This is a genomic window from Halovenus carboxidivorans (assembly GCF_009831575.1).
Lineage (GTDB): Archaea > Halobacteriota > Halobacteria > Halobacteriales > Haloarculaceae > Halovenus > Halovenus carboxidivorans.
The window spans coordinates 109,325-218,943 of the sequence record NZ_WUUT01000005.1 but is presented as its reverse complement, the minus strand read 5'-3'; the positions used below and the strand labels follow the sequence as shown (position 1 = coordinate 218,943).

The 109,619-nt window shown below is 63.0% G+C and carries 119 protein-coding genes, 1 tRNA gene and 2 pseudogenes (2 of these 122 running past the window's edge); 49 read left to right on the top strand and 73 right to left on the bottom strand.

Features of this window, described 5'->3' with window-relative positions; all coding sequences use genetic code 11:
* The 3 genes from GRX03_RS13560 to GRX03_RS13550 form a co-directional block, all read left to right on the top strand.
* Positions 1-276: the end of a CheR family methyltransferase gene (locus tag GRX03_RS13560; protein ID WP_159764750.1), read on the top strand. 531 nt of this gene lie to the left of the window's left edge; the window shows 276 of its 807 coding nt (coding positions 532-807); the start codon falls outside the window, past its left edge; its stop codon occupies positions 274-276.
* Positions 276-1,520, top strand: a complete 1,245-nt coding sequence (locus GRX03_RS13555; protein ID WP_159764749.1) for a HEAT repeat domain-containing protein — start codon at positions 276-278, stop codon at positions 1,518-1,520. Before GRX03_RS13560 ends, GRX03_RS13555 begins: the two co-directional genes overlap by 1 nt.
* 73 nt (positions 1,521-1,593) lie before the next feature.
* Positions 1,594-2,457 (top strand): CheF family chemotaxis protein, encoded by an 864-nt coding sequence (locus GRX03_RS13550; protein WP_159764748.1) that lies wholly within the window; start codon positions 1,594-1,596, stop codon positions 2,455-2,457.
* Here the strand turns inward: GRX03_RS13550 and GRX03_RS13545 are convergent, their stop codons facing one another.
* From GRX03_RS13545 to GRX03_RS13535, 3 genes are all read right to left on the bottom strand, one after another.
* Complete coding sequence (locus GRX03_RS13545) at positions 2,458-3,336, bottom strand: CheF family chemotaxis protein (RefSeq protein WP_159764747.1); 879 nt, start codon at positions 3,334-3,336, stop codon at positions 2,458-2,460.
* Positions 3,337-3,416: 80 nt separating this feature from the next.
* Positions 3,417-3,839 carry a DUF7112 family protein gene (locus tag GRX03_RS13540; RefSeq protein ID WP_159764746.1) on the bottom strand — a complete coding sequence of 141 codons (423 nt, stop codon included), beginning with the start codon at positions 3,837-3,839 and terminating at the stop codon, positions 3,417-3,419.
* A 1-nt stretch (position 3,840) separates the two neighbouring features.
* The gene (locus GRX03_RS13535) at positions 3,841-4,224 is read right to left on the bottom strand and encodes a 30S ribosomal protein S6e (protein WP_159764745.1); all 384 of its coding nucleotides are present in this window, start codon (positions 4,222-4,224) and stop codon (positions 3,841-3,843) included.
* Positions 4,225-4,359: 135 nt separating this feature from the next.
* Here GRX03_RS13535 and GRX03_RS13530 point away from each other — a divergent pair, with 135 nt between their 5' ends.
* From GRX03_RS13530 to purF, 4 genes are all read left to right on the top strand, one after another.
* Positions 4,360-4,620, top strand: coding sequence for a hypothetical protein (locus GRX03_RS13530; protein ID WP_159764744.1), 261 nt, complete (start codon positions 4,360-4,362; stop codon positions 4,618-4,620).
* Positions 4,621-4,727: 107 nt separating this feature from the next.
* The gene (locus GRX03_RS13525; RefSeq protein WP_159764743.1) at positions 4,728-4,922 is read left to right on the top strand and encodes an LSM domain-containing protein; all 195 of its coding nucleotides are present in this window, start codon (positions 4,728-4,730) and stop codon (positions 4,920-4,922) included.
* The gene (locus GRX03_RS13520; RefSeq protein WP_159764742.1) at positions 4,919-5,089 is read left to right on the top strand and encodes a 50S ribosomal protein L37e; all 171 of its coding nucleotides are present in this window, start codon (positions 4,919-4,921) and stop codon (positions 5,087-5,089) included. The genes GRX03_RS13525 and GRX03_RS13520 overlap by 4 nt, the downstream gene beginning before the upstream one ends.
* Before the next feature lies 1 nt (position 5,090).
* Complete coding sequence (purF, locus tag GRX03_RS13515; protein ID WP_159764741.1) at positions 5,091-6,530, top strand: amidophosphoribosyltransferase; 1,440 nt, start codon at positions 5,091-5,093, stop codon at positions 6,528-6,530.
* 18 nt (positions 6,531-6,548) lie between these two features.
* Here the strand turns inward: purF and GRX03_RS13510 are convergent, their stop codons facing one another.
* Both GRX03_RS13510 and GRX03_RS13505 read right to left on the bottom strand, forming a co-directional pair.
* Positions 6,549-7,661 (bottom strand): sensor histidine kinase, encoded by a 1,113-nt coding sequence (locus GRX03_RS13510; RefSeq protein ID WP_159764740.1) that lies wholly within the window; start codon positions 7,659-7,661, stop codon positions 6,549-6,551.
* Between the two features lie 40 nt (positions 7,662-7,701).
* Positions 7,702-8,193: a helix-turn-helix domain-containing protein gene (locus tag GRX03_RS13505; protein WP_159764739.1), complete on the bottom strand. Its 492-nt coding sequence runs from the start codon at positions 8,191-8,193 to the stop codon at positions 7,702-7,704.
* 196 nt (positions 8,194-8,389) lie between these two features.
* Between GRX03_RS13505 and sdhC the strand changes: the two genes are divergently transcribed.
* From sdhC to GRX03_RS13455, 10 genes are all read left to right on the top strand, one after another.
* Positions 8,390-8,806 carry a succinate dehydrogenase, cytochrome b556 subunit gene (sdhC, locus tag GRX03_RS13500; RefSeq protein WP_159764738.1) on the top strand — a complete coding sequence of 139 codons (417 nt, stop codon included), beginning with the start codon at positions 8,390-8,392 and terminating at the stop codon, positions 8,804-8,806.
* A complete protein-coding gene (locus GRX03_RS13495; protein ID WP_159764737.1) occupies positions 8,806-9,171 on the top strand; it encodes a succinate dehydrogenase in 366 nt (121 codons plus the stop codon). Before sdhC ends, GRX03_RS13495 begins: the two co-directional genes overlap by 1 nt.
* A 2-nt stretch (positions 9,172-9,173) precedes the next feature.
* Positions 9,174-10,031 (top strand): succinate dehydrogenase/fumarate reductase iron-sulfur subunit, encoded by an 858-nt coding sequence (locus GRX03_RS13490; protein ID WP_159764736.1) that lies wholly within the window; start codon positions 9,174-9,176, stop codon positions 10,029-10,031.
* 28 nt (positions 10,032-10,059) lie between these two features.
* Complete coding sequence (locus GRX03_RS13485; RefSeq protein ID WP_159764735.1) at positions 10,060-11,889, top strand: FAD-binding protein; 1,830 nt, start codon at positions 10,060-10,062, stop codon at positions 11,887-11,889.
* A 75-nt stretch (positions 11,890-11,964) separates the two neighbouring features.
* Entirely contained in the window at positions 11,965-12,633 is a 669-nt protein-coding gene (locus GRX03_RS13480) for a helix-turn-helix domain-containing protein (RefSeq protein WP_159764734.1), read from the top strand.
* A 47-nt stretch (positions 12,634-12,680) separates the two neighbouring features.
* Positions 12,681-13,061, top strand: coding sequence for a hypothetical protein (locus GRX03_RS13475; RefSeq protein ID WP_159764854.1), 381 nt, complete (start codon positions 12,681-12,683; stop codon positions 13,059-13,061).
* A gap of 42 nt (positions 13,062-13,103) precedes the next feature.
* A complete protein-coding gene (locus GRX03_RS13470) occupies positions 13,104-13,640 on the top strand; it encodes a cob(I)yrinic acid a,c-diamide adenosyltransferase (RefSeq protein WP_159764733.1) in 537 nt (178 codons plus the stop codon).
* Between the two features lie 47 nt (positions 13,641-13,687).
* On the top strand, positions 13,688-13,951 hold the full coding sequence (locus GRX03_RS13465; RefSeq protein WP_159764732.1) for a DUF7553 family protein: 264 nt from the start codon (positions 13,688-13,690) through the stop codon (positions 13,949-13,951).
* 39 nt (positions 13,952-13,990) lie between these two features.
* Positions 13,991-14,719, top strand: a complete 729-nt coding sequence (locus GRX03_RS13460; protein WP_159764731.1) for an alanyl-tRNA editing protein — start codon at positions 13,991-13,993, stop codon at positions 14,717-14,719.
* A 58-nt stretch (positions 14,720-14,777) separates the two neighbouring features.
* Positions 14,778-14,852, top strand: a tRNA-Val gene (locus tag GRX03_RS13455).
* A gap of 416 nt (positions 14,853-15,268) precedes the next feature.
* Here the strand turns inward: GRX03_RS13455 and GRX03_RS13450 are convergent.
* The 6 genes from GRX03_RS13450 to GRX03_RS13425 all read right to left on the bottom strand — a co-directional run bounded on the left by GRX03_RS13450 (position 15,269) and on the right by GRX03_RS13425 (position 26,000).
* Positions 15,269-17,641 (bottom strand): N-6 DNA methylase, encoded by a 2,373-nt coding sequence (locus GRX03_RS13450; protein ID WP_159764730.1) that lies wholly within the window; start codon positions 17,639-17,641, stop codon positions 15,269-15,271.
* 163 nt (positions 17,642-17,804) lie between these two features.
* Positions 17,805-18,116, bottom strand: coding sequence for a hypothetical protein (locus tag GRX03_RS13445; RefSeq protein WP_159764729.1), 312 nt, complete (start codon positions 18,114-18,116; stop codon positions 17,805-17,807).
* A gap of 315 nt (positions 18,117-18,431) precedes the next feature.
* Positions 18,432-19,823 (bottom strand): ATP-binding protein, encoded by a 1,392-nt coding sequence (locus GRX03_RS13440; RefSeq protein ID WP_159764728.1) that lies wholly within the window; start codon positions 19,821-19,823, stop codon positions 18,432-18,434.
* 164 nt (positions 19,824-19,987) lie between these two features.
* Positions 19,988-23,443 carry an ATP-dependent helicase gene (locus GRX03_RS13435; RefSeq protein ID WP_159764727.1) on the bottom strand — a complete coding sequence of 1,152 codons (3,456 nt, stop codon included), beginning with the start codon at positions 23,441-23,443 and terminating at the stop codon, positions 19,988-19,990.
* Entirely contained in the window at positions 23,440-24,342 is a 903-nt protein-coding gene (locus tag GRX03_RS13430; protein ID WP_159764726.1) for a RecB family exonuclease, read from the bottom strand. Before GRX03_RS13430 ends, GRX03_RS13435 begins: the two co-directional genes overlap by 4 nt.
* Positions 24,339-26,000 carry a DNA helicase UvrD gene (locus tag GRX03_RS13425; protein WP_201289250.1) on the bottom strand — a complete coding sequence of 554 codons (1,662 nt, stop codon included), beginning with the start codon at positions 25,998-26,000 and terminating at the stop codon, positions 24,339-24,341. The genes GRX03_RS13430 and GRX03_RS13425 overlap by 4 nt, the downstream gene beginning before the upstream one ends.
* Positions 26,001-26,762: 762 nt before the next feature.
* Here GRX03_RS13425 and GRX03_RS13420 point away from each other — a divergent pair.
* Positions 26,763-26,960 carry a hypothetical protein gene (locus GRX03_RS13420; protein ID WP_159764725.1) on the top strand — a complete coding sequence of 66 codons (198 nt, stop codon included), beginning with the start codon at positions 26,763-26,765 and terminating at the stop codon, positions 26,958-26,960.
* Between the two features lie 233 nt (positions 26,961-27,193).
* On the opposite strand, the gene GRX03_RS13415 is transcribed toward GRX03_RS13420, so the two are convergent.
* On the bottom strand, positions 27,194-27,487 hold the full coding sequence (locus GRX03_RS13415) for a hypothetical protein (protein WP_159764724.1): 294 nt from the start codon (positions 27,485-27,487) through the stop codon (positions 27,194-27,196).
* 346 nt (positions 27,488-27,833) lie between these two features.
* Between GRX03_RS13415 and GRX03_RS13410 the strand changes: the two genes are divergently transcribed.
* Complete coding sequence (locus GRX03_RS13410) at positions 27,834-29,237, top strand: PD-(D/E)XK nuclease family protein (protein ID WP_201289245.1); 1,404 nt, start codon at positions 27,834-27,836, stop codon at positions 29,235-29,237.
* Positions 29,238-29,344: 107 nt separating this feature from the next.
* Here GRX03_RS13410 and GRX03_RS13405 read toward each other — a convergent pair whose 3' ends face one another.
* From GRX03_RS13405 to GRX03_RS16605, 3 genes are read right to left on the bottom strand one after another with little or no spacing between them, the layout of a single operon-like run.
* Positions 29,345-30,661: a hypothetical protein gene (locus tag GRX03_RS13405; RefSeq protein WP_201289244.1), complete on the bottom strand. Its 1,317-nt coding sequence runs from the start codon at positions 30,659-30,661 to the stop codon at positions 29,345-29,347.
* Between the two features lie 6 nt (positions 30,662-30,667).
* Positions 30,668-31,945, bottom strand: a complete 1,278-nt coding sequence (locus tag GRX03_RS16610; protein WP_201289243.1) for an AAA family ATPase — start codon at positions 31,943-31,945, stop codon at positions 30,668-30,670.
* An 18-nt stretch (positions 31,946-31,963) separates the two neighbouring features.
* Entirely contained in the window at positions 31,964-33,319 is a 1,356-nt protein-coding gene (locus GRX03_RS16605) for a hypothetical protein (RefSeq protein WP_201289242.1), read from the bottom strand.
* A gap of 88 nt (positions 33,320-33,407) precedes the next feature.
* Here GRX03_RS16605 and GRX03_RS13395 point away from each other — a divergent pair, with 88 nt between their 5' ends.
* Positions 33,408-34,229 carry a hypothetical protein gene (locus GRX03_RS13395; protein WP_233739969.1) on the top strand — a complete coding sequence of 274 codons (822 nt, stop codon included), beginning with the start codon at positions 33,408-33,410 and terminating at the stop codon, positions 34,227-34,229.
* Positions 34,230-34,293: 64 nt separating this feature from the next.
* Here GRX03_RS13395 and GRX03_RS13390 read toward each other — a convergent pair whose 3' ends face one another.
* Positions 34,294-34,680, bottom strand: coding sequence for a hypothetical protein (locus tag GRX03_RS13390; RefSeq protein WP_201289241.1), 387 nt, complete (start codon positions 34,678-34,680; stop codon positions 34,294-34,296).
* Between the two features lie 744 nt (positions 34,681-35,424).
* Between GRX03_RS13390 and GRX03_RS13385 the strand changes: the two genes are divergently transcribed.
* Entirely contained in the window at positions 35,425-36,063 is a 639-nt protein-coding gene (locus GRX03_RS13385; RefSeq protein ID WP_159764723.1) for a DUF7342 family protein, read from the top strand.
* A 17-nt stretch (positions 36,064-36,080) separates the two neighbouring features.
* Positions 36,081-36,551, top strand: a complete 471-nt coding sequence (locus tag GRX03_RS13380; RefSeq protein ID WP_201289240.1) for a hypothetical protein — start codon at positions 36,081-36,083, stop codon at positions 36,549-36,551.
* Positions 36,552-36,681: 130 nt separating this feature from the next.
* On the opposite strand, the gene GRX03_RS16600 is transcribed toward GRX03_RS13380, so the two are convergent.
* The 4 genes from GRX03_RS16600 to GRX03_RS13360 all read right to left on the bottom strand — a co-directional run bounded on the left by GRX03_RS16600 (position 36,682) and on the right by GRX03_RS13360 (position 40,744).
* Positions 36,682-37,476 carry a hypothetical protein gene (locus GRX03_RS16600; protein WP_201289239.1) on the bottom strand — a complete coding sequence of 265 codons (795 nt, stop codon included), beginning with the start codon at positions 37,474-37,476 and terminating at the stop codon, positions 36,682-36,684.
* A 73-nt stretch (positions 37,477-37,549) separates the two neighbouring features.
* The gene (locus GRX03_RS13370; protein WP_368278444.1) at positions 37,550-38,194 is read right to left on the bottom strand and encodes an A/G-specific adenine glycosylase; all 645 of its coding nucleotides are present in this window, start codon (positions 38,192-38,194) and stop codon (positions 37,550-37,552) included.
* A 58-nt stretch (positions 38,195-38,252) separates the two neighbouring features.
* Positions 38,253-39,260 carry a tyrosine-type recombinase/integrase gene (locus GRX03_RS13365; RefSeq protein WP_233739968.1) on the bottom strand — a complete coding sequence of 336 codons (1,008 nt, stop codon included), beginning with the start codon at positions 39,258-39,260 and terminating at the stop codon, positions 38,253-38,255.
* Between the two features lie 155 nt (positions 39,261-39,415).
* Positions 39,416-40,744, bottom strand: coding sequence for a cytochrome P450 (locus GRX03_RS13360; RefSeq protein WP_159764722.1), 1,329 nt, complete (start codon positions 40,742-40,744; stop codon positions 39,416-39,418).
* Between the two features lie 120 nt (positions 40,745-40,864).
* Between GRX03_RS13360 and GRX03_RS13355 the strand changes: the two genes are divergently transcribed.
* Positions 40,865-41,830, top strand: coding sequence for a sugar phosphate nucleotidyltransferase (locus tag GRX03_RS13355; protein ID WP_159764721.1), 966 nt, complete (start codon positions 40,865-40,867; stop codon positions 41,828-41,830).
* Positions 41,831-41,833: 3 nt separating this feature from the next.
* Here GRX03_RS13355 and GRX03_RS13350 read toward each other — a convergent pair whose 3' ends face one another.
* The 5 genes from GRX03_RS13350 to GRX03_RS13330 all read right to left on the bottom strand — a co-directional run bounded on the left by GRX03_RS13350 (position 41,834) and on the right by GRX03_RS13330 (position 47,199).
* Positions 41,834-42,382 carry a metal-dependent hydrolase gene (locus tag GRX03_RS13350; protein WP_159764720.1) on the bottom strand — a complete coding sequence of 183 codons (549 nt, stop codon included), beginning with the start codon at positions 42,380-42,382 and terminating at the stop codon, positions 41,834-41,836.
* A gap of 98 nt (positions 42,383-42,480) precedes the next feature.
* Positions 42,481-44,094, bottom strand: a complete 1,614-nt coding sequence (locus GRX03_RS13345) for a preprotein translocase subunit SecD (protein ID WP_159764719.1) — start codon at positions 44,092-44,094, stop codon at positions 42,481-42,483.
* Positions 44,091-44,972: a protein translocase subunit SecF gene (locus GRX03_RS13340; RefSeq protein ID WP_159764718.1), complete on the bottom strand. Its 882-nt coding sequence runs from the start codon at positions 44,970-44,972 to the stop codon at positions 44,091-44,093. The genes GRX03_RS13345 and GRX03_RS13340 overlap by 4 nt, the downstream gene beginning before the upstream one ends.
* Positions 44,973-45,048: 76 nt before the next feature.
* Positions 45,049-46,494, bottom strand: a complete 1,446-nt coding sequence (locus tag GRX03_RS13335) for an amidase (RefSeq protein WP_159764717.1) — start codon at positions 46,492-46,494, stop codon at positions 45,049-45,051.
* A 42-nt stretch (positions 46,495-46,536) separates the two neighbouring features.
* Positions 46,537-47,199, bottom strand: coding sequence for a DUF5812 family protein (locus GRX03_RS13330; protein WP_159764716.1), 663 nt, complete (start codon positions 47,197-47,199; stop codon positions 46,537-46,539).
* 93 nt (positions 47,200-47,292) lie between these two features.
* Between GRX03_RS13330 and GRX03_RS13325 the strand changes: the two genes are divergently transcribed.
* Genes GRX03_RS13325 through GRX03_RS13315 form a run of 3 tightly spaced genes read left to right on the top strand, consistent with a single transcriptional unit; the run spans position 47,293 to position 49,614 of the window.
* The gene (locus GRX03_RS13325) at positions 47,293-48,588 is read left to right on the top strand and encodes a glucose-6-phosphate isomerase (protein WP_159764715.1); all 1,296 of its coding nucleotides are present in this window, start codon (positions 47,293-47,295) and stop codon (positions 48,586-48,588) included.
* Between the two features lie 40 nt (positions 48,589-48,628).
* Complete coding sequence (locus GRX03_RS13320; protein ID WP_159764714.1) at positions 48,629-49,411, top strand: CPBP family intramembrane glutamic endopeptidase; 783 nt, start codon at positions 48,629-48,631, stop codon at positions 49,409-49,411.
* A gap of 53 nt (positions 49,412-49,464) precedes the next feature.
* Positions 49,465-49,614 carry a CopG family transcriptional regulator gene (locus GRX03_RS13315; RefSeq protein WP_159764713.1) on the top strand — a complete coding sequence of 50 codons (150 nt, stop codon included), beginning with the start codon at positions 49,465-49,467 and terminating at the stop codon, positions 49,612-49,614.
* An 80-nt stretch (positions 49,615-49,694) separates the two neighbouring features.
* On the opposite strand, the gene GRX03_RS13310 is transcribed toward GRX03_RS13315, so the two are convergent.
* Positions 49,695-50,153 (bottom strand): NOB1 family endonuclease, encoded by a 459-nt coding sequence (locus GRX03_RS13310; RefSeq protein ID WP_159764712.1) that lies wholly within the window; start codon positions 50,151-50,153, stop codon positions 49,695-49,697.
* A gap of 3 nt (positions 50,154-50,156) precedes the next feature.
* Entirely contained in the window at positions 50,157-50,399 is a 243-nt protein-coding gene (locus GRX03_RS13305; RefSeq protein ID WP_159764711.1) for a PRC-barrel domain-containing protein, read from the bottom strand.
* 109 nt (positions 50,400-50,508) lie between these two features.
* Here GRX03_RS13305 and GRX03_RS16595 point away from each other — a divergent pair, with 109 nt between their 5' ends.
* The 3 genes from GRX03_RS16595 to GRX03_RS13295 all read left to right on the top strand — a co-directional run bounded on the left by GRX03_RS16595 (position 50,509) and on the right by GRX03_RS13295 (position 52,364).
* Positions 50,509-50,667, top strand: coding sequence for a DUF7559 family protein (locus tag GRX03_RS16595; protein ID WP_201289238.1), 159 nt, complete (start codon positions 50,509-50,511; stop codon positions 50,665-50,667).
* Positions 50,667-51,095 (top strand): Hsp20/alpha crystallin family protein, encoded by a 429-nt coding sequence (locus GRX03_RS13300; protein WP_159764710.1) that lies wholly within the window; start codon positions 50,667-50,669, stop codon positions 51,093-51,095. Before GRX03_RS16595 ends, GRX03_RS13300 begins: the two co-directional genes overlap by 1 nt.
* Positions 51,096-51,182: 87 nt before the next feature.
* Positions 51,183-52,364, top strand: coding sequence for a thiolase family protein (locus GRX03_RS13295; RefSeq protein ID WP_159764709.1), 1,182 nt, complete (start codon positions 51,183-51,185; stop codon positions 52,362-52,364).
* Positions 52,365-52,403: 39 nt separating this feature from the next.
* Here GRX03_RS13295 and GRX03_RS13290 read toward each other — a convergent pair whose 3' ends face one another.
* The 3 genes from GRX03_RS13290 to GRX03_RS13280 form a co-directional block, all read right to left on the bottom strand.
* Positions 52,404-52,775, bottom strand: a complete 372-nt coding sequence (locus tag GRX03_RS13290) for a DUF5518 domain-containing protein (protein WP_159764708.1) — start codon at positions 52,773-52,775, stop codon at positions 52,404-52,406.
* Positions 52,776-52,927: 152 nt separating this feature from the next.
* Positions 52,928-53,284: a VOC family protein gene (locus GRX03_RS13285; protein WP_159764707.1), complete on the bottom strand. Its 357-nt coding sequence runs from the start codon at positions 53,282-53,284 to the stop codon at positions 52,928-52,930.
* Positions 53,281-53,583: a DUF5779 family protein gene (locus GRX03_RS13280; protein ID WP_159764706.1), complete on the bottom strand. Its 303-nt coding sequence runs from the start codon at positions 53,581-53,583 to the stop codon at positions 53,281-53,283. The genes GRX03_RS13285 and GRX03_RS13280 overlap by 4 nt, the downstream gene beginning before the upstream one ends.
* A 107-nt stretch (positions 53,584-53,690) precedes the next feature.
* Here GRX03_RS13280 and GRX03_RS13275 point away from each other — a divergent pair, with 107 nt between their 5' ends.
* The gene (locus GRX03_RS13275) at positions 53,691-54,839 is read left to right on the top strand and encodes a 5-(carboxyamino)imidazole ribonucleotide synthase (RefSeq protein WP_159764705.1); all 1,149 of its coding nucleotides are present in this window, start codon (positions 53,691-53,693) and stop codon (positions 54,837-54,839) included.
* 177 nt (positions 54,840-55,016) lie between these two features.
* Here GRX03_RS13275 and GRX03_RS13270 read toward each other — a convergent pair whose 3' ends face one another.
* The gene (locus GRX03_RS13270; protein ID WP_159764704.1) at positions 55,017-55,238 is read right to left on the bottom strand and encodes a hypothetical protein; all 222 of its coding nucleotides are present in this window, start codon (positions 55,236-55,238) and stop codon (positions 55,017-55,019) included.
* Positions 55,239-55,355: 117 nt separating this feature from the next.
* On the opposite strand from GRX03_RS13270, the gene pdhA reads away from it, so the two are divergent.
* A complete protein-coding gene (pdhA, locus tag GRX03_RS13265) occupies positions 55,356-56,489 on the top strand; it encodes a pyruvate dehydrogenase (acetyl-transferring) E1 component subunit alpha (protein WP_159764703.1) in 1,134 nt (377 codons plus the stop codon).
* Here pdhA and GRX03_RS13260 read toward each other — a convergent pair whose 3' ends face one another.
* On the bottom strand, positions 56,490-57,395 hold the full coding sequence (locus GRX03_RS13260) for an HD domain-containing protein (protein ID WP_159764702.1): 906 nt from the start codon (positions 57,393-57,395) through the stop codon (positions 56,490-56,492).
* 43 nt (positions 57,396-57,438) lie between these two features.
* On the bottom strand, positions 57,439-57,918 hold the full coding sequence (locus tag GRX03_RS13255; protein WP_159764701.1) for a redoxin domain-containing protein: 480 nt from the start codon (positions 57,916-57,918) through the stop codon (positions 57,439-57,441).
* Between the two features lie 132 nt (positions 57,919-58,050).
* Here GRX03_RS13255 and GRX03_RS13250 point away from each other — a divergent pair, with 132 nt between their 5' ends.
* Positions 58,051-58,353 carry a twin-arginine translocase TatA/TatE family subunit gene (locus GRX03_RS13250; protein WP_159764700.1) on the top strand — a complete coding sequence of 101 codons (303 nt, stop codon included), beginning with the start codon at positions 58,051-58,053 and terminating at the stop codon, positions 58,351-58,353.
* A gap of 63 nt (positions 58,354-58,416) precedes the next feature.
* Here GRX03_RS13250 and msrB read toward each other — a convergent pair whose 3' ends face one another.
* Entirely contained in the window at positions 58,417-58,821 is a 405-nt protein-coding gene (gene msrB / locus GRX03_RS13245; RefSeq protein ID WP_159764699.1) for a peptide-methionine (R)-S-oxide reductase MsrB, read from the bottom strand.
* 354 nt (positions 58,822-59,175) lie between these two features.
* Between msrB and GRX03_RS13240 the strand changes: the two genes are divergently transcribed.
* The 3 genes from GRX03_RS13240 (at position 59,176) to GRX03_RS13230 (ending at position 62,597) form a co-directional block, all read left to right on the top strand.
* Complete coding sequence (locus tag GRX03_RS13240; RefSeq protein WP_159764698.1) at positions 59,176-60,243, top strand: zinc-dependent alcohol dehydrogenase family protein; 1,068 nt, start codon at positions 59,176-59,178, stop codon at positions 60,241-60,243.
* A 41-nt stretch (positions 60,244-60,284) separates the two neighbouring features.
* Complete coding sequence (locus GRX03_RS13235) at positions 60,285-60,716, top strand: SCP2 sterol-binding domain-containing protein (protein WP_159764697.1); 432 nt, start codon at positions 60,285-60,287, stop codon at positions 60,714-60,716.
* A 168-nt stretch (positions 60,717-60,884) separates the two neighbouring features.
* Positions 60,885-62,597, top strand: coding sequence for a thiamine pyrophosphate-binding protein (locus GRX03_RS13230; RefSeq protein ID WP_159764696.1), 1,713 nt, complete (start codon positions 60,885-60,887; stop codon positions 62,595-62,597).
* A gap of 52 nt (positions 62,598-62,649) precedes the next feature.
* On the opposite strand, the gene secY is transcribed toward GRX03_RS13230, so the two are convergent.
* The 26 genes and pseudogenes from secY to GRX03_RS13105 form a co-directional block, all read right to left on the bottom strand.
* Complete coding sequence (secY, locus tag GRX03_RS13225) at positions 62,650-64,137, bottom strand: preprotein translocase subunit SecY (protein WP_159764695.1); 1,488 nt, start codon at positions 64,135-64,137, stop codon at positions 62,650-62,652.
* 1 nt (position 64,138) lies between these two features.
* The gene (locus tag GRX03_RS13220) at positions 64,139-64,615 is read right to left on the bottom strand and encodes an uL15m family ribosomal protein (RefSeq protein WP_159764694.1); all 477 of its coding nucleotides are present in this window, start codon (positions 64,613-64,615) and stop codon (positions 64,139-64,141) included.
* On the bottom strand, positions 64,615-65,079 hold the full coding sequence (gene rpmD, locus GRX03_RS13215; RefSeq protein WP_159764693.1) for a 50S ribosomal protein L30: 465 nt from the start codon (positions 65,077-65,079) through the stop codon (positions 64,615-64,617). The genes GRX03_RS13220 and rpmD overlap by 1 nt, the downstream gene beginning before the upstream one ends.
* Positions 65,076-65,720: a 30S ribosomal protein S5 gene (locus GRX03_RS13210; RefSeq protein WP_159764692.1), complete on the bottom strand. Its 645-nt coding sequence runs from the start codon at positions 65,718-65,720 to the stop codon at positions 65,076-65,078. The genes rpmD and GRX03_RS13210 overlap by 4 nt, the downstream gene beginning before the upstream one ends.
* Positions 65,717-66,277, bottom strand: coding sequence for a 50S ribosomal protein L18 (locus GRX03_RS13205; RefSeq protein ID WP_159764691.1), 561 nt, complete (start codon positions 66,275-66,277; stop codon positions 65,717-65,719). Before GRX03_RS13205 ends, GRX03_RS13210 begins: the two co-directional genes overlap by 4 nt.
* A complete protein-coding gene (locus GRX03_RS13200; RefSeq protein WP_159764690.1) occupies positions 66,277-66,729 on the bottom strand; it encodes a 50S ribosomal protein L19e in 453 nt (150 codons plus the stop codon). Before GRX03_RS13200 ends, GRX03_RS13205 begins: the two co-directional genes overlap by 1 nt.
* A complete protein-coding gene (locus GRX03_RS13195) occupies positions 66,726-67,466 on the bottom strand; it encodes a 50S ribosomal protein L32e (protein WP_368278489.1) in 741 nt (246 codons plus the stop codon). Before GRX03_RS13195 ends, GRX03_RS13200 begins: the two co-directional genes overlap by 4 nt.
* Before the next feature lie 51 nt (positions 67,467-67,517).
* A pseudogene (locus GRX03_RS17080) lies at positions 67,518-67,670 on the bottom strand (helix-hairpin-helix domain-containing protein); the annotation flags it as partial.
* On the bottom strand, positions 67,670-68,206 hold the full coding sequence (locus tag GRX03_RS13190) for a 50S ribosomal protein L6 (RefSeq protein ID WP_159764688.1): 537 nt from the start codon (positions 68,204-68,206) through the stop codon (positions 67,670-67,672). The pseudogene GRX03_RS17080 and the gene GRX03_RS13190, both read right to left, overlap by 1 nt.
* A 3-nt stretch (positions 68,207-68,209) precedes the next feature.
* Positions 68,210-68,602 (bottom strand): 30S ribosomal protein S8, encoded by a 393-nt coding sequence (locus GRX03_RS13185; RefSeq protein WP_159764687.1) that lies wholly within the window; start codon positions 68,600-68,602, stop codon positions 68,210-68,212.
* Complete coding sequence (locus GRX03_RS13180) at positions 68,599-68,781, bottom strand: 30S ribosomal protein S14 (RefSeq protein WP_159764686.1); 183 nt, start codon at positions 68,779-68,781, stop codon at positions 68,599-68,601. Before GRX03_RS13180 ends, GRX03_RS13185 begins: the two co-directional genes overlap by 4 nt.
* Positions 68,782-68,794: 13 nt before the next feature.
* Positions 68,795-69,328: a 50S ribosomal protein L5 gene (locus GRX03_RS13175; RefSeq protein ID WP_159764685.1), complete on the bottom strand. Its 534-nt coding sequence runs from the start codon at positions 69,326-69,328 to the stop codon at positions 68,795-68,797.
* Entirely contained in the window at positions 69,325-70,092 is a 768-nt protein-coding gene (locus tag GRX03_RS13170) for a 30S ribosomal protein S4e (RefSeq protein WP_159764684.1), read from the bottom strand. The genes GRX03_RS13175 and GRX03_RS13170 overlap by 4 nt, the downstream gene beginning before the upstream one ends.
* On the bottom strand, positions 70,089-70,454 hold the full coding sequence (rplX, locus tag GRX03_RS13165) for a 50S ribosomal protein L24 (RefSeq protein WP_159764683.1): 366 nt from the start codon (positions 70,452-70,454) through the stop codon (positions 70,089-70,091). Before rplX ends, GRX03_RS13170 begins: the two co-directional genes overlap by 4 nt.
* Positions 70,455-70,456: 2 nt before the next feature.
* Positions 70,457-70,855, bottom strand: coding sequence for a 50S ribosomal protein L14 (locus GRX03_RS13160; RefSeq protein ID WP_159764682.1), 399 nt, complete (start codon positions 70,853-70,855; stop codon positions 70,457-70,459).
* A 17-nt stretch (positions 70,856-70,872) separates the two neighbouring features.
* Positions 70,873-71,199: pseudogene (locus GRX03_RS13155) on the bottom strand (30S ribosomal protein S17); the annotation flags it as partial.
* Positions 71,190-71,477 carry a ribonuclease P protein component 1 gene (locus GRX03_RS13150; protein ID WP_159764680.1) on the bottom strand — a complete coding sequence of 96 codons (288 nt, stop codon included), beginning with the start codon at positions 71,475-71,477 and terminating at the stop codon, positions 71,190-71,192. The gene GRX03_RS13150 and the pseudogene GRX03_RS13155, both read right to left, overlap by 10 nt.
* A gap of 1 nt (position 71,478) precedes the next feature.
* Positions 71,479-71,709 carry a 50S ribosomal protein L29 gene (gene rpmC, locus GRX03_RS13145; protein WP_159764679.1) on the bottom strand — a complete coding sequence of 77 codons (231 nt, stop codon included), beginning with the start codon at positions 71,707-71,709 and terminating at the stop codon, positions 71,479-71,481.
* Complete coding sequence (locus tag GRX03_RS13140) at positions 71,706-72,605, bottom strand: 30S ribosomal protein S3 (protein ID WP_159764678.1); 900 nt, start codon at positions 72,603-72,605, stop codon at positions 71,706-71,708. Before GRX03_RS13140 ends, rpmC begins: the two co-directional genes overlap by 4 nt.
* Positions 72,605-73,072, bottom strand: a complete 468-nt coding sequence (locus GRX03_RS13135; RefSeq protein WP_159764677.1) for a 50S ribosomal protein L22 — start codon at positions 73,070-73,072, stop codon at positions 72,605-72,607. The genes GRX03_RS13140 and GRX03_RS13135 overlap by 1 nt, the downstream gene beginning before the upstream one ends.
* A 3-nt stretch (positions 73,073-73,075) precedes the next feature.
* Positions 73,076-73,498, bottom strand: a complete 423-nt coding sequence (locus tag GRX03_RS13130; protein WP_159764676.1) for a 30S ribosomal protein S19 — start codon at positions 73,496-73,498, stop codon at positions 73,076-73,078.
* Positions 73,495-74,217: a 50S ribosomal protein L2 gene (locus GRX03_RS13125; RefSeq protein WP_159764675.1), complete on the bottom strand. Its 723-nt coding sequence runs from the start codon at positions 74,215-74,217 to the stop codon at positions 73,495-73,497. The genes GRX03_RS13130 and GRX03_RS13125 overlap by 4 nt, the downstream gene beginning before the upstream one ends.
* Positions 74,218-74,219: 2 nt before the next feature.
* A complete protein-coding gene (locus tag GRX03_RS13120) occupies positions 74,220-74,474 on the bottom strand; it encodes a 50S ribosomal protein L23 (protein WP_159764674.1) in 255 nt (84 codons plus the stop codon).
* Positions 74,471-75,214 (bottom strand): 50S ribosomal protein L4, encoded by a 744-nt coding sequence (gene rpl4p / locus GRX03_RS13115; protein ID WP_159764673.1) that lies wholly within the window; start codon positions 75,212-75,214, stop codon positions 74,471-74,473. Before rpl4p ends, GRX03_RS13120 begins: the two co-directional genes overlap by 4 nt.
* Positions 75,215-75,217: 3 nt before the next feature.
* Positions 75,218-76,222 carry a 50S ribosomal protein L3 gene (locus GRX03_RS13110; RefSeq protein ID WP_159764672.1) on the bottom strand — a complete coding sequence of 335 codons (1,005 nt, stop codon included), beginning with the start codon at positions 76,220-76,222 and terminating at the stop codon, positions 75,218-75,220.
* A gap of 2 nt (positions 76,223-76,224) precedes the next feature.
* The gene (locus GRX03_RS13105) at positions 76,225-77,076 is read right to left on the bottom strand and encodes a putative RNA uridine N3 methyltransferase (protein ID WP_159764671.1); all 852 of its coding nucleotides are present in this window, start codon (positions 77,074-77,076) and stop codon (positions 76,225-76,227) included.
* 221 nt (positions 77,077-77,297) lie between these two features.
* On the opposite strand from GRX03_RS13105, the gene GRX03_RS16925 reads away from it, so the two are divergent.
* Positions 77,298-77,426, top strand: coding sequence for a hypothetical protein (locus GRX03_RS16925; RefSeq protein ID WP_267902782.1), 129 nt, complete (start codon positions 77,298-77,300; stop codon positions 77,424-77,426).
* Positions 77,427-77,498: 72 nt separating this feature from the next.
* Positions 77,499-78,113, top strand: a complete 615-nt coding sequence (gene mobA, locus GRX03_RS13100) for a molybdenum cofactor guanylyltransferase (protein ID WP_159764670.1) — start codon at positions 77,499-77,501, stop codon at positions 78,111-78,113.
* Positions 78,114-78,125: 12 nt separating this feature from the next.
* Here mobA and yqeC read toward each other — a convergent pair whose 3' ends face one another.
* Positions 78,126-78,866: a selenium cofactor biosynthesis protein YqeC gene (gene yqeC, locus GRX03_RS13095; protein WP_159764669.1), complete on the bottom strand. Its 741-nt coding sequence runs from the start codon at positions 78,864-78,866 to the stop codon at positions 78,126-78,128.
* 158 nt (positions 78,867-79,024) lie between these two features.
* Between yqeC and GRX03_RS13090 the strand changes: the two genes are divergently transcribed.
* On the top strand, positions 79,025-79,504 hold the full coding sequence (locus GRX03_RS13090; RefSeq protein ID WP_159764668.1) for a pyridoxamine 5'-phosphate oxidase family protein: 480 nt from the start codon (positions 79,025-79,027) through the stop codon (positions 79,502-79,504).
* A 95-nt stretch (positions 79,505-79,599) separates the two neighbouring features.
* Here the strand turns inward: GRX03_RS13090 and GRX03_RS13085 are convergent, their stop codons facing one another.
* A complete protein-coding gene (locus tag GRX03_RS13085; RefSeq protein WP_159764667.1) occupies positions 79,600-81,375 on the bottom strand; it encodes an aldehyde ferredoxin oxidoreductase family protein in 1,776 nt (591 codons plus the stop codon).
* Positions 81,376-81,564: 189 nt separating this feature from the next.
* Positions 81,565-81,837, bottom strand: coding sequence for a hypothetical protein (locus GRX03_RS13080; RefSeq protein WP_159764666.1), 273 nt, complete (start codon positions 81,835-81,837; stop codon positions 81,565-81,567).
* 147 nt (positions 81,838-81,984) lie between these two features.
* Between GRX03_RS13080 and GRX03_RS13075 the strand changes: the two genes are divergently transcribed.
* The 3 genes from GRX03_RS13075 (at position 81,985) to GRX03_RS13065 (ending at position 88,369) form a co-directional block, all read left to right on the top strand.
* Positions 81,985-83,553 (top strand): NADH-ubiquinone oxidoreductase-F iron-sulfur binding region domain-containing protein, encoded by a 1,569-nt coding sequence (locus tag GRX03_RS13075; RefSeq protein ID WP_201289237.1) that lies wholly within the window; start codon positions 81,985-81,987, stop codon positions 83,551-83,553.
* Positions 83,550-86,867: a formate dehydrogenase subunit alpha gene (gene fdhF, locus GRX03_RS13070; RefSeq protein ID WP_159764665.1), complete on the top strand. Its 3,318-nt coding sequence runs from the start codon at positions 83,550-83,552 to the stop codon at positions 86,865-86,867. The genes GRX03_RS13075 and fdhF overlap by 4 nt, the downstream gene beginning before the upstream one ends.
* A 212-nt stretch (positions 86,868-87,079) precedes the next feature.
* A complete protein-coding gene (locus tag GRX03_RS13065) occupies positions 87,080-88,369 on the top strand; it encodes an L-lactate MFS transporter (RefSeq protein ID WP_159764664.1) in 1,290 nt (429 codons plus the stop codon).
* Between the two features lie 45 nt (positions 88,370-88,414).
* Here the strand turns inward: GRX03_RS13065 and GRX03_RS13060 are convergent, their stop codons facing one another.
* Entirely contained in the window at positions 88,415-88,846 is a 432-nt protein-coding gene (locus GRX03_RS13060) for a PaaI family thioesterase (RefSeq protein WP_159764663.1), read from the bottom strand.
* A gap of 102 nt (positions 88,847-88,948) precedes the next feature.
* On the opposite strand from GRX03_RS13060, the gene GRX03_RS13055 reads away from it, so the two are divergent.
* The gene (locus GRX03_RS13055) at positions 88,949-89,479 is read left to right on the top strand and encodes a hypothetical protein (RefSeq protein WP_159764662.1); all 531 of its coding nucleotides are present in this window, start codon (positions 88,949-88,951) and stop codon (positions 89,477-89,479) included.
* A gap of 15 nt (positions 89,480-89,494) precedes the next feature.
* On the opposite strand, the gene GRX03_RS13050 is transcribed toward GRX03_RS13055, so the two are convergent.
* Positions 89,495-89,659 (bottom strand): hypothetical protein, encoded by a 165-nt coding sequence (locus GRX03_RS13050; RefSeq protein ID WP_159764661.1) that lies wholly within the window; start codon positions 89,657-89,659, stop codon positions 89,495-89,497.
* Positions 89,660-89,717: 58 nt separating this feature from the next.
* Positions 89,718-90,476, bottom strand: coding sequence for an SDR family NAD(P)-dependent oxidoreductase (locus GRX03_RS13045; RefSeq protein WP_159764660.1), 759 nt, complete (start codon positions 90,474-90,476; stop codon positions 89,718-89,720).
* Between the two features lie 88 nt (positions 90,477-90,564).
* On the opposite strand from GRX03_RS13045, the gene GRX03_RS13040 reads away from it, so the two are divergent.
* The 3 genes from GRX03_RS13040 (at position 90,565) to GRX03_RS13030 (ending at position 94,591) form a co-directional block, all read left to right on the top strand.
* Positions 90,565-91,782: an MFS transporter gene (locus tag GRX03_RS13040; RefSeq protein WP_233739966.1), complete on the top strand. Its 1,218-nt coding sequence runs from the start codon at positions 90,565-90,567 to the stop codon at positions 91,780-91,782.
* A 145-nt stretch (positions 91,783-91,927) separates the two neighbouring features.
* A complete protein-coding gene (locus tag GRX03_RS13035) occupies positions 91,928-92,566 on the top strand; it encodes a CAP domain-containing protein (protein WP_159764659.1) in 639 nt (212 codons plus the stop codon).
* Positions 92,567-92,656: 90 nt separating this feature from the next.
* Positions 92,657-94,591 (top strand): DEAD/DEAH box helicase, encoded by a 1,935-nt coding sequence (locus GRX03_RS13030; RefSeq protein WP_394351734.1) that lies wholly within the window; start codon positions 92,657-92,659, stop codon positions 94,589-94,591.
* 2 nt (positions 94,592-94,593) lie between these two features.
* Here GRX03_RS13030 and GRX03_RS13025 read toward each other — a convergent pair whose 3' ends face one another.
* The 4 genes from GRX03_RS13025 to GRX03_RS13010 are packed head-to-tail and all read right to left on the bottom strand — an operon-like array spanning position 94,594 to position 100,887.
* Positions 94,594-96,162 (bottom strand): DUF7519 family protein, encoded by a 1,569-nt coding sequence (locus GRX03_RS13025; RefSeq protein WP_159764658.1) that lies wholly within the window; start codon positions 96,160-96,162, stop codon positions 94,594-94,596.
* Positions 96,163-96,191: 29 nt separating this feature from the next.
* The gene (locus GRX03_RS13020; protein ID WP_159764657.1) at positions 96,192-97,538 is read right to left on the bottom strand and encodes a DUF58 domain-containing protein; all 1,347 of its coding nucleotides are present in this window, start codon (positions 97,536-97,538) and stop codon (positions 96,192-96,194) included.
* Complete coding sequence (locus GRX03_RS13015; protein ID WP_159764656.1) at positions 97,535-98,131, bottom strand: DUF7269 family protein; 597 nt, start codon at positions 98,129-98,131, stop codon at positions 97,535-97,537. Before GRX03_RS13015 ends, GRX03_RS13020 begins: the two co-directional genes overlap by 4 nt.
* Positions 98,128-100,887 (bottom strand): transglutaminaseTgpA domain-containing protein, encoded by a 2,760-nt coding sequence (locus GRX03_RS13010; RefSeq protein ID WP_368278434.1) that lies wholly within the window; start codon positions 100,885-100,887, stop codon positions 98,128-98,130. Before GRX03_RS13010 ends, GRX03_RS13015 begins: the two co-directional genes overlap by 4 nt.
* A gap of 21 nt (positions 100,888-100,908) precedes the next feature.
* Between GRX03_RS13010 and GRX03_RS13005 the strand changes: the two genes are divergently transcribed.
* The 3 genes from GRX03_RS13005 to GRX03_RS12995 all read left to right on the top strand — a co-directional run bounded on the left by GRX03_RS13005 (position 100,909) and on the right by GRX03_RS12995 (position 104,868).
* The gene (locus GRX03_RS13005) at positions 100,909-101,550 is read left to right on the top strand and encodes a DUF309 domain-containing protein (protein WP_159764654.1); all 642 of its coding nucleotides are present in this window, start codon (positions 100,909-100,911) and stop codon (positions 101,548-101,550) included.
* 65 nt (positions 101,551-101,615) lie between these two features.
* Positions 101,616-103,736, top strand: a complete 2,121-nt coding sequence (gene rqcH / locus GRX03_RS13000; protein ID WP_159764653.1) for a ribosome rescue protein RqcH — start codon at positions 101,616-101,618, stop codon at positions 103,734-103,736.
* 73 nt (positions 103,737-103,809) lie between these two features.
* A complete protein-coding gene (locus GRX03_RS12995) occupies positions 103,810-104,868 on the top strand; it encodes an NAD(P)-dependent glycerol-1-phosphate dehydrogenase (RefSeq protein ID WP_159764652.1) in 1,059 nt (352 codons plus the stop codon).
* 18 nt (positions 104,869-104,886) lie between these two features.
* Here the strand turns inward: GRX03_RS12995 and GRX03_RS12990 are convergent, their stop codons facing one another.
* Entirely contained in the window at positions 104,887-105,369 is a 483-nt protein-coding gene (locus tag GRX03_RS12990) for a hypothetical protein (protein WP_159764651.1), read from the bottom strand.
* A 134-nt stretch (positions 105,370-105,503) separates the two neighbouring features.
* Here GRX03_RS12990 and gatE point away from each other — a divergent pair, with 134 nt between their 5' ends.
* Positions 105,504-107,372, top strand: coding sequence for a Glu-tRNA(Gln) amidotransferase subunit GatE (gene gatE / locus GRX03_RS12985; RefSeq protein ID WP_159764650.1), 1,869 nt, complete (start codon positions 105,504-105,506; stop codon positions 107,370-107,372).
* Positions 107,373-107,381: 9 nt separating this feature from the next.
* Here gatE and GRX03_RS12980 read toward each other — a convergent pair whose 3' ends face one another.
* Together GRX03_RS12980 and GRX03_RS12975 are read right to left on the bottom strand one after the other, a co-directional pair.
* Positions 107,382-108,065, bottom strand: a complete 684-nt coding sequence (locus tag GRX03_RS12980; RefSeq protein ID WP_159764649.1) for a hypothetical protein — start codon at positions 108,063-108,065, stop codon at positions 107,382-107,384.
* Positions 108,066-108,329: 264 nt separating this feature from the next.
* Positions 108,330-109,619, bottom strand: the 3' portion of a protein-coding gene (locus GRX03_RS12975; RefSeq protein ID WP_159764648.1) for a formate/nitrite transporter family protein. The gene runs 546 nt beyond the window's last position; 1,290 of the gene's 1,836 nt are visible here — the last part of the coding sequence; its start codon lies beyond the right edge, outside the window; the stop codon is at positions 108,330-108,332.

Sequence of the window (109,619 nt, the reverse complement as noted above, 5' to 3'; positions counted from 1 at the left end):
CAGTTCTCGGTCAAGGATCGAGTCAAGGATCTCGTCACCTTCGAGCAACACGACCTGATTCGGGGCGACGAGAAGAGCGATTTCGATCTGGTGCTCTGCCGGAACCTCCTCATCTACATCGACTCCTCGTTCAAGGTGCCGATCTTCGAGACGATCCGTGGTTCCCTGCGGGAGAACGGCTATCTGATGATCGGCATGACCGAGACGCTCCCGACGGAGTGTCGTGACGACTTCGAACCGGTGTACAAACAACAGCGGATCTACCGACGCAGCTAATGTCGCTTTTCGAGCACGAACGGGCCGGGAACGCACAGGAGATCATCCAGACGCTTCACGACTCCCAGAGCGAGGAGGTCCGCAAGCGGGCCGCCGAAGTGCTGGGGCGGATGGACGACCACGAGGATCGCGGAGACATTATCACCGCACTGGTCCGGGCGGTCCAGGAGGACGAATCCGACGCCGTCATCGCGGCGGCAATCGACGCGCTGGACGAACTCGGCCAGGAGGCCCTCGAGGAACTCATCACGAGCATGGCCGATCTGGATATCGGCGAAGACGCCGCCGACTGGATGAAAGCGAAGGCCTTCGTCCGCGCGCTCGGCGCTGAACTGCCCGAGCTTCGGATGGCGGCGGCCAACGCTATTGGCGAACTCGAAGTGCCCGATACGGTGCCGAAACTGGTCGAGCGATTCGAGGACCCGGATCCCCGCGTCCGAGCGCGTGCCGCCCGGGCCTGCCGACAGATCGGTGACGCGCGAGCGACCGAACCGCTGACCGGCCTGTTGACCGATCCGAAAGCCGCCGTCCGGGTCGAGGCCGCGGAGGGGCTGGGACGGATCGGGAACCGTCAGGCGCTCCAGGCCCTGCTGCAGTTGTACGACGACGAGGACGAGCGTGTGCGCCGGATCGCGGTCCGCGGATTCGGGCAGTTCCGCAACGACCGCCCGGTGGAGTACCTCGCCGAGGCGCTGACCGACGAGTCCGCGCCGGTGCGTCGAACCGCCGTCTTCTCGTTGATCGAACTGCTCTCGAACGTGCCGACCGAACAGAGCCACCAGATCCGCGAGACGGTCGTCGAACAGCTCTCGGAGAGCGAGGACAACTCCGTGATCGACCCGCTCGTCGAGATTCTCAACGCGGGGACGAAATCAGCACAGCGACGCAACACCGCGTGGCTGCTGGGCCGGGTGATGGAGAGCGACGAGAACCGCGAGGCCATCGACGCCCTGATCGACACGCTCGAAGACGGTGGAAAGATGACAAAACAGTTCGCGGCGACGAGTCTGGCGGAGATCGGCGGCACGTATACCGAGGAGGAACTACTCGGAGTCGCCAGAGACGAGAACCAGGACAGCGACGCGCGCGCTCAGGCCGTGTTCACGCTCGGGAAGATCGGTGACGAGGATACCGCCGAGGACATCGAACGACTGCTCGACTCGACCGAGGACGAGCAGGTCAGACAGCGTGCGTTCTCGGCACTGTCGAAACTCGGTGGCCACGCACAGCCGGGACAAGGATGATTTTGCTCCGTCCGGGTCAGCCCGAACAATTAATTAGACGCTGCACACAAACCCACAGAGAGGACCGACAGCGATGAGCGACGGCGAGAGCACGCTTGCTGACCAGCAAGGGAAGTTCACGCAGGTTGTCAAAGACGGGGACAAGGTCCCCGACGTAGAGTGGATACCGGGTCGGATTCTGCTCTCCGACAAACGGCTCGTGCTGGCGAGCAACCAGGGCAAGCGGACGATTCCGCTCTCGAAGATCTCGACCATCAAGACCAGAGACGACGCCAGCCAGCCGTTCGCGAACGTCTCCAGCTATCTCTCCTTGCAGGTCGGCAACGACGTGACCCTCGTCGCACCGAACGACCACGAGGAGTTCGAGCACGAACTGTACAGCGCGGTGCTGGACGGCGAGGTCGTCATCACGAAACACCCGGCTGTCAAAGGGGGCGTGATTCAGGACACGGAGTGGCAGAAAGGGCGCATGGCCGTCGACGAGGACCAGATCGGACTCGCGCTCGCGGACGGAAAGTTCGTCGAGGTTGAAGTCGACGATGTCGGAGACCTCTCGCGCAACCGCGGAGAGGTTCTCGACAAGGAACGGCTGTTCATCGAGGTCGAACACACCGTCGGCAACACGGCCGTCGAGACACACATCTCGGGCAAACAGCGGAAGGTGAACATCCTGGCCGGTCTGCTCGGGAGCAATCAGGCCCAGGACCCCGAGAATGTCGAACTCTCCGACCGCGAACAGGAGGTGCTGATGGCGCTTTACTCGGGCGTTTCGCCGTTCCAGATCCCGCAGTTCGTCGGGATGGATGTCGAGACCGTCGAACAGATCTACGATCAACTCATCGAGCAGGGGATTCTCGAAGTCGAACGCGAGCGCCGCGAGGTCGAACTGAAGGCCCGCGGTCGCCACGTTGCGGGCGAGGCGATGGGACGGGAGTAATCAGACGTTCACTTCTTCGAGGTGGCGGTTGACGACGATCTGTCCCTTCGGCGTGAGCCGGGTGCCGGTCTCCGTATCGACGACGAGATCCTTCTCCTCGAGTCGGTTGAGCACCATCGTCACGTTCGAGGGGTCGATGTCGACGATGCCCGCGAGTGAGACGCCCTCCTGACCCCCGCCGGAGTAGATCGCCGTGAGAATCTCCTTCTCGTCGGCGGTAATCTCGACGTCTTTCAGTTCGTTCATCAACTCGGTGTACTCCAGTCTGAGATACCGCCCCAGAATCGTCATCTTCCGGGCGGTGTTCATCGCCGCCATCGTCACCATCGCCTCGCCGGAGGGCATGTGCTGAAGCTCCAGCACCGGCTGGCTGCTCCCGTTGATGTCCCGGTTCGACCGGCTGAACTTTGTCACCGTCGCGAGTTCGATCTCGACGGTCTCCTCGCGAGTCTTGAACCGCACTGACTGCGGGCGGAGAAACAGCCGGCAGGGGGTGAACGACTCGTCAGTCACGCGCCCGCCGACCCGTGCCGGGTGTTTGATCGACATCCGCGTCCCGTTGAGAATCGCTTTGAACAGCACCGTCGCGAACTTCTGGATCGTCGAGTCCTCGGCCTCGACGACGGCCTTGTGACGCTGGCCCTTGAGCTCGAAGGCGAGCGTGACAGTCGACTCGAAAAAGCCCTGGATTTCGTCGGGGACGTGACCGACGGCCACGTCGATGACGGAGTTCAGCGGAATCGTCAGCCTGTCGTTGCTGTCGACCGCGAGCACGAGTCGCTTCTCGCTGAGGAGGACGCGACCTTTCGCTGGCTCTGCGCGGGTTGCAACGCTCGAATCAAACTGCGCGACGAAATCCGCGATGATCGATTCCGACATGGCTCTGACTGTCCGCGCAGGTCACGGAATTGTCTGTGTGAACGCTGCGGGCGATCAAAAGGCTGACGGAGAACGCGGCGTCACAGCGAGTCTGCGATCTCCGACAGCGAGCTGTCGGGTTTCTCGATTGGCTCGTAAACGACCCGTGTTCCCGGTTCGCGGATGCCGTAGGCGTACCCGTCTGTGAGTACGTCGACGACGAGCGTCGTCCCGGGCTGAAATCCCTCGTCGTCGAGCCACTCGGCGAGTACGTTCTCGCCGTCGGTCGTGCGAGCGAGCCGCTTGTTGGCGTACGCCCCCCGGAGTACGGGCCGGCCAGCGAGCGTGGAGTCGACCTGGGCGTGAGCACGTGCCCCGCCGACGACGACCCGGACGAAATCGTCTACGTCACACTCCAGATCGCCGGGAAGCACGATCTGGGGTCGGCTGGTCGACCCGACTGTCGAAAGCTCGACGCGGTAGGAGTCCACCGCGGGGTGATCCGACGGAATCGCGTCTGTCACGTCACTCCTCGGTCAGCAGTTCCTCAACGTCACCGTCGCCCTGTTCGACGATCTTGGCGTTGATCTGGCGGGTGGCGTCGCTGATCTCGCGGCCGCGGACGGTCACGCGCTTGCGCTCACCGTCCTTCTCGGGGTTGAACCCGGTCCCGCCCGTCAGGAGGACGGCCTTGAGGTTCGCCCCCTTCACGTCCTCGCGCATCGGTCGGCCGGCGTCGTCGGAGCCGCCGGTCACTTCGAGCGTATATCCGTCGAGTCCGACCGCGCTCCCGTCGATTTCGTCGCCGATCTCTCGTCCGATGAACCGGTTTGCGTCCTGATCCGATACGTCGACCTGGTGTGTACGCCCCGTCTCCGGGTTGGAAACGGCGACGGTAAACTCAGCCATACTCGTACGCAGTAAACCCCCGATAAAAAGCCCGTCGAAGTATTTCCCCACGCGCGGAGGTTCCGCCGCGCGCCGACCCGCTGGCACCGACGACGCTGTGGCCGTCCTTATCCCGCGGGCAGCCGTACACCGGATATGCTCACGATCGACCTGGACGATTTCATGTTCGAACTCAAGGAGGGGACGGTCAAACACGTCGGCGCGTCGACCAACAGCGCCGCGGTCAAACTGTACGACATCGGGGAGACGGAGGTCCGTGAGTTCGGCGATCAGCTGAAAATCACCTGCTCGGACGACAGCGGCAACGAGATCGAGCTGGCCCTGGATCCCGCCGACGCCCGTGAGATCGCCCGCGGCGTCGAGCAACTGTCCGAAGAGGGCTCGCTGTCGGAATAACCGAAAGGCGGCGGCCGGACGGGGCTGTTTCGCACGTGAGTAGATATCACGAGTCCTGAAGGTTCCGAGCCGGTACGTTTAAGCGCACATCGCCACCGGATACGTGTATGAGCGAGAACGGGAACCGGCCGCTGGATGTGCTGGAGACATCTGTCGGCGACACCGTCACGGTACAACTCAAAGACGGCGAAATCTACGAGGGCGTCCTCGCTGGCTACGACCAGCACATGAACCTCGTCGTCGAGGAGAGCGAAGACACAACGATTATACGCGGGGATAACGTCGTATCGATACGTCCATGACCGGTGGAACATCCAGCCAGGGAAAGAAGAACACGACCACACACGTAAAATGCCGGCGGTGCGGTGAGAAGTCCTATCACGTGAAGAAGAAGGTGTGTGCGTCCTGTGGCTTCGGTAAATCGGCAAAGCGCCGTGACTACTCCTGGGAGACGAAATCTGGCGAATAAAATGCACGAAAAGTGCGGCGTTGTTGGTGTCTCGTTGACGGATAGAGAGGCCGCGCGTCCGCTCTACTATTCTCTGTACGCGTTGCAGCATCGCGGCCAAGAGTCGGCTGGAATCGTCACGCACGACGGCTTCCAGCAGCACGAGCACGTCGAGATGGGTCTGGTCGGTGACGCGTTCGACCCGGACGACCTCGACACGCTCAACGGCGCGAACGGCATCGGCCACGTCCGATACCCGACCGCCGGCGGAGTGAACACCTGCTGTGCACAGCCCTTTTCGGTGTCGTTCAAAAGCGGCTCGTTGGGCCTCGCACACAACGGCAATCTCGTCAACGCCGAGGAAGTCCGCGAGGAACTCGCGGAGTTGGGTCACGCCTTCACCTCGAACGGCGACACGGAGGTCATCGCCCACGACCTCGCCCGGAACCTCTTGGAGGAGGATCTCGTCCGCGCGGTCAAATCGACGATGAGCCGCATCCACGGCTCGTACTCGCTGACGATCATGCACGACGAGACGGTGCTCGGCGTCCGTGATCCGCAGGGCAACCGGCCGCTCTGTATCGGTGAACTGGAGGACGGCTACGTGATCGCGTCCGAATCGGCGGCTATCGACACGCTCGACGGTGAGTTGATCCGAGACGTGAAGCCCGGCGAACTGGTCGTGCTTCACCCCAACGGCAGCGGCTACGATACCTATCAGCTCGTCGACGAGTCTCGGACGGCACACTGCTTTTTCGAGCACGTCTACTTCGCTCGCCCGGACTCGGTCATCGACGAGGAACTCGTCTACGAGGTCCGTCGTGATCTCGGCCGTACGCTCTGGGAGGAATCCGGCGTCGAGACCGATGTCGTGATGCCGGTTCCCGACTCGGGGCGCTCCTTCGCCTCGGGATACGCCGAGGCGGCCGCGGAAGACGGTGCGGACACGGAGTTCGCCGAGGGCCTGATGAAAAACCGGTACGTCGGCCGGACGTTCATCATGCCGACCCAGGACGAGCGCGAACGCGCGGTCAGGCTGAAACTCAATCCGATCAAATCGACAATCGAGGGCCGGACCGTGACGCTGATCGACGACTCCATCGTCCGGGGAACGACCTCGACGCAACTGATCGAACTGCTCCGGGACGCCGGCGCGGAGGAGATTCACGTCCGCATCGGCTCACCGGAGATCATCGCGCCGTGTTATCTCGGTATCGACATGGCAAGTCGCGACGAACTGATCGCCGCGGACAAGACGACAGAGGAGATCCGCGACGAGATCGGCGCTGACAGCCTCTCGTATCTCTCCATCGAGGGCGTCACGAACGCGCTCGGCAAGGACCACGACGATCTCTGTCTCGGCTGTGTGACCGGCGAGTATCCCTACGATGTCGAGGGCGAACAGACCGACCGCGACGTGTCCCGCCCGATCATCGACAACGCGTCGAGCGCGGACGACTGACCGGCCGCTGTTCTGATTTTACTCGCTGTCGACGCCGCGTCTGGTCTCGACTGTCGCCACCGGAAGTTCGACCAGCACCGTCGTCGGATCGGCCGCCCGTTGGAGTTCGATCCGGCCGCCGTACCGATCGACGATCAGCGCGGCGAAGTACAGTCCCAACCCGTCGCCGTCGCTCTCCTGGCCCCGCGTGTTCGGCTCGAACGGACGGCCGAGGTCGATACCCGCGCCGCCGTCGTGGACCTCGACGGTGACCGTCTCGGCGGTTTCAGTCACTGTCACCGACACGTCGCCGTCGCCGTGGACGGCGCTGTTCTCGAACAGTTCGGCAAACGCCAGATGGAGCAGTTCGTCCGCTCGAACGGTCGCTTCGACGGCTTCGATTCCCGAGACAGTCAGTCCCGGGGCCGACGCTGTGGCCACGCGACGACCGTTCTGGAGTGCCGTCCCGAGATCGTATTCCGCAGGGTCCGCGGCGTGGGTGAGGATATCGACGAGCGTCTCGACCCGTTCGACGGTCGATTCCATGTGCTCGCAGTGAGCGAGAATCGACTCCGTCCCGTCCTCGGTGTCGATTTTCTCGGCGGCGAGTAACTCCGCCCGCCCCGCGATGGCCGAGAGGTCGTTCAGGATCTGATGGCGGAGAATGCCGTTCAGCGAGGACAGCGTCTCCTGCTGTTCGTCGAGAAACTCCCGGCGGGCCTGCTCTCTGCTCGCCCGCGTAATCAGTCCCCGAACCCGAACGTCGTAGTAGCCGACGACAGCACCGAACAGCGCGCCCGCGGCTAACACGGAGAGAAAGACCAGAGCGGTATCGAACGTCGAATCGATCGCGGGGAGCACGACTCCGGCCCACAGCCCCATCCCGGAGACGACGATCACGCCGAGGCTCATCCAGCCCAGCACCAGCCCCATCTGGTTGAACTCCCGGACGGTGAGCGCGATCCGGGCTCCCGCGGCGATCAACGCCAGACAGAAGACGACCAGCCCCACGACCCGGCGGAGCTCCTCCCCACTCAGTCGCCCGTCGAGCAACACCGCCGCGAGGCCGACAGCGAGCATCAACGTCCCGAGCAGGCTGATCGTGTACCGCCAGTAGTCCCCGACGAGCAGTGCGCGGAGTCGCTCAGCCATCACCGAGGGTAACGGGTCGGCTGTGTTAAGCGTACCCCAGTCAGTCCGACTCGGTGATCTCGATATCGAGGAACTCCTCGACGGCGGCGACGACGCTCCCCCCGACGTTGGCCTGGATCGCTCGCCCCTGTTCGAGCGCCAGCAGGTCGCCCTCGCTGATCTCCAGTTCCTCGGCGAGTTCCCCGAGTTGGTAGCCGGCGTCCTGCCGGGCGTCGGTGACGAGGTCGTCGTAGCCGTCGCGGAGATACGGCAACTGGTCGTCCTCGTAATCAGCACCGTCCTCCCAGTGGGAGGGGTCGGCCTCCGCCGCGTCGTGGATCTTCGCCGTGTTCTGTGCGGCTCGCTTCTTCCGGTCGTCCCGAGCGGAATCGTCCGACTGGGTGGCGTTGTCGTCGTGCTGGGCGCAGTCGCTACAGACTTCGAGTTGCGCCCCGGCGACGTTGACCGTCTGGGTCTCGACGCCTGCGGCTCCACAGAGTTCACAGCTCTCGCCGGAACCGCCACCACCGCTACCGGTCGAGTATTTCGCCATGGGGCCGCTAGCAGATTGCCGATATATAACTCTTAGTTCCTCGCCGTCACCGTCCGTTCCGGCACTCGCCACCTCCAACGGTGTTCACCCGGATCGGTCGGCTCCGCGCCGGGCCGAATCGAACATATCGGGGCGTATTTGAGTGACCGTAGCACTGTGTAGTAACTACTATTTATCCCCACGCCAAGGTGTCCATATGTCACAATCGTACGATCGAGGCACCGTCGAGAGTTTCGGACGGTGGCTGGAGTTCAAACCCGGAATGTGGGCGTGGATTCTCCACAAGCTCACCGGGTGGATACTCGTCGGCTACCTGTTCACTCACATCGCAGTGCTGAGCACGGCGACCGGTGTCGACCCGGCCGCCGCGGCCGCCGGGAACGACATCTACACAACGACGCTACAGAGTCTCGAAGAGCTGCTCATCGTCCGATTCCTCGAAATTGGACTGCTCACCGTCGCGGTGTTCCACATCCTCAACGGGATCCGGCTCCTGTTCGTCGACCTCGGACTCGGACTCGACCGACAGGATGTCAGTTTCTACGTGTCGCTGATCATGACCGCACTGATCACACTCGCTAGCCTGCCGACGTTCCTGGGAGGTGTCCTCTGATGGCCGAGCACTACTCCTCGTTCGAGCACAAGGGCTGGCGGTGGTTCGTCCAGCGTATCACCGCTGTCTTCCTCGTCGGAGTGCTGGCCTTTCACTTCATCACGCTGCACTTCGTGAACCACGCGGCGGAGATCAGTTTCGCCGGCACCGAGGCACGGATGGGCCAGATCGGCTACTTCTCGCTGATGGTCACCTTCCTCATCACCGGCGCGTTCCACGGCGTCAACGGCGTCTACAACGGACTCGTCAACATGGGGCTGAAGGGGACCCAGAAGAAGATCGTCGCCGCAATCCTTACGATTGCGACGCTACTACTGATCGCCCAGGGACTGCGCGTTGCCGTGGCAATGAGCGGTATGTTCTAACAATGAGTACGGAAATTCAACAGGAGACCGAGACGACCGAGGAACAGTCACCCGAGCAGATCCGCGAGGAGGTCGCGGAGGATCTCTCGGAGAAGCGCCGCGAGCAGATTCAGGAGGATCTCGAAAGCGCAGAGAAGACGGTCCAGCTCAAGGTCTTCCGGTACGATCCGGAGATCGAGGGTAAAGAGGAGCCGCGGTTCGACTCCTTCACAGTTCCGTTCCACCGCGGGATGACGGTCCTCGACGCGCTCATCTACGCGCGGGACCGATACGACTCCTCGCTGACCTTCCGACACTCCTGTCGGCAGGCGGTCTGTGGGTCGGACGCGCTGTTCATCAACGGCCAGCAGCGACTGGGCTGTAAGACCCAGATGGGCGATCTCGAACACCCGGTCCGGATCGAACCCCTGCCGCACCAGGATGTCGTGAAGGATCTGGTCGTCGACATGCAGCACTTCTACGACCAGATGCACGCCGTCGAGCCGTACTTCGACCCCGACGAACTGCCGGACGGCGAACTCGAAGAACAGCACCAGACGCCGGAGAACCGCGAGAAGGTCAAACTCTCGACGCGGTGTATCTGGTGTGGCGCCTGTATGTCCTCGTGTAACATCGCGGCCGGCGACAACGAGTATCTCGGCCCGGCAGCGATCAACAAGGCCTACCGCTTCGCGATGGACGAGCGGGAGGGGTCGGACCGCAAGCAGGAGCGACTCCGCATCATCGAACAGGAACACGGCGTCTGGCGCTGCCAGACACAGTTCTCCTGCACGGAGGTCTGTCCGAAAGACATCCCATTGACAGAACATATCCAGGCACTGAAACGCGAATCGATCAAGAACAACTTGAAGTTCTGGTAGACCAATATACCACAGACTCCACCTATCCATGTACAAACACGACGTCATTGTGGTCGGCGCGGGCGGCGCCGGCCTCAGGGCAGCAATCGCGGCGCACGAAGAGGGAGCAGACGTTGCTCTCGTGAGCAAACTCCACCCGGTGCGTAGCCACACGGGTGCAGCAGAGGGCGGTATCAACGCCGCGCTCCACCCTGAAGACTCCTGGGAGCTACACGCCTACGACACGATGAAAGGGTCGGACTACCTGGGCGACGCTCCCGCTATCGACACCTTCGCCAAGCAGGCCCCCGACGAGGTCATCCAGCTCGAACACTGGGGCATGCCGTTCTCCCGCGAGGAAGACGGCACCGTCTCCCAGCGACCGTTCGGCGGCCTCTCACACCCGCGGACGACCTACGCCGGCGCTGAGACCGGCCACCACCTGCTGCACACGATGTACGAGCAGGTGGTCAAACGAGGTATCGAGGTCTACGACGAGTGGTACGTCTCCCGGCTGGCCGTCACCGATCACGACCGCCCCGAGGATCGGGAGTGTTACGGCGCCGTCGGCTACGACATCAAGACGGGCGAGATCGACGGCTTCTACGCCCGCGACGGCGTCATTCTGGCCACCGGTGGAAACGGCCAGGCGTTCGATCACACGACCAACGCCATCGCCAACACCGGCGACGGTCAGGCACTCGCCTACCGCGCCGGCGCGCCGCTTGAGGATATGGAGTTCGTCCAGTTCCACCCGACGACGCTGCCGTCGACTGGCGTCCTGATCTCCGAGGGTGTCCGCGGCGAAGGTGGTATCCTCTACAACGACGAGGAAGAGCGGTTCATGTTCGAGTACGGCTACGCGAACAACGAGGGCGAACTCGCCTCTCGTGACGTGGTCTCGCGGGCCGAACTCACCGAGGTCAACGAGGGTCGTGGGATCGAAGACGAGTACGTCCACCTCGACATGCGCCACCTCGGTGAGGAGCGGATCCTCGACCGACTGGAGAACATCCTGCATCTGGCAGAGGACTTCGAGGGCACGGACGGCCTCGACGAGCCGATGCCGGTCAAACCCGGCCAGCACTACCAGATGGGCGGCATCGAGGTCAACGAGAACGGCCAGACCTGCATCGACGGGCTGTACGCCGCCGGCGAGTGTGCCTGTGTCAGCATGCACGGCTCGAACCGACTCGGCGGTAACGCGCTGCCCGAACTGCTCGTGTTCGGTTCGCGCGCCGGACAGCACGCGGCCGGCGGCGACCTCACCGATCCGGAGATCCCGACGGGTCCCTCCGCCGAGAGCGAGGACGGCGAGGTCGACACCCCAGTCGAACCGGGCAGTGTGGGTGACCGCTCTGATCCGGTCGTCGCGGACGGCGGTGCGGTCGCGACGCCGGAGGAACTGCTCGAAGAGGCGATCCGCAAGGAGCGCGAGCGCGTCGACACGATGCTCGAACGCGACGGCGTCAACCACGCGGAGGTCCGCGAGAAGGTCCAGAAGACGATGACGGAGAATGTCAACGTGTTCCGCGAGGAGTCCAACATCAAACAGGCGCTGAAGGACATCCGCGAGGCCCGCGAGCAGTACCAGCACGTCGGCGTCGCGGACAAGTCTCGCACGTACAACACCGACCTGATCCACACGATCGAGACCCGCAACGTCATCGACAACGCCGAGGCAATCGCGCTCGGCGCGCTCGCCCGGGAGGAGTTCCGCGGCGCTCACTGGCGCAAGGAGTACCAGGAGCGACGTGACGACGAGTGGCTCAAACACACGATGCTCTCCTGGAACGGCGGCACGCCGAACCTCTACTACAAGCCCGTGATCCTCGAAGGACACGAGCAGACCTACGAACCCAAAGAGCGCTCGTACTGAGCCGGTTCGTTCTCTTTCTTTCGCCGTCTCATCGATAGCTAATAGTGTCTGCCGTGAGAGTATCAGGTAGACGGTATGTACGTCGAATTTCACCACCGGAGCGAGATCCTTCACCGGACACTCCGCGAGGTCGAGGGCATCGAGGTCGTGGTCAGGGATCTCGCGACCGGACCGGAGACGCCGCTTCGACTCACTGCGGCGGTCACCGGTGACGGCTGTGGCCGGTTTCACGCCCTGGTGGCGGAGGACCCCTCTGTCGGCGAACTCAAACTGCTCGAGGACGGCGACCTCCGCCGGTTGTACTGGATCGAGGCCGTCCCGGGGACGACCGACCAGCGGGCCTACGAGGCCGCTATCGACTCCGGCGGCGTCTACCTCCAGTCCCGGTGGGACGGAGAGGGCTGGTACACGACGATGAACTATCCCGACCAGGAGTGTTTTCGGGACTACCGGCAACGGATCGACGATGCAGGGATGGAGATCGAACCGACCGTCGTGCGGGTCGGCCGATATCTCCTCTCCGGCGGTGCGTTCAATCTCACCGAGAAACAGGAGGCGGTCCTGCTCGAAGCGATCGAGGGTGGGTACTTCGAGGTTCCCCGAGGATCGACGCTCGGACAGATCGCTGATCGGCTCTCGATCAGCGAGCAGGCGGCGTCCGAGCGACTCCGCCGAGCGATGGAATCGCTCGCGCGCGCGGCCGTGACGAACACCGCCGAAGAGGGCCTCGTGGTCGACGACTGACGGCCCCGTGACGATTTTTAAATGCGATGACGCCCTATACGTGTGTGATGGGGACCGAGCCGTCGTTTACGATTCCCTCCCGGCCTCAGCGGCGGTATCCCTACAGCGGCGGTGTCGAGTACGAGGGTCAGACCATCTTTCGGCTGATCCCGAGCCGGAGCCGGTCGAACGAACAGCTCTCGGCCGCCCTCGAACAGACCCTCGATGCGGGGCCGTACCGCTACGGCGATTTCTACAATCTCCCGATGGCGCTGTTTTTGGTCCGAGACGAGGGGACCGGAGACGTGTTCCGCGCGTCCGTCCGAGACGGCCGTATCCGGCTCCACGTCCTGCCCGAAACCGGGTCGGCCGGACTCCGGCGGCTGTACGATCGTCTCGTCGAGCGCAGCGACTGTGAGTACCGCGTCGAGTGTGAGACCGCCGAGTGACGGTGCCGTTCCTTTAAGTCTCTCTCGGCCCGAGTGAAGGACATGAAAATCTATACCGGCCGCGGTGACGACGGGCTGACCGACCTGCGGAACATGGAGCGGGTCTCGAAGTCGAGCGCTCGCATCGAAGCATACGGCAGTGTCGACGAGGTGAACGCACTCGTCGGGAAAGTCCGCCCGACAGGTCACGAGGATATCGACGACCACCTCCGGGAGATCCAGAATCACCTCCACATCATCCAGGCAGATTTCGCCAACCCCGACCCCGACGAGGACGACCCACGGGTGCGCGAAGAACACGTCGACGCGGTCGAAGCGATGATCGACGAGTACGACGACGAACTCGACCCGATCGAATCGTTCATTCTCCCCGGCGGCTCCGACCCTGGCGCTCGGCTCCACCACGCACGTGCCGTCTGCCGGCGCGCAGAGCGGCGCGCGGTCACTTTCGCCGCCGAGGAGTCCGGCGTCAACGACACCGCCGTCGTCTACCTGAACCGCCTCTCCGATACGCTGTTCACCCTCGCTCGCGTGGTCAACCAGCGTGAGGGCGTCCCCGAGGAGAACCCGACGTACTGACCGGATGGCCCACAAGAGCTATATCTGCTCTACACTTATAGTATAATATGAACAAGCACTTCGAAGATACGAAATACTACGTCAAACGCGCGGGCGAAACGGCAAAGAAAGGCCTCAGCGAGGAGCTTGAGCCGCTCCAGGAGCGGATTCAGGATCTCCGAGACGAGGAGGAACAGCCGGAGCCGAGTCGCGTCGAGAAACTCCGCGAGGATCTGAAGGAGTTCCAGCAGCGAGCGGAGGGCGAGGCGAAGGAGGCCCTCGGTGAGGCGCGCGAACGACTGGACAAGGTCCGCGAGAAGCCTGCCGAGTAATCCCGAACGCTCTTTTATCGACCGGACGGAGTTCGAGTGATGACAGAACTGCGGTATCTTCCGGACGCAGACGATGTCACGGAGTTCGAGGCAACGGTCACGACAGCCACGGAGGAGTACATCATCCTCGACGGCACCTACTTCTACCCGGAGGGTGGTGGACAGCCCCCGGACCACGGCACAATCGAGTGGGACGGCGGCAGCGCGACGATCGACGACGTCTGGAAGGACCACGGCGACGTCCGCCACGGAGTCCAGTCGCTGGACGGCGACCCGCCGACGGAGGGGACAGCCGTTACCTGTCGTATCGACGAACAGCGCCGCCGCAATCTCTCGCGGATGCACACCGCCCAGCACGTCGTCTCCCGGGTCGTACTCGACGAGTTCGACGCCAGCACCGCGGGGAATCAGGTGTACGCCGAGCGCTCGCGGATCGACTTCGAGCCGGCGTCGTTCGACGATGCCGACCTCGACCGTATCGAGGAGTTAAGCAACACAGCTATCGAGGCCGATTACGGCGTAACCAAAGAGGAGCGGCCCCGAGAGCAGGTCGAGGAGAACGTCGACGAGGGCCGGGCGCTGCTCGATATGATCCCGGATCACGTCGATCCGCTCCGTGTCGTCGCAATCGAAGAGTTCGATATGTGTCCCTGCGGAGGCACCCACGCCGACAGCCTCGGTGAACTCGGCGGGATAGAGATCCTCGACTGTACCTCGAAAGGCGAGAACGTCGAGCGCATCGAGTTCACGCTCGACAACCTCGAATGACCGTCCGGGAGCAGGAAAGCAATTCTTAAGTCCACGACCCGGTAAGGTGGAGTTGTTCGGGTTGGTGATCTAGCCCGGTTATGATACCTCCTTCACACGGAGGATGTCGGCGGTTCGAATCCGCCCCAACCCATACGTACTACGTACGATTCGTAATCGTGCGTTTTTCGCTATTTTAGACCGTCTACTTCTGGTTTCGGGAATAGCGGGCCGATATTTGCCAGCGACGAAATTCGTTAACTCATACGCTTGCTGCACGTGGGGTCCCTCCGTCTGGCGGTCCGCGTATATCATCGGAGTTTCCATATAAAAAAGTGATGCTCAGTAATTGGATTTGCTTTGGGGAGGCTGTCGAACTACTAAGCACTAAGAAAGACTTGATTGGCAGTCTGTCTATGTTCTAGAGCAGAGAATGTAATTGGTGGTGCGCGAGAGAATTTAGCGTCCAACGTCAGGCCACTTCCCGCCACTCAGCTCAGTGATTCAAACATCGATCCGGGAGATTGTTGCTACCCGTTTTGAGCGAGTCACTGGGTGGGATAGTGCCTATCACAATTCCCGTTCAAATACTGCGTCGATTCGGTTAATGATGGCCTCCTTGTCTTCGTTATTCCGTTCGGCTTCTCGAAGGTCGTCGAAGTAGTCGGCGAGGGTAGAAACGACAGTATCGGGTAACGCTCGCGGATCGATGACGGGCATCTCTTTCACGTCTCCCGGTTCGAGTTTCTGGAGTCCGCCTGACAGCGTGTGTTGCGCTCGGGAGACGATCTTGTTGACGAAGTCGGAGTTCAGATACGCCAAGAGCGCTTTCTGGCCGGTCCGTCCAATTCCTGCGTCGGGGTAAATCCCATAATAACTGTTCAAGTGTCGCGCGTTGGTATCGTTGAGCAGGAAGCGGAAGCCCGACCGAGTCATCGGTGCGATCAGTATCGGCGCGACGTCACCGCGCTCAACGCGGTACCACGGCTCCCGGCGGTGGACGGTTGCCCGTGTCGAGAGCGTTTCGTGCCGGGTTAAGCCGTGTCGTAAATATTCCGTTACCGAGAGCACTGGTTCGTCCGTTATTGCCGCTTCACTCCACTCTGCGCGGCCAGCCTCGTCATCGTAAGTCGTTGTCGGCACTCCCTCGACGGGATCGGTAAGGTATAAAAGCCAGCTGGGCCGGTCGTTATCGCGGTAGTGTTCCCAGTCGTCTGACCGAATATCGTACCCCTCGACGGCCTTCGGTTTCGGCACGATCCGTTCGCGGAATCGCGGTTCGATTCCCCACGCGTCGACGATCTCCTGTGTGAGACAGAAGAAGTCGTTCTCGCCAGTTTGTAATCCGCGTCGAACGTCCGCGAGCTCCGAGAGCGGCGTGAGACGCGGGGACGTTTCGACGTCGCTCGGGTCGAACAAGCGGTCCCATTTCCGCTCGGGATCCAAGCCCACCTGTTCGAAGCACTGAATGGCTCCCCAGTCCGGTTCCTCTCCCCCGCCGGTTCGGACCGCGTCGACGAGGGTCGGGACATCCGGCTTCTCGTCGATGCGGATGAATCGCGTCACGCCAGTCTCCGCACTGTCACTCCGTGCTTCGAGAAACAGGATCAGTTCCGTCGTCTGCGCGTTCTCGAATACCGACTCGGTATTCGGATCAGACATCAGGAGCGCTTTCACGTGGAACTCCCGCAACAGAAATTGCTTGAGTGGCGTTCCGTAATCCCGGGCCAGGAAGGCGTGCGGGACGATGACTGCCGCCCGGTCCCCGGGGTCGAGGAACTGCCGCAAGTGGTACAGGAAGTACGCGTACAGCGGCGAGGTGCCGGGAATCTCTAAGCCGGTCTGATCTTCGGCTTGGGCGTTGCGTTCGGCTCTGTACTCCGCGGGGAGTTCCTGATACCGAGTATACGGCGGGTTACACACCACCGCGTCCACGTCGTGATCCAGCTCTCCCGGGCTGAGATCGAGGAAGTCCGTCAGTTGAGTTGTCGTGGCTTGCCGGGCCAGTGTCTGCGCTGTAATGCCCATGCGGGCGGCGATTGGACTCCGATCAATCCCCGTGACGTCCCCCGGGTCGGTACTCGCGTCCCACCGTGGATGGAACGGCGTCGACAAGCCGCCGGCCCCCATCCCCGGATCGAGAACGGTTTCCCCACCGGTGGTCGCCCACGTCTGCATGAGGGTCCCGATCTCTGGTGGGGTTCTGTGTTGACCGATCGTCCTGCGGTACTCGCTCGGGAGTAGCGCTTCGTAGAGCTTCCCGATGGTCTCTGCGGGTCGGGTTGAATGTAACACTCTGTCTCGTTCGTCGAGGACCGCTTCCAGGTCCGCCGGCTCGAATCGTCGCACGACGTCATCAAGGACACACGCGTCGATCCCGAGGTGTGGTATTCGGTCCTTGATTTGCCGAAGTGCGTTCTGCGGAGTGGTATCGAGTGCTGGCCACGCGTGTCGCTTCCGTTGTCGTTCGTAGAGAACCGCCTGCAGGAGGACACTCAAGACGGCCTGGCGTGCGATAATCCGCTGAACAGTTGCGTGCTCCAGTGAACCGAATCCGTGTAACTCACACCAGTCTTCGAGCCGTCTCCGAACCGGCCGTGACAGTTCCGAATTCAGAGTCGGCACGACGGTATCAGCGGCAGTTGTAATGGTCTCGATCACGGCCTCGCCAGCGACCGGTGCGAACGCTCGGGCGACCGGGTCCCACTCGTAGTTGAGGTGATCAAGTACCCGGCGCGTGAATCGCTCCTTCACCGCCGGTTCCCAGACCGGAATCCCGGCGTTTACCGACGCTCGATAGAGTTCTGATTCAGAGAACGGAGGTGGGAGGTCGTGTTCGTCGCCGGCGAGATGGTCGATCACCTTCTCGATTTGCTCCCGTCGACGGGCTTCTAACCCGATTGGTGTGACCGGTGATTCGTCTCTCCCGCCGCTCGATCCCACGGAGGGTTCAGGTGTCGGGTGGTACGTGCGAGTATCGCACCTCGTCTCTCGTCGATCAAGACGAGTGTCACGCCTAGATTCTGACATACGCCTCGCTCCGGGAATGATCCGAAGTGTACCGCCCACCTACCGAATCGTAGGTTTTCCGAGGCGACTCCTATCGCTACGTTTCGACTAGGTGACCGAATTCCTCGACGACGACTTCGCCGTCAATTTCGCGGTTTTCGCACCAATCTAACGCCGCTTCCTCTGTGAGCGCTTCAATTTCTTCACTACCAATCCGACCGCCGTTGTGTGGTTTCGCGTATTCGGTTGCGGCACCACCTTGCCCGTGAAGGAAGTACTCTCCATCTGGGGTTCTGTACAGCGTTTCGATGAGGTAGTTGAAATCCCCTCGATCCGTGTTTGGTGCATACTGAGCGATCTGTTCGGCTCGGTCCGTATCGTACAGTTTGCGGTTGATGACGCGTTGCATCGCAAACTGGTGGAAACCGCCGGTTGAATTTAATACCTTGCCGTATGAATCGGATTTCTCTCGTTAGCGGTATTCAGATGCCGGATTTCGGACTGTCAGCATGAGTCGCAGACTGACAGCACGACTATATCGCTAAAAGCCACCAGTTTCTCTCAAATTGACTACAAAAAGACGTGAATCAGAGACGGTACCGCGCGCTCTTCAATGAATTCTTCGTAACCTCTTGAAACCGACCAGATAACCCAGAATAAACATCCAAACTACCTTTGTACTATTTCCTCAGATCTGCTTAATTGAGAGTCCCGGCAGTCGTACTCAGGTTAGTGTGAGTATGTCGTCTATATCTGCTAAGGTAAACAACGACCACCTGTCGTCAAGTTGCGTGTCAAGCCCATCGACGAACCCGCTCTTTGAGAATACGGCGAACCGCTCGTCTCGATCTGCTGGCCCCCACCGAACGCTTTCCGCCTTTGCCTGCAGACTCTCAACGAGGTCTTCCCCAACTGGCTCAGTCGTCCACTTGCATTCGGCGAGGAGAACTCGATCGTCGTTCGGGGCTAATCCGACGATGTCGATTTCGTCTTCGCCGTACCACCAGCGACCGACTTCGGAGTACGGATCGAATCTGCCTTGTCGAATTCCTTCCCAGACTGCTTCTTGACACACGTCCTCGAACGTCGTTGCGACGTGCATCGGGAGGTCTGGTTCAATCGTCCCGTTGTACACGACTGCTGGTGCTTCCTCAATACTGGAGCGATGCGGCTCGACGTAGCGAAACCAGAACCGGAGAAACTCGTCTGCAACGCGGTACCGTGACCGCTTCGACTTCTTCCCGGACGCTGTCACTGGCACGTCCCGTTCGATCAGGCGGAGTCGACGCAGTGTCTGTAAGTACTTCGAGAGCGGCCCTGAATCGATCCCCGTTGCGCCGGAAATCTCGTTCGGTGTCGTGTGCCCCATTGCAACCGCTTCGAGAATACTCATGTACCGCGCTGGGTTTCGGAGTTCGGTTCGCAGGAGAAACTCCGGTTCGTTATATAACACCGCAGACGGTGACAGCACGTGTGATCGAATGTTTGCCGCGAGCGATTGATCGTAATCGAACAGAGTGAGATACATCGGGGTCCCACCCGTGACGGCATACGACCGAATGGCGTCTGTAATCTCGTACGAGATGACTTCGCGTGCTTGTTGAAAGGAAAACGGTGTCACGTCGAGTTGTGCCGTTCGTCGGCCGTACAGTGGACTCTCATGACCCAAAACTTCGGATTCCATCGTACTTACGCTCGACCCGCAGAGCACCAGCATCGAATCCGTCTCATCTAGTGCCTGGTCAACGAATCCTTGGACATACGACGGGAGCGAGTCGTTCTCTTCGACGAGATACGGGAACTCGTCGATGACGATAACCAGGTCTTCTCGCTGGAGTTTCTCCCCGAGGTACTCGAACGCCTCGTCCCACCCGTCGATTCGCGGGACGCGCTCGTCGAAGTAGTCCGCGACTTGGTCGAGGAATTTCTCGCGTTGCCGATGCTCGGCTTCTTGGGAAGCGAGGAAGTAAATGTGGGGACGGTCAGCACAGAATTTTTTGAGGAGTTCTGTTTTTCCGACTCGACGGCGGCCGTAGACAACAATAAAGTCTGAACCGGGGGACTCGGCCGCAGTCGTAAGGGTCCCGAGCTCTTCTTCCCGGTCGTAGAAGGTCATACTCTAAATAATAATTACTACGATAATGGCTTAAGAATTCGGGTAGCCATCCCTATCGGAGTGTTTCTCGCACTTCGATCAGGGCATCATATCTCTTGAGAGGTACCGTAGAAATTGGGATTATCGAGTCGGGGAACTGTCCTATGGGGTTGTGTCGGGTAATTTCACTCCTCGAATCCCGGGCCAACAGTAAACGAGTCTGGTGCGCAAGGCAGTTGGTTGTGTTGGCACCACTGACAGTGTTCGCCAGCAGTATACCGACTGAAGGAAAACTCGGCAATGCGATGCATCGACTCCGTCACGTCGTTTCGGACTACTTCCAGATCACCGTCGCTGAACGTTCGCGTTTCGACCTTCGGCCCAATTTCACCAACGTATGCGTACCCAGCACGCGTCACTGGCTCATCGTATAGATCCCGGCACGCTAACAGGTAAATCGGGAGTTGCTTGTCGTCTTGCAGATCTCGGTGACGTTCAGTCGCCTTGTAGTCGATGACGAGGAGGTCATCGTCCGGTGTCCGGTACACGGCGTCGATGTAGCCGACGAGTTCGTGCCCATCGATATCGAGTTCGAACTCTCGCTCCGCGTCGATAATCTCGTAACCGGGGAGGTCTAACTCGAAATACCGGTCGATACACTGCTTCGCCGCCGGGAGCGCGTCCTCAGCGCGGCGCTGACTGGCGAGGCGCTCGCAGATTCCGTACCACTCCTCACGGCATTCCACACCTTGATTCGCGGCTTGCTCTGCAGTGTCGTGGAACAACAACCCGATTGTCCGTTGCGACACACCATCCCCGTCGTTGCTTGTGGTCTCTTGGTAATCAGGGAACGCATTGACAACGTACTCCAGATAGTGACTCCGCGGGCATTCTTCGTAGGCTGCCAGCGACGTGTAGCTGTGCGATAAGGATGGTGATGGTATCGTCGGGCCAGTCAGTGACGCGACTCGGAGCACCTCCCGTTCGGTTCTCGATGAGAGCGCGCCGTCGAGAGTGGCCGTTGCAAGAGTTAGCACGCGGTCGCGCGCAGTCTCTACCGCAACCTCTTCTCCGTCATGATTGATGGAACCACCAACATCACCGATTGTCTGGCCAGCCAGCGTGTTCGTCCAGTCTACTGCGTCGCCCGGGAGGCACTCTTGAACGTCGGTCCAGAGTGGGAGGTGTCCTCGCTCTGGCTGCCATGGAATTCGAGCTGGAAGTATTTCGTCAACTCTCTCTGAGACCGACTCCTCATCCGCAGCCTCGTCGTCTTCCTCGCTGCCGCCCTGCAGAACGAGGATGTCCTCGGCACGAGTGATCCCGACGTGGAACACACGACGGGTTTCACGGGCATCGCGCTCGACGAAATCCTGTGCGAACGCTGCCGTCGCGCCGTCTGAAAGCGCGGTTTCGAGCGCGTCGTACGTTCGTGAACTCGGGGCCCACTCCTCAGCTGTGATTTGCGGGATGAGAACGACGGGGAAATCCAGTCCTTTGCTCTTGTGGATCGTCATCACGTTGACCGCGTCGTCCGCGACGTCCGGCTGACTCGTCGGGGTGGTGCCGCTCTCGTCGAACAACGAGTCGTAGTGTTCGAGCGAGTCGATGAACTCCGGGGTGAGCGGTGGTTGCACGGCACTCTCCCCGTACTGGTCGATGACGTCATCGAGTTGTGTGAGATCCCGGCGCTCCTGCTCGCTGAGATACCACTCGATGTTCGTGACGTCTTTGAGTTCCCGGTACAGGTGACTGAGTGACGCTGCGTCGCGGAGTTCGAGTAATTCTGTGGCGTGCTTGCGGGCTTTTGCGACGCGGTCCGGCTCTTCGAACTCGTCGAGGGGTGCCTCCCGGAGCGTATCTACGAGCGGCTCGTCACCGGCGTTGAGCGTGCGAAGGTCTGCATCGCAGAGCCGGTACCGCATCAGGAGGACGCGATTCCAGCTCACCTCGTCTTCGGGGCGTGCAAGCGCCTTCAGGTAGGCGGTGACGGTGCCGACGCCGACTGATTCCGTGGCTAAATCCCCCGCAACCTGGTATGGAATCCCGGCGTCTTCGAATTCCTCGATGACCGGTGTCGCGTGGGCGTTCTTCCGAACGAGTACCGCGATGTCACCCGGATCGTACGCCTCATCGAGGTTGTCCGCTGCACCGCTCAGTACATTCTGGACGACGGTGCGAAGTTGAGAAGCACCGTCCGCGTCGTCGTCTTCGCCCGGCAGTTCGACGGTAGCGACGGTGTCCCCGTCGTACGCGGGTTCGTCGACGCGAGTGAGTGTCTTGTGTCGTTCGCGGTGGTCGAGTTTTTGAATTGCCTCGTTCGCCAGGTCGAGAATCGGTTGCCGGGACCGGAAGTTCTCCTCTAGTGGTTCGTCCGTGAGCGCCGTGAACGCCCGGTCGAGTTCGTCGGTGATGTTGGCGACGTTCGCGCCGCGCCACTCGTAGATCGCCTGATCGTCGTCCCCGACGACGAACAGGTTGTCGTCGGTGACGAGTGACGTGACGAGGTCGAACTGGAGGCGATCCGTGTCCTGGAACTCGTCGCAGAACACGTAGTCCCACCGCTCGGCGATTTCCTCGCCAATCGGCGAGTCCATCAACGTGGCTGTCTCGACGACCAGGCCGTCGAAGTCGATGAGATTGCGCTCGTCCAGTTCTTGCTCGTACGCAGCGTACCCTGCGGTGAGATCTCGGGCAGCAAGACAGTCGGAAACGAACGAGTCGAGGTGATCAGTGAGTTCGAGGTCAAGATTGTTCGGGATTCCTTTCGGGGCGCCGCTCGCATACCCTCCGAACAGGTACTTCGGGAGTTTGTACGCGTTGTCTGGCAGGTCACGCTCGCCATTGTCGTGGGCCTCGAACGCGGTTTCAAGCGCGTCACACACGTCGATGAGCCGGTCGAGGAAGTCCCGGGCGCTGGCTTTGATGCCGTTCGTTCCTAATGCGTCGCGTTCCGCCGTGAGTTCATCGCGCACGTCGGGCAGTGAGTCCAGTACGCTTGACACGGAACGGCCTCCCAAGTGGTCGCTGGCAATCGTTTCGATGCGTTCCGGAAGGTCGCCGAGGTCGTAGACGCGGTCGGCGGGCCCGAGGAACGCGTCGATATCGTCGGGCGTGATGCCGCTTCGTTTCATCGACCCGATGAAGTTGAGGAGCTTCGACGCAGCTCCGGACGCGTACCCGTCGCTGCCGTACACGTTCGGTTTAACTGACCGGTACTCGATCTCATCAAGGACGTCCAGAACGATGGCGTACTTTTCAGCGTCCGTGGCAACCTCAAAATCCGGGTCAATCCCGGCTTCGTAGGCGTAGTCGGTGAGAATCTCGTTACAGATCGAATGGTACGTGTACGCGTCGATGTCGTACCCCGCGGTCCCGAGTTTCGCGTTGAGCTTCTCCCGCATCGAGTCCGCCGCGTTGTTCGTGAACGTCAACGCGAGAATCCGGTCCGGCGACACGCCTTCCTCGTCGATGAGGTGCTCGATCTTCCGCACCATCGTGAACGTCTTCCCCGTCCCTGCCCCTGCGAGGACACGCATCGGGTAGGCGTCGGAATCGATGATCGTCTGCTGTTGGGGCTCCGGGGAAACGTTTTCCTCCGGGACCGGGTACCACGACGGGTACTCGGCGTCGTCGCTCATTGCTGCACCTCCGTCGACAGGCGGTCAGGACACATCTCTCGATAGTCGCAGTCCGGGCACGCTTCCTCAGTGATCAGGTCGAGCAGGTCCGGTTCGTACGTCTCACTCGTGATGCCATCGTGGGCATCTCGGATGAGCGCCCAAATCGTGTCGTAGTGCTCCTCGTAGATCTCCGTCGTTTCCCGAGGCCAACCGCGCGCGGACACGTCGTATCCGCTCGGGGTGCTCTCGAACGACGTGCTGTTGAGGAGACCGTAGAAACTGAACCGGACCTCCATCCCGTCCTCGTAGAACGGCTCGTTCTTCATGCCCTCGACGTACACCGCCGTTTGGAACGCATTCCGGACCCGCTTCGGTTCGTGGGCCTCCCCGTCGAGATGGTCGCCAAGGTACTCAGCTGTCCTCGACGAAAGCACACCGTTCGTGTTCCGCTTGTAGTCGAAAATGTGGAGTCCGTCTTCCGTTCGGATGACGTTGTCAGCTTTCCCGTGGAGTGCTCGACCCTCCACTTCGCACTCCACCCAGCATTCCGTAGCGGCCGAGAAGCGAGCGTGCTCGATCCCGTCACCGCCGTCCGGATCGAAAAACGACGCAATGGCCGCGCGGTTCTCCGCTCGCTGATACTCCTGATGCGCAGCGGATTCGTAGTCGTCCGGCGTACTGTGTTCGTCCCACTTCGCCTCGAAGACCTGCATCGCACGGTCGTGTATCGTCTCCGCGTCGTCATCGCGGTCAGTCGCAGTACACACGTCTTCGATCGTCTCGTGGTAAATCGTTCCTTGGTTGAGATACAGTTCTGTCCGATCCGGCGCGTTCACATCTTGCGCGTACCGGTAGTCGTACAGGCGCGGACACGTCGCGTAATTCGCTAACCGCGACGGGGAGAGCGACGAACTCATCGCCGCACCTCCCCGTTAGCGAACTCGACACGTGCACGCAACGCTTCCCGGAGCTCGTCCCCTCGGGACCCGCTTTGTTCGAGCAGATCCTGAATCTCACCGAGTTCCGCTTCGACCTCGTCGAGCGACACCGTCACGTCCTGACTGTTCGCGCGACGCACCTCCGCGAGCGCCTCGTCGACCCGCGATAACAGGAACGTTTCCGCCGCTTGCTCACTCGTAATGTGTGGCTCGCCGGCCTCGGTCACCCACGGCAAAGCTTCATACGCCGCTGTGAGAAACCGCGACGCCTGCGTCCGCTCTTCGAGTGCCGTGTCCTCATACTCGTAGAGACAACAGTAGAGCCGCTCTTCTGCCGCACCCGCACCGACAGCCAATCGCCGCCGCGCGTGCTCCGTGTGGTACTGCGCGAACGGTCGTCCCGACGCTGTCGACGTCGTCGGGAACGTCGCGTCCACATCCGCGCCATCGAGTTCCGTGACACCGGGGTAATCCGGCATCGATGCGACTCGCTCGGTCGGAAACAACCGCGTCAGGAACGGGTCACCCGGGTACTCACTGTTGACGAGATTCACGAGAAACACCGCGCGGAACGATTCGTTCTTAACCGCTTGCAAGTGATCGACGCGAACACCACCGTCGAGATCTGTCGCGCTCGTCTGATTCTGCTGCGGTGCATACTCGTGAGCGCGTTCAAGCATCTCCGTAAAGGACTCCCACGTCGCATCCACGAACTCTGTTTCTTCGAGGAACTCCGCCATGCGGAATGCCCGGCGGACGTTCCCGAACTGCGCGCGTGCATCCAACGGCGACGCACGCTCCGCGATCCGCTGTTTTAACCCGGAGTCTGTCGCCCACCAGCGAATCGCGTCTTCGAGGCTATCAGACTTGTTGACACGGTCTAAGCGCTCTGTATCGCGTGCCGGGCCGTGGTCGGACACATCGTCTTCGTCGTCGGCGAGGTATCGAACGGCCGCGAGGAGTTCTCGAATCGCAGGATCGTCACCGAACCCAGTGACTGTCGTCGATTCAGTCGGAATCCCAGTGCTTTCGAGCGCTTCGATACTGTCCGTAACAGCACTGCCGCTTTGCTTCGTGGCGACAGCGATGTCCTCGTACCTCCAGTCCGACTGCGACACGAGGTCTTCGATCTCGTTCGCAATCTCAGCGAGTTGTTCGTCACTGGAATCCGCAGCGAGGACAGAAACCGACCCGGCCCCTGGATCTTCTGAGACCGTTTCGTCGGCGAAATAGGCTGCCGTCGCAGCTGGCCGCGTCGACGGCGTTCCCGATGCCCCGCGTCGCGTCTCGCTAAACGAGACGTAGTCCGTGACTGGTCCCGTCTCGACCCACGTGCGCCGCACACTACCGTTCTCTTCAGCAAGACAGACGAGCTCACAGTCCCCCACGAGCGCGTCGAGATACGCGCGGTCAAGCGGGAAAAACTCCTCAAACTCGACTGCAAGCACCGCGTCGAAATCGACGACAGCCTCGCGGGCATCCCCAGTGAGGACATCGAGCGCCTCCGAAATGAGTTGGCCGCGTTCCATGTGTCCGTGTTCTGCGAGCCACTCGTGGAACGTGTCGAGTGCAGCCGTGATATCACGGAGTTCCGGAGTTTCATCAGGCGTGACTGCCTGCCAAGAAATCGTGCCCATCACGGCGTCCACATCCTCGATGAACGACGGCTGCGCAGACGCCCGTTGCAGGTACTCGGTTTCCCACTCGTAATCGTCGAGGAATCGGTAGAGGAGTTCACGCCGCAACGCGTCGGAGAGAATGACGCGATCATCGGTCTGGTTGAGGACATCGGTCGCGTGCACCACCGACGACGTCACGTACGGCGTCGCCGCACCCGCCAGTTCCTCACCTAACGTCTCACGGAACGTGTCCGCACTCGCTGGCGCACCCGTGATAACCAGCACATCCTCAGAATCATGCTCGTCAAGGAGCGTTCGGTATTCCTCCTGCGCTGTCCGTTCGACGTTTTCGCCTCCAAACGGTGTCGTAACTAATGTTCCGGTGAACTGTTGGTAACTAGATGATCGTGACACGCAATTGTCCCTCGGATACGTGCAACCGTTGAACGGTTACGTCATAAGAGTATTCCTACTCCCGACTATTGCACTTTGCTAGTTTAGCTCTGTTAAAATCCTCAAGCTGTGATATGTTTCTATCGTCGTGCTGTATATAGAGGATCAATGCAGCACTCACTAACCACTATTCTCCCTCCTGAGACCACTGCTCAGTAGCACTGTAAATTGACTGCTGAAAGTGCTGACAATATCCGTATGTTTTCTGAGCGCCGTACAAGAGAAATGCGTGAGTCTTACACGTGGGGTACGGCCAATTAAGACTGTCAGTAGGATTAACAGTATGATTTATACGATCTTAGTTTGTACAAATTCAATACAACTGATATGGATAATCAGACGAGTGCAGCAATCTACGTGATTATTAGCGGGCTCATATTCACGATCACGTTCGGTTCTCCCTACGTCATCAACAGTGACGATGAATTAATTATAATCCTTTTTGCAGGCTTAGGGATGGTCGTGAGCGGACTCATTTTGTTGTTTGGCGTGTACTACGACAGCAGAAAAAAAGCAAGTTCATAGATGTTTAATTTTTGGCGCACGACAGAAACCCAGATTGCTACATATATCCTCTGTACTCAGTACACCGTTCGTACCAATATTCCGATATATCGTAACCAATTGCGCTAGATTGCTCGCCTGTACTGATTGATTCGAGCAGGTCAAGATAGCGACCCCGCGTGCTGTGTATGTACCCTATCTATACCGGTTAAAAACTACTATAGATATGCTCTGCTGGGTGACTGAGAAAAAACTCACCAGTACTCTTCGAATAAAACCCGCATAGGAGCGGCTGGCTGTTGACGCCAGTCGACGAGCCACATGATCCATCCTTGAAACAATGCCACCGCCACAACGATACCCACCACTCCTCCAGTTAGCAATGCGGCGCTTGATCTCCACCCAAGTATCTGGGTGGTAAACCAGATCTCAAGAATTCCGACCGCGAACATTCCAACAACTCCCGCCCCAGTCACGGTGAGTACGAAGCATTTCCCAACGACTGTCCCGGCATATTTTTGTTTGAACCGTTCAAGCGCCGCCGTCATAGTGCTAACAATCTATTTCTTAGAACTTGTATTTTAATCAATTAATTCACTCATTATTTATCGATCAGACGTGTTTCGTTGTGAAAGCACCAGAAGCAGACTGCTGAATACATATCTTGTACGGATCGATCCGATCAGGTTGAATCTGACTGAAGCATTGTGCAAGACTTGTGTCTTGTATTCCGCACCTGATTCCTGTCTGGGTTAAAGAATTTCAACAGAGCCGCTTGTCTGTATATCGTATTCATCTCTCTAAACATCTGTCAAACCGTGTATTAGTTTTATTCCACAATATGTTGGCAAAGCTCCTATACTTCTCCATTGAGTTGTCCTGATAGAGGATGGTATGACCGAGCCAGACGACTTGCGACAGGAATTAACGAGACTGACACGCCGGTGGGAGCAACTCACCGCGGTTCCCGAAACGCCCCGATCGCTGATGGACGTGATCGAATACTCGTTAGGAACGCAACAGAAAGCCGAGGTGTACATCAACCGTCTCTTCGCATACTTCCTCGACCCGGAACAGCCACATCGAATGAACTCGGAATTTCTCCGCGCATTTCTCAATGGCCTCCCCGACGCGTGTGGATTCGAGGAGGATATCCACGACCTCTCGGATGTCGTCGTCGACGATCAAGTACGGCTCACTGAGCAGGTCGGCGGAGAAACATTGTCGTCAGGATTCGTTGACCTAGCAGTTCAAGTCCCAAACGAATGGTTCCTCCTAGTCGAACTCAAATTCTCTGCCGAAGACACTCAAACAGAGTTCTATCGACAGGACGTCACGCACATCGACGGTGTTCCAAAGGACGACTACGAGTCTGGCGCGTACTATCTCTATCTGCATCAAAACGACCGGCCCGACGCGAACGACCCAGAATTCAGTAACTGGACGTGGACAGCCTTCGTCGAAACGGTCCTAACAAATTTCATCGTCAATAACGCACCACGATATCCACAACGAACCGTCGTACAACTCCACGAATTCGTTGACGATATTCGATCCATCACAGGTATGTCAGATCCCACCGACGACGTTGACGAGAAAGTCGAACTGTATCTCGACCACTACGATGCCATCGCTGACGTGACGGACACGTTCGAGAACCAGTGGGAGACGTTCTCTCATAACTGGCCCTCGCGGCTTTCAGATCGTCTCGTCACCGCCGATGAAGGATCGATCCGCTCGGAGAGCGATTACCACGTACTGTTCGAGTGTGCGAACGACGCTATCGGGGACTGGTGGTTTCGCTCAACGAGTTCCGATTGGGGGATGATCTTCAAACACGGCTGGTGGCGACACACAGACGACCTCACAGACGTCCTCCACGGCCGGCCAGATGATCGAAACGACGCCCGAAGCGGGTTCCATCACCGCCTCGAAAACGACCGTGAAACAGCAATCAGAGACAATACGCTCACACTCTACTTCCGGAACATGGGAGCAAACGATCAATCGTTCATCGATGCTGTATCGGAGCACTTCGATGAGCGGGCAGATGCGATCGACGCAGCGCTGCCGGACGCTGCCAGTCGCACCGAGAATAAACGGAACATGATCTCGGCAGAGTACGACATCGTCCCTGACGAGCACAGCGATTTTTTTGCGGCCTACGTGGCTGCCCTCGAACGAGGGTTTTCGGATCTCGTCGTCGAAAATCCCGATTTGATCGCCATCCTCGACGATACTTACACGGGCGCCGTCGCGGAGGTCTACAACACCCAGATTACAATGAGCACCCAATAAAACTGAGTTCGAAGTCCACGGCGATCCGGCTTACAATACCGCTCCCGGTGATTCTGGGTATTGAATTATTTTCACGTCTTCGTCGCGGTTAGCGGTTGTTTCGCGGGCTAACTCGTCGACGAACAGCAACCCCTTGACATTGACTGACTCCAGTAGGTCTTCTGCGGATTCAACGTACTCGTTAGTCTCCGACTGTTTGAAAACGCCATGTACTCCAGTAGTTCCCTGAGCCCGGTTACGACGTAGTCGGTATTCTGCGTGTACTTCACTTCACCAAGGAACACTTGTTCAAGTTCCGTCCCACCAGCCTCTGTCTCCCGGTATCGCTCCAAGACGATATCAGGACGGCCGCCCCACAATGAATCACTGCCACCACGCCCAAGCAGATCCTCAGAGATCGTTTGCCATCGGGAGAGCACCTCGTTCATACGGTACAGGTACCCATCAGGCTCAATATCTTCAGAGCCAATTGATTCACTGAATGAAAGCCCTTCACCGGTCGCATCGTGAGACAAGACGAACTGTGACCCGTCCTGCTCCCACGTAGCGATCGTCGACGGACTATCTCGACTGTCAGTCAACACCCGATACTCCACGCCCTCGTACGAATCAAGTACGCGGAACACCCAGTACAGTTCGAACAGCGTGTCCGTGTTCGCTGGCGCAATGAGTGTGTGATTCAATATATCTCGCGCTTCGGTACTGTCCAACTCGTGGTTCATCAACTGTCGGTACCGATCCAGTAGGACCGCTGCATCCTGATAGAACTGCGAGCGCGAACGCTTGACTGACTCGATGGTTCTGTCCGTGATATCGGTATCACCGACGTTGATCCGCTGCAGGTAGATGTTCTGCTCGTAAATCCGGTCAAGCATCTCCGCTGCTGACTCCACGCCCCGGCCACTCCCGCCTGTGTGCGGCATCACCCACTCGTTCAGCCAGTCATACCCCTCCGGGTTGTCCAGCGCGTACGCAAGGTCATCTGTAACGATCTCGTGAATAATCGTCAGTAACCGTTTCAGCACGAGGTTCTCGTCGATGTTATAGTGCTCTTCAGGCTGCGTACACACAAACAGCGGCTCATCCAGCCGACCAGCGCGTGCCCGTGTCTTCACCGTTTCCTGCCAGTCGATCTGTCCGCGGATCTCACCACGGTACTGGAACGACTCCGGAGCGGTTGTCGTCTTCATCTGCCGAATCCGGTCTTCCAACTGCCGCATGAAATCCAAGACACCGACTTCCGAGCTGTCGTCTTCAGCATCGGTCAAGACGAAGTGAATCCGGAGCAGCGTTTCGATGTCGTCGATATCCAGATCAGCGTGCGCCGACCCGATAACTCGATCAAATCGAACGCCTTTCCGGAGATACGTCTGGAAATCGTCGGCAATCTCTCCCAACAACGCCTCTTCAGTCGTCTTCGCCATCTTCAGTTACTCTCCCCCACCTGGCTGCAGCTCAATCTGGAAGAAATCACGTGCGACTGTCCACAACTCTCCCGTCTCGTCCTCAACAATCTCGTCAAGCGCCCCAATCAGCTGCTCTAACTCATTCCGCCGCAGCCCTTCCAACTGCGGAAACACATACATAATGATCGGCGAAACGTAATCCGCTGTCTCCGTTGAGGGAGCAGCTGCAACGTGTTCATAAATGTCCTCAACGATGGCTGGTCCGATGGCTCGCTGTTCATTAACCGCTCGCCAGATACGCCCGATCGTCTCGTAGTGCTGGTCTGCTTCCGGAACTCCACCGTTTGCCGCCCAGACTGCGACATAGTCTGCAACGAGTGATTCGAGTGCAGAATCATCACCATCCTCACGCTCAGGAAGATCAGGAACTCCGACAGGGACGAACGCCCAGCGTCGCATAAACGCGTAGCTCATCTCGTACAGCGACGTCTTGTCGAGCGTGTTCATCGTCGCTAACATCCGCCAGTCCTCAGGGATGAAAAACCGGTTCTGACCGATCTCCTCGTGGCTGCGGCATGCGTCGAGGATCTCGATCGGATCCCCGTCGGCGTCATCAAACGGTAATGTGACGCTTTCTCCCGTCAATGCCGAGAATAACGACCCGAACGCTTTGTCGATATCTGCCCGGTTGAGTTCGTCGATGACCAGCCACTCATTCGCGGGTGTCCCGTCGCCATCTGCCTGAAACCGGTCTAACACAACTCCCGGCTCGAATTCCAGCGTATTCTGCGTGGTCGTTTGATACCCGCCGACCGTGTCGAACGTCGACCAATCAGCCGACGCTGTCACGAGCTCCGACGTATCCTCACCCACCGTCGCTTCACACACTTGCCGCGCCAATTTTGTTTTCCCTGTCCCAGGCGGACCGAACAGCAACACGTGATTCCCGCTCGTCAACGCCTGTTCGACTCTATTTCGAATTCTTTTCCACTCTGTTTCAGGGAAATATAGATTGCCTCTGGGAACCGTAATTTCTTCCGAAGGAACCGCAAGCTTCTCAGCGAAATCGTCGAACCGCTCGATCTGGCTTAACTCTACAATCCTGTCGAACTCTGTTTGTGTGAGTTCCGTGATGACGAAGCTGTTGTCAGACTTAACGAGCTGACTTGTCTCCAGAGCATCATCGGCCTGTATATCACTCCACTGAGGTCCATCTAAAGACTCCTCCCAGCGAAGTGTAATACCCTTCACTTGCTCCTTAGCATTATCCGGTTCCGCTTCCTCATGAATCTCTTGCGTCACTATCGCCCGGCCAACGACTTATTTCACCGGAGACACTTGATAGACGAGTGCTTCATCGCCTCGACGAGCCTCTCGGTACGCGTCTATATTTCGACGCGGTTCCCCGTCTGAGTTCGTTACTCGGTAGAACACTTCACCGCCTTCGTGGTGCCAGTCAGTCGCTTCAGCATTCACCCAAAAGTACTGTGTCTCCCCCGTCTCGCTGGCCTCCGGCTCATCGGGATACGTATTGAGTAAGTAATCCGCTCCAGCTGCGGTCAGGTTACACAAATACCACGACTGAACGCCAGTCGCATTCACTGCGTACTTTTCCTTCTCTTGCCTGATATCGTCCCGCCGCAATACTGGCGCGATTGTTTCGATTTCCCGTACTGTGTCGAAGTACGTGAGATCCACGTCCACACGCCAGTACGTTTCGTCATTCTCCGCTCCTTCGAGATCCGCCCCTGATACCTCGTATGCCTCCGTTTGAACAACAGAGTGTGCTCGTACACCGCCATCCCAGTAATGGAGGAGGACATCACCTGGTTCGAGTTTTGTTAAATCCCGAGTAAAGTACGTGTCCGAGGATCGAAGATACTCTTCGTCCCGTTCGCTCGGATTACTTTGATTCACCCAGTAGTACTCAGTATCTGCAGCGACGTTTACTGACGAATCCGGGTCTTCACCCGTGTTGAGGAGATCATCCCAACTCCAAATCATCGTCTGGACGTGAAGCATCGAAGGGTTGTCAACACGGCCCTGCAACCGCTCTAAGAGTTCCTGGCAAGCAATATTTAATTCCTGATACTGACGCGCATCGAACCCCTGGTTCACCTTGTAGTCCGCGAACTCACCGAAGAAATCCCGCATCTGCGTCCACTTGTAATGAACATACTGGCCCGGATGGACAAACATCAGTAGACACGCACCGAGCCCGAGCAGCGATCCAGGTGCACTACCGGCCTCGACATCCGCGTAAAACTCCCGAAACCGGTCTAACCGCTCTACGAGATCTTCAGTCGGATCAAAGAAAAACGAAAGCGTATCCGCGGTTGCTTCGACATCCGCTTCAGAAATCTCTTTGAATTCATGCCATGCTACACCGCCATTCTGACCGCCGCCTAACATGTACGCCGGGATTGTCGTCCCGATACTCACCTGCTCATCAAGTACTTCAAGCAGCACCGGAACATCACTCGGCGATAACTTCGTCACTTCGGTGTTCGCTAAGAATTCTGCCTCCAAATGCCGCTGATAATCCCATTTCCACGTTTCCCACCCAACAGGTGAGGTCGCATCTTCCTCATACCCACCAGCATCCCACACCTCAACAAACCGATTAACAACATCCTCGATTCCATCAAACTCAATCTCAGATACCGATCTACTCATTCACCAATACTGTCTCATCGACTCTCTTAAACGTACCCCACGAACATGCTACCAGCACCGGATCAGTCTTTGTTCACATGGGATCTCGATGGAATTGTTCATTCCTGAAATATCGGATTCCGAGGCGGCGTCCACAACAAACATGATACTGCCCAACGCGGATTACATTAAAATGGGGACACTTGTCCTTGACATTGAAACAGCGAGTCCGTTCGAAGAACCGCCGGAGAACTCGAACGACACCCAGTACTTCGAATTCTTCGCTGTCAGCCTCGCGCACGCTGACGACCTGGACAACGCACCAGAAACCGAGGTGTTGTTCCGGCGCGGCGACTGGGATGACCAATACACGATTGATATCTATGAGCGCCTCTTCGAGTGGTGTGACGGCCGCAGCGTCGATCGTCTCCTCACGTACAATGGCACCTGGTTCGACGGCACGCACTTGCTGAACTGGGCCCACGACATCGACGATAGTGCTGACCGAGACTTCCTGGTACGCACAGAGGTTTTGTTCGAGAACCACGTTGATGTCGCGCTCGCGGCTGCCGACGAGTACGAGGCCGAACTCTGGGACGACCAGCACATCCTTCCTGACTGGAAAGCCTACGACCTCGTCGGCATCGAGAACGACAGCGTCTGGTACGACGACTACGACTTCCCCGACACCTATCTCTCTGGGATCGACGGGAAAGCTGTCCAAGGCAAGCACATCGGGCAGATCCTCGGCGACAAATACGTGCAAAACGTCGAAGCCGGTATCGAACACACCAGTGTCCACCGCGAACTCACACAACTCCTCAACGACTACTGCCACAGCGACGTCGCAGACCTCATTGACCTCTACACAGCACTCGGAGGTCCCCGCCTCGACGACACTTACCGTCGGACAGCCACCGACATCGCCTGATCTCTATTCACCTCGCTATCTTGATGTTCAAGATTACTGCAAAGGTTTTTCGACCGGGGGGCTCTCAGGCCGATGTCTCACTCGGCTCAGACTCCGCTGAAACTCGAGTTAGAAGCCTGTCTGCGGCCGTTGCCGCGGTAGTTGGTTCCAGTCCGTGCTGACAGTAGGTATCAACCACTGCTGACCGGATTTGTTCGTCAGGCCGCTTCGGGCGCGGATCAAGGTAGCCCTCGTCGCGGAGGTAGTCCCGGAGTTCGTCGATATTGTCGTCACGGAAGTAATTGATATCTGGCAGTCCGTCAAGCAGTTCCTCTGGATCGCCATCGACACGATCCGCTAGGGCGCTGACTTCCTCGATAAATTTGTCGCTGACGGCGCCGCTGGCTTCTAACACGTCACGGTCAACTGCCTTCCCGCGTCCGACCGTATACGCTTCGACGAACGCTTCCAATGCCGCGCCATGCCGGTGAACCTGCTCTCGAGACGTCTCTGACAGGAGGCCATCAACGGCACCAACCTCCAATAACGACTTGAGATGTCCCCAGCGCTCAATGCCAGCAGTACGGAGTCGGTACAGCACCGCCGGGTCTTCGGTCACGTACCAGAGCGGTGCCGAGGCTGCTCCCTGTCGATGATCTCACGGTCGTCCAACTGGTGGTGAACCGAACCCAAGACGAGCTTGATAGCCTGACGACCGAACCTGGGACGTCATTACGTCCGAGTAAGGAGCGAATGGCCAAGGGAGCAGCAGCCTACGCGATATTCGTCAGTCTAATCGCGTTCAATCTGGCCAGCCTCGGGCTCCTCCCCGCTGGAATCGCTTGATCCATCTCTTAACCGTATCAGAGGGGGGTTACCGCTCCGGGTATCAGCTTAGAACACGGCAGATTCCAAGGGGTGACTAATTCCAGCAGTGGATCATCATTCATAGCGTGGAATCTTCTGTTTATAGGATATACCGTATGATATCTCCCCTCTATGCAGGAGTGGAATTCTCTTGGTTTAGGTTATGATGGGTGTTTCGTGCTCCCCCACTGATGATCGACAGCATGGGTGAGTTACAGGATATTCGACTCAAACCCGAGATAACCTCAGAAGACACCTGTGCTTGCGCGGTTATGGAAGGCCCTTATCGGAAAGCGCCAATATATGTTTCCCCGGAAAATATTTGTTTTCCGAGCGCATAACACAGACAATGACTGATCCAACCCCGTTTCCCGATGCGGCTGAATTACCGGACGAAGAGCCGGACCCGTCCGAGATCGACCCCTTTGAGGAGGATCCAGCCGAGTACGAAGACATCAACGAGTTCGCAAAGGCGGAGTGGTCCGAATCGAAGACAGCCCGACAACGGGTGAAAGACGTCGTCGTCCGAGCGACCAGTCCGCTATCCGCCGCAGAGGTAGCCGAACTCGCCGACGTCTCTGAGCCGACCGCGAGGAGCGAATTGAACGAGCTCGCGGAAGAGGGAACGGTACTCGCAGAGTCTACGGATAACGGGCGCACGTACCAGCGAGACCCCGATTGGTATCGGATAAGGCGGATCCGAGAACTCGCAGGGAAGTCTCAATCCGCTCTCGAAACCACACTACAACGGCTGGAACGGGAGATCGAGACGTACCGGGAGAAATACGGGGAAAACACCCCGGAGGAGCTGATCCTCTCTGACGGATCACTCACCGATGACACGTGGGAAGATATCTCTCATTGGAGAACAGCAGTAGTGGACAGGGAGTACATTCGAACTGCATTGCAGTATGCCAAACTTCAGCGATCCGAGGAGATTCTGTTCGATGACGAGAGCGATAAAGACAAAGAACTAACCTCTACCTGAGTTACATCCAAGTACGCATGGCGATGGGAGGTGGGAGTCCGATTGACGAGGACGCGATTATTGCTGCCGTGACCGTGTTCCAGGACCGCTTAGGAGACTGCGTCCAAGAGGTTCGTTTCAAGAACTCCAGGAACGGGCCATACGAAGAGGCGATGATTACACCTCGGGAAGCCCGGTTGACGATCAGTCCGGGAATCCAGCGAAAAGGCGGATATTTCGATATCCAGTGGTGGCGGAACGGGGACTACAAGTACCACTACCGGGAAGACGGGCTGGAATTCAGATTCGGACGCGAAGCCGACAACGCGAGTACCGACGACCCGGTCAGACACTTCCACCCACCGAGCGACCCCTCACAACACGTTCCCTCGTGTATAGGCCCCGGGCACCCCCCGGAGCGAGTGACACTGGCAGTAATCTCGTGTTGGCTCGCTGCCGTGAAGGACAGCGATCCGAAGCCGCTGAACTCGCAGAGTAACCCTCCGTAGCTGTCTAGACGGATCCGAAGGTCAGAGCGGTGCTGTGAACTAATGAGGAGCGAGTCATGTAACTCGTCAACAATCAGTGGGTGTGGCGATAATCCTATGAAACGCGCTACTGAGAAGAGAGTCTACAGCGTCATTCGTGGTGAGGTCTGACCTCGTGGATGCGAACCGAGTACTGATCTGGTATGTCGTCGATCAGAACGCGGATTTTCAACACGCGTTCTTCGGTTGCGAGCTTCCTCATCGCGTCGGTCTGCGACCGTTCGAAGGACGCATCGCCGGTCTTGATTTCGCACCAGTACCGCTCTAACACCTCACCGTTCCATCCGTCTCGGGCGACGACACAGCAGTCCGGCGTCCAGCTACCACCGCCCTTGTCAGTCGAGACGGGTTTCCCCGAAGTCACGTCGATTCGAAGCCCGATTTCTAAGTCGTCAGGATCTACATTCAGGTCTCGCTTGACGAAATACTCCAGCGCAGGGGGCTTCGAACCCGACTTCACGACCGCTTCCCCGAGAGCGCCGTACAGATTCGCGCCGACGTCGAACGTCCACGTCTTTCCGTCGGTGGACGCCGGTTCCCTGACGGAGCGGTCGTAGTCGGCGAGCAGATACCCATTGACATCGCTCGGGTCGTTCGGTGCTGCCGCTTGAACGCGGAGCGATCCGCTCTCAGTCGAGAGTTGATCTGCGAACGCCTCCGCTTTCGAACGCGACCCGAAGGACAGTACTTCGCCGTACTCCTCGAAAACGTCAACGAGCGGTTCGTTAACCTCCAGCGCGCCCGGCTTGATTTCGAGCGCGTATCCCGACTCCTCGTTTGGAGTGATGGATTCCGGTTCCAACGATTCCGGAGCAGTTGTGTCTTCATCCTCAACCAGACGGCCGTTTCTGAACTTCAGTTGATCGAGCTCATCGTCGGAGCCCATTGTGCCAAGAAAATGTGAGAGCCCTCTCAAAATACTATTGAGTACCCACTAGAGCGCGAGGTCGCGTGACTCGCTAGTCCACCGTGGCGCTCTCAGGGCTGTCACAGGTCTCGCTCAGCGGGCACGAGACACACTGTGGGGAGCGAGCTGTGCATACCTCTGACGCGAAATCCAACATCGCGTGTTGAAACTCGCTGGCCCGGGTTGACGGCGAAAGCGCGTCCGCGAGATCGGTAATTACCCCGGATTCGGGCGGCAAGTCGAAGAACCGCGAGAGCAGTCGTCGCACGTTCGTGTCTACTGCCGCGATTCCGGCACCGAACGCGTGTATCAGGACCGATCTCGCGGTGTAACCACCGATACCGTATAACTCGACCAGCCCGGCGGGCCGTCGGGGAACCTCACCCGAATATCGGGCGAGTAACTGCTGTGAACACCGCTCGATAAACTCGGCGCGCTTCACTAGTCCGAGGCGGGCGATTCGCTGCTCGATGTCGTCTGTCGCGGCGGCGACGACGGCTTCCGGTGTGGGGTATCGAGCGATGAACGGGACGTATGCGCCGGCGACGGCCGCGGCAGTCGTCCGTTGAAGCAGAATCTCCGCGACGAGTACCTCGAAGGGCGTCCGGTCCGCCTCTCGCCAGGGCAGGGAGTGTCGGCCGTTCTCCTCGTGCCAAGCGAGTACCGGTTCGACGAAGGTTCGCTGAGGGTCTAACACGAACCGCTTTGGTCGCGTTATCGATTAAATAGATTCGTGGGACGCGGATTCTGGACCGTTAGATGTGGTCCAAGTAGCCGCGTCGCTGTTCTAGCTTCACTTCCTCGGACCGCTTGTCGTAGTGCTGGTCGAGCACTTTCCGGCTGACGTTCATCCGGTCGCTGACAACCTCAACCGGGACGTCCTCCGAGAGGAAGTGCGTGATGCTGCCCCGTCTGACCGCGTGTGGACTGACCGCCTCGGGGCACTTCGCGTTCGGCTTTTCTTCACAGTCCGGGCAGGGATCACCCCGATAGCACGGAGATGTCACGCGGTAGATCACTCGCCGTATGGTGTTCCGATGCATCCGGCCGCGAGCAGTCGTGAGGAGCGGCTTCCGACTGTGGCCGTCCTCCACTGCGCGACGCTGGTCCTCGATGTAGTCTTCGAGCAAGTCGCTGAGTGCGGGTGTCATGGCTACCAGCCGGTCTCCTGCTTTACCGTTTTTCAGTGTCGTCCCCTCGTCGGGGCGGTGGACTAGACGTATGCGTCCCTGATCGAAGTTGACGTCCTCGACATCCAGTGAGTGTGCGGCTCCGCTGCGCATCCCAGTTTCCCAGAGCAGGGCGAGTACGACGTGTTCGATTGAGCCGTACTCGTATTTCGTGAGGTAGTCGAGGATCTCTTGCGCTGTATCCGCATCGAGCGTTTCGTCGCGTTGGCGCTCTTCCGGACTGACCCGCGGTATCATCACCTTGTCGTAGAGGCTTTCCGGGACCGCCTCAATGGTCCCCGCCCATTTCAGGAACACCCGAAGAGAACTCATCTGCATCCGGAGTGTGAGTTTGTTCAGTGTACCGTCGTCTTTCCGCCACAGTCGGTACTGCTGGATATCGCGGCCCGAGAGTTCGTTGAGGTTGTCGATCCCTTCCTGTTGACACCACCGTATGAAGTGGTTCGTCCGGTACTTGTAGTTCCGAACGGTCGATTCGGAGCATCCGGCTTCCTTGTGATCGAGAAATAGTTGCTGCGCTGTGCTCGGTTCTAGCGGTTCCAAGTCGTCTCTGTCTATGGTCATGGTTGACATGGGTCGCCAGTAAGAGGTCTCGCGCGCGCAGAATCGACGTCGAAGAGTCAACGCGTATCTCGCGGTATATCCGCCCCAACCCATGAAGCATTTTCGCGGAGTGACCGCGGTTCGAATCCGACCCGACGACATTACCACACTCGTGAGTGGTTCAGCTACTCCCCGCGAGCGGTTACCGTCGCCTCGACGGGACCAGACGGCCGGAGGGTTACACTCGGTTGCAGATCCAACTGCTCGCGTTCGACGACGACATCGAACTCCTGCAGGACGTGTGCGAGCGTGAACTGCGCTTCCGTCAGCGCGATCTGTTTTCCGATACAGACCCGCGGGCCGCTCCCGAACGGGAAATACGAGTCGATACCCCGGGACACTTCCCCGTCCCACCGATCCGGCCGGAACGTCCGTGGGTCGTTCCAGACGCGGCTGTCGCGGTGGTGCGCGTACGGCGACATGAAGAGCAGTTCACCGTCCTCCAAAGCGGTGCCGGCGAGTTCGGTACCCGAGCGGACTTCCCGCGAGAGGCTCCAGACCGCCGGCGTCAGCCGCAACGTCTCCCGGACGACACGCTCGGTGTAGGTCAGTTCCGAGAGGTCACCCCAGCCCGGCGGGTCGCCGCCGAGCACCGACTGCGCCTCCTCGGCAACTCGTTCGCGGATCTCCGGGTGCTTCGAGAGCCAGTGGAAAGCGTAGGTGATCGTCAGCGCCGTCGTCTCCTGCCCGCCGGTCATGAACAGGACAGCCTCGTCGATGAGTTCGTTCTCCGAGAGTTCGATCGACGGGTCCGCTTTCGCCTCGATCAGCGCAGTGATCATGTCCTCCGGCGGGTCTTCTTGGCGCTGGTGCCAGTCGACGAACTCCCGTGCGACGCCTTCGATCACCTCGTCGGCGGCCTCGAACTCCTCGGAGGGACCAGTCTGGAGGCGCTCGGGGAGGACAACGTCGGTGAGGCTCGGCTCGAACTCCTCGGAGAACGTCCCCATCGCGTCGTGGACGGCGCTCGCGCGCTCTCGGTCGGTGTCCTGACTGAACAGCGACTGGGTGATTACCCGCATGGTGAGCACCGATAGCTCCTCGTGGAGGTCGAGCGTCCCGCGCTCGGGCCACGCGGCGAGCATCTCCTCGACAGTCTCGCTTGCGATGTCGGCGTACGTCGAGAGCTTTCCGCCGACGAACTCGGGTTGTAGTACCGAGCGTTGCTGTTCCCAGAGCATCCCGTCGCTCGAAACCAACCCCTGACGGCGCTGTGCCTCCGGTCCGACGGCCGGCCGTCGGAACCGGTCCCTGTCGGCGAGAATCTCGTGAACGAGCGTCGGGTCGAGGACGACCGTGAACCGCTGACCCACCGCCGGATCGAGTCTGACCATGGGATACTGGCCGCCGTAGGCCTCCTGTACTCCCGTGAGGACCCGCAACGGGTCGTCGACAAATCGCGAGACGTTTCCGATCACTGGCGGGCCTGCGGGCGTGTGCACGGCATCGCGCATACCACTGACAGGGACTGTACCTCCATAATGGTTGCCCGCGGCGGACCTCATCGCTTCTACTCCCGGCCGGCCCCGCTTCCATCCGAGATATTATTACACAGATACGAGAAGTATCTAGTGATGGACGCGATTGTCCTCGCAGGCGGATACGCAACGAGGCTGTGGCCAATCACCAAAAACCGCCCGAAGATGCTGTTACCGATCGGCGAACAGACGGTCATCGGCACCGTCTTCGAGGAGTTAGAGGCGGACGACCGAATCGACGATGTCTACGTCTCGACTAACGAGAAGTTCGCCGGAGAGTTCGAGTCCTATCTCGCCGGCAGCCCCTACGAGAAACCGCAGGTATCCGTCGAGGAGACGACCGCCGAATCCGAAAAGTTCGGCGTCGTGGGGGCACTCGGCGAACTCGTCGACCGCGAGAATCTCTCGGACGATACGCTCGTCGTCGCCGGAGACAATCTCATCTGTTTCGAGATGGGTTCGTTCATCGACGAGTTCGAGGCCAACGGAGCCCCGACGCTGGCCGCGTACGATGTCGGATCGTACGAACGCGCTTCCTCCTACGGCCTCGTCGAACTCGACGGCAACGAGGTCGTCGACTTCCAGGAGAAACCCGACGAACCGAAGAGCACGCTCGTCTCGATTGCCTGCTATGCCTTCCCGAGCGAGACGTTATCTCTGTTCTCGACGTATCTCGACGGCGAGAACAATCCCGACGAACCCGGCTGGTTCATCCAGTGGCTCCAGGACAGACGCACGGTCAACGCCTTCACCTTCGACGAGGCGTGGTTCGATATCGGCACGCCGGAGAGCTATCTCGACGCTATCGCCTGGCAACTCGACGGCGAGAACGTCGTGCACCGCGACGCCGAGACGGAGGATGTCGAACTCCAGGGCAACGTCCAGATCATGGCCGACGCCGAGGTCACCGATACGACGCTGTCGAACTCGATCGTCTTCCCGGACGCGACGATCACGAACAGCGAACTGCGCCGCTCTATCGTCGACAAGGAGTCTCGCGTCGACTCGCTGAACCTCTCGGGCGCGGTTGTCGGCGCACACACCCATCTCAACGGCGATTAGCGCCTACTGCCCTCGCTCTTTCAAGCGGCGGCGAGAGAGACTCCCGATTCCGGGACAGCCGTCGCGATACCAGACGAACGCGGCCAGACAGAACAGCCCGAGTTGGAACCACTCGTAGGGGCCGACCGAGTACCCGAGAACTCCGTCGAGGATACTCCCGACCTGTCGGGGCTCGGGCTGGTCGAACAGCGGCCAGACGAGATACGCCGCCGCGGTGAACTCGCCGGCGAAAAACTGCGGCGGCAGGTCGGAGAGTAGGTGTACGACGTGGCCGACAGAGAACGCGACGCCTACCTCACTGCAGTCGTATCGAGCGGTGATGCCGAGGGCGACGGGGATCAGAATCGGCAGGAACAGCGCCGAGTGTGCGAGCGCTCGACTGCCGGGGACCACACCGAGCCCCCAGCTGAGCGGCTTGTCGATCAGATCCGGAAGTTGTGAGCCAACGGCGAGCGCGAGAACCGGACCGCCGGCTGAGGGCCGCCGGTGCTGTCGTCGTACCACCGCCGAGTACAGCAGATACGCGACGGCGAGGTGGCCCCAAAACCACATATCGCTTCCTGTTGTTTAGCGCCGAAGTGAACTTCGGTCCCGGGCAGTGATCCGTGGAGACGTGCACGCACACTCCGACCGAGTGAACGCTTCGTCGGTTATTTTCGTTTCACGTCGTCGAGCATGAGCTTTCGGAGCACGTCACCGTAGGCCGGTCTGGTGACGAGCACGCCGATCAGCACGCCCACGATGGTGACGATTGCGAAGCCGCGGAGGTCACCGAGGCTCAACACCGCGAGCGGGCTCATCGCGATGATCGTCGTTCCGGCGGCCATCCCGATGATCCAGAAGGCCTTCCGGAACCGGCTCTGGAACACGCGTCCAGTCTTCACCTCGTCGCGCCGCTGTAGGATCTCGTCGGCCATGATTATCAGGTCGTCCAGCCCGGTCCCGATGACTGCGATGAGGCCGGCGATGTGAGAGAGATCTAACGCCATCCCGATTGCGGCGGCAAAGCCGAGCAGCAGGAACACCTCACTCGCCGCCGTGACCAGCATCGGAACCGCGACGCGAACGTCTCGATACCAGACGTAGACCACCAGACTCACCGCCAGCCACGCGAGGAAGGCCGTGAGCAGAGCCAGCGGTTTGAAGATCTGTGCCGTGCTCGGGGAGATGTAGCTGGTCGACTCGATCCGGAGCTCACTCGGCAGTGCGCCCGCTCTGAGGTCGACCTCCAGCTGGCGGGCCTCTTCCATGGAGTTCGTCGTGATGACGTATCCCCCGTCGAAGTTCCCGGATTCGAGCGTGTTCGCCAGATCCGGGTTCAGTCCCGCGGCGCTGGTGATGTTGCCATCGACGACTGTGTACAGACAGTACTGGTTCGGATCGGGCTCTTCGCCCTCCTCCCACCGGCACTGCTGTGGCCCGCGGACGCCGTTCTGTGTGAAGCCGGTTTCGACCATCCGCTCCTGGAACCGCTGTGCGGCCTCGTCGGTCAGTTGGATTCTGACGTGCGGGAGATTGATCGTATCGGAGGCGCTCGCGGGCGTCGCTCCCGGGATCCGCTGGAAGTCGCCCTCTTCGAGCAGCACCTCCATGTTCGGTTCGGTCGCGTTCTCCGTGGCGTTCGGATAGCCGAGCATCACCTGCACCCGACCGGGGCTCCCGATGAGTTCCTCGACCCGTTCTCGGTCGGCTCCCGGGACCTCGACGACGATGAAGTGCTCGCCGCTCGGGGTCTGTGTCGTCGTGACACTGGATCCGCCGAGGCCGGTCTCGTCGATCCGCGTTTCGAGCACCCGAACGGCTTGCTCCCGGGAGGTATCGGTGACGCCGACGCTGATGTCGTCCTCGCTCACGTCGAGGCCGGCGGCGTTCAGCGCGGCGACGAACGCTGATTGCGGGACCTGGTCCGGGCTCTTGTACAACTCGATCGCGTTCGAATTCGGCCGCGTCTGCACATCGACTGGCTCGACGTTGTACTCGCCCTGGAGTTCACTCACGATAGTCGACGTGATCTCGCTTTCCCTGTTGGTGTCGAACTGTACCTCCTCGGCCGTCTGGCCGACGAGTTGGCCCCGGACACGGGTGCCGCCGGCCAAATCGAGTCCGTACTGCAGGTTCGTCGGATCGCCGAATGCCTGTGTCTGGTTATCCGTGGCCCCGTTACCGCCGGCGCCCGGTCCGAGCGGACCAAACAGCGCCACGGCCGCAAGCGCACAGAGGACGACCAGCATCAGCACTCGCCAGTTGTCTCGTACGTCGATCATGCGCTATCACCGCCCGTGTACCACCGGAGCAGACTCATGTTGAGCAGATATGTGTTGAGCAGATCAGCCGCGAGCCCGAAGATGAGGATGAGCGCGATATCCCCGAGTAGCGGGATCCCGAACACCCGGGCGACGATTGCCATCGTCACCATCGCGGCGATGGAGGTCAGCGTCATCGACACGCCAGTCCGCATCGCCGCGTAGGCGTTGTCGTAGAACCCACCCCGCCGACGCAGCACGTGGTTGTTCAGCAGGATGTCGGAGTCGACGCTGTAACCGATAATCATCAGCAACGCGGCGACCGCCCCCAGCGTGAGTTCGATCCCCAGGAGATTCATCAGCGCGAGCGGGATCATGATGTCCGAAAACGCCGAGAGAACGACCGCGATACTCGGGACGAAGGTCCGGAACATCAGGGCGACGAGGATACTCATCCCCGCGAAGGCAACGACCAACCCGAGCAGTGCCTGTCCCTGCGTGTCGCCGCCGAACGACGCGGATCGCTGTTCGACACGCTGGATGACATCCTCGCCGTTCCCATACTCCTCGTTGAGCGTCTGCTCGATAGCCTCGGCCTCCTCGCCCGTGGCCTGAGTCTGGACGGCGTATCTGTTGTCCTCCAGGCCGACCGACCGGACGTTCTCGATGTCGTGCTCCGAGAGCACCTGTTCGATCTCGTCAGTCGAGGTGTCCTCTGCGACGAATTGAATTTCTGTACCCCCGGTAAACTCGAATCCCAGCGCGACCGGTGATCCGGTCATCACGTACGCGCCGGCAATGATCGCGAGAGAAATGCCGAGGATTACGAGTGGGATGGCCGCCAACTGGCGGTCCGTATACTCCTCGTATGGGGCTCGTTCAACGTCGATACGTCCCATAGGATTGCTTCCGAGATGGTGTTGAATAAGCCTTTTTATACAACTGTTCCGTCGTCCTGCCAATATCCGGCGGCGGTCAGCGCCGGGATTCGAGCGCCTCCCCGACGGCGACCGCAGTCGCCTCGTCGAACCACTCGGTGACGATCTGACACCCGACTGGATCGCTCGGCCCCTCCGCCCCGGACCAGGGCACGGACAGCGCGGGATGGCCCGTGAGATTGAACGGGCTCGTATGCGCAATCGTCTCGAGGAGGTCCGCGTCGGTCTCCACCGAGCCGTACTCCGGAGCCGTCGTCGGTGTCGTCGAGAGGACCAGCGCGTCGTACTCGTCTAGCCGATCCTCGACGACAGTCCGGAACTGCCGTCGGGTGTTCTGTGCGGCGACGTAGCCGGCGCTGTCGTCGCTGGCCGTCAGCGCCCGCCCGACGACGAGCCGTGCTCTGACGTTCTCGCCCAGTTTCTCCGTGTCCATCTCGGCCACCGCCGTCCGCCACTGCTCGCTGTAGCCGGTTCCGACGCCGATGTCCTGCCCGGCCTGGGCGGCGAGTGTCGTGAACTCCGCGGCCGTAACCGCGGCGTTGACAAGCGGCTGTGTGTCGAAGCCGGGTAGGGACACCCTCTCGACGGTCACCCCCGCGGCTTCCAACTCGTCGGCCGCCGCTTCGATTGCCTCCGCCACCGCCTCGTCCGCACGGCTCTGTGCCTCTTCGACGAGTCCGACTCGTAGCCCGTCCGGGCCGGCGTCCAGGCCGTCGGTCGGCTCCGGCGTCTCCATCCCGTCGGTCGACGGGTCGCGGCCGTCCGGCCCGTTGATCGCTGACAGGACCGTCGCCGCGGTTTCCACGTCCGGAGCAAGCGGTCCGATGTGGTCCAACGAACTCGCCAGGTCGGCGAACCCGAACCGCGGGACCGTCCGGAAGGTCGGTTTGAACCCGACGACCCCGCAGTACGACGCCGGGATCCGAACCGATCCGCCGGTGTCGGTGCCCAGCGCCGCGTCGACGAGACCGGCCGCGACTGCCGCTCCGCTCCCGCTCGAAGAGCCGCCGGGGACGCCCTCCGCCTTCGGGTTCGTCACCGGGCCGTGAGCGCAGGTCTCACTCGTCGTAAAGTAGGCGAACTCGTCCATGTTCGTCGTTCCGATTAGCTCCGCACCGGCGTCGACCAGCCGCTCGGTGACGGTCGCGTGGTACGAGGGCTCGAACTCGATTGCCGCCGAGCCGCAGGTCATCGGTACGCCCGCGACGGCGATGTTGTCCTTGACCGCGAGTGTCATCCCTTCGAGGGGGCCGGTAGCCGCCGCCGAGAGCTCACACCGATACAGGAAGGCGTTGTACTCGTCGTCGCCCTCACGCACCTCCCCTGCCGGGGCTCCCTCGAACTCGGTCGGTTCGAGACTGTCGAGCAACGCCTCAGTGTTCGTGATCTCCGTCCTGTACGCGTCCCGTTCCGCCCCGGATAGCGTCAATCCGTACGTTTCTGCGGCCGCATCCAGTGCCTCCGCTATGCGATCGTCTGCCATAGTTCGGACTGCGACGAGAGAAATATAACCCTTTCCCCGGACTCAGGGGAGATATCGGATACTGATGACGCCGGACTCCTCGTCGGTCCTGACCTCGACGCGGTTGACGCCGTAGCGTGCGGCGTTTTTGTAGGGGTTTTCCTCGTCGTCGAGGGAGTCGGCGGTCTGTTCGACCAGGTCGGGGTCGATCTTGAGGATGTGGATCTCTCCTTCGCCTTCCCGGTCGATGGCGATTACCTCGTCTCGACCCATCTCCTCGGAGATTTCCATGACCTGTGTCGTCGGCGGCTCTGGGCTCCGCTCGACGTCAATCGTGTAGTGGTCGGTCAGTTCCTTGACGAAGTAGGAGACTTCCATCGGGGGTTGTGCGACGAGTGTCGCTTCGACGATATCGTGTGTCTCCACGCCCGGGTTCTCGATGAGCGTACAGATCTCCGCGGTGTTCACGTCGTGCAGCGTGACGGCCTCGTCTTCGGCGTATTTGACGTAGTACGTCCCCGATTTCGTCTCGGGCTCTTCGGGCTGCTCGGCCATCGGCCCGGTGAGTCCGGTTCCTCCGTCATCGTCCTCGTCGTCGTACGCTTCGCCGGGTCTGACCGGGCTCGGGTCGCTGTCCGGATCGTCGTACATCCCCGCGATCGGATCCTCCTCGCGCCGCTTTTCGGCCTCCGAGAGTTCGTCGCTGTTGCCGTCCTCCTCAGACATACCCGGGGGTAGGCGGTTCGTACTCTTTGCCGTTTCGACTCTCCGGACGCGGGAGTCGTGAAGGCTTTAGGAGTCCCTGACGAGAGAGCCAGTATGCAGATCGATATCGGAAACGCGCTCGATACCGTCCTCGCCGAGGGGCTCACAGAGGAGGACCTCGACGACCTCGACGAGGCGGTCGAACGGGCGCACGAGCGCATCGAACGCGGCCGCGCCGAAGACGAGTTCGGCTACGCCTCACTCAATCTCCCGACCGCGACCGATCCCGACGAGATCGAAACCGCCGTCGAACCGGTCGCGGACAGCGAGGCGGTTCTCACCGTCGGCATCGGTGGGAGCGCGCTCGGCGCGGCGACGATTTCCGAAGCTCTCGGCCCCAGCGACGTCGATCACCTCGTTCTGGACAACGTCGATCCCGCCCACGTTCGCGGGACACTCTCCGATCTGGATCTCGACCGCACCGCCGTGAACGTCGTCTCCCGGTCGGGAACGACTGCCGAGACGCTCGCCAACTTCCTGATCGTCCGCGACGCGATGGACGAGGCGGGCGTCGACTGGACGGAGCGGACGGTCGTCACGACCGGCGAAGACGGGCCGCTTCGCGATCTCGCAGACGGTCACGGGCTTCCCTCCCTCGACGTGCCCGCTGGCGTCCCCGGCCGGTTCTCCGCGCTCTCTGCGGTCGGACTGGTTCCGGCGGCGATCCGCGGCCACGATATCGAGGGACTGCTAGCCGGCGGGCGCGCGGCCGCCGACAGTCTCGGCCCGTCGCTGTTCGAGTGTCCGGCCTACGCCTACGGCGCGACTGCGTACGCGCTCGACCAGCGCGGCTTCTCGACGAACGTGATGATGCCGTACGCCGAGGGGCTGGAAGCCTTCGCGGAGTGGTTCGCACAACTGTGGGCCGAGAGCCTTGGCAAAGACGGCACCGGGCAGACGCCGGTTCGGGCCCTCGGCGCGACAGATCAGCACTCACAGCTCCAACTCTACCGGGCCGGCCCGAAGGACAAGCTCCTCACGCTCGTCCGCGTGACCGGCCAGCCGGACTGTCCGATTCCCGAGACCGGGATTCCGGATCTCGCGTACCTCGGCGGGACGGACCTGGGTGAGTTACTGGACGCGGAGTTCGAGGCCACGGAGGCGAGTCTGGCCGCCGCGGAGTGCCCGAACGTCCGGATCGAACTCGACGGCCTCGACGCCGAGAGTGTGGGCGCGTTGCTGTACGAGATGGAGGCGGCTTGCATTCTCGCGGGCGAACTCTACGATGTCGAGACGTTCACACAGCCGGCCGTGGAGTGGGGGAAACGCGCCGCGCGGGGACTGCTCGGCGGCGGCGACTTCGAGGAGGCCGAGGCAGTCGCCTCCAAGGAACGGCTCGAAATCGACTGAATCACAGCGGATATCAACCACAGGCCCCGTATTGGGGACAATGGCAGACGACTCCGGCGGCCTCGGCTCTGCACGGATGCCCGACGGACGGCCGCTGTTCGAGTTCGGTGACCTCGAACAGCGTCGCATCGGTGTCCTCCACTCGATTCTGCTCGTTCTCGGCGCGTTCGTCGTCGCGGCACTGTTCGTCAGCATCGGGGGCGGTGCGCTCGAGGCCGTCGGAGTCGAGCCCGGTTCACCGGCCGCCGCGGTCGTCGACACGGCGACGAACTTTATCGGGCTGCTCGTCGTTCCGCTCGGATATCTCGCCTGGCGCGAGGAGTGGGCACTGGTCGGGTTTCGGCGTCCCTCGACCCGTGATCTCGCCACGATTGTCGTCGGTGCGGTCGTCCTTATCGTCTTCATGAACGCCGCGGAACTGTTGCTCTCCGCACTCGGTTTCGAGCCGGCGCAGAACGCGGCGGTGGAAAGCGGCCGCGAGAACCCCGAGCTGTTCCTCTACTATATCCCCGTCGTGTTGCTGTTGAACGCCCCCGCGGAGGAACTGCTCTTCAGAGGTCTCGTTCAGGGGCTGCTCCGGCGGGCCTTCGGCGTTCTCCCGGGCATCGTCGGTGCCGCGGCCATCTTCGGGCTCGTCCACTACTCCGCGCTGGTCGCCCAGGGCAGCGCCGGCGCGTATATCGTCATCGCGCTCGGCTCCGGCGTCATCCTCGGTATCCTCTACGAGTACACGGAGAATCTTCTGGTCCCTATCGTCGTCCACGCGGTCTGGAACTGTCTGGTCTACGCTACCCTCTACCTCGAAGCGACGGGTGTGCTCTGACGCTGACGCGCGTCTGACGCCGTTTTAATACAGTGGGAGATGTTGGCATAGGCATGTCCGCTTCCTTCAGTGTCGTGCTGTCAGATGACCGCGCCAGAGAAGTGCGCCGACTGGCCCGCGAAAACGACCTCCACGAGAAGGAGGTGCTCGAACAGCTCGTGGACATCGGGCTGGCGGAGCTGGAGGAGGGCGAGCCAGTCTGAGTCGACGTAGCGGCGTTCTGAGTCGGGGCCGAGCCACCCAGAGATCCCACCGCGCGCCGGATACGAACGGTCTCCCCGGATCAGGCCGGATTCTTTCGGGAGAGCTCACTCCCACAGACGGGACATCTGTCGTGGTCGTCGTCGAACTCCCGGCCACAGCCCTGGCACTGGTAGTTCCAGTCGCGCTGTTCGTCGATCCCGTCGCGGGCGATGACCTCGACGGCGACGTTGAGCTTTTCGGCGACGTTTTGCATCGCGTAGTCGTCGGTCACGAGCGTCCCGTCTAGCTCGAAGGTCGCGGCGACCAGCCGAATGTCCGTCCGCGAGAGTTCGTCGTAATCGCCGGTCTCCCGAGCGGCCCGTTCGATCTGTTCGACGGTCTCGGCGTCTGGAATGTGCATGTGCATCCCGGAGCCTTCGAGGGCGTCGAACCGGTAGGCGCTCTCGTCTTCGAGTTCCTCTCGGACGAGCGGAATCGAGGCGATCTGCTCGTCGGTGTGATACTCGTTGATGAACGCTGATGAATCGAGAATATACATTCCTTACCGCTGGATGATCATGTGGTCTTTGACCGCTTGTACGCGGTTGACGGGAACGAGGAGCCGACCCTGGGGGTCGGTCTCGAACTCCTCGGTGGCGGCGTAACTCTCGTCGGGATCGATGACCAGATTGGCGAGTCGACCCGAGTCGAGGTCCATCGTGATGTTGTACAACATGCCGAGTTCGGCCCCATCCGTGCCCATGACGGCTTTCCCGGAGAGGTTCTCAGCGAGTATCTCTGGCATATCTAACTGTATTGCAGCCCCCGCATTTAAATTTGCACGCCCGGTTGCGGCCGCCGTTTCCCGGTCTGTAGCCACGGCATTGATTACGCGCCCGCCCTAACAGGCAGATATGCCAAAGACACTGGAAGTCGTTTGCACGGATGACGAATGCGAGATGGACATGTTCGAGTTGCACTACACCTACGACATGCCCGACAGCGTCGGTGTGAGCGATTTCGTCTGCCCGTACTGCCAGCAGACAGACTGTCTCTCGGAGGTGGAACTGTAATGCGTGGGGTGGGCGAGTCGGTGGGGTCTGCCGTCTTCGGCACGCTCGGCCGGGTCATGGCCCGCACCCAGGAGAAGCGCGGCCTCCCGGTCGACCTGCTCGAGAGCGACGACGCCTTCCTGGCGATTTTCGACGCCCCGGGCGCCCACAGCAGCGATATTCAAGTCCGATTCGAGGACGACACGATCTTCGTCCGCCTCGACCGATTCCGCTCGCCCCGCGAGGAGTACGAGATGACCTACCCCGGTCGCGGTCTCGCGCTCGACGGACGGACGACGCTTCCGGACGGGGCGGCCGTCGACCCCGCCGGCGCGACCGCGACGCTCAAAGAGGACGGGACCCTCCACGTTCGGATTCCAAAAGCCGACCAGGCGACCGCACACGACGGCTCGGACATCGAGACGGAACCGTCCGCGGACGAGCAGTAACTCCGCTTTTCGTCCCGCTCTGTCCCGTGATTGCCGAGAGCGGACTCAGGACAAGGACTAAACAGGATGCCAGCAAATGATACTGGTATGCCAGAGGCATACATAGTCGACGCGGTCAGAACGCCGTTCGGGAAGGAGGACGGGGTTTTCAGCGACACCCATCCGCAGGATCTGGCGGCCGAGCCGTTGCTGGCGCTAGAGGAGCGCAACGGCTTCGACGGCAGCGAGGATATCGAGGACGTCGTCTACGGCTGTGTCTCGCCGCTCGACGAGCAGGGACTGAACATCGGCCGTATCGCACCCATGGTCGCCGGCTGGGACGACGACGTACCCGGCGTTCAACTCAACCGGATGTGCGGCTCCGGCCAGCAGGCGATCAACTTCGCCGCCGGCCAGATCCGCGGGGGGATGCAGGATGTCGTCGTCGCGGGCGGCGTCGAGCACATGACGCGGGTGCCGATGGGCAGCGACAACCCCTCACAGAACCCGGATCTCGACGGTCAGGCCCTGACTGATACCTACTTCCAGTACTTCGACGAACTGACTACGCAAGGCGAGGGAGCCGAACGCATCGCCGAGCAGTGGGGGTTCTCCCGCGAGGAGGTCGACGAGATTGCGCTCGACTCGCAGACACGCTGGGCCGAAGCCGCCGAGAGCGGTGCGTACGACGAACAGGTCGTCCCCGTCGAAACCGAACTCGACGGGGAAAAAGTCACCGTCGACACCGACGAGCACCCCCGCCCGGAGACGGACATGGAGACGCTATCGGAGCTCCCGCTGGTCTTCCGTCAGGAGGGCGACGGCGTCATCCACCCCGGCAACTCCTCCGGCATCGTCGACGGTGCCGCGGCGACGCTGGTCGCCTCCGGCGAGGCCTGCGAGGAACACGGCTGGGAACCGAAAGCCCGGATCGTCGACTCGAAGGTCGTCGGCGTCGATCCTCTGACGATGCTCACTGGTCCGATCCCGGCCACGAAGGAACTGCTCGAGGAGAACGATATGACCGTCGACGACATCGACCGTTTCGAGATCAACGAGGCTTTCGCCTCCGTCATCACCGCGTGGCTCGAAGAGACGGGCGCGAGTTGGGAGAAGACGAACGTCTGGGGCGGCGCGATCGCTCACGGCCACCCGCTGGGCGCGACCGGCGCGGCGCTTCTCGGCAAACTCCCCTACCAGCTCGACGCGTGTGATGGCCAGTACGGCCTCTGTGCGATGTGCATCGGCTTCGGACAGGGGATCGCGACGATCGTCGAACGCGTCGAGTGAACCGTTCGCCGGCGCTCGACGCGCGACGAACTCGCTTTTCTAACCGGCGAGCGCTCCGCCGACAGCGCCGCCGAGCGCGCTCTCGATGGCGGCGATCAGCGAGACCAACACGATGATCGCGAACGTCCCGAATCCGAGCGCGGCCCCGATAGCGCCCGCGACCGGACCGAGGCTGAGCCCGACGATAGAGATCACGATCCAGACTAACACCGCGATGAAGAAGCCGCCGAGGCTGCCGGCGAGCAGGCCGTGCCAGGAGCCTCGGAACAGGCCGCCGCCGGCGAGATAGCCCGCGACCGCGCCGCCGATCACCGCCGCGAGTAGCTGTCCCAGTCCCGGAATGATCAGCCCGACCGCGCCGAGGCCCATAATTGTGAGAAAGCCGACCGTAACGGCGCGCCAGTCGATCATCACCGACCTCCCGCTCGGGGCCGTCCAGTCGCGTGCTCGTTCGTTCTCGGTCGTCGGCAGTCCGCCCGCTGGTTCGAGATCATACGTTCTCTCGGGGAGGGATGCGGATAGTTACCGTCAACTTATCCGGCCCTCTCGGCGCGAACGGTCGTTCAGGAGACTGGCGGGGTTTCGTGGAGAAACGTCTGCACCTCGACGGCACGCCCGTCTGGATCGTCCGCGAAGAACTGGTAGATATCGAAGTCGGCGTTGGTCTCTGGCGGCCCGCGTGCCCGCGGTTCGAGACTGCCGTACAACTCCTCGACGGCCGCGCGGTCCTCGACGACGACGGTCACGACTCCCTCGGTCTCCGGGCGGTCGTCGTCACAGAACCCGACGAGCAGATTGTCCCGTTGCAGAATCGTACAGCCACCGTCCTGTTCGAGCCACTCCTCGAAGCCGAGCCGTTCGGTGTAGAACTCGACGATCCGTCGGCGCTGGTCGGTCCGGAAGAAGACGATACCCGTCATTCGAGCCGGTCCGTGTCGATCGTGACTCCCGGCGGCGTGACGACCAGAAACCCCCTGAAGTGGACGAGATTGCCGCCCCCCTGGCTCACCTCGCGGGCGAATCCGGAGCCGAGTTCGTTCAGGTCACCGTCGACATCGAGGACGAGCACAGCGCCGTCGTCGACGAGATCGACCCACTCCTCGCTCGGTGTCGTCCCGTCGAGCACGCCGAGTACGATGCGTCCGCCGCCGTCGACCCCCTCTTCGTCTCCGAGCTGGTCCTCGACAGATTGCAGGTCGAGACCGTCGAAATCTCCCATACCCGATACTACTGTGCTGGTGTCAAAAAGCCACTGGCTGGCTACATTCGGGACCGGGAGGGCGGCGGAAAACAACGCTTTTGCGGGTCGGTGGGGAACCAGAGTGTATGAAACTGCGTTCGCCAGGCGTGACTGTGGGTGTCGTCGGTGGCGGCCAACTCGGTCGCATGCTGGGTGAGGCCGGTTCGCCGCTCGGGATCGAACTGCTGGTCTCCGACCCGACACCGGAGTGTCCGGCGTCGCTGGTCGCCCGCGATCAGGTCGTCGGCGCCTTCGACGACGAGGAGACGATCTACGAACTCGGTGAGCGGGCGGACTACCTCACCTTCGAGATCGAACTCGCCGACCCGGACGTGCTCGAAGCCGTCGAGGAGGAGACCGGAACGCCGGTCCACCCCCGCCCCGAGACGCTGCGGATGATCCAGGACAAACTCGTCCAGAAAGAGCGGCTCAGCGAGGCCGGGATTCCCGTTCCCGCCTACGAGGCCGTCGACTCGGCCGCCGAACTCCGGGAGGCGCTGGACGACCTGGGCTATCCGGCGATGCTCAAGGCCCGCGAGGGCGGATACGACGGTCGCGGGAACGTCCTCGTGGAGAGCCCGGAGGATGTCGAAACCGCCTTCGAGGCGATCCAGGGACCGGCGATGGTCGAGGAGTTCGTCGACTACGACCGCGAACTCGCGGTGATCGGCTGCAAAGGCGACGGCGAAACCGACACGTTCCCCGTCACGGAGACGATCCACCGCGAGGAGATCCTTCGAGAGACGGTCTCTCCCGCCCGGACGGACGGACAGACCCGCGAACGCGCCCGCGAGGTGGCGACCGAGATTCTCGACGTGATGGCCGGGCGAGGGGTCTACGGGATCGAACTGTTCGAGCGGGCCGACGGCGAGATTCTGTTGAACGAAATCGCCCCGCGGCCACACAACTCCGGACACTGGACGATCGAAGGCTGTCACACCTCCCAGTTCGAGCAACATCTCCGGGCCGTCACCGGTCTCCCGCTGGGAGCGACCGACCGCCGGGAACCGACGGCGCTGGCGAACATCCTCGGTGATGTCGACACTCGGCAGGACGCAGAACTCTCCGGCGTCGAGGACGTGCTCCGAACCGATACCGTCTCGCTGCACTGGTACGGGAAACGAGAGGTCTACAACCTCCGGAAGATGGGCCACATCACCTCCGTCGGCTCCGAGCCTGACAGCGTGTTGAGTCTGGTCCGCGAGGTCCGTGACTGGCTCACCTTCCGGGAATAGCGCTCGGAGACGCTGACATCGGTTCGAGCACCCACCGCTCGTGTCGAGTCAACGGCGTCTGCCGTGTCACTCCGAGGTGTTCAATGGTGGTTACCGCACGACGGATCGCCGGTCACGTATCCGAGTGTACCCGCACTCGGTCCGGTGTGGCAGCGGTTTTCCCACCAGTCGGAGCATTCAATCGTCCAGCAGTTCGTCTATCGTCTCCCGGACGTCGCCCTCCCGTTCGATGTCGAACGTCTCGCTGAGTCCCGCCTCTTCGATCGCGTCTTCGAGTTCCCACCGCGTGACGCCGTTCGCCCGCGCCGCCTCGTGGAGGCTTGTGTCAGTGAGCGCGAACGTCCCGAACGCGGTCGCGACATCTTCGTCGACCCCGTCACCGACTCGGTTGTCTCCCATACCACCCTCTAACTACAGCCCCCTGCATGTACTTTACCCCGGGAGCCGCGCGGAGTCCCCGGAACGGTCGGCCGACCGACAGAAACAATTTTGCGACTGGGCGGCGACCGCCACTGTATGACAACGACTGGGAGTCTGCCGGGGGAGCCGGATCTCGTGCAGGTGCTCGACGAGAACGGGTCCGTCCTCGACGGTGCGACCGTGCCGGATCTGTCGGAGGAGGCACTCGTCGAGATGTACGAACAGATGGTCTTCGCTCGCCATCTCGACGAGCGGGCGGTCACGCTGCACAGACAGGGCCGGATCGGGACGTATCCGCCGCTGGCCGGCCAGGAGGCCGCGCAGGTCGCCTCGACGCACGCCCTGGCGGACGACGACTGGATTTCCTACCAGTACCGCGAACACGGGGCCGTCGGGGTCCGAGGGATGTCCTACAAGTACCTGCTCTACTGGATGGGCTACGAGGAGGGCAACGGCCACCTGGCCGACGAGTATATCTTCCCGATGAACATCTCTATCGGGAGTCAACTCCCTCACGCGACGGGGATGGCCTGGGCCTCGAAACTGAACGGCGACGACAACGTCGTCATGTGTCACTTCGGGGACGGAGCGACCTCCGAGGGTGACTTCCACGAGGGGCTGAACTTCGCGGGCGTGTACAACGTCCCGGCGATTTTCTTCTGTAACAACAACCAGTACGCCATCTCGGTCGGGCGGGAGAACCAGACTGCGAGCGCGACCATCGCACAGAAGGCCGAGGCCTACGGCTTCGAGGGGATGCGCGTCGACGGGATGGACCCACTCGCGGTGTACGCGGTGACCGAGGCGGCCGTCGAGAAGGCCCGGGATCCCGATGCCGAGCCACCGGAGGGGGTCGGTCGCGCCGGACGCCCCTCTCTCATCGAAGCCGTCATGTACCGACTCGGCGCCCACACGACAGTCGACGACCCCGACGCCTACCGCGAGCAGGCGGAAGTCGAGCGCTGGCGGGCGTTCGATCCCATCGAGCGGTACGAGAGTTTCCTCAGAGACCGCGGTCTGCTCGACGACGAGTCTGTCGACGAGATTCACTCTACGGTCGAGGACGAAGTCGCCGCGATGATCGACGAGGCGGAACAGGCCGACCCCGACCCGATGGCGATGTTCGAGCGGCCCTACGAGACGCCGACGCCGCGCGTACAGGAACAGAAAGAGTATCTGGCTGATCTCCGTGAGCGCCACGGCGACGACGCGCTCACGAGAGACGAGTAGCTACAGTTCGATCCGCTCGACGATCTGTTTGTCGTCGTGGTGTGAGTTGATCGCCACGATCCGCAGGTACTCCTCCAGTCCGGAGTTTTCGACCTTGGCCTTGAGCAGGTTGTCCACCTGGAAGACGCCCGCGGCGTTGGTCATGGCGATTTCGACGAGCACCGTCGGGCCGGACACGTCCCGGAGCATCACGCGCTCGATTGCCTGGCTGGAAACAGTGTTGATCCCGCGCCCGCCCTGTTCGTAGGGTTGGCGGGATCGACCCCGCTCCATATCTAGGGCGTCCGAGACGCGAACGACCCCGGCTTCGAGCGTGAGCGGATCCTCCTCGGTGTGGTGGCAGATGATGGCGTGGAGAATCTCGCCTTTCATCCGGACGCGCTCCTCCAGGTCGTAGAACTCGCCGAGGATTCGGTCGAGCATATCCGCGGCGAGGGGAATCGAGTAGTAGGGGTGGTCGTCTCTGTGGACGACGTGGCCGATGTCGTGAAGCGTCGCCGCCAGCGCGATAATCACCGGTTCGTCGGCCTCCTCTAACCCCTGTTCACGGGCGCCGTTGAACTCCACCCCGCCGCGTTTGAGCAGTTCGTACAGGCAGAGCGCCCGGTTGCGGACGATTTCGACGTGTTTCGGTCCGTGGTCGTTGTACTGCTTGCGGGTGACTGGGTTGACGTTCTGTGCTTCGAGATACACTCCGATCTCTTCGTCAGTTCTGATGAACTCCAGGACCGCGTTGACTCGCTCGTCCGGAAAGGAGTGTTCTCTGCCCGGGTCGTACCGACGGAGTTCCACGCCCCCTTCGGTCCCGTCGTCCTCGCTCGCTCGACGGATGCCGCGGCGCAGTTCCTCGGCGTCGGTGTCTTCCACGGAGTCACGGCTCTCGTCCGCACCGGAATCCTCGACCATGGCCGTACCTACGACAGCCGATTAAAAAAGACCGCGGGTCCGATCAGTTCGCAGCGGCCGCTGCCGCCTCTTCAACCTCGTCGTAATCGGGCTCGATTCCGGGGTTGTCACCGACCCACGCGTACGTGATCGTCCCGGACTCGTCGATGACGAAGACCGCTCGCTGTGCGAGTTCGTCGATCCCGTACTGGTCGAAACTGGTCACGATGTCGTACTCCTCGATCAGTTCGCGGTTCGCGTCGCTGATCAGATCGAACTCCAAGCCGAGTTTCTCCCGGAACTCGTTGAGCGTGAAGGGGGAGTCGACGCTGACGCCGTACAGCGTCGCGCCGGTGTCTGTAAACTCCGCGAGTCGGTCCTGGAACGTGTTCATCTCGTGGCTGCAGACGCTGGTGAACGCGCCGGGGAAGAAAGCGAGGACGACCGGACCGTCCTCCAGTGCCGTTTCGAGGTCGAACGTTTCGACCTCGCCGTTTGCGATCGGTGCCGTGAACGTCGGTGCCTTGTCACCTTCTGAGACCATACCAGGTGTTCGGCTGGGGGTTTCATCATGGTTTGGATTGCGAGTGGTGGCCAGGTAGGCGGTGGATACTCCTTCAGATCCTTGTAGCGAGCAAAAAGACTATAATCGGCACTCGGTAAGACACAGGTAGAAATGGCTACGACACTCGTGCCCCTCTTCGGGCCGATCCCCGGCGGCATGGAGATGTTCGTCATTCTCCTGATCGCAGTCCTACTGTTCGGTGCAAACAAGATCCCGAAACTCGCTCGCTCGACCGGGCAGGCGATGGGAGAGTTCCAGAAAGGCCGCCAGCAGGTCGAACAGGAGCTCGAACAGATGGAAGAGCAGATGGACCCCGAGGCAGACGTGGACACCGACAGCTCGACGGTCGACCTCGACAACGAGGAACCCGACGAAGACTTCGAACTCGACGACGAGACGCAGAGTTCGAGCTAACCACCAGCCATTCTCTGTTCTGACCTGCTCCGAGAGAGGAGTCACTACGGCCGCAAAACCCAGCTATTCGTCGGGCTCGAACTCCAGCGAGACGGAGTTGATGCAGTACCGCTTGCCGGTCGGCTCCGGCCCGTCGTCGAAGATGTGGCCGAGGTGGCCGCCACAGTTCGCACAGACGGCCTCCGTCCGGCGCATCCCGTGACTCGTGTCGACATCTGTCTCGATGTTGCCCTCCTTGTAGGCGTCGTAGAAGCTCGGCCAGCCCGACCCGGAGTCGTACTTCTGCTCGGAGTGGAACAGTTCCGCGCCACAGCCGCTACAGTGGAAGGTGCCTTCCTCCTTGACATCCAGTAGCTCGCCGCTGAACCGCGGTTCTGTTCCGTTTTCCCTGAGAATTTCGTACTCCTCGTCCGTGAGAATCTCGCGCCATTCCTCCTCCGACTGCGGGAGTTCTTCCTGTTGGCTCATACCCGTCTGTTGGGGCTGGATACGTATAAATCGGTCTGCATCGACACGCGTCTCACACTGACCAGGAGGGGAGCTAATAAAAACCCACACAGACCCGTCCCAACCGTTAGGAACCCCGACGGAAGATAGACGGGTAACACGCGTCGCGGCTGACACCTGCTACGCCGGCCCGACGGGCTGACCCGTGGTGCCGGAGCGCTCACAGATCAACCACAGGAGGTGAACTCCAGTCGTCCGGCCGACGTTGAAATCCGCCCATTCCGTCGGTCCGACCCGGCCGATAGCCGCTGAACCCCGGAATTCCTGACAGAATTATGAGATAAGTATTTACGTGTGGAGAGCAAGGGGGTAGGTATGGATGCAGTAGTATTCCAAGGCGTCGGAGAACCGCTGCAGCTAGAGCAGGTCGACCGCCCGGACTGCGGACCCGAGGAGGTCGTGGTCGAAACGGAGGCCTGTGGAATCTGCCGGAGTGACTGGCACGCCTGGCAGGGGGACTGGGACTGGATCGGGCTCGTCCCCCAGCCGGGACTGATCTTCGGTCACGAGCCGGTGGGGCGCGTCGTCGAAGTCGGTGAAAACGTCACGCGCTTCTCCGAGGGCGACCGGGTTACCAACCCGTTCAACCTCAGCGACGGCACCTGTCCGTACTGTCGCGCCGGAAAGGCGAACATCTGTGAGTCGTCGGTCCCGATGGGATTCGTCGACTTCCAGAAGGGTGCGTTCGCCGAGGAGTACTCCGTGCGCAACGCCGACCAGAATCTCGTCGAAGTGCCCGACGACATCCCCGCTCACGAGATCGCCGGGCTGGGCTGTCGGTTCGCGACCGCCTTCCACGGCGTGAGCAAGCGTGTCGATATCGAACCCGGGGACTGGGTCGCCGTCCACGGCTGTGGCGGCGTCGGCATGTCCGCAGTCCACACCGCCAACGCGCTCGGCGGGAACGTCATCGCGGTCGACATCATCGACGAGAAACTGGAGATGGCCGAGGAACTCGGTGCGGTCGCGTCGATCAACTCCCGGGAGGTCGAGGACGTTCCGCAGGCGGTCAAACAACTCACCGAGGGGAGCCGCGGCGTCCAGGTCTCCGTCGAAGCCCTGGGCATCGCCGAGACGATCCAAAACTCCGTCGACTGCCTCGCCAAGGGCGGCCAGCATCTCCAGGCCGGCCTGACGACCTCCGAGGAGGAGGGAGAGGTCTCGCTGCCGGTCGACAACATCGTCTGGGACGAACGGGACTTCCACGGCACCTACGGTATGCCGCCACACGAGTACGACGAAATCTTCCGGATGATGGACAGCGGCAAGATCGAACCCGGCAAGATCGTCTCGGAGACCTGCGGACTGGGCGACGTGCCGGACGTGATGGAGCGACTCGGCGACTTCGACACGATGGGTATTCCGGTCTGTACGGAGTTTTAACTTCTAGGTCCCGGTAGTAGGGGTACGGATTGGGTGCAACTATGACGTACAAACTTCCCAGTGAGGCCGAGGAGTGGGTGGCCGAATACGAGCGAAAACTGAACGAGTCGGATCAGTACTCACACGCCGGCGAGGGATGGGGTGTCGGATTCAACGGCGACTTCCTCTTCGAGATCCAGCCAGACGGGAGCTACGACGGCGAGCCCGTCTACATGTATCTCGAACTGCAGGACGGCGCCTGCCTCGACGCGTACGTGACCGAGGGCCCGGAGAGCGAGGATTACGGCTTCGCCTTCCGGGGCGGCTACGAGCAGTGGAAACGGCTCACGGCCGGCGAGATCAACCCCGTCGAGGGGATGATGGACGGCACCTTCGACCTCGACGGCGATATGCAGAAGGTCATGCAGTTCAGCCAGGCGGCGATCGTCATGACGGAGACGGCCAGCGAAATCGACACCGAGTTCGAGTACTGAGCTCCGTCCGTCTCGGTCTCGACCGAGCACGAACCCGGCTATTGTCGTAAATCAGAAGCGGAATCTCGGTGAGTAGTGTAAATTACACGACCGAACCTGGTTACCAATCGGGAGCTATCGCCGCGGACAGGCGGTAGAATTTTACTTCGACCGCCAGAATGAGAGGGTATGGCAGATTCCAAACGGACAGGCGCGGAGTTGTTCGTGGAGACGCTACAGCAGTACGGCGTCAAACACATCTTCGGGAATCCGGGGACAACGGAACTCCCGATTGTCCACGCGACAGAGGATACGGATATCGAGTATATTCTCGGCCTGCACGAGGACATTGCGACGGGGATGGCCGGGGGGTACGCGAGCACGCGCCGATACCACGCCCACAATACCGCGGATCAGGTCGGCGAGCGCGACGTGCTCCCGCTGGGCGTGGCCAATCTCCACCTCTCCGCCGGTCTGGCACACGGCCTCGGAAACATCTACGCCGCGTCTGTTGCGGGAGCACCAGTGCTCATCACGGCCGGGATCCACAGCACAGATTTCCGCCACGAGGAACCGATTCTCCACGGCGACCTCGTCGAGATGACCGACCAGTTCACGAAGTGGTCCGACGAGGTTCGCTCGGTCGAGGCGCTACCGACGATGCTCCGCCGGGCGGTCCGGACGGCGCTGACACCACCGACCGGGCCGGTCTTTCTCGCGCTTCCGCTGGACCAGATGCTGGCGGAGACGACGGCCGAACCCGAACGGCTCGGGACGATTCCCGACGGCGGGCGCGGCGATCCGGGACAGATCGCTCGCGCCGCTGACTTCCTCTCGGAGGGCGAAGACGTGGCGATGGTGCTCGGCGACGGCGTCGCCCGCTCGGGGCGAGACGGCGTCGAGGCCGCGGTCTCACTCGCGGAGACTGTCGGCGCACGCGTCCACGGCGAGATTCTCTCCTGCGAGGTGAACTTCCCGACTGACCACGACCAGTGGGTCTCGTACATCGCTCCGGACGAGACCCTCGCGCGAACGCTGATGAGCGCCGACGTGCTCGTCCAGGTGGGCTGTTCGACGAACACGACGCTGACTCGCCACGACACCGAACTCATCCCGCCGGAGACCACCTGCATCGACATCAGCGACGACGCCTGGCAGATCGGGAAAAACCAGCCAGCCGACGCCGCGGTCATCGGTGATCCGGGCCGGGTCATGTCCGAACTCACCGACATCCTCGCGAACGATCTCCCCGAGTCCCTCCGGGAGAGCCGCCTGGAATCCGTCGCCGCTCGCCGGGAGTTCGTCGCCGCGAAGATGGAGGGGATGGGCGAGGGCTCTGCGACCGACGATCCCCGTGCCTCGAAGGCCCAACTCGTCGACGCGATGGAAGATGTCGCGGGCGACGCGTACATCGTCGACGAGGGCGTCACCTCGAAGTACGCGATGCTGACCCGCTGGACCCTGCAACCGGACCAGTACATCTCGAACAAGGGCGGGGGACTGGGCTACGGGCTCCCGGCGTCGATCGGAGCGGCAATCGCGGAACAGATGCGCGACGATCCGCGAGATGTCGTCGGGTTCATCGGCGACGGCTCGTATCTGTACTACCCGCAGTCGATCTACTCGGCGGTCCGCCACGACGTGGACCTGACGGTCGTGATTCCGGACAACCGCAACTACCGGATTCTCAAGGACAACACGCTCGACATCATGGGCGGCGACGAGGACGACTACGAGTTCGTCGGCATGGATTTCGAGCCGCCGGTTGATCTGGTCACGAACGCCGAGAGCCACGGCGCGACCGGCCACCTGGTCGAGACGCCCGACGAGATCGGATCGACCTTCGCAGAGGCACTCGACAACGACGGCACTGACGTACTCGACGTGCTAGTCCACGACTGAAGAGAACCGAGACGTTCTACGTCCGCGTGAAAAAGCAGTGAGACGGTCCGGATTACCCGAACATCTTGCGCATCATCGGGTGCATCTCCATCAACTGCTCCTCTGCGATCTCCTCGTAGAGCTTGTAGGTGATGGAGACCGTCAGTAGCAGTCCGGTTCCAGTCACGCCACCGATGGTGCCGAGCATGTTCGCCATCACGGCGAGGAACCCGACCAGTGCGCCGCCGATGACGGTCACCTGCGGGATGTACTGTTCGAGCACCCGCTCGATACTCCGGGTGTTCTGCCGGAAGCCGGGAATCTGCATGCCGGAGCCGTGGATCTGCTTGGCGGTCGCCTCGGGGCCCATGTCGGTGGTCTTCACCCAGAAGATGGCGAACACCGCGCCACCGACGATCATGACCGTCAGGTCGACGCCGACGCGCAGGAGGATCTCCCAGACCTCGTTACCCCCGCCGAAGCCGGCGAACCACATCCAGTCCGTTGGCGACTGGATCGGCGAGAGGAAGTAGAACAGCCCTTCCTGGGCCTGTCCCTGTTCGCCGTAGACGCCCAGCCACGCGGGCATCCCTGCCCACTGGTCGTTCAGGATGCGGCCGATGAACTGGATGTTCATCTGGACCGCCCGAACGAGAATCATCGGCAGGACGCTCGCGTAGATGAGCTTCACCGGGTACCGGCCGCGGGCACCTTTGACTCGCGTGTTCGACAGCGGAATCTCGACGCGGACGCTCTCCGCGTAGACGACGATCCCGAAGATCGCGAAGGTGGTGAACACGGCCAACAGCCCGACCTGGAACTGCCCGCCGGGACCGAGCAACACGTCCTGTATGCCCGCTGGCGTGAGCAGACTGCCCGAAAGCTCACGCTCGCCGAAGATGACACGCACCCAGGTCGCGATGATCCCGTCGTTTCCGCGGCCGAGCAACTCGTTGAATCCGAGCAGCCCACCGACCATTCGCTGGCTCACGCCAGCGATGATGAACAGCCCGATACCTGAGCCGACGCCCCACTTGCTCACGATTTCGTCCATGAACAGGATGAGGATACCGCCGATGAACACCTGCACGAAGATCAGGAACTGCAGCGTGCTCGGGCTGACGCCCAGCGACTGCGCGACCGCCGGTGCCGGACGCAGGAAGCCCGCGTAGACCATCGGTAGCGCGGTCAGCGCCGTCATGATAACCACCAGTAGCTTCTGGAGGCCCTGGTAGAGCACCTGATCGCGCGGGTTGTTCTGGGTATCGAGTCCCAGCAGGTCGGCACCGCCGAGCAGTTGCAGGACGATGCTCGCCGTCACGATCGGACCGATGCCGACGTGCATCAGCGATCCCTGCGACCCTGCCAGAATCGACCGGAAGCGCCCGAAGGCGTCGGTCGATGTCCCCAGCCCGAACAGCGACACGTTCGTCAGGAAAAAGTACAACACGAGAACCCCAGCCGTCCAGCCGAGCTTTCGGCGGAACGGCACGTGCCCTTCCGGGCGACGGACTGCGGGCATCCGCGTGAGTACCGGTTCGGCGGTATCCTTCCAGCTCATGTTATTCCTCGTCTGTCGATTCCTCGGTTTCGACCGGGTTTAGTGCTTCGGTCTCACCACCCGCGGCCTCGATTTTCTCGACCGCACCGTCGGAGAAGTCGTCCGCGATGACGGTCAGTTCGTTTCGCACCTGCCCCGCACCGAGCACCTTGACTCGGTCGGCGGTGTCTGCGTCCTCGACGATGTCGCGGGCGTCGATCTCGTAGCCGCCGTCGGTCTCCTCCGCGAGACCCTCTGCGGCGAGCAGCGGTGCGTCCTCGTCGAGTTCTCGCACGTCGACGGTGACGACCGTGTCCTGGGCCTTCTCCGGCCGGGTGAAGCCCGAGCCCTCCTCGCCCAGGGGTGGGTGGTTGTGTTTCTCGTGTTTGTCACGTCCTGCCGCGCCGCGGCCACCACGGTGACCGGCACCGCGGCGGTTCTTCTGGGAACCGCCGCCGTGGGTCCGGGAGCCGCGCTGTCGTCGTTTCTTGGATGTCATTATCGCATCGCCTCCAGTAGTGAATCGAACTCCTCTGTCTCGTGGGGACCGATCTGCCCGCCGGTGCTGACGGGCTGTTTGACGCCGTCGTGACCGCCGCGAGGCGGATGCAGCCGCAACGTCGGCGAGAGTCCCGCCTCCTGCAGCGTCGTCTCCTCGGCGAGCAGCGCCTCGGCCAGTTCCGAGATGCTTCCGTACCCGGTCTGTTCGTCGACCCACGCGTCGTCGATGTCGCCCTCGCCATCGGCGGGTTCGGCGCGGTTTTCGAGCAGCGTCTCGACGGTCTCCTGGCTCGGCTCGCCGTGGGCGACGTAGTCGTTGACCTTCGCGATCATCCCTTCGTAGCTCGGCTCCTCGGGAACCAGCGTCGCGTGGTTGACGCGGCCGAGGTTGAGCATTTCGAGGGTGTCGCGGGTGTCCTGGTTGATGTTCACTTCGCCGCGTAGCTGGACGACCGCTTTCATTCCTCGACCACCTCGCGCTGCTGCTCTCGGACGCGCTGGGGAACACGGGCCTCTGCGGCGTTCTCCAGGGCGTTGTACGTCGCTTTCGCCAGGTTCACCGTCGTCCGGGTGTTCCCGTGGCTTTTCGTCCAGGCGTCCTCGACACCGGCGAGTTCGAGCACTTTCCGCGGTGTCTCCGCCGCGGCCAGGCCGAGCCCTTTCGGTGCCGGCTGGATCTCGACTTCGACGCTGCCGGCCTTGCCCGTCGCGTTCCGGATCAGCGAGTGGTCGCCGCCCGGTTCGTCCTCCCAGGAGCCGCTTCCCAGGGGGATCTTGACCAGGTTCAGTTTGCCGATGTCGATGGCCTTCTGGATCGCTCCGCCGACCTGATCGTCACGGCCCTCGGCGTAGCCGATGAGTCCGTCACGGTTGCCGACGACGACGACACAGCGGAACTTGACTCGTCGCCCGGAGTCGGTCATCCGCTGGACCATGTTGATGTCCAGTACTTCGTCTTCCAGATCGGGAACGAGCTGGTCGACGAGCTCTGCCTCCTTCAGTGGCAGCCCCGAGTTCAGCGCTTCCTCCATCGTCTCGATCTCGCCTTCTGCCACCTTCTTGCCAAGTCGGGTCTGTGGGACCCATCCGTCTTCAGCACTCATAGTTCAACCTCATCTTCGAGCAGTGTTTCTCGCAGTTCGTCGAAATGCTCCGGAAGCTCCGTCGCGTCGAACTCCCCGCTGTAGAGGCCGTCCTGCTGTTCGGCGTACTCGGCGATGTGCTCGCCGCGCGTGCGCGGCCACTCGGCCAGCACGTCGTCGTTGTGGGGGATCTCCAGGCCGGCGTCGATGGCGCCTTCCTGGACTGCGAAGACTTTGCTCCCCGGTGTCGGGGAGTTCAGACCGATGTCGAGCACTGCCTCCTCGACACCCGCCTCGACTGCACGCAGGCCGGCGAGCAGACCGGTGAGGTACGCGGCGGGCATGTTGCCCGTCGGTGCCTCCCAGCCGTACTCCGCGAGATCCTGCGAGTGTGCGCTCGCGAGCGTGTTGTCTCCCTGTGGTCCTGTCGTCACCAGCTGCGCCCTGACGTGTTTGTTGCTCTTTCGAGCGACCAGTCGTGGCTTGCCGGATTTCAGCAGGCGCAACCGCTGATGGTAATCTGTGCGTGCCTCGCGGCGTCGCCGCATCGGCACGGTGTATCGTGGTCCTGTTGCCATTAGATCTCACCTCTGAGTTCGTTTTCGAGATACCGCTCTAGGTCCGCGACGCTGTCGAACTCGCCGCCGCCCGCCTTGTCGTACAGATCGCGGTAGGTCGAGCGGTCGATTTCGCCCTCGTCGCGGAGTTCGCGCAGTCGCTTGCGCTGTGCGCGAATCTTCGACTGCCAGTTCTCCTTCTCGTTCTGTCGGGCGCCGGCTTTGCCCTTCCGGGAGCCGGGACCTTTCTGGTGGCCGTACGAGCGTTTCTGCTGGCGCTCGCGGGCCTGTCCGCGGGAGTTGCCGTCCGGAGCCTCCGCGCGGATGGCTCCTTCGTCGACCAACTCGCGGATGTCTTCTCGGGTGATCGCCTCCGCGATGTCACCCTGCCGGCTGGGGTCCAGCCAGACCTTGTTCTCCCCGACATCGAGCACGTCCGATGCGAGTCGCTTCTGTGCGCTGAGATCAGTCATTCTACTTCGACCTCCACGTAGGTTGGGTTGAGGACGCGGATGCCCTCGTCTTCTGCGACCTCTTCGATCCGCTCGCGCTTGCGCGCGCCGACCGTCGAGGCGATTCGAACCGCTTCGGTGTCCCCGTCGACACCCTCCAGATCGTCCACGTTGTGCACGCGGACCTCCTCGAAGCCGGAGGGGTGACGGCCCCGAACCGCTTTCGGCGACCGGAACCCGGCTTCGACGGTGTCGCCTTTGCCCTTGATACCGCGGCGCTGTTTCGACAGCGTTCCTTTCGGACTGCGCCACGAGGTGGGCACGCGTTTCTTCTTGTGGTGGTCCTGCCGGTTGAACTTCGGCTTCCCGACGCGCGAGCGCTGGGCGAGCAGTCGCTGCTCGTTCTCGTCCAGGTCAGGCGTTTTGTCGACGAGTCCGCGAGGCCGCAGTTCCGTCTCGACGTCTTCCTCTTCCTCTGCTTCCTCGTCTTCGACTTCCGCCTCGACCTCCTCGCTCACGTCGAGGTCGCCGACGTCGGCTTTGATTCGGGCGGCGAGTGCCATCCCGATCCCGTCGACGTCCGCGAGTTCGTCCTGGCTCGCGCCACGGACCTTGTCGACGGTGTCGTAGCCGGCGTCTTCGAGAGAGGCCGCCTTCGAGTCACCGACGCCGCTGATGTCGGTCAGCTCCTCGATTTCGGGCTCGTCCTCGTCCGACTCGGCTTCCTCCTCGTCCTCGTCCGGTTCGAGTTCCTCGATGTCGGCCTCGACACCGGCGCTGACTTCGACCTCGTCGGTCTCGGCTTTCAGCCGTGCCGCGAGCGCCGTCGAGATGCCCTCGACGTTCTGCAGTTGCTCCTGGCTGGCCGCGGCGACGTGCTCGGGGGACTCGTAGCCCGCCTCACGGAGCGCCTCGGCCTTCTCCTCGTCGATTCCGCCGAGTTCGGTCAGTTCTTCTGCCATCAGGCGTCACCTCTGTTCGGTTTCTGTGTGATGTAGACGCCGTCCTGGAAGACGCGCACGTCCTTGTCCGTCACACGCGTTAGCTGCTCGATATCGGCCGCTGTCTGCCCGACTGCCTCGATGTCCGGCCCGGAGAGGGTGACGATCTCGCCGTCGATCTCGACCTCCGTGTCCCCGTGGATCGGGGCCTCTCGCGGGGCCTTCTCGCCGAGGAAGTTCTCGATGACGACCGAGCCGTCCTCGACGGCAACGTCCATCGGGAAGTGGGAGTAGAAGATCTCCATCTCGTACTCCCAGCCCTCGGTCACGCCGTGGAACATGTTCCGGACGTGACTCTCGAAGGTGCCAAGCGTCGACATCGTCTTGGCGTCGTCGGCATCGCTGCTGATGACGACCTCGCCGTCATCGACGCTGACATCGACATCCGGGTACCAGAGGCGTCGGGTGACGCTGCCGTTCGGTCCCTCGACGGTCAACTCGAGATGGTCCATCTCGGCGTCGACCTCGTCTGGAATCTGTAGTGTAGTTTCTGGCATTGTTCAGTATACGTATGCGATGACCTGACCACCGATCCCCTGCTCTCGGGCCTCGTAGTGGCTCATGATGCCGTTCGAGGTGGTGACGATGAGCGTCCCGTAGTCACGGGCGGGGAGAAACCGCTTCTCCCACTTCTCGAACTCGTCGGCACCTGCCGAGTAGCGGGGCTTGATGGGGCCACACTCGTTGATTGCTCCTTTCAGTTCGACCTCGAACGTTCCGCCTTTCCCGTCGTCGATGCGCTGGAAGCCGTCGATGTACCCGCGGTCGTACAGCACTTCCAGCACGCTACCGATCTCGTTCGAGGCGGGCGATACTTCCTGCGTGAGATGGCCGACGCTGCCGCCGTTGTCGATCGCTGACAGCGCGTTGGCCAGGGGGTCGTTTCCTGTCATGAGTACTTCTTGAAGCCCATACTTCGGGATACTTCACGGAAGCACTGCCGACACAGCCAGATGTCGTACTTGCCGACCAGCCCCTGTTTGCGGCCACAGCGCTGGCACTCCCGCAGTTGCCCTGTGCGTTTCGCGGCCTGCTCGCCGGTCGACTGTGCCTCCTGTTCGCTCTCGCTCATTGCTTGTCCTCCGTCATTCGTTGACCTCCACGTCGAACGTTCGTTCGACGTACGTGATCGCGTCGTCGATGCTGAGCCGGTGTGCCGACGGAATCTGCCGGGAGCCCTTGTCGCGTTTGGCGACGCGGTAGCCCGGCCGGACCAGATTGACCGTCACGTCCAGCCCGTAGATTCCGATCGTCGGGTCGTACTCCTGGCTCGGGAAGTCGGTGTGTTCCTCGACACCGTAGCTGAAGTTCCCGGTGTCGTCGAACTGGGCGCGGTCCAGGTCGACCAACTCCAGGGACTTCTCGAGGAACTCCTCCGCGAGTTCGTCCCGGAGCGTGACCTTCGCACCGATGGGGTCGCCCTCGCGGATGTTGAACTCGGGTTCGGTCGCTTTCGCGGTGGTTCGCACGGACTGCTGGCCGGTGATCTCTTCGAGGATCTCCTCGGCCTGTGCGAGGGGTTCACCGCCCTGACCGACGCCCATGTGGACGACGACCTTCTCGACGCGCGGTTCGCGCATCGTGTGGAACTCACCGCTGGACTCGTTCTCTGAACTCATGCGTCATCACCCTGCTCGCGGTTGTCACCGCTCGCTTCCGAGTCGGAATCCGACTCGCTTACGAAGTTCTCGTCGATCACGACGATGTACTCCTCGATGGTCTCGAAGCCGCCGTCGGCGTCGACCGGAGCGGCGTCCTGATCGACGAGGACGTTGTTCTGCGAGCTACCCGGCGTGACCTGGATCTCGTCGATCTGGCCGATCTGACCCGCGTGTGCGCCGTCGACGGCCGTCACGAGCGCGCCCTCCTCGTACTCGAAGTGGGCGACAATCTCGTCGTCATCGTTGGCGATGACGATCGAGTCGTCGACGCTGTACTCGCTGTCCTCCTCGACGAGCAGGGTGTGCCCGTCGTGAAGGGTCAGCTGTACGTCCCCGCCCGGCACGTTCGTCTTGTTGACGATCTTGCCGAGCTTGCTCTGTGCCGACTGTTCGTCGATCGGGGTCAGCGAGAGCCGGCCGCCCTCGTCGGGGAACACGCGGTAGTACTCCTCGCGCTCCTCGAAGGCGACGATGTCGAACATGCCGACCGGCCGCTCCTCGTCGCTGATCGCTTTCCCGTTGATCTCGACGTTGCCTTCGTTCAGTGCGTATCGCGCTTCCTTGCGGCTGTCGGCGTAGCCGAGCACGTCCCGAAGGATGATGAGCAGGGGAACCCCTGACTCGCCGTGTGGCCCTGCGTCGGCCTTGACCGTGAAGGTCTCCTCCTTTCGCTCAACGGGCCAACTTTTCGGGACTGACAGCCGTTTCTGGTGTTTCGTCATTCGTTATCCTCCTCCGTAGCTTCGAGACGCTCCTGTCGCAGCTCGTCCGAGAGGTCGAGGTCGACGACCCGCAGATTGCTCGCGTCGAGCGGTCGCGGGACCTCCTCGCCGTCGGCCGTCTCGAGGGTCACGTCCTCGACGTGGACGGCGGCGTCCTTGAGGTCGACATCGACGACCTCGCCCCGCTCGCCGGCGTCGTCGCCGCGGAGCACCTCGACGGTGTCCCCGGCGTTGACGCGGACCGACCGAGTGTCGTACTCCTCGCGGAGGTCCTCGGACAGCGTCGCCTTGACCTGCTCGTGACGTTCGTGCAACGGAGCGCGTCGCGTTGCCGTTCGCTGTTTGTGTGGTTGTTCGCTCATATCTATACGATCATTGTCGCTGTCGAGGCAATCGACCCGAATCGCTCTGCGACCTCACGGGCGATTGGCCCCTTGATCTCGGTTCCGCGCGGCTCCTCGTTGTCGTCGATGATGACGGCGGCGTTGTCCTCGAACTGCACGCGGGTGCCGTCCGGTCGGCGGATCGGCTTCCGCTGGCGGATGACGACCGCTTCGAGCACCTGCCGGCGCATCTCCGGCGTCCCTTTCGTCACCGAGACGGTGATCTTGTCACCGATCCCGGCCTTGGGATGTCGGTTCAGCGTGCCGGAGTAGCCGTGGGTGCTGATGACCTTGAGCTCGCGTGCGCCCGTGTTGTCGGCGCAGTTGATCAGCGAGCCCTTCTCCAGGCCCTGGGTGACGTCCGCTTTCAGGGCCTCCATCAGTCGTCACCTCCGTCGACTTCGACGACGACGTGTGATTTCGTCTTCGAGAGCGGTCGGGTCTCTGCGATTCTGACGGTCGCACCCTCCGAAACGGGCCGCAGGATCTCCGGCACGTGGGCCGGAATCCGCGAGCGCCGCTTCATCAGGCGGTCGTACTTGGGAACCTGCACGTCGTACTCCCGTTCGACGACGACCGTCTTCTCCATGTCCGTCGAAACGACCTCGCCTTCGAGGACCTGGCCCCGAACGGGGAGGTCACCGAAGAACGGACATGTCTCGTACTCGTACTCCTCTGGATTCTCTGGTTCTGGTGGTGTGTCTACGTCTAATCCTATCGCCATTTCGAGTCACCTCGATGTTCTGTGCGCCGTGCTGGCCGTGCGACGAGTCGGCTGCCCGCCGTCGCAACGACCTCGCCCGACGGCAACGTCCACGCGAACTCCGCCGCCTCCTTGGGTACCTGCCGGACACGACCCTCGGACTCGATGCCCAGCGTCTGTGTCGTCTCCATCACGCACTCGCCGCTGATCCCCTCGAAGGCCGGATTCGACGCTGTCCGGACCTCGACGGGGAGGCCGACGAGTTCGTGTCGCGGGAGTGTTGTCGGGCGTACGTTCATGTTATTCGGTCGCGGGCGTCTGCTCGCCCTCGAAATCGCCCTCTTCGGTCTGGATCGTCTTGATCCGGGCGATGGTTCGCCGTAGCTCTTTGATCCGACCCGGGTTCTCCGGCTGCGCGCCGGCGGCTTTCGCGGACACGGCGTTCAGAAGCTCCGTCTCCAGATCTTCCAGCTCCGCCTGCCGTTCGGTCGGTGTCATGTCACGGATCTCGGCTGGATGCAGGATGGTCATTCGTCATCACCCTCCTCGTCCATCTCGTCCATGAGCTGTTCGGCCTCGGCTTCGGTCTCCTCGTCGAGTTCCTCCTCGACGTCGGCTTCGAGGTCCTCGAGTTCCTCCTCGACCCCTGCCTCCTCGGGCAGGTCGGGGTCCTCGAACTCCTCGGCCTCTTCGACCACTTCTTCGTCCGTCTCGTCGTCTTCCGGCGGCGCGCCGATCTCGGGCTCCTCGCCCTCCTCGGCCTCTTCGGGCTCGCCGGCGAGCAGTTCCTCGACGCCCTCGCCGTCGTCGACGATGTAGTCCTCGACTTGCTGGTCCTCGTAGACCTCGAAGTCGTCGGGAAGCTCCGCACCCGGCGGGATGATCTTCACCTGTACCCCGATGGTGCCGAGCTGGACGACCGCCGTGCCGATGCCGTGATCGACGATCTCCTCGGCGGGTTCGCCGTTGTGTTTGATGTAGCCACGGTTGAACTTCTCGACGCGCGAGCGTGCGCCCGTGACCTTTCCGCTCAGGACGATCTCCGCACCGAGCGCGCCGGCTTCCATGATCCGGTCGATCGTCGTGTGACCGGCCTTCCGGAAGTACCAGCCGCGTTCGAGTGCGTTCGCCAGGCGGTCCGCGACGATCCGGGCGTTCAGGTCCGGCTCTTCGACCTCCTGGACGTCGACCTGGGGGTCCTCCAGCCCGAAGTCCTCTTCGAGCGTGGTAGTGATCTTGCGGATGTTCTTCCCGCCTTTGCCGATGACCATTCCCGGCTTCTCGGCTTTGAGCACGATCTGTGTGCCCATCGGCGTCTTCGCGATCTCCATCCCGCCGTAGCCGGCGCGACCGAGCTCTTCCTGGAAGAACTCGTCGATCTGGGTGCGCTGCAGCCCGTTCTCGATGAACTGGAGTTCGTCAGCCATTACTCATCACCCTCCGTCTCTTCGAGGACCAGTTCCACGTCTACTTCCGGCGTGTTCCACGGACTCGCTCGCCCCATCGCCCGGGGTTTGCGACCCTGTGCCTCGCCGACCTTGTGGGCGGCGACGTGCATGATCTCCATCTCCTCGCCCTCGAATCCCTGGTACTCCGCGTTACCGATCGCGTTTTCCAGCAGATCGAGGAAGGCCTCGCTGGCCTTCTCGGGGAACCGACCGGCGTCCCAGCCGTCGACATCGCTCCGGTGACCGACACCGGAGTTGTGCTGTCGGAACGGCACCGACTGGGTGCCCTCGATGACAGCCTCGAGATACTCGACTGCGTCGCTTGCGGTCATCCCCTTGATCTCACGGGCGATGGCTTTGCTGTGCTTGTGGCTTATGTGCCGCTCCCGGAGCATCGCTTTCGCCGTCGTCTCCGGGTCGGCCTCGACTGAGTAGCTAATTCCCATGATTTACTTGAGGGGTACGAACTTCGAGGAGCGTGTCGCTCCGATGCCGGCCTGTCCGTGTTCGACCGACGTTCGGGTGAGCTGGAACTCGCCCAGGTAGTGGCCGAGCATCTCCGGCTCGATCTCGACACGCTCGAAGGACTGACCGTTGTGCACCGCGAAGGTCAGTCCGACCATCTCCGGGAGGATCGGCATATCTCGCAGATGCGTGCGGATCGGATTGTTTGCCGTCTCCTCCTCGTCGGCTTCGCGGGCCTCTTCGAGCAGCTGCTCTTTCTCGTAGGACAGGCCGCGTTTGATACTTCGCCGCTGGCGTGCGGGCAGCAGTTCCGCGACTTCCTCGAGACTCAGTTCCTGCAGCTCGTCGAGCGTGTGACCACGGTAGGTGAACTCGCCTTCGTGGCCGATCTGGTAGTCCGAACTCATTCGTTTCCACCTCGTCCGGTGCGTTTCGAGGAGATGTCCCCGACCTTCCGCCCCGGCGGGGCGTTCCGCGAGATGGATTTCGGCTTGCCGGGGTGCTGGCGGCCACCGCCACCGAACGGGTGGTCGACGGCGTTCATCGCGACGCCACGCACCCGGGGCCAGACGGTCCCGCGGGATTTGACTTTGTGGTACTTCTTGCCCGCCTTGAGGACGGGTTTCTCCGTTCGACCGCCGCCCGCGACGACGCCGATCGTCGCCCGGCACTGCGGATCGAGCCGTTTCATCTCGTCGCTCGGTAGCTGGACGACCGCGACGTTGCGGTCGTGGGTCAGAAGCGTCGCGTTGACACCCGACGCGCGGGCGAACTTGCCGCCGTCGCCCGGCTTGGCCTCGACGTTACAGACCGGGACACCTTCCGGGATCTCCGCCAGCGGCATGGTGTTCCCGGGCTCGATTGCCGCCGAGACACCGATCTGGATCTCGTCGCCGACAGCGACGCCCTCGGGCGCGAGCACGAGTCGCCGGTCGCCGTCGTCGAACTGCACGTCGGCCACCGGGGCGCTCCGTGCGGGGTCGTGCTCGATGTCGAGCACTTCGCCGGTGACGGTATCCTTGTCCTCCAGTTTCCGGTGGTCCATGTCGGCTTTGTACCGATGCGACGGGGCTCGGAACGTCGAGCCGCCGCGTCCGCGTCGTTGTCCGCGAATGCGTCGTCCCATCGTTAGAACACCCCGATTCGGCTTGCGACTTCCTGCGCGTCGTGCTCGTCCGAGAGTGTCAGTTCAGCCTTCTTCTCGCCGTTTGGCGTGACCATCGTGTTGACATCCGTGACGGTGAGGTCGAACTGCTCTTCGACCTCCGTCTTGATCTGACCTTTCTCCGCGTCGGTGTGACAGATGAAGACCATCTTGTTGTCGAAGTCCATCTTGTCGACGGTCTTCTCGGTCACGTGTGGGTGTTTGATTGCGTCTGTCATCGGTCGGCCACCTCCTCGACTGCGCTTTCGGTCCAGACGGTGAGTCGGCCGGGATGGGTTCCCGGCGCGAGATCCTCCGCGTTCAGCTCTGCTGCGGTGGTTACGTCCGCGCCGGCGAGGTTGCGCGCGGCGCGAGACGGTTCCTCGCTGGTCACGAAGAGGATCGATTTCGGTCGCGTGTACTTGCGGCCACGCGCCGAGCCCTGTCCGGCCTTGATCTTCGTCTCGTCGGCCCGCTCGATGTCGGCGTGGAGGCCGAGTGCGTCGAGCATGGCGGCCGCTTCCTGTGTCTTGTAGACCTCCTCGAACTCGTCGGAGACGACCACGGGCAGTTCGACGTCCTCGTCGAACTCGTGGCCGCGCTCTGCGACGACCTCGGGGTCGGCGGTGGCGGCGATCGCCGAGCGGACCGCCTTCTGTCGCTCCTTGTCGTTGATGTCGAGCGACCGGTCCTTCTCGGCCTTCGGCGGGTGTGCGGGTCGACCGCCCACGGTCTGTGGGACGCGCCGACCGCGCCCGCCCTCACGCGGAACGTGTGCCTGACCGCGACCGGACCCGAACGACTCCGCCGGCGTCCGCATGCCGGCGTACTCGTCGGCCCCGTAGTCCTGCTTTCGATTCGCCTGTGCGGCGAGTACGGCCCTCTTGATGAGATCCGGCCGGTACTCGCTGTCGAACACGTCCGGGAGATCAATCTCCCCGTCCGTGTCGCCCTCGATTGTGCGTACTGGTACCTGCATAGTTTATCCCTGGTTCGATGCTGTCGAGACGTACCGCACCTCGGGGTCGAGACGCGGCTGGTCGTTCGGACGCACTGCGGGGCGCAGGCGGACGAGTCGCTTGTCCGGACCGGGCACCGAGCCCTTGACGAGCGCGTACTCGTTGTCGACCTCGCCGTAGTCGATGAATCCGCCCTCGACGGTCGGATCCTCCTCGCCGAGATCGATCAGGCGCTTGTTGAGTTCGGTGCGCTGGTGGTAGCCGGTCTGTCCCTGCTGGGGGACCGTCGAGCGGACGCGGCTCGGGTTCCACGGACCGAGGTTGCCGATCCGTCGTCGCCAGCCCTGCCGGGCGTGTTTGCCCTTCCGCTTCTGGACGCCCCAGCGTTTGACGGGACCCTGCGTCCCTTTCCCTTTCGTGACGGCCGCCACGTCGGCGTACTCGCCGGCGCGGAACACGTCGTTGACCGAGTACTCCTCGTCGCCGAGCAGGTCGAGACCGAACTCGACGCGGTCTTCGAGCGAGCCGCCGCCGACGCGGTTCTCCATCACGTCGGGTTTCTTCTTGGGCACGCCGTCGACGTCGGCCGGGACGGTGTGCGTGATCGCACGCACGTCCGCGAGCCGACCCTCGTCGAGTGCCTCCTGAATCTGTTCCTCCGAAGCGCCGCCGTCCTCGGGCACGTCGAGTGCCCGGTCGAGGTCGGGGTGGAACTCGTCCGCCCAGACCTCCGTCAGCGGTCGCTTGCCGTACGGTGTGTCTTCGTAGGCCCGGAGCGCGACAACCCGCATCGGTGGCGTCTCGACGACGGTCACCGGTACTGTCTCCTCCATCCCCTGTCGCGGGGAGTCGGGTTCGTCGTTGATCATCACGACGTGGGTCATTCCGGCTTTGTAGCCGGCGAAACCCTGGAGCGCAGGCTGACCGTCGTCGTCCGGCCAACTGTTGAAGCGAGGCGTCTCGCTGGACGCTCGCTTGCGCGGGCTGAAGCCCATCGAGCCTTTTCGTGGTCGTTCTGGTTGTGGCATGGTTACTCCATGAGGTTCAGGCAGGCAAGTGTCGCGAACACCGCTTCTTCGGTGCGGACGACCTGACTGCCCTGGTTCGGAACCGTATTCAGCCAGAGGTCGAACCCTCCAGTCTCTTTGGAGCCGTCTTCGCGAATCTCCTCCGGCGACAGCCCGAGGATCGCGGGCAACCCGCGTTCGGGTGCGCCAAAGGCGACTGTGAACTCGTGCTCGCCCGCGTCCGCGCCTGCGGACTCGGCTGCGAGCTCGTTCAGCCGGTCGGGACGGAGTATCTCACCGTGCCGCGAGGCGGCAATGGTGAGCCCGGCGTCCGACCGCGATACTGCCGCGTCGAGGTCCGGGGTATCGACGGTGTAGCCAGATGGCTTACCGACGATCTTTGCCCGGACCGGCTCTCGCGAAGAGACGTCGATGGTGACGCGCTCTCCCTCCGTGAGATCCATCCCGTCTGGGACGAGGAGAGAGATCGGGTGTTGCAGTCCGCAATTGACCCGGACGCGCCCATCTGATACGGCCTTCGTCACGATTCCCTGTCTTAACGACCCCGAATCGTCCGATCCGGAGCCGGTCTGTGAACGCGAGCGGAGCGGCGGCAGGACGCCCGCGTACGCCAGTTCGTCCCGCGTATCCCAGAGCTCCTTTCGGAGGTCCGGGGGCGTTGCGGCGTATCTGAGTACGGTTTCGACGAACCCGTCGTCGTATTTCCGTTCGCCCTCGGGGTCCGGGTAGACCGACAACCGGTCCACCCGGAAGACCGTGGCCGCGCGGGCCACGTAACCGATCTTGCGAGTCGCCTCGCGTTTGTCCTCGGCTTCCCGGGCGAGCGACGACGGCACGAGTACGCTGACGGTCATGCCGTAACGCTTCCACGTCGCGCCACTAGACTGTAGCGATTACTCTCGTACGCTGAGTTAAAAAGCCCCCGTTTCGTTCGCGGGCTGGGTGGCGTTCACATGGCCTGCTGGGGGATCTCTCGGCACTTTCGCCCTGCCTACCCGTGGGGTTGGTCCCCACACCGTTTCGAAGCCAGAACTGCCGAGAAACTGCTACCCCCTTCGCTCCGGGACAACAGCGTGTGGAAGAACTTCTGCTCGCGATCCTCAAAGGCGGTGAGGTCGTCGCCGACTGTATCGGCGGGATCTCTCAGAGCGACGAAGACGAGCAGGCCGGCCCTGATGAAGACGAGTCCAATCGAGAGCCCTGACCGGACGGCGAGCACCGCTCTTCGGAACGGCGCGACGTGAGATTCATTCGTGCCGGCCTCGAACGGCCGGGTATGCGAAGCGGCGTCATCGTCGCGGGCGGACACTCGACGCGGTTCGGCGAGAGCGACAAGGCCACCGCAGAACTGGCCGGCACGCCGATGCTCCGCCGCGTCGCCGACCGTCTGCGGCCGGTCGTCGACGAACTGGTTGTCAACTGCCGCGAGGACCAGCGAGCGAGCATCCGAGACGCACTCGCGGGGTATCCCCTCCCGGTCAGGTACGCGCTCGACGAGGAGGAGGACCGCGGCCCCGTCGCCGGCATCCGCAACGGGCTCGCCGATGTCGAAGGAGAGTACGCCGCCGTCGTCGCCTGCGACATGCCCTTCGTCCAGTCCGGTGTCATCTCGATGCTATTCGACCGGGCCGAAGGACACGACGGCGCTGTCCCGCGGCTCGACGACGGCTGGTTTCAGACCACCCAGGCGGTCTACCGCGCAGACGCGATGCGGGCGGCCTGTGAGCGGGCGCTCGCGCAGGGGGATCCACGGATCGTTGCACCGCTCGAGGATATCGAACACGTCGTCGTCGGGAGCGAGGAGATCGAAGCGGTTGGCTCCACGGAGAGCTTCGAGAACATCAACACGCGCGAGGAGTTCGAGCGGGCCGCAAAGCAGTTCGAGTCCTGATTCTCGGTGGGGCTACTCGATCACGTCGACGACCGGGTCGTCCGCCAGCAGGCTCGTGAGGACGACTCGTGGCACGTCCGCACGGTCGAGAACGTCCCTCGCAATCTCACGACCAACCTCGGCCAGCCCGTCGTCGTCGACCTTGTTGAGGACGGGAACCGTGGTCGCGCCGTCGGGAACGTGTTTGAGTCCTCCCGCGGGGCTGGCGAGCACGGCTCCCACATCTGAGGTGGTGATCTCCTCGCCCGGGCTGAGTCCGGTGATCGAGGCGACCCGTTCGGGACGGTGCACGACATCCTCGCCGAGCGGTTCGCCGACCGCGTGGACGCTCGCGATGGGGAGCACGGTCTCCGTCGTCTCCGGAATCTGTGGCTCCTGGTCGCCGGGGGCTTTGAACTCCCGCGTCCTGGCGCCGTCGGCTTTGGCCAGCACCACGTCCGCGACACCTGCCCGCCCGAGGTCGTCGACCACGGCGGTATCGTACCCCCGGTATCTGGTCTCTCCGTCCCGCCCCGCAACGGCCCCGACCGGATAGCTGTCGGCGTCACGCAACGCTTCGACCGGATCGTCGGTCGCGACGACCCCGCTCACCTGTTCGTCGAAGATGGGGATCCGGACCGTCGCCGTGACGACGCTCCGAAGCCCCTCGTCGGCGGCCCGACCGGCCAGCGTGTACAGCATCGTCTTCTTCCCGCCGGCGCCGACGACGCAGACGACCCCCGATCTGGCGTCTACCGCGTCGAGAAGGTCCATACTTCAGGCTACGTGGGACGTGATAAAGGCGTTACGAGGCGACGTACCGACTCTGCCCCGACTCCCGTCGGTGACCACCGAGGTCCCTCGGTCGGGGCGTTGGCACCTGAGTTAGAATGCCCGGAGGGTTCACATTTCTAACAGCACTGAGTGGACCTATGACCGTTTCCGAGTTGGAAGCGTACGGCATGCAGTGGATGGACGAGGAGTCGGTGGACGACTGCCTCTCTGCACAGTCGACGGGCGTCCTGGGGCTTCCGGACGAACAGGCACCGTATCTGTTGCCGCTGTCCTACGCCTTCGACGGTGGGGATAACCTGTACTTCACCTACGTTCTCGGCGAGTCGAGTCGGAAGGGCGAACTGACGGCGCAGGCGGATCTGGCCCGGTTTCTCGTCTACGAGGCCAGTTCGCAGTTTCGGTGGCAGAGCGTCCTCCTCACCGGTCGGCTCGACCGCGTCGACGAGGACCAGTGGTCCGAAATTCGGCACCTGCTCGCCGACGCGTGGCAGCCGAACACGCTGCAGACCGCCGCGACGTCCGGCGGGGTCGAGGTCTACGAGTTCGAGATCCGGGACCGCTCCGGCATCGAACAGGACGGCCTGGCCCCGGGGTTCCGAGAGAACGTCGACCCCTGAGGTGGACGTCTCGTCTCCGAGCCCAGCGGGTGACGGGGTACCGACCAGTCGCCGCGCGCGCCCGAATCCGCCCGACCGAGTCTCGTCGGTTTCGATCAGGACGACTCCTCCGACCCTGACGCCGACCCCGCGACGGGCGTCTCCCCGTCGAGTGCATCCGTGAGATCGAGTCGGGCCACGGTCTGCGCGGTCGGAATGCCGTTTTCGCTCCACCCGCGGGCCGCGTAGTACTCGTCGAGCATTCGCTCGAACCGACCGGAATCGACCACCGATCCCTCGTTCGGCCCGGAGGCGACGGGTCGCTGGAGCGCCGCCGGGAGTTCGTCGTCGGCCCTGTCGAACCCCTCGCGGACGTTGAACAGCCTGGTCAGCGTCCAGATCCGTTCACCCACTGTCGCCAGCGAACCGGCCGTCTCGAGTCCGACGACGTCGAGCCACTCCTCACCGAGATCTTCGAACACGTCCCCGACGAAGTCGTCGACGATCAGACTCCAGAGGACGGCACGCTCGTTTTGCTCGGTAATGACGGTGTCGACGATCCGCTCGACGCTCCACTCCTCGAAGACGGCACGCTCGACCGGCCGGGCACGCCTGTGACAGCCGCCACGGTCACTCGTGGCGTAGGCGAGGGCCATGCTCTCTGCCCCCCGCGGATCGTAGGAGGGGAGCTCCATCGACTTGACAGTCGGGACGAACTCGTCGCCGCCGGTTGCCGCCACCGCCGCCGCGACGCCGTCGGCGAGACGGTCCCCCGTGTCGCCGTCGCGGGTGGCGATCGCTCGGACGAGCGAGCGGGCCGTGTCCACGTCTCCGAACTCGTACTCCTCGTCGAGCAGCCCGGCCTGGCTGGCGCGGATTGCCCACGCGATGGCACTCCCAGTACTGACGAGATCGAGTCCGAGTCGATCACAGAGCCCGCCGAGCTCCGCGACCGCTTCCGCGTCACCGATTCCCAGCCCGGCCCCGAGCGACAGCGAGGCGGCTCCCCGGGTGACCGTCTCACCCGCGTCTGTCTCGACGCGGAAATCGCCCTGCTGGTCACGGTCGGGGTGTTCGCGCTCGGTCGCCAGCTCGCGGATCGCTTCGACGCCGATGTCGACGGCGTCCTCGAACCGTGACTCCTGCCAGCCGCGGGTCGGGAGGATTCCCACTTCGTCGGTGAAATCGACCGTCTCGACGGTCCCGCCAGCGGAGAGCCACTGTCCGGTTCCCGAGGCCTCGAACTGCTCGGCGTATCGCTCTCTGAGCGCGGACAGCCCGCTCGGTGACTCACCGCGGACGACGACCGCCTTGCACCGTTTCGCGCCCATCACCGCACCGGCACCGCCACGGCCGGCGTGGTGCTCGCCGCCGTCAGATGCGAGCGTCGCGTATGAGACCTGTGACTCGCCCGCCGGGCCGATACAGGCGACTGCCGCGTCGGGTCGTGCCTCCGCGGTAGCGTCGGTTTCGGCCCCCCAGAGATCCGTCGATTCGATCCCGACAGAACCGTCTGCGACGACGATCTCGACCGGTTCGTCTGCCTGCCCCGTCACGAGAATCCCCGCGGCGTCACCGAGCGCACCGGCGAACCGCCCGGGGAACGCCCCGCCGGCGTAGGAGTCGAGGAAGGTACCGGTCAGCGGCGACTTCGTGACGACGACGTACCGGTTCTCCCCGGGTAACAACCCCGTCAGCGGTCCCCTGAACAACAGAATCGCGTTCTCGGGACCGAGCGGGTCGACGCCGGCGTCGAGTTCGTCGTACAGATACCGCGCTGCGAGTCCTTTGCCGCCGACGAACCGCCGTCGCCACGACTCCGGAACCGGCTCCCGACTCACCGACCGCTCCGAGAGGTCGACCCTGACGATTTCGGGCAGTGTTTCGAGCATCTTCACACCCCCCTGAGACCCGGAGGTCCCCCTCCTGGCTCTCTCATCGTCGCGATGGCAACTGAGTGGAGTCGGGTGTCACGGTACCGCCGGACGCTGAAGCAGTGCTCTTGCGGTTGTATCATCGGACTGGTCGGGCTCGTGGCTGGTGTTGGATCATTCGACGCGGAGACAGATACGGCCGCTCGGCTACCGCAGATCCATCTCCTCTGCGCGCTCGACGGCGAGGTCCGCGAGTTCGTCGAGGTCGCTCTCGGAGCGGTCCGCGAGCACGCGGAGCATCATTCCCAGATGAACCGCGGCGTTCTCTCTGAGTTCTTCGGCCGACTCCGTATCGTTACCGAAGTAGTACTCGTGACGGCCGTCCTCGTGAACTAGCCCCGTATAGAGCGAGTACAACTCACCTGTCTCGATAGCCGATGCCGCTTCGGAACGCACCTCTCGAAACCGTGGGTTAGCCATACCGTACACTCGCCCGGCAGCGACTAAACGCCTTGGCTTCGCGGGCCGAGACCGTGCCAACACGTGTCAACGCTCTTCAGGAAGATACAAAAACGAAACCTCGTAATCACGGTGTATGGTATATAACAGCCACAGTCGGGGGGATATATGACAGGATTTCCAAGTATGCACGACAAGCCGTCGAGCGAATCGACTGCGGAGACGCTCATCAGATTCTCTTCGGGGCCGGATCGGGGGGACGCGACGGACGTACTCAGCGCGGCCGAGGAGGTCGCAGACGACGTGGCGGTCAGAGCGACTGGCCCGACGGGGATCACCGCCTACGAACCGCTGGCACTGGTCAGCACAGACGGCGAGACTCGGATGTACGCCGCCGTGGACGCCTCACAGGCGACCGACCTCGTCCGTGCGGCCGAAGCCGGCGAGTCGACCGATTTCGAGCCGTTCGCGGTGGTCGAACACGAAGACGACGGGACGCTCCCGGTTCCGGACGAGGGACCGCTCGCTGTCGGCGACCGCCGACTCCTCGCGAAGTGCGGCTGGGCGAACCCGGTCGCTCCGGCAGACTGGACGCTGGTCTCGGAGCGCGTGACCGCCGAGACGCGGCTGGAGACCCCGATTCTCGGACGCGGCCGCGGTGACGCGGTGGCGGAGACACCCGTCACCGAGGCGTGGGACACGATTCGCGAGACGGACGGCGAGCCAGTCGTCGTGGTGAACGCACACGATACCGACCCGCGCCACCGGAGCGACGAGACGCTGCTCGCCGGTGCGACCGTCGCCGTTCTCGACGCGGCCGTGACGGCTGGCGTGCTCGTCGGCGCGACTGACGTGCTCGTCCTGCTCGACGCGGACGCTCCCGTTCGGCCCCGTCTCGAAGAGGCGGCAGACGCACTGGCCGAATCGCTCCCGATCACGCCCAAAATCGCCGTCGGGCCGCCGGAGTACCGGGCCGGTGATCCGACTGCCGCCCTGGAGGTGTTGGAGGGAAACGACCGAATCGAGCCACGCCGCCAGCCCCCGTCGCCCGCCAGCTACGGGCTGTACGGCCGCCCGACCGCCGTCCACTCCGTCAGAACCGTGCTCCAGGCCCGGGCGGCGCTCCAGCGGGAACTTCCCGACCTATCGCCGCCGGGTTCGGACGACGGAGAGCCGACCGACGGAGAGCGAGCGCCGACACGGTTGTTCAGCGTGACCGGCGACGTAGACCACCCCGCGGTCGTCGAGCTATCGGCCGACGATTCGCTGTCGGCGGTGCGTGAGGCCGTCGCCCCGACCGACGGCGTCGGGATGGTCTGCGTCGGCGGAATCTTCGGAGGGTTGACCGATACGCTCGATTACGACCCCACGGCAGAGGCCCTGACCGAGGCGGGTCTCGGACTGACGGGCGGCGTCGAGATTCTCGGCGAGAGTCGGTGTCCGGTATCTGAGGCCGGCGAACGCGTTCAGTTTGCGGCCGAGGAGAACAGCGGACGATGCGTTCCCGGCCGCGAGGGAACCCAACAACTGACCGAACTGCTCCGCGACATCTACGGCGGGACGTTCGACGCCGAGAAGATCACCGAACTCGCCAGGGTCATGCGAACCACTGCCAACTGCCAGATCGGTGCGACGGCCCCGCGACCGGTCACGACCGCGCTCGACAGATTCGGCGAACAGTTCACCGAACACGCGAACGGAACCTGCCGACACGGCACCTGCTCAGATAATCTATGAGTACCGAGAAATCACTCCCACACGTTCCAGACGTTACAGACCCCAGACCATCGACACCGGTAACGGCGGAGTTCGAGACCGGGACCGCGAACGATCCACCGGTAGGTACGGCCGGCGACGACGGAACGACGATCACCGTCGACGGCCACGAGGTGAGTCTCCCACCGGGTTCGACCGTCATCGACGCGCTCGAACGCCTCGACGACGACATCGTCTCCGTCGACCCCGGAGTCGACGGCGTGGCAGAGGAGACGGACGTGCCCGCGCTCTGTCACTACGACAGGGGGGGCGACTGCGCCGACGAAATCGGTCCCCGAAGCACCTGTCGGACCTGTATGGTCGAGACGGACGAACACGGCCTGGTGCCGTCCTGTTCGTTCCCGGCGGAAGACGGACTGAACGTCCGGACAGACACCGACAGCGCCGAGGAGAGCAGAAGCGTCAATCTCGACCTGGTTCTCTCGAATCACAACCTCCGCTGTACCACCTGCAACGGCAACGGCCGGTGTGAACTCCAGTCGGCCGCGATCAGCGAGGGCGTCAACCACCCGCGGTACGGCGTCTTCGACGACCGCTCGGAGTACGAACCGCTCGACGACACGTCGTCGTTCATCCAGATCGACCGCAACAAGTGCATCCTCTGTAACCGCTGTGTCGAAGGCTGTAACGACGTACAGGTCGAGGGCGTCCTCCGGATGGAGGGCCACGGCGAGGACACCCGCATCGGATTCCAGTCGGACGCCGAGACGATGGCCGACTCGGAGTGTGTCTCCTGTGGCCACTGCGCGACGGTCTGTCCGACCGGATCGCTGACCGAGAAGGGAATCGGCGGGGCCGCCACGCTCCCGCTGCCCGGGTTCACCCAGCGCAACTCCATCGGCACGGTCATCGAACACGAACCGGTCGAGACCCTCGACGACACCGACTCGCCGAACCGCGAGCCCGGCCCCGGCACGGGTATCGAAGCCGAACCGGACCCGATCGAAGCGGAAGGCGGTATCTCGTCGTACATGTCGAACGCCAAGCGCCTGGCCGGTGACCTCGCGAAGGAGTACGGCAGAAAGGCCTTCCTGGCCGGCGAACACACCGCCGAGGCAATCGCGGCCAACACGCTTCCCGAGGGACGACTGTTCGACATCGCCGACGCCGTCAGCGACTACCGACTCGGCAAAATCGACAAACAGGAGACCACCTGCGGGTTCTGTGCGGTCGGCTGTCGGTTCGAGATGTGGGGGAAAGACGACGACTCGCTGGGAGTCGTGCCGGTCGATGATCCCGACGACGCCCCGGCGAATAACTTCTCGACGTGTGTCAAAGGGAAGTTCGGCCACGAGTTCGCGAACAGCAAACAGCGACTGACGGACCCGCTTGTGCGCGACGAGGACGGGGACCTGCGGCCGGCCTCCTGGGAGGAGGCGCTCGATCACGTCGCGGAGAACCTGCGGGAGATCCAGGACGAACACGGGATCGACGCAGTCGGCTGTCTCGCCTCCTCGAAGGGAAGCAACGAGGAGGCTTACCTCGTCCAGAAGTTCGCCCGGCAGGTGCTCGGGACGAAAAACATCGACAACTGCGCTCGGCTCTGCCACGCCTCGACGGTCGCCGCGCTCCAGCAGACGCTTGGGTACGGCGCGATGTCCAACCGCATCAACGAGGACATCGGGGAGGCCGACGCCTACCTCATCTCCGGGTCGAACACGACCGAGTCGCACCCGGTGCTGGCGACCCGCATCAAACAGAACGTCCGCGACGGCGCCGATCTCGTCGTCTTCGACCCCCGGAAGATCGGTATCGCGGAGCACGCCGATCAGTACACCCGGACGAAGCCGGGATACGACGTGACCTGGCTCAACGGGCTCATCCGGTACATCATCGAGCACGACCTCCACGACGAGGCGTTCATCGAGCGAAACACGAAGAACTTCGAGGAACTGAAAGAGAAGGTCCAGGCGTTCACCCCCGAGAAAGTCGAGGAACTCGCCGGCGTCCCACCGGAGGAAATCGCGTCGGCGGCGGAGACGCTGGCCGAAGCCGACAAGGTCGTCTTCGGCTGGGCGATGGGGATGACCCAACAGAGCACCGGGACGGAGAACCTGCTGGCGATGGCCGATCTCGCGCTCGTGTTGGGCCAGGTCGGCAAGCCCGGCGCGGGTCTCTCGCCGTTCCGCGGCCAGAACAACGTCCAGGGCGGTGGCGGCGACATGGGCACGCTCCCCGGCAGCCTCCCCGGCTACCAGGACCCCTCCGACGAGGAAGTCGCCGAGAAGTTCGAGGCCGAGTGGGGCGAGCGCCCGCCCGAGGAGCCCGGCCTGAAGGTCCCGGAGATGCTCGAAGAGGCCCACAACGGCAACCTCCGCGGGATGTACGTCGTCGGCGAGAATCCGGCGCTGTCCGAACCCGACATCCAGCACGCCGAGGAGGCCCTGGCGGATCTGGACTTCCTCGTCGTGCAGGACATCTTCATGACCGAAACGGCCCAGCACGCGGATGTCGTCCTGCCGGCGGCCACCTCGCCGGAGAAACACGGCACATTCACGAACACCGAGCGCCGCATCCAGCGGGTCCGTCCGACTTCCCGACCGCCGGGAGACGCCCGTCAGGACTGGGAGATCACCCAGGAACTGGCCCGTCGCCTCGGCTACGACTGGGACTACGACCACCCCCGCGAGATCATGGACGAGATCAACTCGGTGGCCCCCATCTACGGCGGCGTGACCTACGACCGCCTGGAGGAGGGCGAGGAACACGGTCTCCAGTGGCCCTGCTGGGACGAGGACCACCCCGGGACGCCGTACCTCTACGACTACGAGGAGGGCAACTTCAACTTCGAGGACGGGAAGGCGCGGTTCGTCCCGGCCGACGGCGGCCATCCCGGGGAACTCCCCGACGAGGAGTACCCGCTCACGCTGACCTCCGGTCGGGTGCTGTACCACTGGCACACCGGCCAGATCACCCGCCGCGTCGAAGGGCTAATGAGCCACGTCGGCGAGAGCTTCGTGGAGGTCCACCCCGAGACCGCCGACAACCTCGGCATCGCTGACGGGGAGTACGTCCGCGTCGAGTCACGGCGGGGCGACATTGTCGTCAAGGCACAGGTCACCGACCGCGTCGGTGAAGGGACGCTGTTCATCCCGATGCACTTCGCGGCCGGTGCCGTCAACAAACTCACCGGCGAGACCTTCGACCCGCAGGCGGGAATTCCGGAGTACAAGGTTTCGAGCGTCAAGATCGAACCGCTCGGTCCCGACGCGGACGCGTCGACGCTGCGACCCGACGTGCCGTCGGAGCCCCGTGACGGCGTCGCGGACGACTGAGCATCCGTCGCCGCACTGATTCGGGACCGTATTTTCGCCACAGTCGTCGCTCGTAACCCGTGGGTTGCTCTTCGAGAACAGTAGATCCCGCCCGGCCCGGACACCGGTACCCTGCTGTTGTCACTCATTCCCATGGTAATATAAAGAAACCTTAATAGTACGGTTTGACACTTAACACAGGCTTTTTTGACGTTCCTTCATCAAAGGCGTGTATGCCATCTTCAACGGCTGAGAAAAACCGGTGGCTGATTGCAGTCGGTGCGGTTGCAATCCACCTATCCATCGGGGGGATTTACGCGTACAGCATCTACCAAGTACCGCTTAACGAGGCGCAGGGATGGAGTACGTCGAGCGTCACGCTGGCGTTCTCTATCGCCGTGTTCGTCCTGGGCTTCACCGCGGCCTTCCTCGGGAAGTACGTCGAGAAGTACGGGCCTCGCCTCTCGGGGCTCGCCGCGGCGGTGCTCTACGGCGCCGGGATGCTCGGTTCGGGGCTGAGCGTCCAACTCGGGAGCCTGCCGCTGTTTCTCGCTACGTTCGGTGTTCTCGGGGGAATGGGCATCGGACTCGGGTACATCTCACCCATCGGAACGCTCGTCGAGTGGTTCCCGGACCGCCGAGGTATGGCAACCGGTCTCGCAGTCATGGGATTCGGTGCGGGTGCGTTGCTCACCGGCCCGCTGGGGAACTACCTGATCCAGACGTTCAGTATCCCTGTGGCATTTTACGGGCTCGGGGCGCTGTACTTCGTGCTCATGGTCGCGGGAGCGAGCTATCTCGCCAAGCCGCCGGAGGACTGGGTTCCGGAGGGCATGGAGTCGACGGAGAACGCGCAGGAAGAGGCCCGCAGCGCGCTGCCGGGACTGGATAACCTCACCGCCGCCGAGGCGCGGACCTCCCCGCGGTTCTGGATGGTCTGGTTGATCATCTTCATCAACGTCTCCGCGGGGATCATGCTGCTGGCGTTCGCCTCACCGATGCTCCAGGAGATCGCCGGTGCGACCGCCACGACGGCCGCGTTCATCACCGGCTACATCGGCATCTTCAACGGTGGCGGCCGGATCTTCTGGTCGACGCTTTCGGATTACATCGGCCGAACGACCGTCTACGGAGCGTTCATGGGAATTCAGATCGTCGCCTTCTTGGTGATGCCGCAGTTGGCTGGGGTCTGGATCCTGGCGGGAACGATCTTCCTCGTGATTACCTGTTACGGCGGTGGATTCGCGTGTCTGCCGGCGTACCTGAGCGATCTGTTCGGCACCAAGGAGGTCAGCGCGATCCACGGCTACGCCCTGACGGCGTGGGCGCTGGCCGGGGTCGCCGGCCCGCAGATCGCGTCGTTCATTCTGGAGACGACCGGGGGCTACACGCAGGCGCTGTACATCATGAACGGCGCGCTCGTCGTCGGCCTGCTCACGGTGCTGGTGCTGCGTCGGCAGATCGGCAAACTCCAGGCCGAAAGCGACGCGCAGGTCGGAACTGCCGCGGCGACTGACGACTGACGACTACCGCGACACTTTTTTGCTACCGCGCTCGGGGTCGAGGAGTCACTCGTAGCCGATCTCGGGGCCGAGTTCGATATCGCTGGGCACGAACGTCGCCGTCGCACGCGCCAGTTGACTGCCGTCGTCGTCTTCGATCACGGACCCGGCGATGTACTGTCCCGGATTGTCGTGTACTACCTCGCCGCGAGCGTGCATCGTCCCCTCGGTGATCGGTCGCGTCAGGTAGAGGTTCATCTGTGTCGTCAGCACGAACACGTCCTCGACCAGCGAGTTCGCCGCGAAGAAGGCGGCGTCGTCCAGCGCCTTGAAGTAGGCCGTTCCGTGGACGGCCCCCGCGGGGTGGTGCAGTTTCTCCGAGACGGGGAGGTCGATAGTCGCCTCGCCCTCCGAGACGTTCAACTCCGGGTCGAAGAACTCGTTGATCGGGGCGTGGTCGTGGTACATCCGTTCGAGTTTCCGGTAGTGCTCTGACATTGCGCCCCGTTCGACGGCACCGGTAGTAAGCCCTGGGGGTCGCTGGTCCCCCACCGCTCGGACCGAAATACCGAAGTCCAGGCTCCTGATACGTTCATCTGTATGGCCGATATCGATGATCTCGTCGAAGCCGTCGTCGACGTCGAGGACGTGATCGAGGAAGTCGGCGACCCCGAGGAACTGGTGGGTGATCTGATCGAGGATCCCTTCGTCATCGTCTTCGGTCTGGTCGCCGGCTTCGCCGGCCTGCTCACGATGTTGCTGTTCGCCGTTACGGTCGGGGCTATCCTGCTCTCGGTCGGCCCGCTCTGGATTCTCGTGTCGCTGACGGTGTTCATGTTCCTCGTCTTACTGCTCGCGTTCGGCGCCTTCCTCTACGTCCGGACCAGCCTCTCGGACAGCGTCCAGCAGAAATTCGACGAAGCGCTCGCGCGGGCCGACACCAACTCCAACTCGACCGGTTCGATGACCGAACAGGAGGCCATCGACGAACTGAAGCGCCTCTACGCGGAGGGTGACCTCCGGGATCACGAACTCGATCAGGCCCTGGATGACGTGCTCACGAGCGACGACCCCCAACGCGTCCTCGAACGGTACAGAGATACCGACTCGGCGGAGTACGAGTACTCCTGACTCGCCACGGGGGGCCTACTGCCCGGCGGTACTGCCCGACACCGGAAGCTCTATCGTCCGGTCGCTCGCGAACAGCGCAAACAGCGCAAACAGCGCGAACAATCCGGGTTCGTTCGCCGGGACGCCGAGTACTCCGAAGATGCCGAGGATGCCGAGGCTTCGGACTGGTATCTCGGTCATACTCGTCCGTTCCGGCTCCGGTATAAAAACGCCACCGGCGATTCTAACGCCCAGAAACTCAGCAACTTGAGAACCCGCCGTCGACGACCAGCGCTTCGCCGGTGATCCAGTCGGCTTCGTCCGAGGCCAGAAAGAGCATCGCGTTGGCGATATCCTCGGGTTCGCCGAGCCGCTTGAGGGGGTACTCCTCGGCCATCTCGGCTTTCATCTGCTCCCACTCCTCCCGGCTGCGGTTCCGCCGGGGCATCGACGTGTCGGTGATCCCGGGACAGACGGCGTTGACCCGGATCCCGTGCGGGCCGACCTCCGCGGCCACCGCGCGGGTGAAGTTGACGACCGCCCCCTTCGTCAGCGAGTACGCCGACAGCATCGGCGCGCCGATGACCCCCGCCAGCGAGGCGGTGTTGACGATTGCGCCCCTGCCCTGTTCTTTGAACTGTGGGATCGCCGAGACGGTGCCGTTCCAGACGCCTTTGACGTTGACGTCGATCAGTTGATCGCGCTGGTCGTCGCTGATCTCCTCGACGTGGAGTCGTTCGTGGCTGACACCCGCGTTGTTGAGCAGGATGTCCAGCCCGTACTCCTCGACGGTGGCGTCGATCGCGGAACTGAACGCCTTCCGGTCGCGCACGTCGAGTTCGTGGGCGACTCCCTCGCCGCCTGACGCCTCGACCCGTTCGACCGTCTCCACTGCGCTCTCGTGGTCGATATCGGCGGCCACGACTGTTGCGCCCTCCGCTGCGAATCGCGTCGCCGCCGCGCGGCCTAACCCCGAGCCGCCGCCGGTGATAAACGCGGTTTTGTCTTCGAGCCGCATGCTGTATCCACCGACCGGCAGGGGTATAAAATACGGGGCATCGCTCGACCGGGCGAAATGAACGGATCTTTCCCGCCGCCGTGTCCAGATGCAGGCAATGACCCAGTCGGTGTCGTGGCGGTCGTACGCCCTCGTGGTGCTGGGAACGCTCGTCTACACCTCGCTGATGTTCAGTTGGTTCTCGCTGCCGGCGTATCTCCCGACGATTATCGACGATGTCGGCCTGTCGAGCACCGAAGCGGGCATCCTCGCCGGTGCGGTGCCGCTGACGTACATCCCGCTGGCGCTGTTTTCCGGACTGGCCGTCGACCGGTTCGGACCGGGGCACAGCCTCGGGGTCGCACTCGGATGTATCGGCGTCGCACAGATCGCCCGGAGCGCAGCACCCGGATTCCTCGGACTGCTCGCGACGACCATCGGCCTGGGCGTCGGTGCGACGCTGGTTACCTTCGGACTCCCGAAACTCGTCTCGGTGCTCTTCCCGCCCGACGAGACTGGTCTCCCGTCGTCCATCTATCTGGTCGGGGCGTCGGCCGGAACCGCGACGGCGTTCAGCCTGGGCCGGCCGCTGATCGGTCCGGCACTCGGCGGCTGGCGACGGCTCTTCTTCTGGAGTGGTGTCCTCATCCTCGGATACGCCGTCGTCTGGCTCGCCGTCGTCCGGCTGTCACGGCTACGGACCGCCTCGGGTGAGGGCGACGGTTCCGGGGACAATCCCGCACTCCGAGATCTGAAGACGGTCCTCCTGCACCGAGAGCTTCGGCTCGTCGTCGTTCTCGGGATCACGTACCTGCTCATTATCCACGGACTCCAGGGCTGGCTGCCGGCGATTCTCGAATCGCGGGGGCTCTCGGCCGAGCGCGCCGGACAGACGACGACCCTGCTGGTCGGAGCGAACGTCCTCGGAGTGTTGACGATCCCCGGTCTCGCGGACCGCTTCGGCGCGCGGCGCGCGGCTATCGTTGCGACCAGCGCCGTCGCCGGGCTGGGCGTGGCGGCGATCATCGGCGGCGGGCGCTCGCTTGTGGCTGTCGCGGGTATCGTCGGGGCGGGACTCGGCGTCGGTGGCCTCTCGCCGATGGTCCGTGCAATCCCGCCCGCGCTGGACGGGATCGGCGCTCGACTGACCGGCACCGCCGTCGGTCTCGTCTTCGCCGTCGGTGAGATCGGTGGCTTCGCCGGGCCGTTTCTGATCGGCTTTCTCCGGGAATCGACCGGTTCGTTTACTCCCGGCCTCGCCGTGTTAGCAGTCAGTGGCATCGCGGCCGTCGTCGCTGGCTTCCGACTCGACTCCGCCGGCGGCTGAGCGACCCCGAAGCGGCGACGACCCTCCGCTGTTCGCTCGAACGGTCTCCGGGTTCGTCGTCGTCCTACCTGTCTCGTTCTCGACTGAGACGGGCAAGTTCTCGTCTATGCAAAACCCTCAATCAGATTCAGCCCGTTGGTCGTACATGGACAACCGCCGCCCCCGCGGCTCGGATCGGCCGTCGACGGAGCGGGCAGCCAGCGATCTCTGGTCGGTGGTCGTCGGGGCCGTCCTCGGCGTGGTACTGCTCGTTGGGCTGTTGTACGTCGGCGGCGCGAGCCCCCTGGGGGGCGATCAGTCGGCAGCCAACACGACTGACCAGCCGGCGGCGTCCGATCTCAACATCACCGCGGCGGAGCGAGCGGTCGCAGCGGCGATCAACCGCGAACGGGTCAACCGCGGTCGGCCGCCGGTCGAGTACGACGAGGAGATAGCGACGGTCGCCCGCAACCACAGCCAGGATATGGTCGAGCGGAGCTACTACGCCCACGTCTCGCCGGAAGGGGACACCGCGTTCGACCGGATACAGAACGGACCCGCCTCCTGTGCCGTCGTCGGGGAGAACATCGCCGCGACCTGGTGGAACAAACCCTTCGAGACGACCGACGGCGAGCGCGAGCGACACACGTCTATCGCGGAGTTGGCCGCGGGCCTCGCAGAGCAGTGGCTCAACTCGCAGAGTCACCGGAAGAATATGCTCGATCCGCGCTGGGAACGCACCGGCGTCGGTATCGCCGTCACCCCCGAGGGCGAGGTTCTCGTCACGCAGAACTTCTGTGCGTGAGCCGGGTGAGTCGGGGCGCACCCTCACTGGAGACAGCCACCAGACCCGATGACGCAAACAGTTTGTTTACCGCCGCACTAGCACTGGTCAGTGACAGACACAGGGGACTCTGACGACGCGACGAGCGAGCGGCCGGGTGTCGACGGCCCGGACGGAACCGATGCGGACGGCCCGGACGCGGATCTGTTCTACGACGCTCTGGAGTCGCTCGGTCGGCCGGTACTCACCGCGACCCGTTACGCACAGCTGCGGGAGTGCACCCACGAGGAAGCGGTCGCGGAACTCGACGCGCTCGTGGACTCGGAGACGGCGGAGCGACTGGACGTGGCGAACGATCCCGTCGTCTGGTATCCCGTCGACTGGGCGCGGATGACCGACCGCGAGCGGGTCATCCTCTTCCCGGACCGCCGGGAGATCGTCGTCGACCAGCCCGAGCAGTTCACCCGCGCACAACTTTCGCAGTTCGCCCACCTCGTCGAGACGACTGGCTCGGGGGCTTACAAGTACGAGATCCGTCAGGAGGACATCTGGCAGGCACCGTACGAGACGCTCGACGATCTGCTCGGCACCGTCCGGTCGGTGTTGCCCGAGCGGTCCGACCCGCTGGAGTCGTGGATTCGCTCACAGTACGAGCGGGCGAACAAGTTCCGTCTGCGGACCCACGAGGACGGCTACACGGTGCTCGAAGCTCAGACAGCCGATCTCATGGGTAACGTCGCCCGGCAGAAACTCGACGACGACCAGCTACGGGCGCCGATCTCCGAGACCGAGAGCTGGGTCGCCGAGGAGTCGATCGCGGCGGTCAAACGGATTCTCTACGAGGCCGGCTATCCGGTTCGGGACGAGCGCGACCTGGAGCGAGGGGAACCGCTCCCGGTCGAGTTAGAACTGGAACTGCGCTCCTACCAGAAGCAGTGGGTCTCGAACTTCCTGGAGACCGCCTCCGGCGTCCTCGTCGGCCCGCCGGGCAGCGGCAAAACAGTCGCCGCACTCGGCATCCTGAGTGAGATCGAAGGCGAGACGCTCATCCTCGTGCCGGGTCGGGAACTGGCGAGTCAGTGGCGCGACGAACTGCTCGCACGCACCGACTTAGATCCGGAGCAGATCGGTGAGTACCACGGCGGCCAGAAGGAGATCCGCCCGGTCACGATCGCCACCTACCGAACCGCGGGGATGGACCGACACCGCCAGTTGTTCGACAGCCGCGAGTGGGGCCTGATCGTCTACGACGAGGTGCATCACATCTCCGCGCCCGTCTACCGTCGCAGCGCCGACCTCCAGACGAGACATCGTCTCGGCCTCTCCTCCTCGCCCGTCCGCGAAGACGACAACGAGAGCGACATCTTCACGCTGATCGGCCCGCCGATCGGCACGGACTGGGACGGACTGTTCGAGGCCGGCTACGTTGCCGAACCGGAAGTCGAGATTCGGTTCGTTCCCTGGGGCGACCGCGAGGCGCGCAACCAGTACGTCAGTTCGGAGGGCCACGAACGCCGCCAACTCGCGGCGACCAACCCCGCGAAACTGAGCGAGATCGAGGCGCTGCTGGGCGCCCATCCCGACGAGCAGGCGCTCGTGTTCGTCGAGTATCTCGACCAGGGCCGGGCCTACGCCGACGCGCTCGGGGTACCGTTTATCAGCGGCGAGATGCCCCACGCCCGTCGGGAACAGTACTTCGAGCAGTTCCGCAACGGGACGCTCTCGACGCTGATCGTCTCGCGGGTCGGTGACGAAGGGATCGACCTCCCGAGCGCCGCGCTCGCTATCGTGGCCTCCGGGCTGGGCGGCTCCCGACGACAGGGAACACAGCGCGCCGGCCGAACGATGCGGCCCACCGGCCGCGCGCAGATGTACGTGCTCGCCACCCAGGGGACCCGCGAGGAGGAGTTCGCCCGCCGCCGCATGCGCCACCTCGCAGAGAAAGGCGTCCGAGTGACCGAAACGACCGTCGAATCCGGCGGCTTCGAGGAGAGAGTCGACGATTCCGCGGACGACGCGGCCGAGGAACCCGGGCCGGAGGAGTGAGCTCACCCGAGCACGGAGTCCCGGAGCGCGAGCGAGAGGGCGATGAACCCGCCGCCGAGGCAGGCGACCGCGAGCGTCGCGCGGGGCGAGGCGCTCACCGAGTCCGGAGCGACCGACAGCAGGGCGAACGCGGCGGCCAGCGCGACGGCACCGACCAGAAGCGTGGCGCTCGCGTGCACTATCTCGACGGCCCGGCTCTCGCCGGGTCCGATCTCTCGGTCGAGTTCCGCGCCGAAGTTACCGATATCCCAGACGGCGAGGCTCACCACGACCGTCCCGAGAACGAGCCAGGTCGGCCCCCCTTGTACGACCAGTCCGATCGCCCCGAGGAGCAATCCGCCGCTCGCGATCGAAAAGCCCGCGCCGTCGTCGGTCAGATAGCCCAGGTAGACCGCCGACCACGAACTCAGCCCGATCACGCCCGCGAGTGCAACCAGCACGCCGGCCAGCAGGACGACCACCGCCGTCTCGCCGTAGACGGTGACCACCGGAAGCACCCGGCTCTGGACCTCCAGCGCCAGCGACGAGGGCAACCGGGCCGTCGTCTCGGTGAGGATTCGGTCGAATACCCGTCCGGCGGTGGCGGCGGCGACGACGGTGAGCAGACAGCCGGCGGCGAACGGGCCGAGCCACTGGCTTCCGCCCGGTTCGGACCACTCCGCCCACTGCCGTAACAGCGAATCGACCAGAATCCAGCCGACTGTGACGACGACAACGCCGAACAGTAGTACCCTGAGCGCGCCCGCTGTCGTGACGGACTGGATCGCCGCGTAGAGGCCGGGGCCGAGCGCCGCCTGCAACTGCCCGGGGGGGACGCTCGCCTCGATCACGATAGCGGGGACCATCGCGACCCCGGTCAGGCTGACGGCAGCCCGCAGGCCACTCGTGAGCCGGGAGACGGTCCTGTATCTGGAGCGGTTGCCGTCCCCGGCGAGCAGGTCCGCCACCGGCACCTGTCGGAGGAACAGCAGCACGGAGACGCCGGTGACGGTGAAGACGAACAGGAACGATCCGAGGTGGAGATGCGTCAGCCTCGGAGCGAAGACGACCCGTACAGACCGGGCGAGCACCTGCCCGAACGGACTCTGCGAGGCGCTCGGCGCCCCCCCGAGCGCGACCCGGACGAACAGGACCAGTCCCGTCGTGACCGGGGCGCTCGCCGTCACGAACGCGATGCGGGTATACGCACGCAGCGAGGGTTCGTCGAGAATGTCACGCCAGCCGAGTACGAACCCGAACAGCGCGATAGTACAGCCGATAACGATGCTCAGCCCGCCGAGAATCTCCAGGATCGCGACCGAGATCAGCGGCGAACTCGGGACCGGAAACTGCGAGCCGACCAGAAGCAGCGTCGTCCCGAAGATGCCGCCGATGAAGCCGATCCCGACGGGAATCGCCAGTAGCCCGAGTGCGAATCCCCGCCCCGGGCTGGTCTCCCCGTGATCGGTCAGCGCGAAACACGCGGCCAGACAGAGGATCCCGACGACCCCCATCACGACCGGCGCCCAGAGTTCGAGCACCTCTCGGAACAACAGCCCGCCGGCGACGGCTCCGAGCCCGATCGCGAGCATCGAACTCGTCCGCAGTGAGCGTGATCCGGTCATAGCTGTGGGAGCGTTCGGTCGAGTGCGTACTCGACGGGGAACTCGGCGGGCCAGTCAGTGACAGTTACGCCCGCGCGTTCGAGCGCGCTGAGTCGCCGTCTGCGGTGGATCGCGCCGATCCGGTGGCCGGTCGTCGTCCCCGCGGTAACGTCCGGACTGATGACGTGACACGCGTGGTCCCGGGCCGCCAGCGCGGAGGCACATTCCATCGGCCAGTCGTCGACCAGCGGAGAGCAGAGCACGACCTGTGCGTCGGCGGGAACGCGGGCCACGAGCCGCTCGGTCAGCGATCCCCGCCCCGGACCGGCCCCCCCGTCGGCGCGGAGCGGTGTCTGCCCTGTTTTCGCCCGCGCATTCGGCCCGTCGGTCCCGACCGTGCCCTGTGTGTCGGCCGCCGCGCGGGTCGCCGTCCGGAACAGCGCGGTCGACGCCCCGTCCGGCGAGTTCGAGTCCACCCAGGGGACTCCGTCGGCCCCGACCAGCGGTTCCGGACTGTCCTCGAGACCGACGGCAGACAGCGCCGTGATGACGCCCGCGCTGTCGAGTGACTCGTACATCCGCTCGGCCGCGTACGCGGCCAGGCTCGCCCCCGTCGGGTAGCCGCGGCTGTGTCGGACGCGTGTACACGGCCGGCAGTCGATGATAATTACCGTTCTGGCCGCCTGTTCGCGGCGGTACTGGACGGTGACGAACTCCCCGGTCTTGGCGACCTGATGCCAGTTGATCCGGTTCATCGGATCGCCGGGGTGGTACTGCCGCGTCGAGTAGAACTCGAGACCACTTCCGCCGGTCTCGGTGGCGACAGTCCCAGTGTGCTGCAGCGTCGCCTCCATCAGCGGTGGGTCGCTGAGCGGCCCGCCACACCGCAGCGTCCGGTCACCCTCCGCGGAGATCGTTCGTTTCTGGAGATCGGTCCCGGCGAACGACCGGAGGCGACAGTCGGGGTCTCCGAACTCGAATCGACCGCGTTCGAGGACGACGGTGTACTCGATTGTCAGCCTCTCGCCGGGTCGGAGCGGCTTGCTCCCCCGCGCGGACCCGTCGACGACGGGACAGCTATCCGGAACGCCGTCGGCCACGCGCAGGTCGGGAAGCACCGTCGATCCCGTGTTCTCGACGCGCAGCGTGACGCGTACCTCCGAGCCGGGGCCCGCGCCGGTCGCCTCGAACTCCCGGGTCGCTGTGAGGTCGACACCGTCCGGAACGCTCGATACCGAGCCGTACAGCGAAAAGACCAGTCCGATGACCGCGCCGGCGACGAGGACGAGATTCGCGAGCAGGAGTCCGAACCCGGCCGTCACGAACGCCGCGACGAGTCCGACATCCCAGCGGCTGACCGTCATCGACGTTCGACCTCCTCGATCACCGCGACGGTCCGCTCGATCCGTCGGCGGCGTTCACGACGCGGAAAGACGAACAGCCGAACCTGTGCCCCGAGAGGCGTTGCAGGCCCGTCTTCGCCGGCCAGAAACGCCGCCACGAGCGGGTCATTACACCACGTCCCGTCGCTGACCGCTGTTCGTGCCTGCTGTTCGGTACAGCCAACTAGATCGGCGTACACGGCTGCTGCGGTCTCCTGTAGACGCTCGCGCACGGTGACGAAGTCCTCGCTGCCGTCCTCGATTGCCGTCTGCACCTGCCGCTGGAGGTGATGTCCGGCAAGTCCCTCGACGGAGTCGGAGTCTCCCGGGTCCCGGTCGAACTGATCGGTCGTCCCCTCGCGGTCGGCCGCCGGCGAGCGAAGCCCGATGAGCAGGTAGCCGATCAGTCCCGCCCCGGTAAACAGAAGCGTCCGGGTCGGCCCGACGGTTTCGATCCGTTCGAGAAGCGACTGCACCGCCCCGAGCGAACCCACCGCCGGGACGAAAAGCAGGGCGATTCCGAACAGAATCGAGAGGATGCCGACGACCCCGAACGCCGAGCGATGCCAGTTCACGACTCTCTCCCCTCCGTCTGTTCGATCTGCTCGATTGCCTGCTGCACCCGTTCGAGCCGATCCGACGGCGACCGAGAGCCGTACTCGACCTCCCTGAACGTGTCCCGGAGTTCGGCGACTGGCTGCTCGGGCAGGCCGTCTTCCTCGACCGCGTGGTCCGCCAACTCACCGGGTGTGCTCGTCGTCGTCGAGTCGGCGCTGACCGAATCCAGGAACCTGTTCCACGCCTCCCGGACCGTGAGCTGTTCTCCCGACGAGTGATCCGACCCCGCGTCCGAGCGAACGACCCGCCAAATCCTGTCGACGATACCTCCGATCTCGCGGCGGAGTTGGCTCAGGCTCGTCGTTCCCGTGAAGACTCCACCGACGGTGCGCAGGCCGGACCGAATCCGCCGGACCGCAACGACGACGTAGCGATCACCGTCTGTGACCAGCGCAACAAATCCGTTTTGGAGACCGCCGATGCCCTTCGCGAGGACCCCCCGGAACAACTGCCCGATCGCCTGCGGACCGATCCCCCGCCGCCCGAGTACGTACCCGACCAGGCCGAGCAACGCGAGCAGTCCGAGACCGACCCCAGCCGGAACGTACAACAGCCCCGTCAGTGTCGTCGAGATCGTCTGCCCGTTGGTTCGAACGCTGATTGTTGCGGTCGGGCTGAACGGGAGTGACACCTCAGCCGTCCCGTTGGCATCGGTCACAGCGACTTGCTCCCCGGCGACGGTAACCGGCACGCCAGCCGCCGGTTCGCCGTCGAGTCGCGCCGTCACCGTCGCCGCGCCGAAGGGATTCGGCCCGAGCGGTCCCGTCTCGACCGACAGCGTCAGTTCCGGAATGGTGATCGTCCGTTCGCCGGAGATCGGATCGCGCTCGACTGTCACCGTCACGTCGCCGGTGCGATCAGGCAGTTCGATCACGAGTTGGCCGCTCTCGTTCGTCCGCCCGACCCGCTGTCCGTCGACCCTGACGGTCGCGCCGTCGATCACGACGTCACCGATCCGGGCGGTCAACAACAACTCTCCGCCGGGTGCCGGTTCGCCGCTCGTGACGATAGACGCCGTTCGGTCGATCGGATGCGTATCAGTCGGCTCCTCTGACTGGCTGAGCGAGGGCCGTCCAACCTGGTTGCTCGATACTGTTGTGGCTGTCGTGGGGGCACTGCCGAGCGATCCCGCCGCGGAACTCGACCCGCCGAGAACCGTCGCGTTCCCCTCGGGTGATTCGTATAGCTGGTCGGTTCCGTTCCCCTCGGAGTCGAAAATCGCGGTCTCCAGGGCGTCCGGTGTCGCGTCAGTCCCCTCCCTGATCTGTACCGTCAGTTCCTCGGCGTCTGGAACGGTCCCGACGACCGTTCCGTTCCGGTCGGTGATCCCGACCGATTCGCCGTTGAACAGCACCTCGACTCCCGGGACCGCGGCGTCGTTGTACGTCACTGTGAGTTCGACGGCCGTCCCCGGAACGGCGGTCCGGTTCAGCGAGGTTTCGAGCCCGGTCTGCTCGTCGGCGTCCGATCCCTGCCCGCCCGGCGAGAACGCCTCGCCGGGGCTGCCCGGATCCTCGATGTCGAACTCCCCGTCGACGTTCTCGAGTGCCTCCTGTTGGCGCTGGAGGCGTTCGTTGCCCGGTGTGGGATCGAACCGGACCCAGCCGACGCTCTCGAAGTACACTTCGACCCAGGCGTGGGCGTTCATCCCCCGAACCTCGTAGGTGTTCTCGCCGACGCGCTGCCCGGAGGTGTACCCGACAACGTATCGTGCCGGGATACCCTGTGAACGCAGCATGACGGCCATCGACGTGGCGAAGTACTCGCAGTATCCGGCGTCCATCTCGAAGATGAACGTATCAGCAATCGAGTTGCTGCGTTCGGAGACGCTGAGATCGTACTCCTTGTTCGAGCGGAGATACTCCTGGACGGCCCTGGCCTTCTCGTAGGGGTCGTCCGCGTCGGCCTGCTCGAAGACGCTCTCGGTCCGTTCGGCGATTCGGTCGGGCGTGTCCTCCGGCAACTGCGTGAACCGATCCTCGATCGCGTCCGGATACGACTCCGAGGTCGAACGAAGCCGGTCGACATCGTTTCGCGGGGCGAAACTGACCCCTTCGATCGTCGTTCCCGGACTCAGCGACGATCCGGCCTGAACCGCGCCGTTGTCGCTTACGAGCGGGTTCTCGATGCCGCTGACCAGCGCCGGACGGTACGCCGTCGGCACGGCCGACGCCCGCTTCTTGAGGGTGATCTCGTAGTCGATCCGTTCGCCGTCTGGACCGGGGTGGCTGATCCTCCCGTCGACGGGACTCGTCTCCGTCGAACGCGTCCAGCCCGACCCGGTGTACGTGCCGTAGGCGGCCGTCCGCCAGTACGTTCGCTTCGAGCTCTCGACGACGAAGTGAACCTCGGTGCTCGTCGTCGCGAACGTCTCACTGTTGAGCCCGATTTTGCCGCCGACGCCGGTCCCTGCCCCTGGACTCAGTGCACCAAGTCCGCCCCCGCCTCCGCCGGAGCCGGCGCCGGGGTTCGGCGCCGCACTCTCGCCGGGGAGCACCTGTTCGAGCGGGCTGCCGGCCAGCCCGTCGACCGCGAACGCGGGCATCAACAGCGTGACTGCTACGGCAGCACACAGGCAGCCGACGACCAAGCCGATACGGGTCCAGTCCCGGCCAGCGGGCTCAGCTGAGTCTCCGTCCATAGGGCGGCAAGTTGCCGCGAGATTCGAGACCGACGCAGTTAGATGTATCGTTCGGTACAGTGACCTTTTCACCCTCGGCCGACGAGAGCGGGTATGGACGCTCACCTCCGGGCCGGTATCGCCATCTTCAACGCGGGAGGGTATCACACGGCCCACGACGCCTGGGAGGAGTACTGGCTGGGGTTGGACTCGGGAACCGACGACGAGCGATTTCTCCACGGTCTGATCCAGTACACCGCCGCCGTGCATCACGCCCGCGACGGCAACTGGGCCGGGGCGACCGGACTCGCGGACTCCGCCCTGGAGTATCTCGGATCCCTCCCCGCACAGTACCGCGGTGTCGAGGTCGAGTCGATCCGGTCGTCCCTCCGGCGTCTCCGCGACGACCCGGAGGTGATCGAACGCCGCCGGCCGCTCGCGCTCACACACCGTGGAGAGGCGCTCGCCCCGGAGGATCTCGACTTCGAGGCGACCGCCATCGCGGCCGAGGCGCTTGCCGAACGCCGCGGGGAGGAGGATCTACTCGACCGAGCGACGAGCTACGCCCGGGAAGACCTCGACGGAACCGCCGAGCCAGGCCGCGGCGAGACCGACAGTCGCATCCTCCCGCTCGTCTTCGATTACGTCCGGGACCCCGACCACCGCTCGCTCGTGGCTCGACGGCTCGAACAGCACTGCGACCGCCGGCAGGCCAAGGCGGACGACGTGGCCGGTCTGTTCGATCCCGAGGGGTAACCCGGCGTTGCGCTCCGGCGAACCGGCAACGACACCTCTTTGCCGGGGATGCACCAAAGCGGGGTATGGAGCAAAAGCGGGAGCTCACCAGCGTCGATCTGGCCGCCCTGACGGGCGAGCTATCGGCGTACGAGGGGGCCAAACTCGACAAGGCCTATCTCTACGAGAACGGCCTGGTGCGGCTGAAGATGCGACACTTCGATCTCGGACGGACAGAGCTGTTGATCGACACCGGCGAGACCAAGCACCTCCGGGTCGCCCCACCGGAACACGTCCCGCCGGCCCCGGAGCGACCGCCGAACTTCGCGATGATGCTCAGGAACCGCATCGAAGGGGCGGAACTGGTAGGCGTCGAGCAGTTCGAGTTCGACCGGATCGTCTCCATCACCTTCGACCGTCCCGACGGGTCGACGACGCTGGTCGCGGAGCTGTTCGGCGACGGCAATCTCGCCGTCCTGGACGAGAACGGCGAGGTGGTCGACTGTCTCAACACCGTCCGACTCAAATCCCGGACGGTCGTCCCCGGCGCGAAATACGAGTTCCCCGACGCCCGATTCAACCCCCTCCGCGTGGACTACGACGCCTTCGAGGCCAGACTCACCCAATCGGACACCGATGTCGTTCGCACGCTCGCGACCCAACTGAATCTCGGCGGTATTTGGGGGGAGGAACTGTGTACCCGGGCCGGCGTCGAGAAGACACTCGACATCGAGGAGGCCGAATCCCGGCACTTCGAGGCCATCTACGAGGAACTGCGTGCCCTGCGTGACCGCATCGACAGCGGCGACTTCGACCCGCGTGTCTACCGCGAGCGGACCGACGGCGACGAGCCAGGCCGCCGGATAGACGTGACTGCGGTTCCGATGGAGGAGTACGCCGACCTCGAACCGGTCCGGTTCGAGCAGTTCACCGACGCGCTGGACGACTACTTCACCCACTTCGACGAGGACGACGAGGAGGCCGCGGCGTCGGAGGACCGCAACCGGCCGGACTTCGAGGCCGAAATCGAGAAGCAGAAACGGATCATCGAACAGCAACAGGGAGCAATCGAGAACTTCGAGCGCCAAGCCGAGGCCGAGCGTGAGAAGGCGGAGTCGCTGTACGCCCACTACGACCTGGTCGACGAGATTCTGACGACCGTCCGGGAGGCCCGCGCGGACGGAACGCCCTGGGACGAGATCGAAGCCCGGTTCGAGCAGGGCAGCGAACAGGGGATTCCCGCCGCCGAGGCGGTCCGGTCGGTCGACGGGAGCGAGGGCACCGTGACGGTCTCCATCGACGACAGCGACGTTACGCTCCGGGTGAGCGACGGGGTCGAGAAGAACGCCGACCGCCTCTACACGGAGGCGAAGCGAATCGAGGAGAAAAAGCAGGGCGCACAGGAGGCGATCGAGAACACCCGCGAGGAACTCGAAGAGATCAAAGCGCGGCGCGAGCGGTGGGAAGCAGAGGACCGAGGCGAGGACGACGAAGACGAGGACGAGGACGAGGACATCGACTGGCTGAATCGGTCGTCTGTCCCCGTCCGGAAATCCGAGTACTGGTACGAGGACTTCCGGTGGTTTCACACGAGCGACGGCTTCCTGGTCATCGGCGGGCGCAACGCCGACGAGAACGAGGAAATCGTCAAGAAGTATCTCTCTCGCGGTGACCTGTTCTTCCACACGCAGGCCCACGGCGGTCCCGCGACGGTGCTGAAAGCCACGGGACCGAGCGAGGCCTACGACGACTCGATCGAGATTCCGGATCGCTCGACGGAACAGGCCGCGCAGTTCGCCGTCTCGTACTCCTCGATCTGGAAAGACGGGAAGTTCGCCGCAGACGCGTACATGGTCGATCACGACCAGGTGTCGAAGACGCCCGAGAGCGGCGAATTCCTCGAAAAGGGGGGGTTCGCGATCCGCGGCGACCGGACGTACTTCGAGGACACGCCGGTCGGGGTCGCCGTCGGGATTACCTGCGAGCCGGAGACGCGCGTCATCGGTGGCCCGCCGGAACCGATCCGCGAGCGCGCCGAGACAGTTATCGAGGTCGAACCGGGCAAGTACGCCCAAAACGACATCGCGAAGCGGCTCTACCGGGAATTTCGGGACCGCTTCACCGACGATTCCTTCGTCCGGAAGGTCGCGAGTCCGGATCTCATCCAGGAGTTTCTCCCGCCGGGCGGCAGCGTCATGCGCGAGTGAGAGTCCGGAGCACCGGCCTCCAGCCGCCGGATAGATCCCCATCTTCTTACTGTCGGGCGGAATAGGGAGGGACATGTTCGAGAAGACGACCTGGATTCGACTCCCGCGAAGCGTCGTAGTCGGCCACGGCGTTCTCGGCCAGACGGCGGAGGTGGTCGCGGACAGCCACCTCCCCGGCCAGCCGTTGATCGTCACGAGTCCGACGCCGCGGGAGGTCGCGGGCGAGCAGGTCATCGAGGCGCTGTCGACGGTCGGCCCCGAACCGGAGGTGATCGTCGTCGAGACGGCGAGTTTCGACGCCATCGAGGAAGTGCTCTCGCGCGCGGCAGAGGTCAATCCCGGCTATCTCGTCGGCCTCGGCGGCGGCAAGGCAATCGACATCGCGAAGATGGCCGCCGCGGACCGGGATCTGGGTTTTATCTCTATCCCGACGGCAGCGAGCCACGACGGAATCGTCTCCGGGCGCGGATCGGTTCCGGACGGCGACACGAGACACAGCGTGGCGGCCGAACCGCCGCTTGCGGTCATCGCGGACACGGAGATCATCGCTCAGGCACCGTGGCGGCTCACGACCGCCGGCTGTGCGGACATCATCTCGAACTACACCGCCGTCCGGGACTGGCAACTCGCGCACCGTCTCAAAAACGCCCAGTACTCCGAGTACGCCGGCGCTCTCTCTCAGATGACCGCGGAGATTCTCGTGGAGAACTCCGATTCGATCAGGGAGGGCCTCGAAGAGTCGGCGTGGATCGTGGTCAAGGCGCTGGTCTCCTCGGGAGTGGCGATGAGCATCGCTGGCTCGTCCCGGCCCGCAAGCGGCGCTGAGCACCTCTTCAGCCACCAACTCGACCGCCTCGCGCCGGGCACGGCGCTGCACGGCCACCAGGTCGGAATCGGATCGATCATCACCGCCTACCTCCAGGGCGGCGACCGCGAGGAGTGGCACGACGTTCGGGACGCCCTGGAGAGCATCGGCGCACCGACGACCGCCGCCGAACTCGGCATCGACGACGAGACGGTGATCGAGGCGCTGACGACCGCCCACGAGATCCGTGACCGGTACACGATTCTCGGTGACGGGATCAGCGAGGCCGCCGCCCGCGAGGCCGCGAGCGTCACCGGCGTGATCTGAGCGCGTCCGCCTCGGCAGTCACGCGTAGACGGGGTGATCGTTGGGGTCGAACGATTTCCAGACGGCGCCCGCACCCGCCGTCCCGGACGTGTGTTCGCCCTCGAACAGCACCGCGAGCGTGTAGACAGTTTCCCGGCTCTCGTCGTTGCCGTCGTGGAGACCGAGGATCGTGACGGCTTCGAGTCCGTCGATCTGACAGGTGATCCCCGCCATCTCGTCGACCGTCTGCCGTGCGACCCGGTGGAGTTCGACGTCGAAAGTCGTCGTCGTCGACGGGAGCACCTCTCGCCCGTCCTCGTCGACGTACAGCACCTCCGTCTTGTCGTTGAGCACTTTCGCGTGTACGTCCAGTTCCTTGCACCCTGATTCGTTTCGTTTCCGTTCGTACTCCGCTGTCGGAACCGTCACCGTGCGCTGGTTCACCGAAAACGAGCCGTATGACTCCTCCAGCGCCGATAGCTGTGACTCCACAGCGCCGCTTGTCTGCTCCACCACTCCCATAGCACGCCCCTTGGACTGGAGCTACCTAAATCCAGGAGACGTTATCACTCAGTAAAATTCCAGTTAAAAACCCCCGGTTGGGCGACACCCACGCATAGTACGTTTTTTGACTCTGGGTGACCCACCCGAAAGCAATGAGCGAGTACGACTACGACGATCTCGGGTTGGTTGCGGGACTTGAGATCCACCAGCAACTCGATACCGAGACGAAACTGTTCTGCGCGTGTCCCACGCGGCTGCGCGACCCCGAGGAGGCGAGTCGGACGTTTACCCGCTATCTGCATCCGACCAAAAGCGAACTCGGTGAACTCGATCAGGCCGCCGTCGAAGAGAGCCGCGTCGACCGCGAGTTCGAGTACCTCGCATACGACACCACCTGTCTCGTCGAGGAGGACGACGAACCGCCGGGCCGGGTCGACGAAGAGGCGATCGAGACGACTCTCGAAATCGCCCAGTTGATGGAGATGGAGCCGGTCGATCAGGCCCACGTCATGCGAAAGATCGTCGTCGACGGCTCGAACACGACCGGGTTCCAGCGCACGATGCTCGCCGCGACCGACGGCGTCATCGAGACCGAGGAAGGCAACGTCGGCATCGAGGATCTCATGCTCGAAGAGGAGAGCGCCCAGCGCGTCGAGGAGACCGACTCCGGCGTCCGCTACAGCCTCGACCGGCTCGGAATCCCGCTCGTCGAAATCGGGACGCGCCCGGACATCTCCTCGCCGGAGCAGGCCCGCGACGCGGCCGAACAGATCGGCATGCTGCTGCGTTCGACCGGTAAGGTCAAACGCGGACTGGGGACGATCCGCCAGGACGTCAACGTCTCCATCGCGGAGGGTGCCCGCGTCGAGATCAAAGGCGTACAGAGCCTGGACGACATCGACGACATCGTTCGCAACGAGGTCGGCCGACAGGTCGAACTGCTCGACATCGCGGCGGAACTCGCCGACCGCGATGCGGCGGTCGGTGACGTGCGGGATGTCTCCGAGGTGTTCGCCGAGACCGACAGCGGCGTTATCGGCGGTGCGCTCTCCGGCGACGGGAGAGCGATGGCCGTGCCGCTGTTCGGCTTCGACGGACTGGTCGGCCGAGAGATCCTGCCCGACCGTCGCCTCGGAACCGAGTTCGCGGATCACGCCAAACGCCACGGCGCGGGCGGCATCTTCCACACCGACGAACTGCCCGCCTACGGCGTAACCGAGGCCGAAGTCGAGGATCTCCGAGACGCCGTCGGTGCCGGTCCCGAGGACGCGGTTGCGCTGGTGGCGGACGATCCCGAAACGGCCGAGTTGGCGATCGAAGCCGTCGCTGACCGGGCCGAGCAGGCGCTCGACGGCGTCCCAGAGGAGACCCGCGGAGCCAACGAGGACGGCACCACCCGCTATCTCCGTCCGCTCCCCGGCGCGGCGCGGATGTACCCCGAAACCGATGTGCCGTCGGTCGATCTCGATCCGAGCGAGGTCGACCCGCCGGAGCTGTTGACCGAGAAGATCAGCCGCTACCAGGAGGAGTTCGGGCTGGACGCGGCGCTGGCCGAGCAGGTCGCCTACGGCCATCGGATGCCGCTGTTCGAGCAGGCCGTCGAGATGGGCGTCGACCCGACGCTTGCGGCCGACACGCTCGAATCGACGATGACAGAACTCCGACGTGACGACGTGCCCGTCGAGAACGTCACCGACGAACACTTCGAGGAGCTGTTCGCGCTGCTGGTCGAGGACGAACTCGCCAAGGAGGGGATTCCGGAGCTGTTGACCGCACTGGCGGAGAATCCGGAGCTATCGGCCAGCGAAGCCGCCGAACAGCAGGATCTCGGCAGTGCCGGCGAGGACGAGGTCCGGGAGGCCGTCGTCGACGTCGTCGAGCGCAACGAGGAGCAGATCGAAGCGGAGGGCATGGGCGCGTTCTCCGCGCTGATGGGCGAGTGCATGGGTGCGCTTCGCGGAAAAGCCGACGGCGACGTGGTCAGCGACGTACTGCGCGAGGAGATCCAGAAGCGAGCCTGAGACCGCCCGTTACAGTGTTTCGGACTCCCAGTTTCCGTCCGCGATGACGGCGTCGAGTATCCCCGGCAGTTCCGCTCGTTTGTACTGAATCCGCGCGGCGAGCGACCGGCGCGTGATCTTTTCTCTGGTCGTCTCGTCGAGTCCGTACTCGGCCGAGTGGGCGAGTTCGACGACGTATCGACTGACTGCATCGAAGTCGTCTTCCATCTGCCAGCCCAGATCAGTCTCCGCTTCTCGGTAGTGCTCCGCAGCACGCTCGTACGCCGGGTCGGGTTCGTCTAAGCCGCCGAGGACGCGAAAGTCACCCCGAACCTCGTGGAGCAGCCCCTCCCGTGCACCCTCGAACACCCCCGCCTCGAACAGTTCCGTCGCCAGGTCGTGGCCGCGTCGAGCGTATCGACGACACTGTGTCGGCGCGTCAGCGAGGCGATAGCAGAGCGCCCCCGCGAACAGATTCTCGACCGCATACCCGAACGCGGTCGGCCAGACCCCTACCGGTTCGTCTATCGACGTGTTCTCCGGAGAGGGCCGGAGCCGCATCTGGTTGCCCATCGCAGCGGCGACGTAGTAGGCTCCGGCCCGTTCGAGTCGGTCCGCGCGACGGCACTCGCGTGCGTGGGTGAGATACTGGCGTATCGCCCGAACTGAGGCCCTGTATAGTTCGGCGCTAGTGCACTCCTCCTGATCGGTCATCCTGCCCTGTACAGTTCCGAGCGGATCTCCAAGAATGTGTGTGTCGCCCAACAACTCTTCGGGAAGACTGCCCGATCACTCTGGGTCCCGTCGCATCTGCTCGTGAAATCGGTCGTCGATACGTCGTCCGACCACTCCACTTCAGTCCGAACGAGAGTGCCGACGACCTGGCCCTGAAGATGGATCATCGGGCGCCAGCAGAGCGTGCGTCTCTATCGGCTCGATCACGTGATAAGCGTTCTACGGCGTTCGCCGGACCCCTCCTCAGCCGAACAGCCGCTGGCGAAGCGAGCGCTCGTACGGTTTCTCGGCGAGCAGCACCGAGCAGTCGACCTGGTTGACCACGTCGAGGTGCAGAGAGTTCGAGGCGAGACGGGAGAGCAGTCCCCGTTCGGTCGCCCCGATCAGGACGAGCGAGCGCTTCTCGGCTTCCCGCCTGATTGCCCGCTCGACGTCGCCGGAGTCGTCGACGATCATCGTCGCGTCGTCGAGGCCGCGGTCGGCGGCCCAGTTGCTGAGGAATCGCTCGCCCTCCTCCTTGGTCGTGTCGCCTTCGACGACGTGCAGTAGCGAGATTCCGGTCCCGAGTTCCCGCCGAAGCGCCCGAGCGACCTCCGCGCTGAGATCGGAGTCCGGGCCGCCGGCCGTCGCCAGCAGGACCTCGTCTAACTCCAGCCCGCGGTCTTTCAGGACCAAGAACTCGCAGGGGAGCGTTCCGGTGAGTTCGTCGATCTTGCTCGCGGATTTGATCGTGCCCCACGGCTTGTTGTCGTCCCAGGCCATCACGACCTGATCGGGCTGATCCTGGGTCACCTGGTGGAAAATCTCCCGGAAGGCGTTGTACGAGACGACCGTCGAACTCTCGACGTGCACGTCGAAATCCTCGGCGCGGTCACAGAAGTCCTGGAGCTTTCGCTCGGACTCGGAGACGATCCGCTTTCGCTGGCCCGTCCCGGCCCGCATCGTCATCCTGTTCGGTACCTGAACGATGTGGACGAGGTGGACCGACACGTCCTCTCGCTGGCTTGCGAGGGTGTACGCGAAATCGACGAGGCCGGACTCCGTTCGGGGGTTGAAGATCGGAACCATGATCCGGTAGCCGTTGCCGGCCTCGGTCTCGCTTCCGCTGTGGGTGTCGAGCAGGGGGACGTACTGTCTGCCGACGAGGCTGCCGAAAAACCACTCGGGCATCGACAGCCTGCTGAACGTCCGGGCGTCGTCCATCGCGCCGAGACGCCCCTCGCTGGTCTGGTAGTAGTTGACGACCGTGACCAGGACGACGCCGCCGAGGGTGTTGCCGAAGAAGACCGGAATCACGAACTGGAGCATCCCGGTGGCCGCCTCGACCTGCCCGAGCGAGAGCAAAAAGACCATCTCGGTGAACGAGACGACGACGTGATAGAGGTTTCCGAGCGGGATGCAGAGGAAGGCGAGGTAGACGACGACCAGCCGAGAGATGGTATCACGGGAGGCGTACTCCACCCAGACGACCCCGGCGACGATCAGTCCGGCGACGGCCCCCTTGAAAAACAGGTTCCAGACCGGCTCGCTCAC

What these genes read in the sequence shown, in the direction of transcription:
- GRX03_RS13330 (WP_159764716.1), bottom strand. Translation starts at nt 47,199, where the DNA reads ATGTCTGAGGAGGACGGCAACAGCGACGAACTCTCGGAGGCCGAAAAG.
- GRX03_RS13440 (WP_159764728.1), bottom strand. Translation starts at nt 19,823, where the DNA reads ATGACCTTCTACGACCGGGAAGAAGAGCTCGGGACCCTTACGACTGCG.
- GRX03_RS13340 (WP_159764718.1), bottom strand. Translation starts at nt 44,972, where the DNA reads ATGGGACGTATCGACGTTGAACGAGCCCCATACGAGGAGTATACGGAC.
- GRX03_RS13135 (WP_159764677.1), bottom strand. Translation starts at nt 73,072, where the DNA reads ATGGGAATTAGCTACTCAGTCGAGGCCGACCCGGAGACGACGGCGAAA.
- GRX03_RS12990 (WP_159764651.1), bottom strand. Translation starts at nt 105,369, where the DNA reads ATGGGAGTGGTGGAGCAGACAAGCGGCGCTGTGGAGTCACAGCTATCG.
- GRX03_RS12980 (WP_159764649.1), bottom strand. Translation starts at nt 108,065, where the DNA reads ATGACCGATCAGGAGGAGTGCACTAGCGCCGAACTATACAGGGCCTCA.
- GRX03_RS13110 (WP_159764672.1), bottom strand. Translation starts at nt 76,222, where the DNA reads ATGCCACAACCAGAACGACCACGAAAAGGCTCGATGGGCTTCAGCCCG.
- GRX03_RS13345 (WP_159764719.1), bottom strand. Translation starts at nt 44,094, where the DNA reads ATGATCGACGTACGAGACAACTGGCGAGTGCTGATGCTGGTCGTCCTC.
- GRX03_RS13530 (WP_159764744.1), top strand. Translation starts at nt 4,360, where the DNA reads ATGCTCACGATCGACCTGGACGATTTCATGTTCGAACTCAAGGAGGGG.
- GRX03_RS13300 (WP_159764710.1), top strand. Translation starts at nt 50,667, where the DNA reads ATGCGTGGGGTGGGCGAGTCGGTGGGGTCTGCCGTCTTCGGCACGCTC.
- GRX03_RS13040 (WP_233739966.1), top strand. Translation starts at nt 90,565, where the DNA reads ATGCAGGCAATGACCCAGTCGGTGTCGTGGCGGTCGTACGCCCTCGTG.
- GRX03_RS13105 (WP_159764671.1), bottom strand. Translation starts at nt 77,076, where the DNA reads ATGACCGTCAGCGTACTCGTGCCGTCGTCGCTCGCCCGGGAAGCCGAG.
- GRX03_RS13395 (WP_233739969.1), top strand. Translation starts at nt 33,408, where the DNA reads ATGGAATTGTTCATTCCTGAAATATCGGATTCCGAGGCGGCGTCCACA.
- GRX03_RS13525 (WP_159764743.1), top strand. Translation starts at nt 4,728, where the DNA reads ATGAGCGAGAACGGGAACCGGCCGCTGGATGTGCTGGAGACATCTGTC.
- GRX03_RS13025 (WP_159764658.1), bottom strand. Translation starts at nt 96,162, where the DNA reads ATGCTCGCGATCGGGCTCGGAGCCGTCGCCGGCGGGCTGTTGTTCCGA.
- mobA (WP_159764670.1), top strand. Translation starts at nt 77,499, where the DNA reads ATGCGAAGCGGCGTCATCGTCGCGGGCGGACACTCGACGCGGTTCGGC.
- pdhA (WP_159764703.1), top strand. Translation starts at nt 55,356, where the DNA reads ATGACAACGACTGGGAGTCTGCCGGGGGAGCCGGATCTCGTGCAGGTG.
- GRX03_RS13315 (WP_159764713.1), top strand. Translation starts at nt 49,465, where the DNA reads ATGTCCGCTTCCTTCAGTGTCGTGCTGTCAGATGACCGCGCCAGAGAA.
- GRX03_RS13090 (WP_159764668.1), top strand. Translation starts at nt 79,025, where the DNA reads ATGACCGTTTCCGAGTTGGAAGCGTACGGCATGCAGTGGATGGACGAG.
- GRX03_RS13420 (WP_159764725.1), top strand. Translation starts at nt 26,763, where the DNA reads ATGGATAATCAGACGAGTGCAGCAATCTACGTGATTATTAGCGGGCTC.
- GRX03_RS13350 (WP_159764720.1), bottom strand. Translation starts at nt 42,382, where the DNA reads ATGTGGTTTTGGGGCCACCTCGCCGTCGCGTATCTGCTGTACTCGGCG.
- GRX03_RS16600 (WP_201289239.1), bottom strand. Translation starts at nt 37,476, where the DNA reads ATGGGCTCCGACGATGAGCTCGATCAACTGAAGTTCAGAAACGGCCGT.
- GRX03_RS13280 (WP_159764706.1), bottom strand. Translation starts at nt 53,583, where the DNA reads ATGGGAGATTTCGACGGTCTCGACCTGCAATCTGTCGAGGACCAGCTC.
- GRX03_RS13240 (WP_159764698.1), top strand. Translation starts at nt 59,176, where the DNA reads ATGGATGCAGTAGTATTCCAAGGCGTCGGAGAACCGCTGCAGCTAGAG.
- GRX03_RS16605 (WP_201289242.1), bottom strand. Translation starts at nt 33,319, where the DNA reads ATGAGTAGATCGGTATCTGAGATTGAGTTTGATGGAATCGAGGATGTT.
- GRX03_RS13180 (WP_159764686.1), bottom strand. Translation starts at nt 68,781, where the DNA reads ATGAGCGAGAGCGAACAGGAGGCACAGTCGACCGGCGAGCAGGCCGCG.
- GRX03_RS13380 (WP_201289240.1), top strand. Translation starts at nt 36,081, where the DNA reads ATGGCGATGGGAGGTGGGAGTCCGATTGACGAGGACGCGATTATTGCT.
- GRX03_RS13005 (WP_159764654.1), top strand. Translation starts at nt 100,909, where the DNA reads ATGGACGCTCACCTCCGGGCCGGTATCGCCATCTTCAACGCGGGAGGG.
- GRX03_RS13295 (WP_159764709.1), top strand. Translation starts at nt 51,183, where the DNA reads ATGCCAGAGGCATACATAGTCGACGCGGTCAGAACGCCGTTCGGGAAG.
- GRX03_RS13520 (WP_159764742.1), top strand. Translation starts at nt 4,919, where the DNA reads ATGACCGGTGGAACATCCAGCCAGGGAAAGAAGAACACGACCACACAC.
- GRX03_RS13485 (WP_159764735.1), top strand. Translation starts at nt 10,060, where the DNA reads ATGTACAAACACGACGTCATTGTGGTCGGCGCGGGCGGCGCCGGCCTC.
- GRX03_RS16595 (WP_201289238.1), top strand. Translation starts at nt 50,509, where the DNA reads ATGCCAAAGACACTGGAAGTCGTTTGCACGGATGACGAATGCGAGATG.
- GRX03_RS13445 (WP_159764729.1), bottom strand. Translation starts at nt 18,116, where the DNA reads ATGCAACGCGTCATCAACCGCAAACTGTACGATACGGACCGAGCCGAA.
- GRX03_RS13050 (WP_159764661.1), bottom strand. Translation starts at nt 89,659, where the DNA reads ATGACCGAGATACCAGTCCGAAGCCTCGGCATCCTCGGCATCTTCGGA.
- GRX03_RS12995 (WP_159764652.1), top strand. Translation starts at nt 103,810, where the DNA reads ATGTTCGAGAAGACGACCTGGATTCGACTCCCGCGAAGCGTCGTAGTC.
- GRX03_RS13220 (WP_159764694.1), bottom strand. Translation starts at nt 64,615, where the DNA reads ATGACATCCAAGAAACGACGACAGCGCGGCTCCCGGACCCACGGCGGC.
- GRX03_RS13275 (WP_159764705.1), top strand. Translation starts at nt 53,691, where the DNA reads ATGAAACTGCGTTCGCCAGGCGTGACTGTGGGTGTCGTCGGTGGCGGC.
- rpmD (WP_159764693.1), bottom strand. Translation starts at nt 65,079, where the DNA reads ATGAAAGCGGTCGTCCAGCTACGCGGCGAAGTGAACATCAACCAGGAC.
- GRX03_RS13190 (WP_159764688.1), bottom strand. Translation starts at nt 68,206, where the DNA reads ATGCCAGAAACTACACTACAGATTCCAGACGAGGTCGACGCCGAGATG.
- GRX03_RS13425 (WP_201289250.1), bottom strand. Translation starts at nt 26,000, where the DNA reads ATGGGCACGATTTCTTGGCAGGCAGTCACGCCTGATGAAACTCCGGAA.
- GRX03_RS13410 (WP_201289245.1), top strand. Translation starts at nt 27,834, where the DNA reads ATGACCGAGCCAGACGACTTGCGACAGGAATTAACGAGACTGACACGC.
- GRX03_RS13465 (WP_159764732.1), top strand. Translation starts at nt 13,688, where the DNA reads ATGAACAAGCACTTCGAAGATACGAAATACTACGTCAAACGCGCGGGC.
- GRX03_RS13470 (WP_159764733.1), top strand. Translation starts at nt 13,104, where the DNA reads ATGAAAATCTATACCGGCCGCGGTGACGACGGGCTGACCGACCTGCGG.
- GRX03_RS13335 (WP_159764717.1), bottom strand. Translation starts at nt 46,494, where the DNA reads ATGGCAGACGATCGCATAGCGGAGGCACTGGATGCGGCCGCAGAAACG.
- yqeC (WP_159764669.1), bottom strand. Translation starts at nt 78,866, where the DNA reads ATGGACCTTCTCGACGCGGTAGACGCCAGATCGGGGGTCGTCTGCGTC.
- GRX03_RS13475 (WP_159764854.1), top strand. Translation starts at nt 12,681, where the DNA reads ATGGGGACCGAGCCGTCGTTTACGATTCCCTCCCGGCCTCAGCGGCGG.
- GRX03_RS13310 (WP_159764712.1), bottom strand. Translation starts at nt 50,153, where the DNA reads ATGTATATTCTCGATTCATCAGCGTTCATCAACGAGTATCACACCGAC.
- GRX03_RS13320 (WP_159764714.1), top strand. Translation starts at nt 48,629, where the DNA reads ATGGCAGACGACTCCGGCGGCCTCGGCTCTGCACGGATGCCCGACGGA.
- GRX03_RS13085 (WP_159764667.1), bottom strand. Translation starts at nt 81,375, where the DNA reads ATGCTCGAAACACTGCCCGAAATCGTCAGGGTCGACCTCTCGGAGCGG.
- rplX (WP_159764683.1), bottom strand. Translation starts at nt 70,454, where the DNA reads ATGAGCGAACAACCACACAAACAGCGAACGGCAACGCGACGCGCTCCG.
- msrB (WP_159764699.1), bottom strand. Translation starts at nt 58,821, where the DNA reads ATGAGCCAACAGGAAGAACTCCCGCAGTCGGAGGAGGAATGGCGCGAG.
- GRX03_RS13510 (WP_159764740.1), bottom strand. Translation starts at nt 7,661, where the DNA reads ATGGCTGAGCGACTCCGCGCACTGCTCGTCGGGGACTACTGGCGGTAC.
- GRX03_RS13550 (WP_159764748.1), top strand. Translation starts at nt 1,594, where the DNA reads ATGAGCGACGGCGAGAGCACGCTTGCTGACCAGCAAGGGAAGTTCACG.
- GRX03_RS13385 (WP_159764723.1), top strand. Translation starts at nt 35,425, where the DNA reads ATGACTGATCCAACCCCGTTTCCCGATGCGGCTGAATTACCGGACGAA.
- GRX03_RS13360 (WP_159764722.1), bottom strand. Translation starts at nt 40,744, where the DNA reads ATGCGCGATGCCGTGCACACGCCCGCAGGCCCGCCAGTGATCGGAAAC.
- GRX03_RS13045 (WP_159764660.1), bottom strand. Translation starts at nt 90,476, where the DNA reads ATGCGGCTCGAAGACAAAACCGCGTTTATCACCGGCGGCGGCTCGGGG.
- GRX03_RS13480 (WP_159764734.1), top strand. Translation starts at nt 11,965, where the DNA reads ATGTACGTCGAATTTCACCACCGGAGCGAGATCCTTCACCGGACACTC.
- GRX03_RS13355 (WP_159764721.1), top strand. Translation starts at nt 40,865, where the DNA reads ATGGACGCGATTGTCCTCGCAGGCGGATACGCAACGAGGCTGTGGCCA.
- GRX03_RS13260 (WP_159764702.1), bottom strand. Translation starts at nt 57,395, where the DNA reads ATGGTCGAGGATTCCGGTGCGGACGAGAGCCGTGACTCCGTGGAAGAC.
- GRX03_RS13065 (WP_159764664.1), top strand. Translation starts at nt 87,080, where the DNA reads ATGCCATCTTCAACGGCTGAGAAAAACCGGTGGCTGATTGCAGTCGGT.
- GRX03_RS13120 (WP_159764674.1), bottom strand. Translation starts at nt 74,474, where the DNA reads ATGACAGACGCAATCAAACACCCACACGTGACCGAGAAGACCGTCGAC.
- GRX03_RS13535 (WP_159764745.1), bottom strand. Translation starts at nt 4,224, where the DNA reads ATGGCTGAGTTTACCGTCGCCGTTTCCAACCCGGAGACGGGGCGTACA.
- GRX03_RS13055 (WP_159764662.1), top strand. Translation starts at nt 88,949, where the DNA reads ATGGCCGATATCGATGATCTCGTCGAAGCCGTCGTCGACGTCGAGGAC.
- purF (WP_159764741.1), top strand. Translation starts at nt 5,091, where the DNA reads ATGCACGAAAAGTGCGGCGTTGTTGGTGTCTCGTTGACGGATAGAGAG.
- GRX03_RS13125 (WP_159764675.1), bottom strand. Translation starts at nt 74,217, where the DNA reads ATGGGACGACGCATTCGCGGACAACGACGCGGACGCGGCGGCTCGACG.
- GRX03_RS13545 (WP_159764747.1), bottom strand. Translation starts at nt 3,336, where the DNA reads ATGTCGGAATCGATCATCGCGGATTTCGTCGCGCAGTTTGATTCGAGC.
- GRX03_RS13140 (WP_159764678.1), bottom strand. Translation starts at nt 72,605, where the DNA reads ATGGCTGACGAACTCCAGTTCATCGAGAACGGGCTGCAGCGCACCCAG.
- GRX03_RS13495 (WP_159764737.1), top strand. Translation starts at nt 8,806, where the DNA reads ATGGCCGAGCACTACTCCTCGTTCGAGCACAAGGGCTGGCGGTGGTTC.
- GRX03_RS13160 (WP_159764682.1), bottom strand. Translation starts at nt 70,855, where the DNA reads ATGGAGGCCCTGAAAGCGGACGTCACCCAGGGCCTGGAGAAGGGCTCG.
- GRX03_RS13230 (WP_159764696.1), top strand. Translation starts at nt 60,885, where the DNA reads ATGGCAGATTCCAAACGGACAGGCGCGGAGTTGTTCGTGGAGACGCTA.
- gatE (WP_159764650.1), top strand. Translation starts at nt 105,504, where the DNA reads ATGAGCGAGTACGACTACGACGATCTCGGGTTGGTTGCGGGACTTGAG.
- fdhF (WP_159764665.1), top strand. Translation starts at nt 83,550, where the DNA reads ATGAGTACCGAGAAATCACTCCCACACGTTCCAGACGTTACAGACCCC.
- sdhC (WP_159764738.1), top strand. Translation starts at nt 8,390, where the DNA reads ATGTCACAATCGTACGATCGAGGCACCGTCGAGAGTTTCGGACGGTGG.
- GRX03_RS13405 (WP_201289244.1), bottom strand. Translation starts at nt 30,661, where the DNA reads ATGGCGAAGACGACTGAAGAGGCGTTGTTGGGAGAGATTGCCGACGAT.
- GRX03_RS13305 (WP_159764711.1), bottom strand. Translation starts at nt 50,399, where the DNA reads ATGCCAGAGATACTCGCTGAGAACCTCTCCGGGAAAGCCGTCATGGGC.
- GRX03_RS13430 (WP_159764726.1), bottom strand. Translation starts at nt 24,342, where the DNA reads ATGAGTTCGTCGCTCTCCCCGTCGCGGTTAGCGAATTACGCGACGTGT.
- GRX03_RS13555 (WP_159764749.1), top strand. Translation starts at nt 276, where the DNA reads ATGTCGCTTTTCGAGCACGAACGGGCCGGGAACGCACAGGAGATCATC.
- GRX03_RS13460 (WP_159764731.1), top strand. Translation starts at nt 13,991, where the DNA reads ATGACAGAACTGCGGTATCTTCCGGACGCAGACGATGTCACGGAGTTC.
- GRX03_RS13130 (WP_159764676.1), bottom strand. Translation starts at nt 73,498, where the DNA reads ATGAGTTCGGACTACCAGATCGGCCACGAAGGCGAGTTCACCTACCGT.
- GRX03_RS13200 (WP_159764690.1), bottom strand. Translation starts at nt 66,729, where the DNA reads ATGACTGATCTCAGCGCACAGAAGCGACTCGCATCGGACGTGCTCGAT.
- GRX03_RS13235 (WP_159764697.1), top strand. Translation starts at nt 60,285, where the DNA reads ATGACGTACAAACTTCCCAGTGAGGCCGAGGAGTGGGTGGCCGAATAC.
- GRX03_RS13185 (WP_159764687.1), bottom strand. Translation starts at nt 68,602, where the DNA reads ATGACAGGAAACGACCCCCTGGCCAACGCGCTGTCAGCGATCGACAAC.
- GRX03_RS13075 (WP_201289237.1), top strand. Translation starts at nt 81,985, where the DNA reads ATGACAGGATTTCCAAGTATGCACGACAAGCCGTCGAGCGAATCGACT.
- GRX03_RS13255 (WP_159764701.1), bottom strand. Translation starts at nt 57,918, where the DNA reads ATGGTCTCAGAAGGTGACAAGGCACCGACGTTCACGGCACCGATCGCA.
- GRX03_RS13415 (WP_159764724.1), bottom strand. Translation starts at nt 27,487, where the DNA reads ATGACGGCGGCGCTTGAACGGTTCAAACAAAAATATGCCGGGACAGTC.
- rpl4p (WP_159764673.1), bottom strand. Translation starts at nt 75,214, where the DNA reads ATGCAGGTACCAGTACGCACAATCGAGGGCGACACGGACGGGGAGATT.
- GRX03_RS13490 (WP_159764736.1), top strand. Translation starts at nt 9,174, where the DNA reads ATGAGTACGGAAATTCAACAGGAGACCGAGACGACCGAGGAACAGTCA.
- GRX03_RS13210 (WP_159764692.1), bottom strand. Translation starts at nt 65,720, where the DNA reads ATGAGTGCTGAAGACGGATGGGTCCCACAGACCCGACTTGGCAAGAAG.
- GRX03_RS13505 (WP_159764739.1), bottom strand. Translation starts at nt 8,193, where the DNA reads ATGGCGAAATACTCGACCGGTAGCGGTGGTGGCGGTTCCGGCGAGAGC.
- rpmC (WP_159764679.1), bottom strand. Translation starts at nt 71,709, where the DNA reads ATGACCATCCTGCATCCAGCCGAGATCCGTGACATGACACCGACCGAA.
- GRX03_RS13250 (WP_159764700.1), top strand. Translation starts at nt 58,051, where the DNA reads ATGGCTACGACACTCGTGCCCCTCTTCGGGCCGATCCCCGGCGGCATG.
- GRX03_RS13205 (WP_159764691.1), bottom strand. Translation starts at nt 66,277, where the DNA reads ATGGCAACAGGACCACGATACACCGTGCCGATGCGGCGACGCCGCGAG.
- GRX03_RS13170 (WP_159764684.1), bottom strand. Translation starts at nt 70,092, where the DNA reads ATGACGAAACACCAGAAACGGCTGTCAGTCCCGAAAAGTTGGCCCGTT.
- GRX03_RS13175 (WP_159764685.1), bottom strand. Translation starts at nt 69,328, where the DNA reads ATGAGTTCAGAGAACGAGTCCAGCGGTGAGTTCCACACGATGCGCGAA.
- secY (WP_159764695.1), bottom strand. Translation starts at nt 64,137, where the DNA reads ATGAGCTGGAAGGATACCGCCGAACCGGTACTCACGCGGATGCCCGCA.
- GRX03_RS13290 (WP_159764708.1), bottom strand. Translation starts at nt 52,775, where the DNA reads ATGATCGACTGGCGCGCCGTTACGGTCGGCTTTCTCACAATTATGGGC.
- GRX03_RS13020 (WP_159764657.1), bottom strand. Translation starts at nt 97,538, where the DNA reads ATGACGGTCAGCCGCTGGGATGTCGGACTCGTCGCGGCGTTCGTGACG.
- GRX03_RS13035 (WP_159764659.1), top strand. Translation starts at nt 91,928, where the DNA reads ATGGACAACCGCCGCCCCCGCGGCTCGGATCGGCCGTCGACGGAGCGG.
- GRX03_RS13270 (WP_159764704.1), bottom strand. Translation starts at nt 55,238, where the DNA reads ATGGGAGACAACCGAGTCGGTGACGGGGTCGACGAAGATGTCGCGACC.
- GRX03_RS13080 (WP_159764666.1), bottom strand. Translation starts at nt 81,837, where the DNA reads ATGGCTAACCCACGGTTTCGAGAGGTGCGTTCCGAAGCGGCATCGGCT.
- GRX03_RS13365 (WP_233739968.1), bottom strand. Translation starts at nt 39,260, where the DNA reads ATGTCAACCATGACCATAGACAGAGACGACTTGGAACCGCTAGAACCG.
- rqcH (WP_159764653.1), top strand. Translation starts at nt 101,616, where the DNA reads ATGGAGCAAAAGCGGGAGCTCACCAGCGTCGATCTGGCCGCCCTGACG.
- GRX03_RS13435 (WP_159764727.1), bottom strand. Translation starts at nt 23,443, where the DNA reads ATGAGCGACGACGCCGAGTACCCGTCGTGGTACCCGGTCCCGGAGGAA.
- GRX03_RS13150 (WP_159764680.1), bottom strand. Translation starts at nt 71,477, where the DNA reads ATGAACGTACGCCCGACAACACTCCCGCGACACGAACTCGTCGGCCTC.
- GRX03_RS13060 (WP_159764663.1), bottom strand. Translation starts at nt 88,846, where the DNA reads ATGTCAGAGCACTACCGGAAACTCGAACGGATGTACCACGACCACGCC.
- GRX03_RS13325 (WP_159764715.1), top strand. Translation starts at nt 47,293, where the DNA reads ATGCAGATCGATATCGGAAACGCGCTCGATACCGTCCTCGCCGAGGGG.
- GRX03_RS13285 (WP_159764707.1), bottom strand. Translation starts at nt 53,284, where the DNA reads ATGACGGGTATCGTCTTCTTCCGGACCGACCAGCGCCGACGGATCGTC.